The organism is Micromonospora sp. DT41 (assembly GCF_049841715.1).
GTDB classification, from domain to species: Bacteria; Actinomycetota; Actinomycetes; order Mycobacteriales; family Micromonosporaceae; genus Micromonospora; species Micromonospora profundi.
This window is the reverse complement of sequence record NZ_JBNCKU010000017.1, coordinates 1-111645: the sequence shown is the minus strand read 5'-3', so window position 1 is coordinate 111645 and position 111645 is coordinate 1. Positions and strand designations below refer to the sequence as shown.

Annotated in this window: 112 protein-coding genes (1 of these 112 only partly in view); 55 read left to right on the top strand and 57 right to left on the bottom strand. The window is 72.1% G+C overall.

Annotated features, from left to right (window positions below; all coding sequences use genetic code 11):
* Positions 1-589: the 5' portion of an aldo/keto reductase gene (locus ACLQ23_RS26290; RefSeq protein ID WP_425881237.1), read on the bottom strand. 470 nt of this gene lie to the left of the window's left edge; only the first 589 of its 1059 coding nucleotides appear in the window; it begins with the start codon at positions 587-589; its stop codon lies off the left edge, out of view.
* Between the two features lie 97 nt (positions 590-686).
* Between ACLQ23_RS26290 and ACLQ23_RS26285 the strand changes: the two genes are divergently transcribed.
* The gene (locus tag ACLQ23_RS26285) at positions 687-1169 is read left to right on the top strand and encodes a hypothetical protein (protein ID WP_355595564.1); all 483 of its coding nucleotides are present in this window, start codon (positions 687-689) and stop codon (positions 1167-1169) included.
* Between the two features lie 82 nt (positions 1170-1251).
* Here ACLQ23_RS26285 and ACLQ23_RS26280 read toward each other — a convergent pair whose 3' ends face one another.
* The gene (locus tag ACLQ23_RS26280) at positions 1252-1764 is read right to left on the bottom strand and encodes an HIT family protein (protein WP_355595765.1); all 513 of its coding nucleotides are present in this window, start codon (positions 1762-1764) and stop codon (positions 1252-1254) included.
* Between the two features lie 177 nt (positions 1765-1941).
* Here ACLQ23_RS26280 and ACLQ23_RS26275 point away from each other — a divergent pair, with 177 nt between their 5' ends.
* A complete protein-coding gene (locus tag ACLQ23_RS26275) occupies positions 1942-2670 on the top strand; it encodes a D-Ala-D-Ala carboxypeptidase family metallohydrolase (RefSeq protein ID WP_355595565.1) in 729 nt (242 codons plus the stop codon).
* 195 nt (positions 2671-2865) lie between these two features.
* On the opposite strand, the gene thrS is transcribed toward ACLQ23_RS26275, so the two are convergent.
* Complete coding sequence (gene thrS / locus ACLQ23_RS26270) at positions 2866-4875, bottom strand: threonine--tRNA ligase (RefSeq protein ID WP_355595567.1); 2010 nt, start codon at positions 4873-4875, stop codon at positions 2866-2868.
* Positions 4876-5062: 187 nt separating this feature from the next.
* Between thrS and ACLQ23_RS26265 the strand changes: the two genes are divergently transcribed.
* Positions 5063-6019, top strand: a complete 957-nt coding sequence (locus ACLQ23_RS26265; protein ID WP_425881236.1) for a YcnI family protein — start codon at positions 5063-5065, stop codon at positions 6017-6019.
* Between the two features lie 278 nt (positions 6020-6297).
* Here ACLQ23_RS26265 and ACLQ23_RS26260 read toward each other — a convergent pair whose 3' ends face one another.
* Entirely contained in the window at positions 6298-7218 is a 921-nt protein-coding gene (locus ACLQ23_RS26260) for an ADP-ribosylglycohydrolase family protein (RefSeq protein WP_355595571.1), read from the bottom strand.
* Between the two features lie 73 nt (positions 7219-7291).
* On the opposite strand from ACLQ23_RS26260, the gene ACLQ23_RS26255 reads away from it, so the two are divergent.
* Complete coding sequence (locus tag ACLQ23_RS26255; RefSeq protein WP_355595573.1) at positions 7292-7981, top strand: response regulator transcription factor; 690 nt, start codon at positions 7292-7294, stop codon at positions 7979-7981.
* A gap of 29 nt (positions 7982-8010) precedes the next feature.
* Positions 8011-9414, top strand: a complete 1404-nt coding sequence (locus ACLQ23_RS26250; protein ID WP_355595575.1) for a HAMP domain-containing sensor histidine kinase — start codon at positions 8011-8013, stop codon at positions 9412-9414.
* Between the two features lie 268 nt (positions 9415-9682).
* On the opposite strand, the gene ACLQ23_RS26245 is transcribed toward ACLQ23_RS26250, so the two are convergent.
* Positions 9683-10705, bottom strand: a complete 1023-nt coding sequence (locus ACLQ23_RS26245) for an adenosine deaminase (RefSeq protein ID WP_355595577.1) — start codon at positions 10703-10705, stop codon at positions 9683-9685.
* Positions 10702-11496, bottom strand: coding sequence for a trans-aconitate 2-methyltransferase (locus tag ACLQ23_RS26240; RefSeq protein WP_355630198.1), 795 nt, complete (start codon positions 11494-11496; stop codon positions 10702-10704). Before ACLQ23_RS26240 ends, ACLQ23_RS26245 begins: the two co-directional genes overlap by 4 nt.
* Before the next feature lie 84 nt (positions 11497-11580).
* Here ACLQ23_RS26240 and ACLQ23_RS26235 point away from each other — a divergent pair, with 84 nt between their 5' ends.
* Positions 11581-12564: an aldo/keto reductase gene (locus ACLQ23_RS26235; RefSeq protein WP_355595581.1), complete on the top strand. Its 984-nt coding sequence runs from the start codon at positions 11581-11583 to the stop codon at positions 12562-12564.
* Positions 12565-12658: 94 nt separating this feature from the next.
* Positions 12659-12850, top strand: a complete 192-nt coding sequence (locus ACLQ23_RS26230; RefSeq protein WP_355595583.1) for a hypothetical protein — start codon at positions 12659-12661, stop codon at positions 12848-12850.
* A 165-nt stretch (positions 12851-13015) separates the two neighbouring features.
* Here the strand turns inward: ACLQ23_RS26230 and ACLQ23_RS26225 are convergent, their stop codons facing one another.
* From ACLQ23_RS26225 to ACLQ23_RS26195, 7 genes are all read right to left on the bottom strand, one after another.
* Positions 13016-13219 carry a cold-shock protein gene (locus tag ACLQ23_RS26225; RefSeq protein ID WP_011905669.1) on the bottom strand — a complete coding sequence of 68 codons (204 nt, stop codon included), beginning with the start codon at positions 13217-13219 and terminating at the stop codon, positions 13016-13018.
* A gap of 288 nt (positions 13220-13507) precedes the next feature.
* On the bottom strand, positions 13508-13780 hold the full coding sequence (locus ACLQ23_RS26220; RefSeq protein WP_053653463.1) for a DUF4235 domain-containing protein: 273 nt from the start codon (positions 13778-13780) through the stop codon (positions 13508-13510).
* Complete coding sequence (locus ACLQ23_RS26215) at positions 13777-14151, bottom strand: DUF3618 domain-containing protein (RefSeq protein WP_355595586.1); 375 nt, start codon at positions 14149-14151, stop codon at positions 13777-13779. The genes ACLQ23_RS26220 and ACLQ23_RS26215 overlap by 4 nt, the downstream gene beginning before the upstream one ends.
* Positions 14148-14624, bottom strand: coding sequence for a phage holin family protein (locus tag ACLQ23_RS26210; protein ID WP_355595588.1), 477 nt, complete (start codon positions 14622-14624; stop codon positions 14148-14150). Before ACLQ23_RS26210 ends, ACLQ23_RS26215 begins: the two co-directional genes overlap by 4 nt.
* A gap of 288 nt (positions 14625-14912) precedes the next feature.
* Positions 14913-16154, bottom strand: coding sequence for a mechanosensitive ion channel family protein (locus tag ACLQ23_RS26205; RefSeq protein ID WP_355595590.1), 1242 nt, complete (start codon positions 16152-16154; stop codon positions 14913-14915).
* 82 nt (positions 16155-16236) lie between these two features.
* Positions 16237-17058, bottom strand: a complete 822-nt coding sequence (locus ACLQ23_RS26200; RefSeq protein ID WP_355595592.1) for a DUF1206 domain-containing protein — start codon at positions 17056-17058, stop codon at positions 16237-16239.
* A 60-nt stretch (positions 17059-17118) separates the two neighbouring features.
* Positions 17119-17484: a hypothetical protein gene (locus ACLQ23_RS26195; protein WP_355595594.1), complete on the bottom strand. Its 366-nt coding sequence runs from the start codon at positions 17482-17484 to the stop codon at positions 17119-17121.
* Between the two features lie 95 nt (positions 17485-17579).
* Here ACLQ23_RS26195 and ACLQ23_RS26190 point away from each other — a divergent pair, with 95 nt between their 5' ends.
* Both ACLQ23_RS26190 and ACLQ23_RS26185 read left to right on the top strand, forming a co-directional pair.
* On the top strand, positions 17580-18809 hold the full coding sequence (locus tag ACLQ23_RS26190) for a cysteine desulfurase-like protein (protein WP_355630195.1): 1230 nt from the start codon (positions 17580-17582) through the stop codon (positions 18807-18809).
* Complete coding sequence (locus ACLQ23_RS26185) at positions 18806-19093, top strand: GNAT family N-acetyltransferase (protein ID WP_425881235.1); 288 nt, start codon at positions 18806-18808, stop codon at positions 19091-19093. Before ACLQ23_RS26190 ends, ACLQ23_RS26185 begins: the two co-directional genes overlap by 4 nt.
* Before the next feature lie 49 nt (positions 19094-19142).
* On the opposite strand, the gene ACLQ23_RS26180 is transcribed toward ACLQ23_RS26185, so the two are convergent.
* The gene (locus ACLQ23_RS26180; protein ID WP_355595600.1) at positions 19143-20636 is read right to left on the bottom strand and encodes a glycoside hydrolase family 3 protein; all 1494 of its coding nucleotides are present in this window, start codon (positions 20634-20636) and stop codon (positions 19143-19145) included.
* A 217-nt stretch (positions 20637-20853) separates the two neighbouring features.
* Here ACLQ23_RS26180 and ACLQ23_RS26175 point away from each other — a divergent pair, with 217 nt between their 5' ends.
* The 5 genes from ACLQ23_RS26175 to ACLQ23_RS26155 all read left to right on the top strand — a co-directional run bounded on the left by ACLQ23_RS26175 (position 20854) and on the right by ACLQ23_RS26155 (position 25455).
* The gene (locus ACLQ23_RS26175) at positions 20854-20979 is read left to right on the top strand and encodes a hypothetical protein (RefSeq protein ID WP_355595602.1); all 126 of its coding nucleotides are present in this window, start codon (positions 20854-20856) and stop codon (positions 20977-20979) included.
* Positions 20980-21068: 89 nt separating this feature from the next.
* Positions 21069-22019, top strand: coding sequence for a TIGR03557 family F420-dependent LLM class oxidoreductase (locus ACLQ23_RS26170; protein WP_355595604.1), 951 nt, complete (start codon positions 21069-21071; stop codon positions 22017-22019).
* Between the two features lie 73 nt (positions 22020-22092).
* Entirely contained in the window at positions 22093-23724 is a 1632-nt protein-coding gene (locus tag ACLQ23_RS26165) for a RecQ family ATP-dependent DNA helicase (RefSeq protein WP_355595766.1), read from the top strand.
* Between the two features lie 59 nt (positions 23725-23783).
* Positions 23784-24287 (top strand): hypothetical protein, encoded by a 504-nt coding sequence (locus ACLQ23_RS26160; RefSeq protein WP_355595606.1) that lies wholly within the window; start codon positions 23784-23786, stop codon positions 24285-24287.
* A 112-nt stretch (positions 24288-24399) separates the two neighbouring features.
* Positions 24400-25455, top strand: coding sequence for a helix-turn-helix domain-containing protein (locus ACLQ23_RS26155; protein ID WP_425881234.1), 1056 nt, complete (start codon positions 24400-24402; stop codon positions 25453-25455).
* A 164-nt stretch (positions 25456-25619) separates the two neighbouring features.
* On the opposite strand, the gene ACLQ23_RS26150 is transcribed toward ACLQ23_RS26155, so the two are convergent.
* From ACLQ23_RS26150 to ACLQ23_RS26115, 8 genes are read right to left on the bottom strand one after another with little or no spacing between them, the layout of a single operon-like run.
* The gene (locus ACLQ23_RS26150) at positions 25620-26603 is read right to left on the bottom strand and encodes a DNA topoisomerase IB (protein ID WP_425881233.1); all 984 of its coding nucleotides are present in this window, start codon (positions 26601-26603) and stop codon (positions 25620-25622) included.
* The gene (locus ACLQ23_RS26145) at positions 26587-27540 is read right to left on the bottom strand and encodes a glycosyltransferase family 9 protein (protein WP_387157400.1); all 954 of its coding nucleotides are present in this window, start codon (positions 27538-27540) and stop codon (positions 26587-26589) included. The genes ACLQ23_RS26150 and ACLQ23_RS26145 overlap by 17 nt, the downstream gene beginning before the upstream one ends.
* Entirely contained in the window at positions 27537-28238 is a 702-nt protein-coding gene (locus tag ACLQ23_RS26140) for an SDR family oxidoreductase (protein ID WP_425881232.1), read from the bottom strand. The genes ACLQ23_RS26145 and ACLQ23_RS26140 overlap by 4 nt, the downstream gene beginning before the upstream one ends.
* Positions 28235-29743, bottom strand: coding sequence for a PfkB family carbohydrate kinase (locus ACLQ23_RS26135; protein ID WP_425881231.1), 1509 nt, complete (start codon positions 29741-29743; stop codon positions 28235-28237). The genes ACLQ23_RS26140 and ACLQ23_RS26135 overlap by 4 nt, the downstream gene beginning before the upstream one ends.
* A 16-nt stretch (positions 29744-29759) precedes the next feature.
* A complete protein-coding gene (locus tag ACLQ23_RS26130; protein WP_334550263.1) occupies positions 29760-30470 on the bottom strand; it encodes an SIS domain-containing protein in 711 nt (236 codons plus the stop codon).
* Complete coding sequence (locus ACLQ23_RS26125) at positions 30467-31684, bottom strand: glycosyltransferase (RefSeq protein WP_334550205.1); 1218 nt, start codon at positions 31682-31684, stop codon at positions 30467-30469. Before ACLQ23_RS26125 ends, ACLQ23_RS26130 begins: the two co-directional genes overlap by 4 nt.
* Entirely contained in the window at positions 31669-32643 is a 975-nt protein-coding gene (locus ACLQ23_RS26120) for a glycosyltransferase family protein (RefSeq protein ID WP_167944995.1), read from the bottom strand. Before ACLQ23_RS26120 ends, ACLQ23_RS26125 begins: the two co-directional genes overlap by 16 nt.
* Complete coding sequence (locus ACLQ23_RS26115) at positions 32640-34334, bottom strand: HAD-IIIA family hydrolase (protein WP_425881230.1); 1695 nt, start codon at positions 34332-34334, stop codon at positions 32640-32642. The genes ACLQ23_RS26120 and ACLQ23_RS26115 overlap by 4 nt, the downstream gene beginning before the upstream one ends.
* Positions 34335-34490: 156 nt before the next feature.
* Here ACLQ23_RS26115 and ACLQ23_RS26110 point away from each other — a divergent pair, with 156 nt between their 5' ends.
* Positions 34491-34940 (top strand): SRPBCC family protein, encoded by a 450-nt coding sequence (locus ACLQ23_RS26110; RefSeq protein ID WP_053653445.1) that lies wholly within the window; start codon positions 34491-34493, stop codon positions 34938-34940.
* A 142-nt stretch (positions 34941-35082) separates the two neighbouring features.
* Positions 35083-35850 (top strand): polyprenol monophosphomannose synthase, encoded by a 768-nt coding sequence (locus ACLQ23_RS26105; protein WP_053653488.1) that lies wholly within the window; start codon positions 35083-35085, stop codon positions 35848-35850.
* 77 nt (positions 35851-35927) lie between these two features.
* Here the strand turns inward: ACLQ23_RS26105 and ACLQ23_RS26100 are convergent, their stop codons facing one another.
* Entirely contained in the window at positions 35928-37535 is a 1608-nt protein-coding gene (locus ACLQ23_RS26100) for a phytoene desaturase family protein (RefSeq protein WP_053653444.1), read from the bottom strand.
* 72 nt (positions 37536-37607) lie between these two features.
* Here ACLQ23_RS26100 and ACLQ23_RS26095 point away from each other — a divergent pair, with 72 nt between their 5' ends.
* Positions 37608-39041, top strand: coding sequence for an aldehyde dehydrogenase family protein (locus ACLQ23_RS26095; protein ID WP_053653487.1), 1434 nt, complete (start codon positions 37608-37610; stop codon positions 39039-39041).
* Positions 39042-39092: 51 nt separating this feature from the next.
* Here ACLQ23_RS26095 and ACLQ23_RS26090 read toward each other — a convergent pair whose 3' ends face one another.
* On the bottom strand, positions 39093-39494 hold the full coding sequence (locus ACLQ23_RS26090; RefSeq protein ID WP_053653486.1) for a ChaB family protein: 402 nt from the start codon (positions 39492-39494) through the stop codon (positions 39093-39095).
* A gap of 168 nt (positions 39495-39662) precedes the next feature.
* On the opposite strand from ACLQ23_RS26090, the gene ACLQ23_RS26085 reads away from it, so the two are divergent.
* From ACLQ23_RS26085 to ACLQ23_RS26070, 4 genes are all read left to right on the top strand, one after another.
* On the top strand, positions 39663-40649 hold the full coding sequence (locus tag ACLQ23_RS26085) for a YihY/virulence factor BrkB family protein (RefSeq protein WP_167944999.1): 987 nt from the start codon (positions 39663-39665) through the stop codon (positions 40647-40649).
* An 83-nt stretch (positions 40650-40732) separates the two neighbouring features.
* On the top strand, positions 40733-41149 hold the full coding sequence (locus tag ACLQ23_RS26080) for a DUF2795 domain-containing protein (RefSeq protein ID WP_053653442.1): 417 nt from the start codon (positions 40733-40735) through the stop codon (positions 41147-41149).
* A gap of 53 nt (positions 41150-41202) precedes the next feature.
* Positions 41203-41664: an SRPBCC family protein gene (locus tag ACLQ23_RS26075; RefSeq protein ID WP_053653441.1), complete on the top strand. Its 462-nt coding sequence runs from the start codon at positions 41203-41205 to the stop codon at positions 41662-41664.
* Between the two features lie 108 nt (positions 41665-41772).
* The gene (locus tag ACLQ23_RS26070; RefSeq protein WP_053653440.1) at positions 41773-42030 is read left to right on the top strand and encodes a hypothetical protein; all 258 of its coding nucleotides are present in this window, start codon (positions 41773-41775) and stop codon (positions 42028-42030) included.
* Here ACLQ23_RS26070 and ACLQ23_RS26065 read toward each other — a convergent pair.
* Positions 41985-43256: an MFS transporter gene (locus ACLQ23_RS26065; protein ID WP_425881229.1), complete on the bottom strand. Its 1272-nt coding sequence runs from the start codon at positions 43254-43256 to the stop codon at positions 41985-41987. The genes ACLQ23_RS26070 and ACLQ23_RS26065 overlap by 46 nt on opposite strands.
* 158 nt (positions 43257-43414) lie before the next feature.
* Here ACLQ23_RS26065 and ACLQ23_RS26060 point away from each other — a divergent pair, with 158 nt between their 5' ends.
* The gene (locus ACLQ23_RS26060) at positions 43415-43627 is read left to right on the top strand and encodes a hypothetical protein (RefSeq protein WP_167945003.1); all 213 of its coding nucleotides are present in this window, start codon (positions 43415-43417) and stop codon (positions 43625-43627) included.
* Here the strand turns inward: ACLQ23_RS26060 and ACLQ23_RS26055 are convergent.
* Entirely contained in the window at positions 43624-44073 is a 450-nt protein-coding gene (locus tag ACLQ23_RS26055) for a hypothetical protein (protein WP_425881228.1), read from the bottom strand. The two genes, ACLQ23_RS26060 and ACLQ23_RS26055, sit on opposite strands and share 4 nt — an antisense overlap.
* Before the next feature lie 201 nt (positions 44074-44274).
* On the opposite strand from ACLQ23_RS26055, the gene ACLQ23_RS26050 reads away from it, so the two are divergent.
* On the top strand, positions 44275-44628 hold the full coding sequence (locus ACLQ23_RS26050) for a DUF6401 family natural product biosynthesis protein (protein WP_355595648.1): 354 nt from the start codon (positions 44275-44277) through the stop codon (positions 44626-44628).
* A 75-nt stretch (positions 44629-44703) separates the two neighbouring features.
* Here ACLQ23_RS26050 and ACLQ23_RS26045 read toward each other — a convergent pair whose 3' ends face one another.
* A complete protein-coding gene (locus tag ACLQ23_RS26045) occupies positions 44704-45567 on the bottom strand; it encodes a mechanosensitive ion channel family protein (protein ID WP_355595650.1) in 864 nt (287 codons plus the stop codon).
* Between the two features lie 198 nt (positions 45568-45765).
* On the opposite strand from ACLQ23_RS26045, the gene ACLQ23_RS26040 reads away from it, so the two are divergent.
* From ACLQ23_RS26040 to ACLQ23_RS26030, 3 genes are all read left to right on the top strand, one after another.
* Complete coding sequence (locus tag ACLQ23_RS26040) at positions 45766-47904, top strand: ATP-binding SpoIIE family protein phosphatase (RefSeq protein ID WP_355595652.1); 2139 nt, start codon at positions 45766-45768, stop codon at positions 47902-47904.
* Between the two features lie 50 nt (positions 47905-47954).
* A complete protein-coding gene (locus ACLQ23_RS26035) occupies positions 47955-48632 on the top strand; it encodes an HAD family hydrolase (protein WP_355595654.1) in 678 nt (225 codons plus the stop codon).
* A gap of 108 nt (positions 48633-48740) precedes the next feature.
* Positions 48741-50033: a cation:proton antiporter gene (locus ACLQ23_RS26030; protein WP_355595656.1), complete on the top strand. Its 1293-nt coding sequence runs from the start codon at positions 48741-48743 to the stop codon at positions 50031-50033.
* Between the two features lie 15 nt (positions 50034-50048).
* Here the strand turns inward: ACLQ23_RS26030 and ACLQ23_RS26025 are convergent, their stop codons facing one another.
* Positions 50049-51005, bottom strand: coding sequence for an NAD(P)/FAD-dependent oxidoreductase (locus tag ACLQ23_RS26025; protein ID WP_355595658.1), 957 nt, complete (start codon positions 51003-51005; stop codon positions 50049-50051).
* A gap of 83 nt (positions 51006-51088) precedes the next feature.
* On the opposite strand from ACLQ23_RS26025, the gene ACLQ23_RS26020 reads away from it, so the two are divergent.
* Complete coding sequence (locus ACLQ23_RS26020; RefSeq protein WP_334549942.1) at positions 51089-51304, top strand: DUF3072 domain-containing protein; 216 nt, start codon at positions 51089-51091, stop codon at positions 51302-51304.
* Positions 51305-51315: 11 nt separating this feature from the next.
* Here ACLQ23_RS26020 and ACLQ23_RS26015 read toward each other — a convergent pair whose 3' ends face one another.
* Positions 51316-51819, bottom strand: a complete 504-nt coding sequence (locus ACLQ23_RS26015; RefSeq protein ID WP_355595660.1) for a metallophosphoesterase family protein — start codon at positions 51817-51819, stop codon at positions 51316-51318.
* A 46-nt stretch (positions 51820-51865) separates the two neighbouring features.
* Positions 51866-53689 (bottom strand): glycoside hydrolase family 15 protein, encoded by a 1824-nt coding sequence (locus ACLQ23_RS26010; protein WP_425881227.1) that lies wholly within the window; start codon positions 53687-53689, stop codon positions 51866-51868.
* A gap of 120 nt (positions 53690-53809) precedes the next feature.
* On the opposite strand from ACLQ23_RS26010, the gene ACLQ23_RS26005 reads away from it, so the two are divergent.
* Positions 53810-54394 carry a general stress protein gene (locus ACLQ23_RS26005; RefSeq protein ID WP_425735875.1) on the top strand — a complete coding sequence of 195 codons (585 nt, stop codon included), beginning with the start codon at positions 53810-53812 and terminating at the stop codon, positions 54392-54394.
* Between the two features lie 47 nt (positions 54395-54441).
* On the opposite strand, the gene ACLQ23_RS26000 is transcribed toward ACLQ23_RS26005, so the two are convergent.
* Together ACLQ23_RS26000 and ACLQ23_RS25995 are read right to left on the bottom strand one after the other, a co-directional pair.
* Positions 54442-55029 (bottom strand): DUF1684 domain-containing protein, encoded by a 588-nt coding sequence (locus ACLQ23_RS26000; protein WP_425881226.1) that lies wholly within the window; start codon positions 55027-55029, stop codon positions 54442-54444.
* Positions 55030-55038: 9 nt separating this feature from the next.
* A complete protein-coding gene (locus tag ACLQ23_RS25995; RefSeq protein ID WP_425735873.1) occupies positions 55039-55617 on the bottom strand; it encodes a TetR/AcrR family transcriptional regulator in 579 nt (192 codons plus the stop codon).
* Positions 55618-55692: 75 nt separating this feature from the next.
* On the opposite strand from ACLQ23_RS25995, the gene ACLQ23_RS25990 reads away from it, so the two are divergent.
* Positions 55693-56181: an FBP domain-containing protein gene (locus tag ACLQ23_RS25990; RefSeq protein WP_425881225.1), complete on the top strand. Its 489-nt coding sequence runs from the start codon at positions 55693-55695 to the stop codon at positions 56179-56181.
* Between the two features lie 13 nt (positions 56182-56194).
* Here the strand turns inward: ACLQ23_RS25990 and ACLQ23_RS25985 are convergent, their stop codons facing one another.
* On the bottom strand, positions 56195-56728 hold the full coding sequence (locus ACLQ23_RS25985) for a GNAT family N-acetyltransferase (protein WP_425881224.1): 534 nt from the start codon (positions 56726-56728) through the stop codon (positions 56195-56197).
* 159 nt (positions 56729-56887) lie between these two features.
* Here ACLQ23_RS25985 and ACLQ23_RS25980 point away from each other — a divergent pair, with 159 nt between their 5' ends.
* Both ACLQ23_RS25980 and ACLQ23_RS25975 read left to right on the top strand, forming a co-directional pair.
* Entirely contained in the window at positions 56888-57400 is a 513-nt protein-coding gene (locus ACLQ23_RS25980) for a MarR family winged helix-turn-helix transcriptional regulator (protein ID WP_425881223.1), read from the top strand.
* A complete protein-coding gene (locus tag ACLQ23_RS25975; protein ID WP_355595676.1) occupies positions 57381-58367 on the top strand; it encodes a pirin family protein in 987 nt (328 codons plus the stop codon). The genes ACLQ23_RS25980 and ACLQ23_RS25975 overlap by 20 nt, the downstream gene beginning before the upstream one ends.
* Positions 58368-58427: 60 nt before the next feature.
* Here the strand turns inward: ACLQ23_RS25975 and ACLQ23_RS25970 are convergent, their stop codons facing one another.
* Positions 58428-58556, bottom strand: a complete 129-nt coding sequence (locus ACLQ23_RS25970; protein WP_355595678.1) for a hypothetical protein — start codon at positions 58554-58556, stop codon at positions 58428-58430.
* 132 nt (positions 58557-58688) lie between these two features.
* Between ACLQ23_RS25970 and ACLQ23_RS25965 the strand changes: the two genes are divergently transcribed.
* Entirely contained in the window at positions 58689-60278 is a 1590-nt protein-coding gene (locus tag ACLQ23_RS25965; protein WP_355595680.1) for a phospholipase D family protein, read from the top strand.
* Here ACLQ23_RS25965 and ACLQ23_RS25960 read toward each other — a convergent pair.
* Complete coding sequence (locus tag ACLQ23_RS25960) at positions 60227-60979, bottom strand: hypothetical protein (RefSeq protein ID WP_355595682.1); 753 nt, start codon at positions 60977-60979, stop codon at positions 60227-60229. The two genes, ACLQ23_RS25965 and ACLQ23_RS25960, sit on opposite strands and share 52 nt — an antisense overlap.
* Before the next feature lie 381 nt (positions 60980-61360).
* On the opposite strand from ACLQ23_RS25960, the gene ACLQ23_RS25955 reads away from it, so the two are divergent.
* Complete coding sequence (locus ACLQ23_RS25955; RefSeq protein WP_355595684.1) at positions 61361-62194, top strand: SigB/SigF/SigG family RNA polymerase sigma factor; 834 nt, start codon at positions 61361-61363, stop codon at positions 62192-62194.
* 112 nt (positions 62195-62306) lie between these two features.
* On the opposite strand, the gene ACLQ23_RS25950 is transcribed toward ACLQ23_RS25955, so the two are convergent.
* The 3 genes from ACLQ23_RS25950 to ACLQ23_RS25940 are packed head-to-tail and all read right to left on the bottom strand — an operon-like array spanning position 62307 to position 65085.
* Entirely contained in the window at positions 62307-62897 is a 591-nt protein-coding gene (locus ACLQ23_RS25950) for a GNAT family N-acetyltransferase (protein WP_355595686.1), read from the bottom strand.
* Complete coding sequence (locus ACLQ23_RS25945) at positions 62894-64414, bottom strand: APC family permease (RefSeq protein WP_355595688.1); 1521 nt, start codon at positions 64412-64414, stop codon at positions 62894-62896. Before ACLQ23_RS25945 ends, ACLQ23_RS25950 begins: the two co-directional genes overlap by 4 nt.
* A 44-nt stretch (positions 64415-64458) precedes the next feature.
* Positions 64459-65085 carry a GOLPH3/VPS74 family protein gene (locus ACLQ23_RS25940; protein WP_355595690.1) on the bottom strand — a complete coding sequence of 209 codons (627 nt, stop codon included), beginning with the start codon at positions 65083-65085 and terminating at the stop codon, positions 64459-64461.
* 181 nt (positions 65086-65266) lie between these two features.
* Between ACLQ23_RS25940 and ACLQ23_RS25935 the strand changes: the two genes are divergently transcribed.
* From ACLQ23_RS25935 to hrpB, 3 genes are all read left to right on the top strand, one after another.
* Positions 65267-66091 carry a helix-turn-helix domain-containing protein gene (locus tag ACLQ23_RS25935; protein WP_355595768.1) on the top strand — a complete coding sequence of 275 codons (825 nt, stop codon included), beginning with the start codon at positions 65267-65269 and terminating at the stop codon, positions 66089-66091.
* Positions 66092-66130: 39 nt separating this feature from the next.
* A complete protein-coding gene (locus ACLQ23_RS25930) occupies positions 66131-66331 on the top strand; it encodes a DUF397 domain-containing protein (RefSeq protein ID WP_355595692.1) in 201 nt (66 codons plus the stop codon).
* Between the two features lie 107 nt (positions 66332-66438).
* The gene (hrpB, locus tag ACLQ23_RS25925; protein WP_355595694.1) at positions 66439-68976 is read left to right on the top strand and encodes an ATP-dependent helicase HrpB; all 2538 of its coding nucleotides are present in this window, start codon (positions 66439-66441) and stop codon (positions 68974-68976) included.
* A 7-nt stretch (positions 68977-68983) separates the two neighbouring features.
* On the opposite strand, the gene ACLQ23_RS25920 is transcribed toward hrpB, so the two are convergent.
* Positions 68984-69709, bottom strand: coding sequence for a PP2C family protein-serine/threonine phosphatase (locus ACLQ23_RS25920; protein ID WP_355595696.1), 726 nt, complete (start codon positions 69707-69709; stop codon positions 68984-68986).
* 261 nt (positions 69710-69970) lie between these two features.
* On the opposite strand from ACLQ23_RS25920, the gene ACLQ23_RS25915 reads away from it, so the two are divergent.
* The 4 genes from ACLQ23_RS25915 (at position 69971) to ACLQ23_RS25900 (ending at position 76608) form a co-directional block, all read left to right on the top strand.
* Complete coding sequence (locus ACLQ23_RS25915) at positions 69971-72580, top strand: glycoside hydrolase family 9 protein (protein WP_425881222.1); 2610 nt, start codon at positions 69971-69973, stop codon at positions 72578-72580.
* 156 nt (positions 72581-72736) lie between these two features.
* A complete protein-coding gene (locus ACLQ23_RS25910) occupies positions 72737-73690 on the top strand; it encodes a hypothetical protein (protein WP_355595700.1) in 954 nt (317 codons plus the stop codon).
* 468 nt (positions 73691-74158) lie between these two features.
* A complete protein-coding gene (locus ACLQ23_RS25905) occupies positions 74159-74707 on the top strand; it encodes a YciI family protein (protein ID WP_425881221.1) in 549 nt (182 codons plus the stop codon).
* A 152-nt stretch (positions 74708-74859) separates the two neighbouring features.
* The gene (locus ACLQ23_RS25900; protein ID WP_425735866.1) at positions 74860-76608 is read left to right on the top strand and encodes an MFS transporter; all 1749 of its coding nucleotides are present in this window, start codon (positions 74860-74862) and stop codon (positions 76606-76608) included.
* A 121-nt stretch (positions 76609-76729) separates the two neighbouring features.
* On the opposite strand, the gene ACLQ23_RS25895 is transcribed toward ACLQ23_RS25900, so the two are convergent.
* The 3 genes from ACLQ23_RS25895 to ACLQ23_RS25885 form a co-directional block, all read right to left on the bottom strand.
* On the bottom strand, positions 76730-77695 hold the full coding sequence (locus tag ACLQ23_RS25895; protein ID WP_355595706.1) for a TIGR03885 family FMN-dependent LLM class oxidoreductase: 966 nt from the start codon (positions 77693-77695) through the stop codon (positions 76730-76732).
* 101 nt (positions 77696-77796) lie between these two features.
* Complete coding sequence (locus ACLQ23_RS25890; protein WP_355595708.1) at positions 77797-79212, bottom strand: NADP-dependent succinic semialdehyde dehydrogenase; 1416 nt, start codon at positions 79210-79212, stop codon at positions 77797-77799.
* Between the two features lie 12 nt (positions 79213-79224).
* Complete coding sequence (locus ACLQ23_RS25885) at positions 79225-79488, bottom strand: DUF6343 family protein (protein ID WP_053653412.1); 264 nt, start codon at positions 79486-79488, stop codon at positions 79225-79227.
* Between the two features lie 193 nt (positions 79489-79681).
* On the opposite strand from ACLQ23_RS25885, the gene ACLQ23_RS25880 reads away from it, so the two are divergent.
* Complete coding sequence (locus ACLQ23_RS25880; RefSeq protein WP_355595710.1) at positions 79682-80533, top strand: GDSL-type esterase/lipase family protein; 852 nt, start codon at positions 79682-79684, stop codon at positions 80531-80533.
* 71 nt (positions 80534-80604) lie between these two features.
* On the opposite strand, the gene ACLQ23_RS25875 is transcribed toward ACLQ23_RS25880, so the two are convergent.
* The 3 genes from ACLQ23_RS25875 to ACLQ23_RS25865 form a co-directional block, all read right to left on the bottom strand.
* The gene (locus ACLQ23_RS25875) at positions 80605-81360 is read right to left on the bottom strand and encodes an EcsC family protein (RefSeq protein ID WP_355631571.1); all 756 of its coding nucleotides are present in this window, start codon (positions 81358-81360) and stop codon (positions 80605-80607) included.
* A 43-nt stretch (positions 81361-81403) separates the two neighbouring features.
* Positions 81404-81550 carry a hypothetical protein gene (locus ACLQ23_RS25870; RefSeq protein WP_355595714.1) on the bottom strand — a complete coding sequence of 49 codons (147 nt, stop codon included), beginning with the start codon at positions 81548-81550 and terminating at the stop codon, positions 81404-81406.
* Between the two features lie 108 nt (positions 81551-81658).
* Positions 81659-82513, bottom strand: a complete 855-nt coding sequence (locus ACLQ23_RS25865) for a peptidase M23 (protein ID WP_425881220.1) — start codon at positions 82511-82513, stop codon at positions 81659-81661.
* A gap of 399 nt (positions 82514-82912) precedes the next feature.
* On the opposite strand from ACLQ23_RS25865, the gene ACLQ23_RS25860 reads away from it, so the two are divergent.
* The 3 genes from ACLQ23_RS25860 to ACLQ23_RS25850 are packed head-to-tail and all read left to right on the top strand — an operon-like array spanning position 82913 to position 85020.
* Positions 82913-83833, top strand: coding sequence for a proteasome assembly chaperone family protein (locus ACLQ23_RS25860; protein WP_355595718.1), 921 nt, complete (start codon positions 82913-82915; stop codon positions 83831-83833).
* A gap of 37 nt (positions 83834-83870) precedes the next feature.
* A complete protein-coding gene (locus tag ACLQ23_RS25855; protein ID WP_425881219.1) occupies positions 83871-84668 on the top strand; it encodes an exodeoxyribonuclease III in 798 nt (265 codons plus the stop codon).
* A 34-nt stretch (positions 84669-84702) separates the two neighbouring features.
* On the top strand, positions 84703-85020 hold the full coding sequence (locus tag ACLQ23_RS25850) for an antibiotic biosynthesis monooxygenase family protein (RefSeq protein WP_355595722.1): 318 nt from the start codon (positions 84703-84705) through the stop codon (positions 85018-85020).
* Between the two features lie 70 nt (positions 85021-85090).
* Here ACLQ23_RS25850 and ACLQ23_RS25845 read toward each other — a convergent pair whose 3' ends face one another.
* Together ACLQ23_RS25845 and ACLQ23_RS25840 are read right to left on the bottom strand one after the other, a co-directional pair.
* Positions 85091-85756 carry a class F sortase gene (locus ACLQ23_RS25845; RefSeq protein ID WP_355595769.1) on the bottom strand — a complete coding sequence of 222 codons (666 nt, stop codon included), beginning with the start codon at positions 85754-85756 and terminating at the stop codon, positions 85091-85093.
* Positions 85757-85925: 169 nt separating this feature from the next.
* Positions 85926-86507: a hypothetical protein gene (locus tag ACLQ23_RS25840; RefSeq protein ID WP_355595771.1), complete on the bottom strand. Its 582-nt coding sequence runs from the start codon at positions 86505-86507 to the stop codon at positions 85926-85928.
* Between the two features lie 130 nt (positions 86508-86637).
* Here ACLQ23_RS25840 and trmB point away from each other — a divergent pair, with 130 nt between their 5' ends.
* Entirely contained in the window at positions 86638-87336 is a 699-nt protein-coding gene (trmB, locus tag ACLQ23_RS25835; protein ID WP_425735864.1) for a tRNA (guanosine(46)-N7)-methyltransferase TrmB, read from the top strand.
* A 52-nt stretch (positions 87337-87388) separates the two neighbouring features.
* Positions 87389-89902 carry a DEAD/DEAH box helicase gene (locus ACLQ23_RS25830; protein ID WP_425881218.1) on the top strand — a complete coding sequence of 838 codons (2514 nt, stop codon included), beginning with the start codon at positions 87389-87391 and terminating at the stop codon, positions 89900-89902.
* A gap of 9 nt (positions 89903-89911) precedes the next feature.
* Here ACLQ23_RS25830 and ACLQ23_RS25825 read toward each other — a convergent pair whose 3' ends face one another.
* Positions 89912-90631: an MBL fold metallo-hydrolase gene (locus ACLQ23_RS25825; protein ID WP_425735863.1), complete on the bottom strand. Its 720-nt coding sequence runs from the start codon at positions 90629-90631 to the stop codon at positions 89912-89914.
* A 110-nt stretch (positions 90632-90741) separates the two neighbouring features.
* Between ACLQ23_RS25825 and ACLQ23_RS25820 the strand changes: the two genes are divergently transcribed.
* Complete coding sequence (locus ACLQ23_RS25820) at positions 90742-91314, top strand: TetR/AcrR family transcriptional regulator (RefSeq protein WP_355595728.1); 573 nt, start codon at positions 90742-90744, stop codon at positions 91312-91314.
* Between the two features lie 29 nt (positions 91315-91343).
* Here ACLQ23_RS25820 and ACLQ23_RS25815 read toward each other — a convergent pair whose 3' ends face one another.
* Positions 91344-92405: a LacI family DNA-binding transcriptional regulator gene (locus ACLQ23_RS25815; RefSeq protein WP_425735862.1), complete on the bottom strand. Its 1062-nt coding sequence runs from the start codon at positions 92403-92405 to the stop codon at positions 91344-91346.
* Between the two features lie 53 nt (positions 92406-92458).
* Between ACLQ23_RS25815 and ACLQ23_RS25810 the strand changes: the two genes are divergently transcribed.
* A complete protein-coding gene (locus ACLQ23_RS25810; protein ID WP_425735861.1) occupies positions 92459-93706 on the top strand; it encodes an MFS transporter in 1248 nt (415 codons plus the stop codon).
* Between the two features lie 244 nt (positions 93707-93950).
* Here ACLQ23_RS25810 and ACLQ23_RS25805 read toward each other — a convergent pair whose 3' ends face one another.
* The gene (locus ACLQ23_RS25805) at positions 93951-94649 is read right to left on the bottom strand and encodes a class I SAM-dependent methyltransferase (RefSeq protein ID WP_425735860.1); all 699 of its coding nucleotides are present in this window, start codon (positions 94647-94649) and stop codon (positions 93951-93953) included.
* 335 nt (positions 94650-94984) lie between these two features.
* Between ACLQ23_RS25805 and ACLQ23_RS25800 the strand changes: the two genes are divergently transcribed.
* Both ACLQ23_RS25800 and ACLQ23_RS25795 read left to right on the top strand, forming a co-directional pair.
* Positions 94985-95629: a hypothetical protein gene (locus ACLQ23_RS25800; RefSeq protein WP_053653390.1), complete on the top strand. Its 645-nt coding sequence runs from the start codon at positions 94985-94987 to the stop codon at positions 95627-95629.
* A gap of 180 nt (positions 95630-95809) precedes the next feature.
* The gene (locus tag ACLQ23_RS25795) at positions 95810-96703 is read left to right on the top strand and encodes a hypothetical protein (protein WP_355595736.1); all 894 of its coding nucleotides are present in this window, start codon (positions 95810-95812) and stop codon (positions 96701-96703) included.
* A gap of 120 nt (positions 96704-96823) precedes the next feature.
* Here ACLQ23_RS25795 and ACLQ23_RS25790 read toward each other — a convergent pair whose 3' ends face one another.
* From ACLQ23_RS25790 to ACLQ23_RS25775, 4 genes are all read right to left on the bottom strand, one after another.
* Positions 96824-97774, bottom strand: coding sequence for an ABC transporter substrate-binding protein (locus tag ACLQ23_RS25790; RefSeq protein WP_355631585.1), 951 nt, complete (start codon positions 97772-97774; stop codon positions 96824-96826).
* Positions 97774-98757: an ABC transporter ATP-binding protein gene (locus tag ACLQ23_RS25785; protein ID WP_425735859.1), complete on the bottom strand. Its 984-nt coding sequence runs from the start codon at positions 98755-98757 to the stop codon at positions 97774-97776. The genes ACLQ23_RS25790 and ACLQ23_RS25785 overlap by 1 nt, the downstream gene beginning before the upstream one ends.
* A 110-nt stretch (positions 98758-98867) precedes the next feature.
* Positions 98868-99938, bottom strand: a complete 1071-nt coding sequence (locus ACLQ23_RS25780) for a FecCD family ABC transporter permease (RefSeq protein WP_355595742.1) — start codon at positions 99936-99938, stop codon at positions 98868-98870.
* Positions 99935-100981 carry a FecCD family ABC transporter permease gene (locus tag ACLQ23_RS25775; protein ID WP_355595744.1) on the bottom strand — a complete coding sequence of 349 codons (1047 nt, stop codon included), beginning with the start codon at positions 100979-100981 and terminating at the stop codon, positions 99935-99937. The genes ACLQ23_RS25780 and ACLQ23_RS25775 overlap by 4 nt, the downstream gene beginning before the upstream one ends.
* Before the next feature lie 142 nt (positions 100982-101123).
* Here ACLQ23_RS25775 and ACLQ23_RS25770 point away from each other — a divergent pair, with 142 nt between their 5' ends.
* Positions 101124-101483, top strand: coding sequence for a YciI family protein (locus tag ACLQ23_RS25770; protein WP_425881217.1), 360 nt, complete (start codon positions 101124-101126; stop codon positions 101481-101483).
* 35 nt (positions 101484-101518) lie between these two features.
* Here ACLQ23_RS25770 and ACLQ23_RS25765 read toward each other — a convergent pair whose 3' ends face one another.
* Complete coding sequence (locus tag ACLQ23_RS25765) at positions 101519-101875, bottom strand: cytidine deaminase (RefSeq protein WP_425881216.1); 357 nt, start codon at positions 101873-101875, stop codon at positions 101519-101521.
* 127 nt (positions 101876-102002) lie between these two features.
* Here ACLQ23_RS25765 and hrpA point away from each other — a divergent pair, with 127 nt between their 5' ends.
* Positions 102003-106064: an ATP-dependent RNA helicase HrpA gene (gene hrpA / locus ACLQ23_RS25760; RefSeq protein ID WP_355595749.1), complete on the top strand. Its 4062-nt coding sequence runs from the start codon at positions 102003-102005 to the stop codon at positions 106062-106064.
* 10 nt (positions 106065-106074) lie between these two features.
* Here the strand turns inward: hrpA and ACLQ23_RS25755 are convergent, their stop codons facing one another.
* On the bottom strand, positions 106075-107004 hold the full coding sequence (locus ACLQ23_RS25755) for a LysR family transcriptional regulator (RefSeq protein WP_355595751.1): 930 nt from the start codon (positions 107002-107004) through the stop codon (positions 106075-106077).
* Positions 107005-107087: 83 nt separating this feature from the next.
* Here ACLQ23_RS25755 and ACLQ23_RS25750 point away from each other — a divergent pair, with 83 nt between their 5' ends.
* From ACLQ23_RS25750 to ACLQ23_RS25740, 3 genes are read left to right on the top strand one after another with little or no spacing between them, the layout of a single operon-like run.
* Positions 107088-107771: a succinate dehydrogenase cytochrome b subunit gene (locus tag ACLQ23_RS25750; RefSeq protein WP_355631597.1), complete on the top strand. Its 684-nt coding sequence runs from the start codon at positions 107088-107090 to the stop codon at positions 107769-107771.
* Position 107772: 1 nt separating this feature from the next.
* Positions 107773-109710, top strand: a complete 1938-nt coding sequence (locus tag ACLQ23_RS25745) for a fumarate reductase/succinate dehydrogenase flavoprotein subunit (RefSeq protein ID WP_355595755.1) — start codon at positions 107773-107775, stop codon at positions 109708-109710.
* Positions 109707-110471, top strand: a complete 765-nt coding sequence (locus tag ACLQ23_RS25740; protein WP_355595757.1) for a succinate dehydrogenase/fumarate reductase iron-sulfur subunit — start codon at positions 109707-109709, stop codon at positions 110469-110471. The genes ACLQ23_RS25745 and ACLQ23_RS25740 overlap by 4 nt, the downstream gene beginning before the upstream one ends.
* Positions 110472-110560: 89 nt before the next feature.
* On the opposite strand, the gene ACLQ23_RS25735 is transcribed toward ACLQ23_RS25740, so the two are convergent.
* A complete protein-coding gene (locus tag ACLQ23_RS25735; RefSeq protein ID WP_355631600.1) occupies positions 110561-111541 on the bottom strand; it encodes an alpha/beta hydrolase in 981 nt (326 codons plus the stop codon).
* Positions 111542-111645: the final 104 nt, after the last annotated feature.

Sequence of the window (111645 nt, the reverse complement as noted above, 5' to 3'; positions counted from 1 at the left end):
CGTCGCGCAGCACCGACAGGTTGTGTTGCACCGCGGTGGCGCCCGGGGCGGTGTGCCCGAGCGCGGCAGCCCGGTCGGGTCGGTCGGTGCTCCACCCGTACGCCCGGATCAGGCCCTCGGCGACGAGGCTCTCGCAGGTGTCGATCAGCGCCTCCGCGCGGGGCACCGGAAGGTCGGCCAGGTGCAGCTGATAGAGGTCGATCCGATCGGTGCCCAGCCGGCGTAGCGACCCGGTCACCGCCCGCCGCAGGTACGTCGGCGACGCGTCCTCCCCGGTCGCCTGGCGGGCTGCCTCGTCGAAGGTGTAGCCCCACTTGGTGGCGATCACGGCTTCGTCGCGGCGGCCGGCGAGCGCCCGGCCCAGGATCCGCTCGCTGTGCCCGGCCCCGTACGTATCGGCAGTGTCGAAGAGCGTCACGCCCAGGTCGAGGGCCCGGCGTACGGTCCGCACGGACTCGTCGTCGTCGACCGCGCCCCAGCCCAGCGGCTGGGTGCCCTCCGCCCAGGGGCCACCGATCGCCCAGCACCCCATGCCGAGGGCGCTGACCTCGATGCCGCTGCGCCCCAACGTCCGTGTCGTGACTGCCATCGACAGATCGTGCCACCTCGGCCGGGTCGAGGCGTAGCGCTTCCGTGCTACGCCTGCGTGACGGCGGGGATCGGCGCGGTACGGCATGATCGGCGGAATGCGACGGCTGGGCGTGGACATCGGCGGCGTACTCATCGAACCGGCCGACGAGGACGCCGACACGTCCTTCTTCGGCGCGAACTATCTGCGTACACCGGCGGTGGCCGGGGCGTTCGACGCGCTCGCGGCGCTCGGGCCGACGTTCGACGAGGTGCACCTGGTGTCCAAGTGCGGCGCGACCACCGAGCAGCGGACCCGCGATTGGCTGGCCCATCACGGCTTCCCGGCCCGCACCGGGATCCCCGTCGACCGGGTGCACTTCTGCCGGACCCGCCCGGCCAAGGCGCCGATCGCGCAGCGGCTCGGGCTGACCCACTTCGTGGACGACCGGTTGGAGGTGCTCGGCTACCTCGACTCGGTGCCGCACCGCTACCTGTTCCGGCCCCGTCCGGCGGAGGTCGACGCCCATGCAGCGCTGCTCCCCCTCGTACACCAGGTGCGGAGCTGGCCGGAGCTGACCACCCTGCTGCGCGCCGACTAGCGCGACCGGCACGGACACCGCGCCGACAAGCACGGACGCCGCGCCGGTCGAGCGCGGAACACCACAACCAGGGCGGGGTACGTCAGGACGGCCAGGCGCGGCTGAGCAGTTCGCGGGTGTCGCCGAGCAGTTGCGGCAGGACCTTCGTGCGGCCGATCACCGGCATGAAGTTCGCGTCGCCACCCCAGCGGGGCACCACGTGCTGGTGCAGGTGGGCAGCGATGCCGGCGCCGGCCACGCCGCCCTGGTTCATCCCCAGGTTGAAGCCGTGCGCGTTGCTCACCTTGCGGATCACCCGCATGGCGGTCTGGGTGTACGACGCCAGCTCGATGGTCTCCGGCACGTCCAGGTCGGTGTAGTCGGCGACGTGCCGGTAGGGGCAGATCAGCAGGTGCCCCGGGTTGTACGGGTAGAGGTTGAGCACCACGAAGACGCGCTCGCCCCGGGCCACCACGAGGCTCTCCTCCGGCGGTAGCCCCGGGGCCAGGCAGAACGGGCAGCCGGTCGGCTTCTCGTAGCCCTCGGCGGGGCGGTCCTCGCCGGAGATGTAGGTCATCCGGTGCGGCGTCCAGAGCCGCTCCAGGCCGTCCGCCATGCCACCGCTGCCCGTGTGCCGTTCCGCCCCTGTCACGAGCCGATCCTACGGAGCCGCGCGGTCCAGCCGCGACACCCATCGCCAGGAAGCCCACTTGCTGCAAGTTGTTGACGGATCGACATCAATACCTGAAACTTCCATGCATTCATGCAGTTCCATTTAGCGATGGAGAGATACATGATCCAACGGCTCGGCAGGATCCTCGCGGCACTGGCGCTGACCGCCGCCACCACGGTGGCCGGCGTCACCCTCACCGCCGGCGCGGCACAGGCGGACGGCTGCTACACCTGGGGTCGCGCCCTCTCCCAGGGGATGTCCGGCGAAGACGTCCGCCAACTCCAGATCCGGGTCGCCGGTTACCCCGGCTACGCCGCCGTACTCACCATCGACGGCTCGTACGGCCCCGCCACCCGCTCTGCGGTGATCCGCTTCCAGCAGGCGTACGGGCTGTCCGCCGACGGGGTGGCCGGCCCGCAGACCTTCAACCGGCTCTACGCGCTGCAGGACGACGACTGCACGCCGGCCAACTTCAGCTACGCCGAACTGAACAACTGCAACAGCACCTGGTCCGGTGGCGCGGTCGCGGCGAGCACCGCGCGGTTCAACGCGCTCGTCTCGATGTGGAAGCTCCAGGCCCTGCGGCACGCCCTCGGGGACGTATCCATCGCCATCAGCAGTGGTTTCCGCAGCACCGCCTGCAACAACGCGGTCGGCGGGGCGTCGAACAGCAGGCACCTGTACGGCGACGGAGTGGACCTGGTGGGGTCACCGTCGTTCTGCCGGCTGGCCCAGCAGGCCCGCTACCACGGGTTCGGGCAGATCCTCGGCCCCGGCTACCCGGACCACAACGACCACACCCACGTGGCGGCGGTAGGCGGCTGGTCAGCGCCGAACTGCGGCATCTGACAGCGACCCCGCCGGGCAACGCCGTCCCGTGCCGCACCGCGCCCTCGGGGCATGATCGTGCTCGAACATGGATGTAGTGGCCTCCCCATGCTGGGAGGCCACTACATCCTGGATCGAGCGCGATCACGCCGCCCGCGACGGACGTTCCCGCGGCAGGGCGGGTGCGACGAGCGGGCAGGGCAGGCGCGGGCGGCGCTATTCGGCGGCGGCGGACGGGCCGATGTTCGTGCGGGAGCTCACCACGTCCAGGACGTGGGTCACCGCCTCGGCGATCGGCACACCGTTGCGCTGGGAGCCGTCGCGGTAGCGGAACGACACCGTCCCGGCGGCCACGTCGTCGTCACCGGCGATGACCATGAACGGGATCTTCTGCTGCTGCGCGGTGCGGATCTTCTTCTGCATCCGGTCGTCACCCGCGTCCACCTGCGCCCGGATGCCCTCGGCGCGCAGTGCGGCGACGAAGCCGTGCAGGTAGTCGGTGTGGTCCTCGCGGATCGGGATGCCGACCACCTGCACGGGCGCCAGCCAGGCCGGGAACGCCCCCGCGTAGTGCTCGGTGAGCACACCGAAGAACCGCTCGATCGAGCCGAACAGCGCACGGTGGATCATCACGGGCCGCTGCCGGGTGCCGTCGGCGGCCTGGTACTCAAGCCCGAACCGCTCCGGCTGGTTGAAGTCGACCTGGATCGTGGACATCTGCCACGTCCGGCCGATCGCGTCCCGCGCCTGCACGGAGATCTTCGGCCCGTAGAACGCCGCGCCGCCCGGGTCGGGCACCAACTCCAGGCCCGAGGTCTCGGCGGCGGTGCGCAGCGCCTCGGTCGCCTCCGCCCAGTCCTCGTCGGCGCCGATGAACTTGGGCGAGTCGTCCCGGGTCGACAGCTCCAGGTAGAAGTCGTCGAGCCCGTAGTCACGCAGCAGATCCAACACGAAGCTGAGAAGCGTGGACAGCTCCCCGGCCATCTGCTCACGGGTGCAGTAGATGTGCGAGTCGTCCTGGGTGAGGCCGCGGACCCGGGTCAGGCCGTGCACGACGCCGGACTTCTCGTACCGGTAGACAGTGCCGAACTCGAACATCCGCAGCGGCAGCTCACGGTACGAACGCCCACGCGACCTGAAGATCAGGTTGTGCATCGGGCAGTTCATGGCCTTGAGGTAGTAGTCCGCGCCTTCGAGCTGCATGGGCGGGAACATCGTGTCCGCGTAGTACGGCAGGTGCCCGGAGGTCTGGAAGAGCTGCGCCTTGGAGATGTGCGGGGTGTTGACGAACTCGTACCCCGCCTCCTCGTGCCGCCGCCGCGAGTACTGCTCCATCTCGCGGCGGATGATCCCGCCCTTGGGGTGGAAGACCGCCAGGCCGGAGCCGATCTCGTCGGGGAAACTGAACAGGTCCAGGTCCGCGCCGAGCTTGCGGTGGTCGCGCCGGGCGGCCTCCTCCAACAGCTTCAGGTACGCCTTCAGCTCGTCGCGGGTCGGCCACGCGGTGCCGTACACCCGTTGCAGTTGGGGGTTCTTCTCCGAGCCGCGCCAGTACGCGGCGGCGGAGCGCATCAGCTTGAACGCGCCGATCAGTCGGGTGGTGGGCAGGTGCGGGCCCCGGCACAGGTCCGACCAGCAGACCTTGTCCTCCTTGGCGTCGAGGTTGTCGTAGATGGTCAGCTCGCCGCCGCCGACCTCCATCACCTCGGCCGTGTCCAGACCCTCGCCCTTGACGTCGATCAGCTCCAGCTTGAACGGCTCCTCGGCCAGCTCGGCGCGAGCCTCCTCAAGGCTGCCGAAGCGACGACGGCGGAACCGCTGCCCGGACTTGATGATCTCCTGCATGCGCTTTTCGAGCTTGCTGAGGTCGTCGGGCTGGAACGGCTTGTCGACGTCGAAGTCGTAGTAGAAGCCGTTCTCGATCGGCGGCCCGATGCCCAGCTTGGCCTCGGGGAAGACGTCCTGCACGGCCTGGGCGAGCACGTGGGCGGTGGAGTGGCGCAGGACGTTGAGTCCGTCGGGCGAGTCCAGGCTGACCGGCTCGACGACGGTCTCCTCGGCCGGCGCCCAGTCCAGGTCGCGGAGCTGGCCCTGCGGGTCGCGGACCACGACGATCGCCTTGGGGCCGTTCGCGGGCAGTCCGGCCGCGGCCACCGCGTCGGCCGCCGTCGTCCCGGCGGCGACGACGACAGGGTCGGCCACGGCGGGGGTACGGGGTGCGGACACGGTGACTCCTTCAGGTGGTACGAAACGGGGCCGTCCTCGGCTCCTGCCGATGCTATCGGTCGACCCACCCCCGGCAGGGAAGGGCACCGTGTGAACGGCAGGCATTGAACCTTTCGCGCCTGGCAGCCGAACTATCAGGTGTGGCCGGAACCGGTGCCGGTCGCGTCGACACGGATGGGGGCACGAGATGGCGAGCACGTACGGCGGTGGCCGCCTGCGGCGGATCGCGGCGGTGACCGCGCTGTCCGCCACCGGGCTGCTGCTCTGGTCCGGCACGGCGGCGTACGCGGCGGATGTGACGACCACTCCGACCCAGGCCCGGCAGGGTGACGCGGTACGGCTGGAGTTCACCGTGCCCGAGGAGCGGGCCGGCACCACCACCCGCCAGGTGGAGGTCCGGTTGCCAGCCGACGCACCGGTGGCGGAGGTCTACCCGATGTCTGTCGACGGGTGGGCTCCCAAGATCAGCTCCCGTACTCTCGACAAGCCGGTCGCCGGTATGCACGCCCCCGGGGTGACGAGCGTGACCACCGCGGTGACCTGGGTCCGTGTCGGCGCGAGCGCGCCTGGCCCGGCCCGCCTGGCTCTGTCCATGGGGCCGTTGCCGCAGACCGAGCGGCTCACCTTCGAGGTCGTCCAGACGTACGCCGATGGCACGGTCATCCGCTGGACGGGCACGGACGGCCCGCACCCGGCCCCGGTGCTCACCCTCCTGCCCGCGGCGGCAGGCGCGGGCGGACCCGCCGGGCATGGCGGCCACGGCGCTCCGGCAGCCGGCGCGGCATCCGGCCCGGGAGCCGACGCGGACGGCGGCAGCGTCGGCGGCGCTGGTCGTGACGGCGGCACTGGTCGTGACGGCGCGGCGGTGGCCGGGGCGGACGCCGCGGGTGGGGAGTCTGGCAGCGCCGACGCCATGTTGGCTGCCGGTCTGTTGGCAGGGCTGGGTGGCGGCGCGGCGATCGGCTGGCTGGTCAGCCGGTTGCGCCGCCGCGACCCGGCCGAACGCGCGGCGCTGGCCGAGGTGACCGACGCGGCGGAGGCCGAATCGGTGCCGGCAGCTACGCCGCCCGACAGCCCGGCCTCGTCCACGGGGCCGGCCGCCGCAGAACTGGCCTCGGCAGCAACTCCCGCCCGCAGCAGCTGACGCAGCTCACCGGCAGGCCTTCCCTCGGCCCGAGCGAGCGAACCCCGGGGCCCCCATGCGTCCTTTGCTCTGCTTCAACCCGCGCAACAGTTTGAGGGCCTTTGTGTTGCGTAGGTTGAAGCAGAGCAAAGGTGACGTGACCCCCCGGCGGGCTGTCGAGCGCAGCCTGTGAGGCCAGGCAACCAAGCGGTCACGACGCCCCACGGTCACGACGCCCCACGGTCACGACGCCCACGCGGTCACGACGCCCGCCAGTTAGAGCACTCCCAGCTTGGCGGTCAGGGCAGCCAGTGGGGCAGCGGCTCGCGCGCCGCCAGCCAGGCCTTGGGCACTCCCCCGGGCGTGCCGACACCGGTGTACGCGGCGACGACCGCGCCTGCGATGGCGGCGGTGGTGTCGACGTCCCCGCCGGCCTGAACGCAGACCCGGATCGCCGCCGGGTAGTCGTCGAGGTACGTGGCCGCGACCCAGAGGGTGAACCCGACGGTGTCCTGGGCGGTCACGCGCGAGCCGTTGCCGAGCGCCGCCACCACCCGGGGCAGCGGCCGGCCGAGCAGCCCGATGGCCCGCTGCACACAGCGGTGCACCTCGGTGCCCGGGTCGATGGCGGCGGCGATGCCGGCGAGCAGCCGGTCCGGTGCGGGCCGATGGCCGTCGAGGCGGGCTCGGGCGGCGAGCGCGGCGGCGACGGCCACGGCGACCGCGCCGGCGATCCCCTCGGAGTGCGCGTGGGTCACCTCGGCCGAGGCGCGGGCCTGCGCTGCGGCACGGGCCGTGGAGTCGGCGAAGTACGCGCCGAGCGGGCCGACCCGCATGGCCGCACCATTGCCGCAGGAGCCCTGCCCGTCGAAGGCGGAGGCGGCGGCCACCGGCCACGGGGTGCCGGTGCGGATCAACCGCAGGATCATCATCGCGCCGGGGCCGTAGCCCCGCTGTGCGGCGCAGCGCTCGGCGAACGCCAGTGCCAGTCGGTCCCTGTCGATGCTGCCGGACGCGGCCAGCTCGGCGACCACCGAGCAGGCCATCTCGGTGTCGTCGGTCCACTCCCATGGCGCCGGCGGCAGGGTCGCCTCGGTGAGCTGCTCCAGCGCCGGCCCCGACAGGAAGAACTGCGCGCCGAGCGCGTCGCCGGTGGAGAGGCCGGCGAGGCTGTCCCGGGCGAGCGCCAGGCGGGCGTCGGCAAACAGGGTGAAGGACATCGTTGTACCAGCTTGCCCCGTTCCCAGGTACGTCGCAACGCGATCAACTTGCCAGGCAAAGTACGGTCTTGTCGTGGCCTCCGTACTCCTGGTCGAAGACGATCACGTCGTACGCGGCGCGATGCTGCGGTCCCTCGCTGACCGGGGGCACGCGGTGCACGCCGTGGGCACCGCGCTGGACGCGCTGCGCCGGGTCGCCGCGGAGACACCTGACCTGGTCGTCCTGGACCTCGGCCTGCCCGACCTGGACGGCTCGGACGCGTTGCGGATGCTGCGGGGCATCACCGACATCCCGATCATCATCGCCACCGCTCGCGACGACGAGCAGTCGGTGGTCAAGCTGCTGCGCGCCGGTGCCGACGACTACATGGTGAAGCCTTTCACCGGCGCGCACCTGGATGCCCGGATCACCACGGTGCTGCGTCGGGCCGGGCGGGCCAGCCGCACGGTGCAGCCTGCGGTGCACACGGTAGGCGGGCTGCGGGTGGACGTCGGTGAGCGCAGCGCCGTCCTCGACGGGGAGCCGCTGGCGCTGACCCGCAAGGAATTCGACCTGCTGGCCTATCTCGCCGCACGACCCGGGCGGGTAGTGTCCCGCCGCGAACTCTTGGAGGAGGTATGGCGGCAGCCATCGGTCGGCGAGGATCAGACCATCGACGTTCACCTGTACTGGCTTCGCCGAAAGATGGGCGAGTCCGCGGCGAAGCCGCGCTACCTGCGCACCGTGCGGGGGGTCGGGTTCCGGCTGGTGGCACCGGACTGAGGACGGCGCTGGCCCTCCTCACGGCCGGCATGTGCAGCCTCGTCGCGCTCGTCTTCCTGGTTCCCCTGGGGTTGAGCCTGCGTGAGCAGACCCGCGAGGAGGCGATCGCCGACGCGGCCCGCCGCAGCGCGCTGGTGACCGGGGCGCTGGCGGTGAGCACCGACCCGGCGGTGGTCGAGCGGGCAGTGGTGGCCAGCGCCGAGGGCGCGCCGACCCGCCCGGTGGTGCACGGGCTCGGGTTGGACGAGTCCGACGGCCGGGCCAGCGGCAGCGACCTGGCGCAGGCCCGCGCCGACCTGCGCTCGCTTGTCGCTGACGTCGACGGCGGGGTGGTCCGCCTCGACCCGGTGGTCCTGGGCGACCAGACGGCGGTGGTCGAGGTTTTCGTACCGGATTCCCGGCTGGGCGAGGGTGCCGGCGGCACGTGGTTGCTGCTGTTCGCCGTCGGCGCGGCGATGGTCGGCGCGGCGGTGCTTGTTGTCGACCGGGTCGCCGCCCGCGCGGTGGACTCCACACGGGGTCTGGTCAAGGCGGCGCTCTCGATCGGCGACGGCGACCTGGGCGTACGCGTGGAGCCGACCGGCCCCCGCGAGCTGGCCGAGGCCGGGTACGCGTTCAACCGGATGGCCGATCGGCTGGACGCGGCGCGTACCGACGAGCGGGAGTTGGTGGCGGACCTGTCGCACCGGCTGCGTACGCCGTTGACAGTGCTCCGGCTGGACGCGGAGGCGTTGGAGTCCGACGACACGAGCGTGGGTTCGTTCAGTCAGGCGGAGCTGGACCGGCTGCGGGGCATCCGGCGGATCCGGCAGGCGATCGTCACCCTTGAGGGTGAGATCGACGTGCTGATCAAGACCACCCGCAAGGCGGTGGCGCACGAGGCCGGGCCTGCGATGTGTGACGTCAGCGAGGTGGTCCGGGACCGGATGGTCTTCTGGGCCGCGCTGGCCGGCGACCAGAACCGTCCGCACCGGGTGATCGGCGCTCAGCTGCGTATTCCCGCTCCGGTGCCGCGTGCCGAGTTGGCCGCCGCGCTCGACGCGGTGATCGGCAACGTCTTCCGCTACACCCCGCAGGGGACGGCGTTCGAGGTTGCCGTGTCCCGCCGCGACGGGTACGTGGCGATCCGGGTCGACGACGCGGGCCCCGGCATCCCCGACCCGGACCGGGCGCTACGCCGGGGCACCAGCGACCAGGGCTCGACAGGGCTCGGCCTGGATATCGCCAAGCGTGTGTCGTTGCAGGCCAACGGGTCGGTGAGCATCGACCGGGCTCGGCTGGGCGGCGCCAGCGTGGTGATGTTGCTCGCCGACCCGGAGGCGACGCCCCGTCAGGTCAACCGGTTCGGCCTGGTCGGGCGGATGGCGCGGGACGCCCGGGACCCGAAGACGAGCGGCCGGCGCTGGCCTCGGCAGCGCCCCACCGACACCTGATCGGCGCCCTCCCGAGGGCGGCTGACGGGCGCGGGCTGTGCGCTGGCGCAAGTCTTCCTTAGATCGCAATTAACGAGCGTGATGGAGCGGTCGCGGGCTGCCAGGATCGGTAAACGAACCCACCAGTTCCACCGGTCAGCGCGCAGCGCACCCACGGGCCGGTGGAGCCGCGCGCGCGGCGGGAGTCCAGGTCCCCCCACACCCCACGCTCCCGCCGCGCGCCCTGCTCCCCCGCCGCGAACGCCCGCTCGGCCCGCGCCCAGTGGGCTCAGCTCGCGGCGGCGAGGTGGGCGTCGATCTCGGCGAGGATCCGCTGCTTGCCGGCGGGGTCGAGGAACGACGCGGTCACCGCGTTGCGGGCCAGCCCGGCCACCTCTCGCGGGCCCGCCGCGAGCAGACGGGCCGCCACCGCGTACTCGTCGTTGAGGGTGGTGCCGAACATCGGCGGGTCGTCGGAGTTGATCGTGACGAGCAGTCCGGCCTCGACCAGCCGGGGTAGCGGGTGCTCGTCGAGGTTCCCCACGGCCCGGGTCCGTACGTTGGACGTCGGGCAGATCTCCATCCCGATCTGCCGCTCGGCCAGGTACGTGAGCAGTTCCGGGTCCTGTGCGGCGGAGATGCCGTGCCCGATCCGCTCGGCGCCCAGCTCGCGCAGCGCGTCCCAGACCGTCTGCGGGCCGGTGGTCTCGCCGGCGTGCGGCACCGAGCGGAGCCCGGCGGCGCGGGCCTGGTCGAAGAAGGGCCGGAACTGCGGCCGGGGTACGCCGATCTCCGGGCCGCCCAGCCCGAAGCTGATCAGCCCGTCGGGGCGCTGGTCGAGCGCGATGCGCAGCGTCTCCTCGGCGGCGGGCAAGCCTGCCTCACCGGGGATGTCGAAGCACCAGCGCAGGTCGAGGCCGAAGTCGGCGGCGGCGCGTTTACGGGCGTCCTCGATCGCCTCGCAGAACGCGGGCGCGGGGATGCCCCTGCTCACGTGCGAGTAGGGGGTGATGGTCAGCTCGGCGTACCGGACCTGCTGGCGGGCCAACTCCCGGGCCACCTCGTGGGTGAGGATCCAGACGTCCTCCGGGTCGCGGATGAGGTCGACGACGCTCAGGTAGACCTCGATGAAGTGCGCGAAGTCACGGAACTCGAAGTAGTCGGCGAGCGCCTCGGGGTCGGCCGGCACCGGCGTGCGTCCCTCGTGCCGGGCGGCCAGCTCGGCGACGATCCGGGGCGAGGCGGAGCCGACGTGGTGCACGTGCAGCTCCACCTTGGGCAGGCCGGCGATGAAGGTGGACAGGTCGGTCACGGATTCTCCTGGGCACGGTCGCCGGTGCGGGCGACGACGAAGACACGACGGAACGGGAAGTACACCTGACCCTGCCGCACCGGGTACGCGGCGGCGAGCCGTACCCCCAGTTCGGCCCGGAAGGCCGACCAGCCGGCGGCGTCCAGCGCGGCCCGGACCGGGCGTAGCGCGGTGCCTTCCATCCAGGCCAGCACCGGGTGGTCGGCGGCGGGTCCGGCCGGCAACAGATGCACGTAGGTAGTTTCCCAGGCGTCCACGGCGCATCCGACGGCGGTCAGCAGCTGCGCGTAGTCGGCAGGGTCGTCGACCGGGTCGGCGCGCAGCAGCGGGGCCAGCGCGGCCTGCCACACCTGCCGGTTGGCGACCTCGCGCAGCGCCCGGTGCGACGGCGCGTCGAAGTTGCCGGGGACCTGCATGGCGAGCCAGGCACCGGCCGGCAGGTCGGCGGCCCACCGTCGCAGCAGCTCCTGGTGGCCGGGTACCCACTGCAACGCCGCGTTGGTGACGACCACGTCCTCGTCGCCTGTCGGCCGCCAGTCGCGCAGGTCGGCCACGGTGTACTCGACGGGCGTCGGCAGGGCTTTGGCCTGGTCGATCATCTCGGGTGCGGAGTCGAGCCCGAGGACCCGGGCGGTGGGCCACCGCTCGGCGAGGGTCGCGGTGAGCTGGCCGGGGCCGCAACCGAGGTCGACCACCGCGCGGGGTCGGGTCGCCCCGACCCGGGCCACCAGGTCGTGAAACGGCCGGGAGCGCTCGTCGCCATAGCGCAGGTACGTCGTCGGATCCCACATCGCAGCCTCCCAAACCGTACGTCCGTCTTGTTTGACGATATGACTCGCGTGGCAGGCCGGCAACCCGATCACTAGGCTCGGGGCATGGAACAGCGCAGCTTCAACCGGCTCGGCCGGACCGTCGGAGTGGTCGGCCTGGGTGCCTGGCAACTCGGCGCCGACTGGGGCACCGTCAGCGAGGCCGACGCCACGGCGGTGCTGACCGCCGCCGTCGACGCCGGGGTCACCTTCCTGGACACCGCCGACGTGTACGGCGACGGCCGCAGCGAGCAGCTCATCGGCCGCTTCCTGCGCTCCCGTCCCGACGCCGGCCTGACAGTGGCCACCAAGATGGGCCGCCGGGTCGAGCAGCGCCCGGAGGCGTACACCCTCGCCAACTTCCGGCAGTGGACCGACAGGTCCCGGGCCAACCTCGGCATGGACACCCTGGACCTGGTCCAGCTGCACTGCCCGCCCACCGCCGTCTTCGCCGACGACGCGGTCTTCGACGCCCTGGACACCCTCGTCGCCGAGAAGGCCATCGCCGGGTACGGCGTCAGCGTGGAGACCTGCGACCAGGCGCTCACGGCCATCGCCCGGCCCGGCGTGGCGAGCGTCCAGATCATCCTGAACGCGGTTCGGCACAAGCCGCTGGAGCAGGTGCTTCCGGCGGCGGCGCAGGCCGGGGTCGGCATCATCGCCCGGGTGCCACTGGCCAGCGGCCTGCTCTCCGGCCGGTACGACGAGAACACCGAATTCCCGGCCGACGACCACCGCAACTTCAACCGGCACGGCGCGGCGTTCGACGTCGGCGAGACGTTCTCCGGCGTCGACTACGCGCAGGGCCTGGCCGCGGTCCGCCGGCTCGCGCCTCTCGTCGACTCCGACCGCACGATGGCGCAGTTCGCGCTGCGTTGGGTGCTCGACCAGGCCGGCGTCACAGTCGTCATCCCCGGTGCCCGCGACGCCGAGCAGGCCCGGCGCAACGCCGCCGCCGCCGACCTGCCGGCCCTCACGGACGCGCAACTGGCCGGGGTACGCGAGGTCTACGACGAGCTGATCCGCCCGCAGGTGCACGACCGGTGGTGATCCGCGCACCGGGGATGCCCGCGCCGTCCGGCTCGAACGGCCAGGCTGAGGCGTCCCAGCCGCGTACGGCCGGATCCGGTGTGGAGGGAGCACGATGAGGGGCTGGCTGACACTCACCCTCGGCCTGCTCGCGCTTGTGGTCGGTGCCCTGTGGACGGTGCAGGGCCTCGGGTACGTCGGCGGCAGCGTGATGACCGACGAGCCGCTCTGGGCCGTACTCGGGCCGATCGTGGCCGTGCTCGGGCTGGCGACGCTCTGGTGGGGTCTGCGCTCCCGGCGCCGCTGACCCGCACCGCCGTCCACAGTGTCGCGTGGTGCGCGGCCACCGGCTGGCCCGGTGGTCGGCCGGTCGCCTCTGGCGTGGAAGCCCCGCATCCCGGGCAGGATGCGGGGCTTCCCAACTACCCCTGGTCGGATCGTCTTACTGGCCGGTGGGGGCCGACCAGTTTTGTCAGAGCGGACGGACCTGCTCGGCCTGCGGGCCCTTCTGACCCTGAGCGATCTCGAACTCCACCCGCTGGTTCTCCTCCAGCGTGCGGTAGCCGCTGGTCTGGATGGCCGAGAAGTGGACGAACACGTCAGCACCCCCGCCGTCGACGGTGATGAAGCCGAAGCCCTTGTCAGCGTTGAACCACTTCACGGTTCCCTGCGCCATGTGTATCTCCTTCTAAAACTGGCGGCCGTGCACGCCGTGCGGCCGATTGGCCGTTTTCGAGCAGCGGCGTCTGAGGCGGCCCCCACGAAGGAGACTTCTCTCAACCCACGCCATCTCGCAACAGCGTGGAACAGCAAATCACGTACGCAAAAAGTCTGCACGACCTGTCCGACGAATTTCTCCGACATGTGACCTGACGGATGCCTGACATCGCTGGGCGGTCCGCCAAGGTATGCGAAAGGCCCCCTTCCCGCTGTTGCGGAAAGGGGGCCTTCGAGTCATACGCCGTCAGTCCGGCCAGTGGCCGGTCATGCGGCGGACACCCACCGCCCCGCCCCGGTCCACTGCGGCCCGGACGACAGCGAAGATGGCTCCCTGCAACGCCGCGGCGGCCAGGATCTCGCCCCAGCGACGGTCCTCGTCGGTCGCATTGGGCGCCTCACCGTCGCCCGCCGTGACCTTCCAGACCTGCCGGAAGATCGCGCCGGCCACCGTGCCCGCCGCGATTCCCAACAGCACGCCGACCGGCCGGTACGCGGTCCTGCCGATGCTCTTGCTCACCTACGCCTCCCCCGCACGATCATCAGCACGACCACGGTGACCACCGCGCCGGCGGCGATCGCCGCCCACGGCACCGGGTTGCGCCGAACCAACTCGCCCTTCTCGTGCGCCTGTGCGCGCACCAGCCCACCCTTGTCGTACGCCTGCGCGCGGGCCACCTCGGCGCCGCGCGCGGCCTGCCCGCGGACCCGGGCCACGGTCTGCGCCGCCTGCTCGCGCATGCGCGCCCGTGCCTGGTCGGCGGACTCCTTCAGGCGGGCCTTGACGTCCGCCTTGGCGGCCAGCGCCTCCATCGTCTCGCCCAGCTCGACCCGGGTGCGGCGGATCTCCTCACGGAGCGCCTCGGTGTCGCCCGTCCCGTTGCCCGTCATGCCCGTCCCCTGTCCGTCACCGCGGCACCCTTGTCCCGCACCGCGGCTCGTCCGTCCTTCACTGCGGCGGTGACGGTGTCCACGTCAGCCCGGAGGCTGCGGACCGTGGCCGCCGGCACCGGCGGGACCGCACGGCTGACCTGCTTCTTGCCGACCAGGGCAAGGATGCCGGCCACCAGGAAGAGCGCCACCGCCACGATCAGCGCGGCAGCCCAGGCGGGCAGCACCAGGTCGAGCAGCAGGATCGCCGTGACGACCAACGCGCCCAGCCCGTAGAACGCCAGTGCGCCCCCGCCGCCGAACAGACCGATCCCGATGCCGGCGTGCTTGCCCTTCTGGGTCAACTCCGCCCGGGCCAGCGCCAGTTCGTCCCGCACCAGGCGGGAAACCTGTTCGGTGGCCCGTTGCACCAACTCGGCGGTGGAGGGCTCACTCCCATTGCGGGACGTGCGGGAATTCGTCACGTCAGCCATGCTGTCCTCCTTTCCTCATCACCGCGCTGTATGCCCGGAGTTGCCGCTCGTCAATCCTAGAGCGCACCGAGCGAGTAGCTGTCCGCGTTGTCCGGTAGCCACGCCGCCAATCCGCCGCGCAACCCGGACCGGGAAAGACACCCGGCAGCAGATCCCCGCCCCAAGCCCAACCAAACCTCCCACCTCACCCACTCCACCCCGCCCGCTGGCCTCCCCACCCACCCCGGGGCCTGTTGATCATGAGGTTGGCGGATCAGCAGGGCTGGTCGGGCCCCGCCAACCTCATGATCATCGGGTCGGGGGGACGGGGACGGTGGACGGGGGCTGGGCGAGGGCTGCGGGTGCGGTTTGGGTTTCATCTGGGCCGATGAAGGCTTCGCTGCGGGCTTCGCCGTCGTCGCTGCCGCCGAAGACCCGCGCGTCGTCGGGGACCTCGGTGTCGCTCGGACGGCGGGCCGGGCGGCGAGGCTGCACCCACTGCCAGGGAAGGTTGCTTGTGGCATCGCCCAACTCGGTACGCATCCGGGGCATCGCGGTGGGGCGGTTGTCGCGGACCCAGGCCACCATGTGTTCGCGGACCAGGCAGCGCAGGTCCCACAGGCTGCCCGCGTCGGCGGCGCTTACCAGCGCGCGTAGCCGCACGGTCCCGCCGGTGGCGTCGGTGACCTGAAGGACGCAGACCCGGCCGTCCCACAGCTCGGTGCCCTCGGCCAGGCGGCGCAGTTCCTCGCGCATGACCTGCACCGGCACCGCCCAGTCCACGTCGAACTCGGCGGTGCCGAGCACCGCCGCCTCGGTCCGGGTCCAGTTCTGGAATGGCTTGCTCGTGAAGTACGAGGTGGGCAGGATCAGCCGCCGGTCGTCCCAGATCTGGACCACCACGTAGCTGAGGGTCAGCTCCTCGATCCGACCCCACTCCCCCTCGACGACCACCACGTCGTCGAGGCGGACCGCGTCGCTGAACGCGAGTTGCAGGCCGGCGAAGACGTTGCCGAGCAGGCTCTGCGCGGCAAGCGCGGCGACCACACCGACGACACCCGCGGACGTCAGCACGCCGGCGCCGATGCCGCGCACGCTCGGGAAGGTCATCAGCATGACGCCGACGGTCAGGATGACGATCACCGCGATGGTCAGCCGGCGCAGCATCACCACCTGGGTACGTACCCGTCGGGCGTGCCGGTTGTCGGGTACGTCGACCCGGAACCGGGCCAGCGCGGTGTCCTCCACGACCACCAGCAGCGACGCCACGAGCCAGGCCGCGCTGGCGATGGCGCAGAGCACAAGCAGGTGCAGCAGTACCTTGCGCCAGGGGGTGCCGATCGCGTACCCGGTGCTGAACCGAACGCCGAGTTGCACGGCCAGGACGGTCACCGCGACCTGGAACGGGCGGTGCGCGTGGTCGGTCAGCTCGGTCAGCAGCAGCGACCGGCGACCGAACCGCCGGGTGAGGCGGTGGGTGACAGCGGCCAGGAAGAGAGCGACCGCCGCCGCGGCGAGCGCGGCGACGGCCGTTACGAGATAACTCTGCACGGGTGTGGTGCTTCCCTTCGACCAGGGGGACGGATCTCGGGCAAAAGCCCAATAGTGCCCGGCGCCCCCGGGATCGGCCAGCTCAGACCTTGCGGTACCGGGACTGGAGGAAGCAGTAGATGCCGAAGGCGGCGATGCCGAGAGCGACGAGGGCCAGCAGGAACGTGCCGTAGGACTGCTCGCGCAGCGTGTGCAGCGCGGCGTCCAGACCACGTGCCTTCTCCGGGTCGTAGTTCACCGCCGCAACGATGATCAGCAGGCCGGAGATGCCGAACGCGGTGCCCTTGGCGACGTACCCGGCCATGCCGAGGCGGCGGGCCAACTGCCGGGTCTTCGGGCTCATCTCGCCGGTCTTCAGGTGCTTCTCGAACTTCTTGCGGATGCCGTAGATCACCAGGCCGACACCGAGCGCGGCGAGACCCAGCCCGGCCAGACCGACGAGCCAGCGACCACCGGTGGAGGTCATCAGCTGACCGGTCAGGGCCTCCTGGTTGTCGGCGCTGTTCGAGTCGGCGTCGGAGAAGACCTTGAACGCGGTCCAGGCGAAGTAGAGGTAGACGATGGTCCGCCCGACCGAGGCGACCCGTTCCATGACCCGTTCCTTGCCCCGCTCGGCGCGGTGCCCGACCGCCGCCTCCAGCGCCTGCCAGATCGCCATGGCGAGCAGACCGACAGCGATGGCGATGACGAGGAACTTGCCCAGCGGCTGCTGGGCAAGCGTCCGCAGCGCACCGGACTGGTCTCCGTCCTCGGAGGGCGAGCCGAATGCGATCTGCAACGCCAGCCAGGCGAAGAGCAGGTGCACGATGCCGTAGCCGATGAAACCGGCACGGGCTAGCAGTTCCAGCCACCTGCTGTCCGCCGTGCGGGAGGCGGTGGCTTCGGCGTTACGAGTAAGTGACATGGCGCCACAATCTCCGATTGGGAAGATTCTCAAACGTCGGCCACCGCCGCCCGCCCCAGGTCAGTTGCCCGGGTTACGCGAAACGCGAATCTTGACCTGCTGGTCAGTGACGCTGTCCAGCGTGACAGCGAAGCCACCGGCCTCGGTGGCCTGCTGGCCGGTGGTGAGGGTGAGCTGCTCGCCGGCGACCTCGATGGTCACCTGGTCTCCTTCGGCGCCGACCAGTTTGGCCTCGACGCCCAGGATCGTGGCGCTCGCCTCGACACCTCGCTCGAAGGTGACAGTGCAGGCGTCCAGCCCGCAGTCGGTGGAGGCGCCCTGCGAGCTGCAGCCAGCCAGCACGGCGAGGCCGAGCGCCAGACCGGCGAACAGGCCGGCGGCGCGGCGGACGGGAGGAATCGGTTTGGTGGCGGGTCTGTTCGTCACGCCGCCAAGCGTACGAGACCGCCGCGAGGCCACCTCCTCCGTCGATCAACACGGTGGCTGACCGGCGGCGCGAGCGCACCGGCTAGGGTCCCGGCATGGCCTTCGACATCGCCCGCACCCGGGCCGCATATCCCGCCCTGGCCGAGGGCTTCGTCCACTTCGATGGGGCCGGAGGCACGCAGACAGCGGTCGGCGTGATCGACGCGGTCACCGACGCCATGCGTACGGCCCTCGGCAACCGCAGCGCCGCGTTCGTACCGGGCCGCCGTTCCCTGGAGATGGTGGCCGCCGCCCGCTCGGCGGTGGCCGACCTGCTCGGCGCCGACCCGGCAGGGGTGGTGCTCGGTCCGAGCGCCACAGCGCTGACGTACACCCTGGCCCGGACGCTCGGCGCGGGCTGGCGGCCGGGCGACGAGGTGGTGGTCTCGCGGCTCGACCACGACGCGAACGTGCGCCCGTGGGTGCAGGCCGCCGAGGCGGCCGGCGCCACGGTGCGCTGGGCCGAGTTCGACCGGGCCACCGGTGAGCTGCCCGTCGGGCAGTACGCCGATCTCGTGGGTGAGCGGACGCGGGTGGTGGCGGTGACCGGGGGCAGCAACGCCATCGGCACCGTGCCGGACGTGCCGGCGATCGCCAAGGTGGCGCACGCGGTCGGCGCGCTCGTCTACGTCGACGGGGTGCACGCGGTGCCGCACGGGCCGACCGACCTGGCATCGCTCGGCGCCGACGTGCTCGTCACCAGCGCCTACAAGTGGTCCGGGCCGCACCTGGCCGCGATGGTGGCTGCCGACCCGGCCCGGCTGGCGGCGCTGCGTCCGGCGAAGCTGATCCCGTCGCCCGACGCGGTACCGGATCGCTTCGAGTACGGCACCCCGAGCTTCGCGCTGCTGGCCGGCGTGACAGCAGCTGTGGATCACCTGGCCGGGCTGGACCCGGACGCGGTCGGGGACCGGCGGGCGCGGCTGCGTGCCGGGCTGACCGCCGCGCAGGCGCACGAGGCGGCCCTGCTGGACCGGCTGCTGGCCGGGCTCGCCGAGCGGCCGGCCGTCACCGTGTACGGGTCACCGGCCCGGCGCTGCCCGACGATCTCCTTCCGGGTCGCCGGGATGTCGCCGGTGGCCACCCAGGAGGCGCTGGGGGCCGCCGGGTTCTGCCTGTCGTCGGGTGACTACTACGCCTACGAGTACTTCCAGACGATGGGGCTGCGTGACAGCGGTGGCGCGGTGCGGGCCAGCATCTACCACTACAACACTGCCGACGAGGTGGACCGGTTGCTCACCGAACTGGATGCGGTGGCCGCCGACGGGGAGAGAATGGCCAGGTGAGCACCCTCGTCGAGGACAACCCCGCCAAGAACCGTTTCGAGATCCTGGTCGACGACGCGCTGGCCGGTTTCACAGCGTACGTACCGCGCGGGGAGGTGCTGGTCTTCACGCACACCCAGGTGGACCGGGCCTTCCAGGGCAAGGGCGTCGGTGGCGCGCTGATCCGGGGCACCCTGGACCAGGTCCGCGCCCGGGGCGGCCGGTTGGTGCCGCAGTGCCCGTTCGTGGCCGCGTTCATCGACAAGCACCCCGACTACGCCGACCTGGTCGCCGAAGCGCCGTGACCCCCGGGCCGTCAGCCGTGAGCTGACGGCCGGGGGCGCGTGGATGGGGTCAGCGGAGGCGGCCGGTCAGTGTCTCTGCGGCGGCCTGCCCGCTGGCCTGGGTGCCGCTGTGGGTGGCCAGGTGCACCGCCCCGGCGACCAGTTCGGGCACGCCCAGCTCGACCACGATCCCGTCGGGCCGGGCGGCCAGCGCCCGGTGCACGGCGGCGCGCATCCACTCGTGCCGGTGCAGGTCGCGGACCACGAGCACCAGCGGGCGGTCGCCGGCCGCGACGCCCGGGTCGGCAGGTACGTCGGGCTCGCCGTAGCGGACCGTCGTCGTGCCGGGCAGCAGGTCGCCGAGCGGCTCGCCGATGCCCCACGGTGTCTCCGCGCCGATGGCGATGTTGCGGGGCGCCTCGAACTCGACCACGTACGCCGCGCGGGTCAGCGGCAGCGTTTCCCGGCCTGCCGGCGCGGTGGTGACGCGTACGGCTCGGCGGGCGGCGACCAGCCCGACGTCGCTGCCGCCGCGCGGTGCGGCGTTGCGGGCGTTGCGGGCGGCGACGGTCCAGGCCGCGAGTTGTCCGACCCGTTTGGCCGCTTCGGCGAGGCGCTCCTCGGGCAGTTCGCCGGAGACGACCGCTGCCACGATGGCGTCGCGCAGTTCGCGGGCGGCCTGCTCGTCGGCCCGTTCGCCGCCGATACAGATCGCGTCGGCCCCGGCGGCGAGTGCCCGGACCGCAGCCCCGGCGAAGCCGTAGCGGTCGGCGACGGCGCGCATCTCCACCGCGTCGGTCACCACCACGCCGGAGAAGCCCAGCTCGTCGCGGAGCAGGCCGCCCAGGATGCGGTGGCTCAGCGTGGCCGGAAGCTCCTCGTCGAGTGCGGGCACCAGCAGGTGGCCGGTCATCACCGCCTGCACTCCGGCGGCGATGGCGGCCCGGAACGGCGCCAATTCGCAGGCGTCCAGCCGTTCCCGGTCGGCGGTGATGCGGGGCAGGTCGTGGTGGGAGTCGACCCGGGTGTCGCCGTGCCCGGGGAAGTGTTTGGCACAGCCGGCGACGCCACCGGACTGGAGGCCGCGTACCCAGGCGGCGGTGTGCCGGGCCACCAACTGCGGGTCGGCCCCGAACGAGCGGACGCCGATCACCGGGTTCTCCGGGTTGGAGTTGACGTCGGCGTCCGGGGCGTAGTCGAGGGTGATGCCTGCTGCCGCCAGTTCGATGCCGAGGTCCCGGGCGACCGCCTCGGTCAACTGCGGGTCGTCCACAGCGCCGAGGGCGAAGTTGCCAGGCCGGGAACTGCCCCGCGCCGACTCGATCCGGGTGACGTCGCCGGCCTCCTCGTCGATCGCCACGATGACGTCCGGCCGCTCGGCGCGAAGCGTCGCGGTCAGGGTCGCCACCTGGGCGGTGTCGACGACGTTGCGGGCGAAGAGCACCACCGAGCCGAGCCCTTCGCCGAGCCAGCGGCACACCCACTGTGGTGGGGTGGTGCCGACGAACCCGGGTTGCAGGACGCCTGCGGCGAGCTCCGACAGGTGCCCGGTCGGCGCGGTCACGCCGCCCCCTCGTGGCGGTCGGCGTCGGTCGCCGGTGCCGGCGCGGTTGCGTCGACCCGCTGGTTGCGCTCGCTCATGCGGCCCCGTACCCCATCTCTTCGCGCGCCGTCGGCGCACCGCCACGGGCAGGCGGTGCTGCCATGGTCACACCGAGCGATTGAATAGTCAATAAACCTTACAGTTGCCCGGCGGCAGGTCCCCCGGGGAGAGTGCGGGGATGGAACCCGTTCTCCTGGCCGACGCGACGAGCCCTGCCGACATCCCCGGCGTACGCCTGCTCGGCCTGGTGGTCGGCGCCCTTCTGCTGCTCGCCGCGATCCGGGCGATGTTCGGTAAGCGCTGAGCGCGGCCCTCCGACCCACGCCGGTGTGACCGGCGGCGACCGGGGTACGGCTCTCCCCATCAGCAGGCTCGCGTGCCGGAAGGAAAGCCATGAAGATCGGTTACTTTTTGTCCAGTGAGGAGTACACGCCCGCCGAGTTGCTGGCGCAGGCGCGCGGTGCCGAGGAAGCCGGCTTCGAGGCGCTGTGGATCTCCGACCACTACCACCCGTGGGTGGACGCCCAGGGCCAGAGCCCGTTCGTCTGGTCGATGATCGGCGCGCTCAGCCAGGTCTGCTCGCTGCCTGTCACCACGGCGGTGACCTGCCCGACCGTGCGGATCCACCCCGCCGTCATCGCCCAGGCGGCGGCGACAAGCGCGGTGCTGCGCGGCGGGCGGTTCGTGCTCGGCGTCGGCACCGGTGAGGCACTCAACGAGCACATCTTCGGCGACGCCTGGCCGCAGGCCGACGTCCGGCTGGAGATGCTGGAGGAGGCCGTCGAGGTGCTCCGGAAGCTGTGGGAGGGCGGCTTCGTCAACCACCACGGCAAGCACTACACAGTCGAGCACGCCCGCATCTACACGCTTCCCGACACTCCCCCGCCGATCTACGTCTCGGGGTTCGGCCCGAAGGCCATCGACCTGGCCGCCCGCATCGGCGACGGCTACGTGAGCACGATGCCCGACGGCGACATGGTCCGGCGCTTCCGCGAGAACGGCGGCGGCGACAAGCCCTGCCAGGCCGGGTTCAAGGCGGCGTACGCGGCCAGCGAGGAGGAGGGCCTGCGCATCGCGTACGAGCGGTGGCCCAACGCGGGGGTGCCCGGTGAGCTGTCCCAGGTGCTGCCCTCGCCCCGCCACTTCGAGCAGGCCTCGGAGCTTGTCACGCCGGAGATGGTCAAGGACGCGTTCGTCTGCGGCAACAACGCCGAGGCGCACCTGGAGATGATCGACAAGTACGCCAAGGCCGGCTTCGACGAGGTGTACGTGGCAAACACCGGCCCGCGCTTCCAAGGGCTTTTCGACCTGTACCAGCGCGAGGTCCTGCCCCGCCTGCGCTGAGTCCAGCACCAGCGAGCCCATGATCGTCGAACAGGGTTTCGACGGTCATGGGCTCGGGTACCTCCGGCCCTCGATGAAACTGTCCACGCACTCGATGACGTTGCGCCGCGCGGCGCGGAGCCTCTTCGGCTGGACCGCGCTACGGCCCAACCAGTTGGCCGCCATGCGCGCGGTCATGAAGCGACGTGACGCTCTGGTGGTGTTGCCCACCGGCGCCGGCAAGTCGGCCATCTACCAGATCCCGGCGAGCCTGATCCCCGGGCCGACAGTGGTGATCTCCCCGCTGCTGGCGCTGCAACAGGACCAGATCGCGGCTCTCAACGAGCGCCAGCGCCCCGAGCTGCGGGCGGTGCGGATCAGCTCGAACGAGTCGGCAGCCCAGCAGGCCGAGGCGATCACCGAGATCCGCGAGGGCCGGGCGGAGTTCCTGTTCATCACCCCTGAGCAGTTGAGCAACCCGGACCGGATGGCCGAGGTCGCCGCGCTCAAGCCGGCGCTGGTGGCGATCGACGAGGCGCACTGCATCTCGGCGTGGGGGCACGACTTCCGCCCTGACTACCTGGCGCTCGGTCACCTCATCGAGGGCATCGGCCGTCCGCCGGTTGTCGCGTTGACAGCCACTGCCTCCCCGCCGGTACGCGACGACATCATCGCCCGGCTTCGGCTGCGCGAGCCGGAGGTCGTGGTGTCCGGGTTGGACAGGCCCAACCTGTTCCTGGAGGTGGCGCACTGCCCCACCGAGGACTACCGGTGGCGGCGGCTGATCACGTTGCTCCAGGACGACGAGCGACCCGGGATCATCTACGTGCCGACGCGCCGCTCGGCCGAGGAGTTGGCCAGCCGGTTGACCGACGCCGGCTTCCCGGCGCAGTTCTACCACGGTGGAATGGCGGCCGGCGCGCGTAACGAGCTGCACGAGGCCTTCCTCGCCGACGAGGTGCCGATCATGGTGGCCACCTCGGCGTTCGGCATGGGCATCGACAAGCCGAACATCGCCTGGGTGGTGCACATGGCACTGCCCGACTCGCCGGACAGCTACTTCCAGGAGATCGGCCGTGCCGGGCGTGACGGGCAGCCGGCCCGGGTGCTGCTGCTCTGGCAGGCCGAGGATGTCGGTCTGCAACGGTTCTTCAGCGGTGGCCTGCCGGACGAGAACGAGCTGCGGGACCTGGCCGCGCTGCTGCGCCGCAAGCCGGCCACCAAGACCGAACTGCGCGAGGTCAGCGGCCTCGGGCCGCGCAAGCTTGGCCAGTACCTCTCCCTGTTGGAGCAGGTCGGCGCCGCCGAGCCGCGCGCCCGCCAACGCATCGGCGCACCTCGCTACGCCCCTGCTCCGGTGGACGCGGCGGCGGCGGCGCTTGCCGAGGCCGAGCGGCAGCAGACCGTCACCCGGTCTCGCACCGACATGATGCGGGCCTTCGCCGAGACCACCGCCTGCCGGGGGCAGACGCTGCTCGCCTACTTCGGCGAGCAGATGACGAAGGTCTGCGCGCACTGCGACAACTGCCACAACGGCACCAGCACGGCCGACCAGGGCGCGGTGGGGCCCTTCCCGGTGCACAGCCAGGTGCGTCACCCGGAGTGGGGGCGCGGCATGGTGCTCTCCTACGAGGAGGACAAGATGACGGTTCTCTTCGATGAGGTCGGGTACAAGACGCTGTCGGTGCGCGTGGTGTCCGAGCAGGGTCTGCTGACGCTGGACTAGCCTGACCCGGCCAACCGATTGACCAGAGCAGAGCAGAGCAGGGCGGAAGGGGCGTTGCCGTGATCGAGCAGCCGGCGTACACCGGTTTCGGTTTCTCCGACGGGGAGTGGGGGCTGCTTGTCGGCCTGCCTCAGTCGGTGTTGACCGCGGCGAGCGCCGCCGAGTCCGACGGCACCCGCCGGACCATGGCGGAGAACGCGGCAGGACTGGAGACCATCGCCGCCGGCCGGGAGTCGGCCAGCCCGCTGGTCGCCGCCGTGGCCGGCGAGATCGTGACCCGGGTCGGCGACCCGGAGAGCGGTGAGGAACTGCCGGTCATCGCGCCGGCCGACCCGCGCGCGATGATCGACGACGTGCTGGTGCGCGCCGGCGAGGCGTCCGCGTTGCTGGCCGCCCGGGTCGACGAGGGTGAGGCCGGGGCGTACAAGCACTGGCTGGTCAAGATCGCCGAGCAGGTGGTCGGCGCCGCGTCCAGCGGCGGGCTGCTCGGCCTCGGCGGCGAGGCGGTCAGCGACTCGGAGCGGCGCTTCCGCGACCGGCTCGCGCACGTGCTCAACGACTGACCGACGGCGCATCCGACGACGTGCCGGCCGCTCCGACCGGTACGTCGTCGGGCACCGCCTCTGGATCCGCTTCGCCCCGGGCGAGATGATGCCGGGTATGAGGGAGGGCCAGATGCTGCACCGGGACACCGTCGACACCACAGTCCTGCCGCCGGCCGAGCGGTTCGGCATGTGGCTGGACCTGGTCGCGCGTACCTCGGCGCCGCTGCGGATCCAGTCCGCGCACAGCGCCGACTTCGCCGCCCGCGCCGTCTTCATCGAACTCGGGCCCATCCATCTGATCCAGTACGAGTACCCGTCGCTGGACGCCACCCGCACCCGCCGGCTGATCCGGCGCTCCGACCCGGAGATGCACATCCTCGCCCTCACCACCGAGGGCGTCGGCACCTCCAGCCAGGACGGTCGCCACAGCGAGATCCGGACCGGTGAGTTCACCTTCTACGACGCGTCCCGCCCGCACGACGTCTGCCACCACGCGACCGAACCGGAACGGGACCGAGCCAGCTCGACCATCATGCTGATCCCGCACGCCGCGCTGCCGCTGTCGCCGCAGCGGATGGCCACCCTGTACGGCGGCCGGATGTCCGGCAGCGAGGGCATCGGGGCGCTGCTGGCGCAGTTCCTGCTCCAGATCACCGGGCGTCCCGAGCAGTACCACGCCGCCGACGCCAACCGGCTCGGCGCTGTGGGCCTGGACCTGGCCACCACAATGCTCGGGCGGCACCTGGTCGCCGAGGACGCGGTGCCCACCGAGGTCCGCCGACGCGCTCTCGTCACCCAGGTGCAGGCGTACGTCCACAGGCACCTCGGCAGCCCGGCGCTCACCCCGCAGGTCGTCGCTGACGCCCACCACATCTCGCTGCGCTCACTGCACAGGCTCTTCGAAGGTGAGGAATCCACGGTCGCGTCGTACATCAGGGACCTGCGGCTGGCGCGGTGCCGGCGTGACCTCGCCGACCCGACGCTGCGCACCCAGCCCGTGCAGGCCATCGCCGCACGCTGGGGATTCTCCGACAAGGCCCACTTCAGCCGGGTGTTCCGGGCCGCCCACGGGCTCAGCCCGCAGGCGTACCGCGAGGCCCACTCCGATCCGGCGCGGATCGTCAATCGGCAGGCATCCACTGACAACGTACCCCTGGCAGACTGGCAATCACGGCAGCCGACCTGACGCCCACACCGCCCAGCGGAGGGCCTACGGTCGACCGCCAACGGGGGCCGCGGCGAGGCGCCCGCCGCCAATCGGCGGCGGGCGGCCGCCCGGTGTGGCCCCCGGCGGCACGAACCGGCGCTCCGGCCCTGTCGCCTTCTCCCCAGGATCGCCGGCAGGGCCGGTCAAACCTTCTCCAGCAACTCCAACACGACCCGTTCGGCCTCCTCACGCGGCGCCCCCGGGTCAAGTGACGCCACCACCCCGTCGTGGTAGAGGTCGACCACCCGGGGGTCCACGTAGGAGGTCCGTGCCACGGTGGCGGTGTTGCCGAGCAGTTCGGCGACCTCGCGCATCACCGCCACGACGGCCCTGCGCCGGGCGGTCACCGAACGCGCCGGGCCGACGCTCGCCAGCTCGGTGGCGGCCAGCACCGTGGCGTGCCAGGTGCGGAAGTCCTTGGCCGTCATCTCCCCGCCGCTGGCGTCACGCAGGTAGCCGTTCACCTCGTCACTGCGCACGTCGCGCCACTCCCTGCCGTCCCAGTAACCGAACAGCCGGTCCGCCTTGCGCCGGCGGCGGCGCAGGTTGGTGAGCACCTGGCACAGCTCCGGGTCCTCGATACGGCGTACCTGCTCGATGCCGCCCTTGGCGGGAAACTCGAAGACCACGCAGCCGCCCCGGGACCGGGCGTGCTCGGGCCGCAGGGTGGACACACCGAACGTCGGCTCGTCGCCGGCCGCGTACTGGTCGCTGCCGACCCGGAACATCCCCATGTCGAGCAGCCGGGCCACTGTGGCCAACACCCGATCGCGTCCGAGCCCTCGACCGTCCAGGTCGCGCCCCACCCGCTCGCGCAGCACCGGCAACCTGCGGGCCACCTCCAGCATGTGGTCGAACTTCGCCTCGTCCTGCTTCTCCCGCCACTGCGGGTGGTACACGTACTGCTTGCGGCCGGCCGCGTCGACGCCCGTCGCCTGGATGTGCCCGTTCGGGTACGGCGAGATCCAGACGTCCTGCCAGGCCGGTGGGATGACCAGCTCGCGCAGCCGGGCCAGGACGTCGGCGTCCTTGACCGGAGCGCCGGTCGGATCGACGAAGAGCCAGCCCTTGCCACGCCGCCGACGGCCGTACCCCGGCCGACCCGGATCGCTACGCCGCAACCGCACCGGAGACCCGCACCACCCGTTCCACCTCAGCCACCGCTGCCAGCACCTCGTCGAGGTGCACGGCCGCCAACGTCGGGTGGCTTCCTACCCCGTCCCACCTGGGCCAATCCCGGTCGCCGGCCCAGAGGACACGGTGCCGGGGCCGGTCCGGCGGCGGACCCCACCGGGCCGGCGGCACCGGCCCGAACAGCACCACCGACGGTGTGCCGTAGCCGGTGGCCAGATGCGCCACGCCGGTGTCCCCGCTGACCACCAGCCGGGCATCGGCGACAAGCCCGGCCAGCGCGCCGAGGTCGGTACGGCCGGCAAGCACCGCGTCGGGTGCCAGGCCGGCCCCGTCGGCCACCCGGGCTGCCAACGCCCCCTCGTCGGCCGACCCGGTGAGCAGCACCCGGTGCCCCCGGTCGGTGAGCGCCCGCGCCAACGCGGCGAACCGCTCGGCGGGCCACCGCTTCGCGGGGACGTTGCTGCCGGGATGCAGCACCGTGGCCCCGGCGGGCAGCCCGGTCGGCGCGGGCCGGCGCAGCGCGAGGTCAGTGCGGTCGGCAGGTATCCCGTACCAGGACAGCAGCCGGCACCACCGGTCCACCTCGTGCTCGTCGTCGACCCAGCGCGGGCCGTCGGCGAACCCGGCGTCGGCGTTGGCGAAGGCCAGCAGCCGCGCGGGACCTGCGGCGGCCAGCAGCCGGTGCGACTGCGGGCCGCGTCCGTGCAGGTTGACAGCGATCCCGGGAGCCGGGCCCGGCCGGGCCGGCCCGTCCAGCCCGGACGTGTCCACAAGCCTGTCGACGCCGCCGACCAGGTCGACGAGCGGTGCCAGCGCGGCGGGCGCGGCGAGCACCACCTCCCGGCCGGGGTACGCCGCCCGCAGCGCGCGCAGCGCGGGCACCGCCGTGACCAGGTCGCCGACGCCGAGGGCGCGCAGCACGAGGATCACGGGTACGACGTCTCCTGCTCGGCGCAGACCACCAGCTCGCGGACCGCGCAGCCGGGCGGCTGGTTGAGCGCGAACATGATCGCCGCCGCCGTGTCCACGGGGTCGTTGAGGTTGGCATCCGGTCCCGGTTTGTACTGCGGGTCGCGCTCGTCGAAGAACGCGGTCCGCATCCCTCCGGGAATGAGCAGGGTGACCCCGACCTGACCGGCCAGCTCGGCGGCGAGAGCACGGGTGAAGCCGACCACGCCGAACTTCGCCGCGCAGTACGCGGTGGCGTCGCTGACGGCCTTGACACCCAGGGTGGACGCGACCGTGACGATGCGGCCCCCGGAGGTCTGCAGGAACGGCAGGGCGGCCCGGACCACGGCGGCGGTGGCCAGCAGGTCCACGGCGACGATCCGGTCCCAGGTCTCCCCCGGCACGTCGGCGAGGCGACCCGGCACGTCCATGCCGGCTGCGGTGACCACCGCGTCGAGGCCGCCGGCCTGCTCGGCGAGGTGCCGGGTGGCCTCCTCGGCGGCCCGGGTGTCGGCCAGGTCGCACTCCGTCCAGGACACTCCGTCGGCCGGCGGCCGCCGGTCCAGCACCAGCGGACGGCCACCGGACGCGGCCACAGCGGCGACCACCGCCGCGCCGAGACCGCTGGACCCGCCGGTGACCAGGACGGTGCGGCCAGCCCCAGGGTTCGTGGCGGTCATCGGGTCCCCTCCCGCGTCATCGACACCGACACCGCGGCCGGCTGCCCGAATGCGGGCGCGGCCTCGGTGGTCTGCCCCGTGGAGCGGGCGATCATGTCGGTGGTGGACCGACCGTCCAGGTAGGGCACCACCACCGTGTTGCCACCCCAGCGGCGCAGGACCTCCGCCTCGGGCAGCGCTGTGGAGTCCCCGCCGCCGGTGGCGTAGTCCCCGCCCTTGACCCAGACGTCGGGTCGCACCCAGGACAGCACCGCGTCCGGGGTCGGCTCGTCGAAGATCAGGACGGCGTCCACGCAGCCCAGTGCGGCCAGCAGCCGCGCTCGGTCACCCTCGGCCATCACCGGCCGGTCCGGGCCCTTGAGCCCGGACACACTGGCGTCGGAGTTCACGCACACGATCAAGCAGTCGCCCAACTGCCGGGCGGCCTGGAGGGTGGCCACATGCCCGGCGTGCAGCAGGTCGAAGCACCCTCCGGTGGCCACCACCGTGCCGCCGGCTGCCCGCACCTCGGCGAGCAGCGCCGCGACCGCCGCGACGCCCACCCGGTCACCGCCGCCGGGCAGGCTCGTTGCCGATCTCGGTGCCCGCGATGCCGTCTCGCCGGCCGGTCGCACCGGCGGCAGGACGGCCGCCACTCCCCCACCGGCCACGTACGCGGACGCCTCGGCGACAGCCGCCTGCACCGCCTCGGAGACCAGCGCACCCTCGGCTAGGGCCAGGCTGGCGGCGGCGGCGAACCGGTCGCCGGCCCCGCACGTGTCCCCCTCGGCGCTGCCCGGCGTGGGCACCACAAGCGGCGTCGAGCCGGCGTGGCAGAGCAGCGCGCCGTCGCCGCCCAGGGTCACCGCCACCGCGCCGGCCCGCCAGCGCCGCCGCAGGCCCTGGGCGCCCCGGGACGCGGTGGCCAGGCGCGACGCTCCGGGCAGCGCGGGGACCAGGTCGCGTACCTCCGCCTCGTTCGGGGTGGCCAGATGCACACCGGGTACGGCGGCCGGGCCGCGCGGGTGCGGGTCCCACACCACCGGCGCACGGGTGGCCGCCAGCGCGGCCCGCAGCGCTGGTTGCCGTGCCACACCTCGGCCGTAGTCGCTGACCAGCACCGCCGAAGCCGCAGCGATCACCCGCAGCACCTCGTCGGAGGGCTGGCCCGGCTCACCGGAGGCGCCGCCACGGTCGTGGCGCAGCAGCACCCGGCCCCGCGCCCGCAGACGGATCTTCTCCGGTGTCGCGCCGCGCAGCGCCAGCGGATACACCCGTACCCCGGCGGCGGCGAGCAGCGCGCTGAGCCGCGCGCCGCCGGCGTCGTCGGCGAGCGCTGTCACCAGCACCACGTCGGCGCCCTGCGCGGCGGCGAACACCGCCGCCAGGCCGGCGCCGCCCGGCCTATCTACAGCCGAGGTCTCGTCCAGCACCGGCACCGGGGAGTCCGGGCAGAGGCGGTTCACCACCCCTTCCACGTCCCGGTCGAGCAGGGTGTCCCCGACCACCACCACGGGTCCCCTCACGCTTTCCTCCTCATCCTCACGCGTCGACCTGCCGTCCCGTACCGCCGTCGAGTACCACCTCGACACCGGTGCGCACCGGCCCCCCGGACGGAAGCCGACCGGCCGGCGCGGGCTCGACCGACACCGGACCGGCGGGTACGACGGCGGCGAGCGCGGCTGGCAGCTCCTGTTCGAGGTACTCGCACAGCAGGTGGCTGGTGACCAGGTGCAGTTCCTGCACGACCTGGGTGTCGGCCGACGGCACGGCGAGCGCCTCGTCGCACACGTCCGCGAGGGGATTGGGCACGGGGCCGGTGAGCGCCCAGGTGGTGAGGCCGACCTCGCGGGCTGCGTGCGCGGCGGCGAGCAGATTGGGGCTGGCACCGCTCGTGCTGAGCAGCAGCAGGACGTCGCCCGGACGGCCGTGGGCGCGCACCTGGCGCGCGTAGACGGCGTCGTAGCCGTAGTCGTTGGCGATGGCGGTCACGGCGCTGGTCTCGGCGTGCAGGGCGATGGCCGACAGCGGCTGACGGTCGTCGTGCAGCCTTCCCACCAGCTCGGCGGTGAGGTGCTGGGCCTCGGCGGCGCTGCCACCGTTGCCGGCCACCAGCAACCGGCCGCCGCCGGCAAGCCGGTGCGCCAGGTCCGCGCCCCAGCGCGCCAGTTGCGGCTCACACCGCCGGTACGGCGTCAGCGCCGCGGCGAGGTTGTCCAGGTGGGTGTCGAGCAGACTGCCCGCCGGCATCAGGCCACCACCCGCGTCGGCCGGTGTACCGCCGCCACCTCGCCGTAGATCTCGGCAAGGCGTTCCGCGGTGGCCGCCCACGAGTACCGCGACCTGGCGCGCTCGCTCGCCGCCGTGGCGTACCGGAAGCGCCGGATCCGATCGTCGAGCAGCCGCTGGATGGCGGTGGCCAGGGCGTGCGGGTCGCGGGCCGGCACGAGGTCACCTGTCGTCCCGTCGACCACCGTGTCCCGGATGCCACCCACGGCGGTGCCGACGACAGGTACGCCGCAGGCCATCGCCTCCAGCGGGGTCAACCCGAACGGCTCGTACCAGGGTGCGGCGACCAGCAGGTCCGCCGAGCGGTACCAGCGGCCCATCTCCTCCCGAGGCACCGCCCCGACGAGGTGGACGCGGTCGGCGACCCCGCACGAGTCGGCGAGCGCCCGCAGCCGCCGGGCGTACGGGTCGGTCTCCAGCAGCCCTTCGGGTGGCCCGCCGACCACCACGCATTCGGCGTCCGGGACCAGCGCCATGGCGCGTACCACGGTCTGGAAGCCCTTGCGTTCGACGAGCCGGCCCACCGTTAGGATCCGGGCCCGGCCGGGCTCGCGGTCGGCGGCCGGCCCGAGCGGGGTGAACGAGGTGAGGTTGACCCCGGAGGGGACGACTGTCATCCGCGACCGGGGTACGCCCATCCGGACCAGCTCCCCGACCTCGTCGCGGCACTGGGCCACGACCCGGTCCACCGAACGACCCAGCTCCCGTTCGTAGGAGATGCGCCGGGCCGGGCTGGTGTCCTGCACGCCCTGGTAGCGGCGCTTGACGGTGCCCAGCGCGTGGTACGTCTGCACGACAGGCACCCCGGTCTGGCGGCCGGCCGTCAGCGCCGCCAGACCGCTCATCCAGAAGTGGGCGTGGATCACCTCGGGGACCCAGTCGCCACCCCGCCACCGCTCGACGAGCCAGCGGCTGAACTCCCGCATGTGCGGCAGCAGCGCGTCCTTGACGACCGGCTCGGCCGGGCCTGCGGGTACGTGCACCACGTCGTACCCGTCCGGGGTGCGGACGGTCACCGGCAGGTCGGGGGCGTCGCGGCGGGTGTAGACCCGCACCTCGTGCCCTGCTGCGGCGAGCGCGGCGGACAGTTCCGCGACGTGCGTGTTCTGGCCGCCGGCATCCTCGCCTCCGAGGATGGCGAGCGGGCTGGCGTGCTCCGAGATCATCGCGATCCGCATACTTCCTCCTCCAGCAGCCGGTCCCAGTCAGCGAGGAAACGGTCGAGGCCGTACCTGTCGCGCGCGGCGGTCCGCGCCGCCGCGCCCGCCTGACGTGCGGCGGCCGGTTCGGCGATGAACCGGCTGGCGGCGTCGAGCAGGGTGTCCATCCGGGTGGCGAGGGCCCCCGCCTCCGGGGGCACCGCTGTCACCGCCTCGGTGGTGGCGAGCGCGACGACAGGCATGCCGATCGCCATCGCCTCGATGAGGCTCAGCCCGAGTGACGTCCAGCGGCACAGGTGCAGGTACGCGCGCCGCTGTGCCAATTCGGCGTGCATCCGGTCCTGGGGCACGTCGTCGTGGCTGGTGATCCGGTCGGCGGGCAGCCCGAGGTGGTCGGCGAGGCCGGCGACGCCCATGCCGTACACGTCAAGCGGCGCGATCTCGGCGAAGCGGGGCAGCAGGTCGGTGCCGGTGACCCGTCCCCGCCGTACCGGCTCGTTGATGACCACGGCGAGCCGGTCCAGTTCCCCGGTGTACGACACGGCCGGCGCGACGATGCCGTGGTCCACGACGCTGGTGCGGGCGGTGCCGGTGTCCCAGAAGATCTGGTTGAACCCGGTGACGTGGGCGATGAGCAGGTCGGTGCGGTCGGCCATCGGGTGGCGGGTGTTGGGCACGTCGCCCTTCGGCGTGTTGTGCTCCACGTAGATGGCGGGGACGTCGCGGCCGGGGCGGCGACCGAGCCACTGTTCGGCCAGGTCGACCTCTTCCGGGCGTTGCAGGATGACAAGGTCGACGTCGGTGTCCGGCAGGTCCTCGGGGGCGACCTCGACGGCGCTGTCCGGCCAGGGATAGGTGCGGGCCCGGCCGAGGCCGTACGGGCCGCGGTCGGGTGTCGTGGGGATCAGGTAGCGGTGGGCGCCGTGCACGAACGACGTGGTCCAGGAGCCGTGCACGTGCCAGAGCAGGATGTTCATCGGCCGCCACCACCGCTGACGGTGAGCGTCCGGACCGCGTCGACCACCTCGGCCGGGTCGACGCCGCTGAGGCAGGGGTGCCCGGGGACCGGGCAGGTGGCCGCCCGGGTGTCGCGGCAGGGCGCGCCGGCGTCGCCGAGCCGGACTGTGGGCACCCGGTAGGGCCCCCACTGCCCGAAGGGGACAGTCGGCGCGAAGAGGCTCACGACCGGCACCCCGGCGGCTGCCGCCAGGTGCGCGGGGCCGGTGTTGCCGACCACCACCGCCCCGGCGTCGGCCACGATCGCGGCCAGCCCGGCGAGGTCGGTCCGACCGCCCAGGTCGATGCCGCCGGTCGCCGCGACGCGCGCGGTGACGGCCTGCTCGTCGGGGCCGCCGGTGACCAGCACCCGGTGCCCGGCGGCGGTAAGCGCCCCGGCGATCCGGGCCGCCAGCTCGGTCGGGCACGCCCGGCTCGACGCGGCGGACCCCGGGTGCAGCACCACGTAGCCGGGTTCGCCGGTGTCGGCCGGGCGTGGTGGCACCGAGTCGGAGCGGAGCCGGAGCGCTGGTTCGTCGCCGGCAGGCAGTCGGAATCCGGCGGCGGCGGCGAGGGAGAGCGCGCGTTCGGGTTCGGGTACGCCCACCGGCACCCGGTGACGGATGTCCACGAGGGATCCCGGGTAGTCGTCGCTGATCGCGGCGATCCGTGCGATCCCGGCCATCCGCAGCAGCAGCGCCAGCGGCAGCGCGGACTGGTGGAACGAGGTGAACACCACCGCCTGGTCGGCGCCGACGGCGGCGAGGCGGTCGGTCAGGGTCCGCATGGCGGCCGGATCTACGGGCCCCGGCGCGGGGTCGATCCACGGCAACGGATGCTCGATGATCTCGTCGACGCCGGGCAGCAGGTCGGCGGCCGCCCGCCCGCGTGGCCCGCACAGCAGCACCACCCGCTGCGCGCCGGCCGCGACGGCGCGGATCGCCGGCCCGGTCACCAGCACGTCGCCGGCCGAGTCCGAGCGCACCACGAGCGCCGTGCCCACCCGCTCACCGACCTGGACGGGCCGCACCGCCTCCTGGCGGCGCAGGATCTCCTCCACGGCCGACGGCAGGTCGCCGGCCACCCACCCGGCGGCAGCGATCTCCTCGGGTCGGGTCACCGGCGTCGGCACCAGCACACCTGCCGCGCCGGCTGCCAGCGCGGCGGCCACGTCGCGGCCGATGTCGCCCACCAGCACGCACCGCGACGCGCTCGTGCCCAACTCCTGGGCGGCGGCGTGCACCAGACCGGGCGCCGGCTTGCGGCAGTCGCACCCGTCCGCGTCGTCGTGCGGGCAGACCAGCCAGGCGTCGAAGCGGCCCAGCAACTCCTCGACGCGGGCGTGCACCGCCCGCATCTGCTCCTCGCTGAAAAAGCCCCTGGCCAGGCCCGACTGGTTGGTCACCACGGCCAGGCGCAGCCCGGCGGCCCGCAATCGGTCCAGCGCCGCCCGCGCTCCGGGCACCGGCCGCACCTTCTCCGGGTCGCCGTTGTACGGCACGTCCTCGATCAGGGTGCCGTCGCGGTCCAGCAGCACCGCGTCGTACAGGACGCCCGGAAAGGACCCGACAGTGCCTGAGGGGGACCAGACAGACCCGGAAGCGACCCGGCCAGCACCCGCATAAACCCGGGCTGACCTGCGCTGATACGGATCATCCTGGTCCTGTCGCACAGCCGGCGGGTTCCCGACGCCTTCAGGAGTAAACGTCGTCGCCGGCACGGTGGGGCGGCGACTGCGCGGTGCCCCGCGTCGGCCTTACCCGCAGCCCCGGAGAAGCTAACCCGACCTGCCCGTTAGCCCCTGTCGCGGCGCGGGTATGGGAATCCAGTGGCGATAGTGGAGAAAGTGATCGACGCTCCCCCGCAGCAGGTGTTCGACGTACTTGCCGACGGGTGGACGTACAGCGACTGGGTGGTCGGGACGGCACACGTCCGCGACGTGGACGACGCCTGGCCGCGGGTGGGCAGCCAACTGCACCACCGGGCGGGGCCGTGGCCGTTCTCGTTGCAGGACGCCTCGACGGTGCTTGTCTGCGAGCCCCCGCACCGCCTGGTGCTGCGGGCCGGGCTCTGGCCCGCCGGCGAGGCGATCGTGGCGTTCACCCTGGAACCGGTCGACGGTGGCGCCACCACCCGGGTCCGTCTCGGGGAGGATTTCGCCGCCGGCCCGCTGCGCTGGGTCCGTACGAAGGTCAACGACCTCGTGCTGCACCTGCGTAACCGGGAGACGCTGGACCGGCTCTCCGACATCGCCACCCGGCAGAAGGGGCCGCAGTGACGCGGTCGTGGTGACGAGGGGCGTACCCGCGCCACGCCCCGCGGCCAGCGCGACGGTGTCCGGGCGGGGAGCCTTTTCAATCCGGATCGGGTAACTGGCTACCCTCTGGGGTAGCCGTGTCCGCAAACCGAGGATGTCCGACATGATCGAACCCGTCCAGCTGCCGTCGCCGTGGCGAGACGCACACCTGACCGTCGTGGTGCCGACCTACAACGAGGCGGGCAACCTCCCGGCGCTGGTCGAGCGGCTGCTCGCACTGCCGCTGCCGGGTCTGCGCATCCTCGTCGCCGACGACAACTCCCCCGACGGCACCGGCGACGTGGCCGACAAGCTGGCCATCGAGCACCCGGAGCGGATCGAGGTGATGCACCGGGCCGGCAAGGAGGGCCTGGGCCGGGCGTACGTGGACGGGATGACCAGGGCGTTGGAGGGCGGCGCGGAGTTCGTGGCGCAGATGGACGCCGACCTGTCGCACCCGCCGGAGGCGCTGCCGGGAATGCTCGGCGCGCTGCTCTCCACCCAGGCGGGCGTGGTGATCGGCTCCCGGTACGTGCCCGGTGGCGAACTGGACGAGAACTGGCCGCTGTACCGCCGGGCGCTCAGCGGTTGGGCGAACCTCTACGTGCACACGCTGCTGCGGGTGCGGATCCGGGACCTCACGGCCGGCTTCAAGATCTGGCGGGCCGACGCGCTCAAGGACATCGGCCTGCACCGGGTGCAGTCGAACGGCTACAGCTTCCAGGTGGAGATGCACTACCTGGCCACCAAGCTCGGGCACACCATCCTTGAGGTGCCGATCCGCTTCGAGGAGCGGCGCGACGGCGTCTCCAAGATGACCACCGCGACAAAGGTCGAGAGCGCGTTGATGCCGTTCCGGCTGCGCAGCAAGCACCGCAACATCACCGGCTGACCCACGCCCGACCGGCACCACGCCCGACCGGCACCACGCCCGACCGGCACCACCGCGAGGCGGGCCGGCCGGGTTGTTCAGTCTGCGTAGACGGCGCGATGGGCGGTGGCGATGGCCGCCGCGTACGCCCGCCCGGTGAGGGCGCGGTCGCGGGCCAGCGCGGCACGGGCCGCGTTCGCGCCCGGAGCGCCGTGCACCCCGCCGCCGGGGTGCGCCGACGCGCTGGCCAGGAAGAGCCTGTCCACCGGGGTGTCCGCGCGGCCCAGGCCGGGGATCGGGCGCAGGAACAGCTGCTGGTACGCGGCGGCGGTGCCGCCACCGAGCGCGCCGCCGACAAGGCTCGGGTTGCCCTTCTCCAGGTCGGCGGGCCCGGCCACGTGCCGGCCGACGACGAGCTGCCGGAAGCCCGGCGCCGCCGCCTCCAGCACGTCCTCCATCCGGCCCACGTGCCCGGCGATGTCCTCGGCCCGCCAGTCCCGCCGGAACGGCAGATGGGTGTACGCCCACAGCGACTCGGTGCCCGGCGGGGAGTGACTGGGGTCGGCCACCGACATCTGCCCGACCAGCAGGAACGGGTCCCGGGGCAGCTCGCCGCGGGCCAGCTCACCGGCGTAGGAGGTCAACCCGTTCAGGTCCGCGCCGAGGTGCACGGTGCCCGCGCCGGCGACCTGCCGGTTGGTCCACGGCACCGGCGCGGAGAGCGCCCAGTCCACCTTCAGTGTCGAGCCGTCCCACCGGAAGTGCGCCAGGTCCTCCACCAGCCGGCTCGGCAGCACTGCCGCCCCGACGAGGTCGAGGTAGAGCGCCGGTGCCGGCACGTCGGCGAGGACGGCCCGGCGGGCACGCCAGAGCGAGCCGCCGTCGGTGCGTACGCCCATGGCCCGACCCCGGGCGGTGAGAACCCGGTCGACGCGGGCGCCGTAGAGGATGCGGCCGCCGCGCTCCTGCAACCGGGCCACGAGCGCGTCGGTGATGCGCCGTGCGCCGCCGTCGGGCACCGGCCAGCCGACCTGCTGCCCGAGCATGGCCAGCAGCCAGCCGTACACGCCGGAGCCGGCCTCCTCGGGCGACAGGTCGGTGTGCAGGGCGCAGCCGGCGAGCAGCGCGGGCCCGCCGGGGCCGTCGAAGAGTTCGTCGCCGAGCTTGCGGACCGGCACCACAAGGCGCCGGCCCAGCCGCAGGGCGCCCGCGATCCGCAGTTGGCGCAGCAGGCCGAGCCCACCGCGCACGGGCGGGAACGGGGTGGTGATGGTCGTGAGCATCGGGTCGGCCACGTCGAGCCAGTCGCCGTACGCGTCGAGCCAGCGCTTGCCGTCGCCGGGGGCGAACTGCTCCAGCGACGCGGCAGTGACGTCCGGATCCCTGTTGACCACCGCGGCCCGGCCGTCGGGGAGCAGGTGCGCCAGCACGTCGGGGGCGTGACGCCAGCGCAGCCCGTACTGGTCCAGGCCGAGCTCGTGCAGCACTGGTGACGCGTACCCGAGGGGGTAGAACGAGCTGTAGAGGTCGCTGAGGTAGCCCGGCGCTGTCACCTCGGCGGACTGGACCGCGCCGCCGGGCACCGCTGTGGCCTCCAGCACCACCACGTCCCATCCGGCGTCGGCGAGCAGGTTGGCCGCGACGAGACCGTTGTGGCCGGCCCCGACGACGACGGCGTCCGCGCTCTGCGCGCCGGTGGTGGTCATCGGATCCGCCTACCCGGCGGGCAACCGGGCGAAACGCGTTTGCCTCCCCCGGGCCGGGGCATGCAGCGCCGCATGTACACGGTTGCGCAGTTGGTGGGCGGAGTGTGGGGCACCGGCGGTGCGGGCGGCGAACTTGTCGTCCACGATCCGGCGGACGGCTCCCCGGTCAGCTCGGTGCCGGTGGCCACCGCCGACGAGGTGGGCAAGGCGGCGCAGGCGGCGCGTGAGGCGGCGGCCGAGTGGGCGGCGACCGCGCCGGCCGAACGGGCGGCGGCGCTGCATCGGGCGGCGGACGCGGTGGCGGCTGCCATCGACGAGCTGGCGGCGGCGGTGACCGCCGAGATGGGCAAGCCTCTCGCGGACGCGCGGGGCGGGGTCGAGGCGGGCATCGGCACCCTCCGACAGTACGCGGAGCTGGCCCCGCTGCGCGGCGGGCGGACCCTGCACGGCGCGGTGGACGCGATGGACTTCATGACCCCGCAGCCGCGTGGTGTCGTGGCCGCGATCACCCCGTGGAACGATCCGGTGGCGGTGTCCTGCGGGCTGCTCGGCGCGGCACTGGTCACCGGCAACGTGGTGCTCTACAAGCCCAGCGAGCGGACGCCCGCCACGGGCTGGCTGCTGGCCCGCGCCCTGGACGAGGCGCTGCCGGCGGGTGTGCTGTCGCTGCTCACCGGCGGCCCGGAGGTCGGCGCGGCGCTTGCCGCCCAGGACGTCGACGTGGTGGCGCACGTGGGTTCCACAGCTACCGGACGGGCGATCGCCGCCGCCGCGGCCCGCACCGGCGCGAAGGTGCTGCTGGAGAACGGTGGCAGTGACCCGTTGATCGTCGACGCGGACGTCGACCCGCTGTGGGCGGCCGGTCAGGCCGCGCTCGGTGCGTTCGCCAACGCCGGGCAGATCTGCGTGGCTGTGGAGCGGATCTACGTGCACCGGCAGGTGGCCGAGGATTTCGTGGCAGCGCTCGTGGGGCACGCCGACGCGCTGCGGGTCGGGCCGGGCCGGGATCCGGGCACCGAGCTGGGCCCGCTTGTCGACAGGCGGCACCGCGACCACGTGCACGGTCAGGTGACGACGGCGGTTGCCGACGGCGCGCGGATCCTGGTCGGCGGCGAGGTGCCGGACGGGCCGGGCGCGTTCTACCCGGCCACTGTGGTCACGGACTGCCGCCACGACATGCCGCTGGTACGCGAGGAGACCTTCGGGCCTGTCGCGCCGGTGGTGGTCGTCGACTCGTTCGACGAGGCCCTGCGCTGTGCGGCGGACTCACCGTACGGCCTGGCCGCCACGGTGCTGACCGGGTCGATGAGTCATGCCCAGCGCGCCTGGCGGGAGCTGCCGGTCGGCACCGTGAAGGTCAACGCGGTGTTCGGCGGCGCGCCGGGCGGTGCGGCGCACCCACGCCGGGCCAGTGGGCACGGCTTCGGGTACGGCCCGGAGTTGCTCGACGAGTTCACCGCTACGAAGGCGGTGCACATCGAGGCGCCGGGCGGCGGCCACTGGTGAGCGTACGGGCGTGGGCAGGGGTGGCACCCCCGCCCGTACCGGTCGGGCCAACTAGCCGCCACGCGCCTTGCGGGTGGCGCGGTCGTTGGCCTTCTCGATGGCCTTGACCAGTTCCGGCTTCGTCATGCTGGACCGGCCGGCCACGTCCAACTCGCGGGCCACCGACAGCAGGTGGTCCTTTGTGGCGTTGGCGTCCACCCCACCTGCTGTGGGTGCCCGTCGCTCCGGGCCACCGCCGGCGGCCTGCCTGTCGCTCGGGCCCTTGCGGCCCTTGGGCTCCCAGTGGTCGCCGACCTTCTCGAACTGGTGCTTGACAGCGGCGAACGCGGTGCGGTGCGACCGCTCCCCCTCGCCGTAGGTCTCCACCGCCGAGTCGTGCGTCTTCTCCCAGGTGCGCTGCGCCTTGTCCGGGGAGCGTCGCAGCGTGCTGGGCATGTCCTCGCGCCCGGGCATCTCGTCCTCCTCCGTGTTGGACAGGGTCTCTGTGACCGTTCCCCTACCCCGGGGCGGCAAACCGAGGGCGGCGTCGGCACGGCGGGGTTTGTGGATTTCGCCACGCGGGTACCGGCCAGGCCCGACCGGGTGATCGGTCATCCGGCGGCCGGGGCATAGGGAGCGGGCATGACGACCACGGAGCCCGGTACGACGCTCGGCGGCTCACTCGGCGCTCGGGTGCCTCGGCGGATCCGGCAGCTGAGCTTGCGGACCTGGCGCGGGGTGCTGGTCCGCAGCGTGCGGAACTTCGTCACCGACAACTGCTCGGACTGGGCCGCCGCGCTCACCTACTACGGGGTGTTGGCGCTCTTTCCGTCCACAATCGTGGTGGTGGCCCTTGTCGGCCTGGTGTCCAGCGGCGAACAGACGGTGGACACGGTGGTGGACCTGGCCCGGCAGGTGGGCGCCGGGTCGGTGGTGGCCGACGACGGCGTGGTCGGGGTGATCCGGGCCGTGGTGGTCGAGCAGAGCAACGCCAAGGCGCTGTTGAGCTTCGGTCTGCTCGGCGCGCTCTGGTCGGCGTCGGGTTTCATCGGCGCGTTCACCCGCGCCTCGAACGCGATCTACGGAGTGACCGAGGGCCGGCCGGTGTGGAAGCTGCGGCCGTTGCAGATCGGGCTGGCCGCGATCACGTTGGTGCTGCTCGCGGTGGTGGCGCTCGGGCTGATCATCAGCGGTCCGGTGACCGACGCGGTCGGCGAGCTGGTCAATGCGGGTGGCCTGGCCCGCACGGTGTGGAGTGTGGCGAAGTGGCCCGTGCTCGCCATGATCATGATGGCGTTGCTGTCCCTGCTGTTCTGGATCGCCCCCAACGTGCGCCAGCCCCGGTTCCGCTGGCTCACCCCCGGCGGAGCGGTGGCCCTGGTGTCCTGGGTGGCGGTCTCCTTCGGCTTCGGCCTCTACGTTGCCAACTTCGGCTCGTACGACACGACCTACGGCAGTCTGGGCGCGGCCATCGCGTTCCTGGTGTGGCTCTACCTGTCCAACTCGGCCCTGATGCTGGGCGTGCAGATCAACGCCGAGGTGCAGCGGGGCCGGCAGTTGCAGGCCGGCGACCCCGACCCGGAGGAGCCGGTGCTGCCGCCACGCAAGCCGGCCGACGACGACTCCTGACGTCCGGCCAGGGCCGGCCCCCGGGGGGACGTTCGTGACCCGGTGCCGGTTTACCCGCCGGGGCCCCGGGTAGCCCAAAAGGCATGGAGCGTGGCAACAGCAAGCACGGACCGAGGATCGACGAGCAGATGAGCCAGGAGGTCAGCGGCCTCGTCCAGGGGCCGGGGACCGGTGGTTCTCGGGTCGACGAGTCCCGGGTGCCGGAGCCGGCCGGCGAGGACCAGCCGGAGGCCACCACGGCCCCGGCCGGTGACCTGCGCACGGGCACCCCGCAGGGGATGAGTTCCGAGGACGTCGAGCAGCGCAGCCGGCTCGGCCGGTTCATCTCGATGAGCGCGCTGCCGGGCGACCGCCTGGTGCTCATCGCCAGCGCCCGCGAGAACGAGGCGCCTGACGACATCGTGGCGGCGCTGGAACGGCTGCCCGAAGGCACCGAGTATCAGACCGTCTCCGAGGTCTGGGCCGCGCTCGGCCACCGCAACGAGACAACCCGCTGGTAAGAGGGATCGCCCCCCGATCCTGACGACGACCGGCGACTGAAGGAGGTTTTCTGATGAGTGGCGTTACCGAACACGTTGAGGTTTCCGTACCCGTCCGCACCGCGTACGACCAGTGGACGCAGTTCGAGGAGTTCCCCCACTTCATGGAGGGCGTGCAGGAGGTCCGACAGGTCTCCGACACGATGACCCACTGGACGGTGGACATCGCCGGCGTCAAGCGTGAGTTCGACGCCGAGATCACCGAACAGCTCCCCGACGAGCGCGTCGCGTGGCGTTCCACAGGGGGCACGCAGCAGGCCGGTGTGGTGACCTTCCACCGGCTCGACGAGAGCAAGACGCGGGTCACCCTGCAACTCGAGTTCGAGCCGCACGGGGTCGTCGAGCAGGCCGGCGACAAGCTCGGAATCGTCGATCGGCGGGCCAAGGGCGACCTGGAGCGGTTCAAGACGTACATCGAGCGGCGCGGTCACGAGACCGGCGCCTGGCGCGGCACGGTGGACCGACCGCAGCCGTGATGGTGAGACGCATTCGCGCGATGGCCGCCGGGTTTCCCGGCGGCCATCGCCGTCTCTCCGGCCGGGCCGACCAGTTTGCGATCATCACGCCCGGGTACGGCTGATGGCATGACCGACGACAGGGTGTGGCGGAACGAGGAACGGCTTTCGCTCGAGGAGCTGGAGCGCGCCGTGGCGGGCTCCTCCATCGACGGGCAGGCCGACGACGTGACAGGCAACGACGCCGGCGAGGAGGCCGCTTTCGGGCACGGGCCGGCGGCAGCGGACCGTGGTGGCCAGGCCGAGGGCGCCGGCCGGGAGCCGACCGACCCGGACCGCGCCTACCGCCCGTCGACCACCGGCCGCACCGGCCCCGACGTCGGATAGTCCCCGGCGGGCGCACCCGCTGCTGTCTGCTTCCCGCCGGCCCGGGGCCCGTGGGCTCCCAGCTCGTAGAGCACGACGAGAGCCAGCGCGAGCACCACGAGCGCCGGGCCGAGGGCCTGCACCGACGTGTCGCTGATCAACACGCCGAGCCCGGCAGGGACGAGCGCCGCGCCCAGGCCGGCGGCGCCGATCTGGAGCCCGATGGCCCGGTCCGCGTGCTCCGCGCCGACCCGTTCGGCCGTGGTGAGGGTGAGCAGCGGAAACACCGGCGCTGCGGCGAAGCCGACAACGACCAGACCGAGGACGGCGAGCGCGGCCGACCCGGGTACGGCGATCAGCGCCGCGCCGACGACCATGCCGGCCAGGCTGGCCCGCAGGACCAGCCGAGGCCCCAACCGCTCGGCCACCACGCCCTGCACCAGCCGGCCGACGAACAGGCTTCCCCAGTACGCGGAGACGCAGCCGCCGGCCACCGCCGCGCTCAGACCGCGTCCCTCGGTCAGCAGCAGGAACGCCCACAGCCCGGCGGACACCTCGATGGCCACGTACAGCGTGAAGGCGACAGTTCCGGACCACACCGCCGGCAGACGGAGCGTGGCCAGGACCGGAACCCGCACCACCGGCGCGGACGTCTCGTCGCCCGGCGTGGGGGTCGGGGCGGGGCGCTGCCAGGCCCGCACTGTGAGCGCGAACGCTGTGGCGAGGACGAGTTGGGCGGCCGCCACGATGCCGTACCCCCACCGCCAGCTCAACCCGGCGCTCAGGACCGCCGTCATGACGAGCGGTCCGATCGCCACGCCCAGGCCGAAGAAGGCGTGCAGCCAGTTCATGTGGCGCGGGCCGAAGGCGCCGGCGGCGTACGCGTTGAGACCGGAGTCGATCGCGCCGGAGCCCAGCCCGAGCAGCAGCGCGCAGCCCACGATCACGGCCAGGGCGGGGCTCAGCGCGTAACCGGTGAGCGCCAGGCTGGCCAGCAGGGTGCTGCCGGCCAGCAGCGCGCCCACGCCGAGCCGGGCCAGCGTGAAGCCGGCAAGCACGCTTGAGGTGAGGTAGCCGACGGTGCCCGCAGTGAGGATCAGCCCGACGGCTTCGGTCGGGACGTCGAAGTCCGTCCGGATGGACGGCCAGCCGACGCCGAGCAGCCCGTCGGGCAGGCCGAGGCTGACGAACCCGAGATAGGCCAGCAGGAGCAGCGAGGCGCGGGGCGGTGTGGGCGCGGAAGACACGAGGCACCATCCTGCCGCAGCGGCAGTTTACCGGCGATGGCAGGCGGCCGTCGGGCGCGACGGCAACTGTCGTCCGAACGGTCGAGAAAGCGGACAGCTCATCCAGAATCGGCCGATCGGGTGACGGCAAGCGGGCGGGTTCGCGTAAGAATTTCGGAATGCATCAAGGCTCCGGAATCCTCTCTCCGCGCCAGCGCCGCTTCGCCTGGCTCGGCTTCCTGCTCGCCGCGTTGCAGGCGCCCGTGTCGGCCTGGCTCGTCTCCGACGAGTCGTGGCTGTTCAGTGTCTGCGTCGCGCTCATGGTGGCCACCGTGATCATCGCCGATGACGCGGCCCGCCGCCGGCCGGCCGGCGCCACCACCGGGGACTAGCCCTCGCCGCCCGGCCGGGCCTCGTGCCCCGGCCGGCCCCGGCTACGGCGGCGCTCCTTCATCTCCGCCTCGTACAGGTGACGTCGCCCACCCACCAGCTCGTCACGGGCCTGCCGGTCCAACTCCCGGAACAGCGCGTGGTAGCCGTCGTCGAAGTCCTCGACGATCTGGAACGTCCACCGTCCGGCGATCACGTTGCGGCCCAGCAGTTCGGCGTCGATGCGCTCGGCGATCTGCGGATGGCCGGCGGCGCGGAACTGCTCCACCGCGTCGTCGAGCATCAGGTCGGCGTGCCCGATCAGCTGGTGCAGCGAATACAGGTGCCCCCGGGCCCGCTCCACGCACTCCAGCGCCTCGCTGAGCTTGCCGAGCGCTGCCACCGTCGCGTCACTGACCCCCTCGGGCCGCCGGTGCTGCTCGTCCGGCCCGTCCGCCTGTCGCGCCATCGGTACCTCCGTGCCTGTGTCTCTGTGTTCGTGTCGTCGTGCTCGGCCGTCTCCGTGTGCCCTGGTGCCCGGTGCCTCTCCTGCTGCCCCGTCTGTGCCGGATCAACCCTCGCGGCCAGCCCGGGGTCGTCCGGTGGCACCAGCCACAAGCGCCGGGCGGCCGAGGCCGATCCGCTCACCGATCGGTTAGCCTCGGTCACCATGCGTGTGACGTTCAACCGGGTCGCTTCCCGTACCGCTGTCGACTCGGCGCGGTCCACCCTGGCCGCCCTCACCGTGTCCGTGGGCACCGCCGGGCTCGCCGCCGCCGGCGCGCAGCCGGGACTGCTCGCCCTGGTGGACCAGCACGCGGCCGCCGTCCGGGACAGCCTCGACGGGGACCGCCGGCCGCTGACGGCCGCAGCGCTCGCCGGCTACGCCGAGGGGGTCCGCGCAGCGGCGTTGGAGCACGGGTGGGTGCCGCCGAGCGGCCCGGTGGACTGGAGCGAGCCGGAGTGGCCGCTCGCCCGGCTGGTCGCGGTGTGTGCACTGGCCCGCTCGCTGCCGGGCGCCTGAGGGCGTACGCGCGAGAGGGTGCCCGCGCCACAACGCGGACACCCTCCACCTGCCAAGCCGTACTGGTTCGCCCCGCTACGGGCGATACTGCTGGGTTTCGTCGGCCGCACCGGACTGGTACGTGCCGCGCCCGCCGGACATCGTCGACTGCTCGTCGACCCGGGGCATGTTCTGCGTACGGTCGCCGCCACGGTCGGCCATCTGCCGCTCCATGTCGCCGCGCCCGGCCGCGTTGGCCCGCCGGTTCTCCTGCACCGCCCGGGCTTCCTCGGCTGCCCGGTGCAGCCAGCCGTCCCAGCGGTTCTGCATGGGCTTCACCAGACCGCCACCGACACCGACGATCAGGATGCCGGCCACTGTGGCGAGCACCGCGATCAGCACCGGAGTGGTGACCGTCGTGGCGATACCCACCTGGTTCAGCGCGGCGATCACGCCGAGCGCGATGATGAAGATCGCCGTCAGGTCGGCAAGCACCTTGCCGTACGAGAGACCGCCCAGCGCCCCGGTGACCAGATCCCGGACGGCGTTGGCGATCGCAGCCGCCACCACCACCACGATGATCGCGACGAACGCCCGTGGCAGCCAGGCCACGACGCCACTGATCAGGTCACTGATCGCGTTGGGCCCCCAGACGCCGAAGGCGAACTGCAGGGTGAACAGCAGGACGGCGTAGTACGCCAACCTTGCCAGGATGTCGCTGGCGTCGTACTTCGTTCTCTCCAGTGCCCGTTTGATGCCTCCGCGTTCGACCGCTTCGTCGAAGCGCAATCGTTCCAGCACCGTGTCCACGATCTTGAGGACCGCTCTGGCGATCAGCCAGCCGACCACGAGGATGACGATGAAAGCCACTGCCTTCGGGATGAAGAGCAGCACCGATCTCCAGGTGTCGGCGATGGCATCACCGATGTCGGCCTGCCGAACCGCGAGGGTTTTCAGCATGATGTCCCTCCTGTCGCATGGACTGCGCCGGGCGCATACCCGGCCACCGGTGCGACACTCCGCGCGGCTCGCTGCCATTTTTCCGACAAGTCGATAAACAGTGGCCCTGACCTGCCCTAACAGGCATCGCCGCAGGCCCGATGGCGACCCGCGGCCATGATCGGATGCGGCTTTCCGGCGGGCGGCTAGGCTGCGAACATGCCAGGAACGGTCGGGCGAGTCCCCACGCCAGCAACCCCGGCCCCGGGCGCCGCCACCGGGCCCGGCGCGACCGCTGCCGTGCTCGCCCACGACTGGGCAGCCACTGCGCTCGGCCCTCGTGACAGCTGGGACCCGGCGCTGCGGGCCGTGGTCGAGCTGATCCTCGCCTCGCCGATGCCGATGGCGCTGGCGTACGGCGACGACCTCGTCCTGCTCTACAACGACGGCTACGCCGAGTTGCTTGGTTTCCGCCACCCGTCCGCCCTGGGCCGTCCCGCCGGCGAGGTGCACGCCGAGATCTGGACGCTGCCCGGCTTCGGTGAGATGGCCGAGCGCGTCTACCGGCAGGGCGTGTCGTTCCTGGAGAAGGAGTCCACGGCGCTCGTGGCCCGTGGCCACTCCGGCGTGGCCGAGCAGATGGTCTTCACAAGGAGCCACTCGGCAGTCCGCGACGGCTCCGGCCGGATCATCGGCGTCCTGACCATCGCCGCCGAGACCACCCACGTGGCCGAGCAGTTGCAGAGCCTCAGCCAGGTTGCGGCGGCGCTCGCCGGCACCCTCACCCTCGACGACGTGGCCCGGGTCGCCCTGCGCTACACGATCACCACGTTCGACGCCGACCGGGTCTCGTTCGTTGTCGACGAGGGCGGCGGCGGTTGGCGGATGGTCCGCCGGGTACGCGGCGAACTGCTGGACGAGGTAGACGAGCGGTTGCCACCGCTGTGGCGGCGGGCGTCGGCGGACTGGTCCGGCACTGTGGCGCAGGCCGTCCGCTCCGGCGAGCCGTCGTTCACCGGCGACGGGCAGCCGTTGCGCGAGACGGCCGCGGACCGCCATGACCAGAAGGTACGGTCGCTGGCCGTCCTGCCGCTGGGCACCTCGGTGGTCCAGGGCGGGTTGACTGTCGGCTACCAGGCGCCGCACGCCTGGTCGGCCGCCGAACGGGCGCTGCTTGCCGCCTCGGCGGAGTTGATCGGCCAGGCGGCCGAGCGGGCACGCCGGTTCGAGACCCAGCACGGCACCGCCCAGCTGCTGCAACGCAGCATGCTGCCGGAGAACCTCCCGGACCTACCCCGGCTGCGGGTCGCGGCCCGCTACGACCCGGGCGTGGACGGCAACGCGGCCGGCGGCGACTTCTACGACGCCTTCCTCCTGCCCACCGGCGCCCTCGGGGTGGTGCTCGGCGACGTCGCCGGGCACGACGTCCAGGCCGCGGCGCGGATGGGTCAGGTACGGGCGGCACTGCGGGCGCTGGCCCTGTCCGACCCGGCTCCGGACGCGGTGCTGGCCGGGCTGGACCGGCTGGTGACGAGCCTCGGCGCGGAGGCCGGCACACACGAACTGTTCGTCACAGTGGTGTTCGGCGTCATCGACGCGCAGCGGCGGGAGCTGACCCTCGCCAGCGCCGGTCATCCCGCTCCGCTGATCCGTCGGTCCACCCCCGACGGGCGGTCGTACGCCGAGTACGTGGACGTGCCGGCCGGTCCCCCACTGGGGCTGGGCGGGCGACCGACGACGACGACAGTCGCGTTTCCACCCGGCGACACGCTGCTGCTGTTCAGCGACGGTGTGGTGGAGCGTCGCCGACAGAGCCTCACGGCAGGGCTGGACGCTCTCGGCGATGCCGTGGCCAAGGCCGGCAGCAGCGATCCCCGCGCGCTCTGCGCTGTGGCCACCGCCTCGGTGCCCGGCGGTACGGAGGACGACGTGGCAGTGCTGGCGGTCGAGCACGCGCTCAAGCCGAGCCGTTCGGCGGCGATGGAGGTGCCTGCGGAGCCGACCGCGCCGAGCCGGGTCCGGCACTGGATGACCGGCCAGCTGACCGAGTGGCAGGTCGCCGAGTCGGTGATCGGCGCTGCGGTGTTGTGCACGAGCGAGCTGACCACGAACGCGTTGCTGCACGCCGGCACCGCCGCCCGCGTCGAGATCGACCTCAGTCCGGAGCGGTTGCTGGTCTCGGTCGCCGACTCCGGCACCCGGGGCACCGTGACCCGGGCACGCACCGACACGTTGAGCAGTCGCGGGCGTGGCCTGGGCCTGATCGAGGAGCTCAGCGACGCCTGGGGCACCGACCCTTCGGTGCGCGGTAACACTGTCTGGTTCGAGATCCTCGTCCCGCCCACCGAACAGCACTGACGGCCCGAGCCGTACGGTTCAGCAGGCCACGAACGGGTAGGAGCGCCCCCATGGCCACCGAACGCCCCACCGGAGTCCTCTTCGACGTCGACGGAACCCTTGTCGACACCACGTACCTGCACACCGTGAGCTGGTGGGAGGCGCTGCGGCAGGCCGACCAGCCGGTGCCGATGGCGACCGTCCACCGGGCGATCGGGATGGGCGCCGACAAGCTTCTCGACCACCTGCTCGGCCCGGAGCGGGACCGCGACGAGGACCCGAAGCTGCGCGACGCGCACGACACCCTGTACGGCGAGTACTGGGAACGGCTCATGCCGCTGCCGCGGGCGGCGGACCTGCTGCGCGCCTGCGCCGAGCGAGGGCTACGGGTGGTGCTCGCGACCTCCGCGGCGGAGCACGAGGTGGGTGCGCTGCGGCGGGCGCTGAACGCCGACGACGTGATCGACACCGTGACCTCGTCGGCGGACGCGCAGCAGAGCAAACCGGCACCGGACATCCTGGTGGCGGCCCTGGAGCAGTCCGGGTTGGCCGCCGAGCGGGTGGTCTTCGTCGGCGACTCGGTGTGGGACGTCGCGGCGGCCGGCAAGTTGGACATCCCCTGCGTGGGGTTGACCTGCGGCGGCACCAGCCGGGGTGAGCTGGCGGGCGCGGGCGCTGTTGCCGTGTACGACGACCCCGCCGCGCTGCTTGCCGAGTTGGCAGACTCTCCGCTGACCCGGCCGAGATGAGGCTCTCTTCGGATCGGGCCTCCGCGCAGGCATAGCTGTCTATCGTTCGGGGCAAGGTCTGCGCCACCTGCCCGCATCACGCGGGTGCGCCGAGAAGGTGGTGCTGCCGTGGACCCGGTTGACGTCGAGTTCGCGCTCGTGGGTCTGGGAACTCTGCTGGCGGGCGTCCTGCCCCGGGTGCTGGAGCGCCGCCCCCTGTCCATGCCGATAGCGTTCCTCGCCCTGGGCATGGTGGTGTTCCTGCTGCCGATCAACCTGCCGGCGCCGGACCCTCTTGCCCATCCGGATCTGGCCACCCACCTGACCGAGATCGGGGTGATCGTCGCCCTGATGGGCGCCGGCCTGAAGATCGACCGTCCGTTGAGTTGGGCGCGCTGGTCGTCGACCTGGCGGTTGCTGGCCATCGCGATGCCGCTGTGCATCGCGGCGGTGGCGCTGCTGGGGTGGTGGTGGGCGGGCCTGGTGCCGGCCGCGGCGCTGCTGCTGGCCGCCGCGCTGGCACCCACCGATCCGGTGCTCGCCGCCGACGTGCAGGTCGGCGAGCCGACCGATGTGGAGGACTCCGAGGACGAGGTCCGTTTCGCGTTGACCTCGGAGGCCGGTCTGAACGACGGGTTGGCGTTCCCCTTCGTGTACGCGGCCATCGCCATCGCCTCGACGAGCCTCGCCCCGCGCGAGTGGGTGGCTCACTGGTTCGCCGTCGACGTGCTCTGGAAGGTGGGCGTAGGGGTCGGCGGCGGGCTGTTGATCGGCTGGCTGCTGGGCAAGCTGTTCTTCCGGGCGCCCAGCGAGTTGCGGCTGGCCCGGCACGCCGAGGGCTTCCTGGCGCTGGCCGCCACGTTCCTGGCGTACGGGGTTGTGGAGGTGGCCGGCGGGTACGGCTTCCTGGCGGTGTTCGTGGCCGCTCGGGCGATCCGGGCCGCCGAGCGGACCCACGAGTTCCATGCGGTGCTGCACGACTTCGCCGAGCAGATCGAACGGTTGCTGACACTTGTGCTGTTGCTGCTGCTGGGCGGCGCGATCGTGACTGGCCTGCTCGCCCCGCTGACCTGGCAGGCGGCGACCGTCGGGCTGCTGCTGGTCTTCCTGATCCGGCCGGTCATCGGCTGGTTGTCGCTGCGCGGCGCGCCGGGCCGGCCGGCCGAGCACTGGGTGATCTCGCTGTTCGGCATCCGCGGGGTGGGCTCGTTCTACTACCTCGCGTACGCCACCACGCAGGCGGACTTTCCGCAGGCGGAGCTGCTGTGGGCCACTGTCGGGCTGGTGGTGCTGGTCTCCGTGGTGGTGCACGGGATCGCGGCGACCCCGGTCATGCAGTTGTTGGACCGCAAGGGCGAGCGCACCGCGGACCCGTCCGAACGCAGCGGCGACGCCCGGCCCGTCGGCGCGGGCCACGCCTGAGCCCGGGGCGGCCGGTCAGCCGAGCCGGGCCGCCAGGGCGCGACCGAGGTCGCGGCCGGACCGCCAGGCGCTCTGCACCCGGGGCTTGCCGAACGCGTCGCCGGCCAGACCTATGCCGTCGGCGTCGAGGTGGCAGGTGTCGCCGGTGGCGTCGCCGGCCGGCTTCGCGTACGTCCAGCGGTGCACGTGCACGTCTGCCGCCTCCTCGTGCAGGCCGAGCAGGTCCCGCACGGCCTGTGCGATCGCCGGGCCGGCCGCGGTTGGCTGGGCGAGGTGTCGGGCGGCGAACTCCGGCACCGTGTGCGCGACAAGGACCGGCGCGTCGTCACCCCGCCGGTCGCCGTCGTCGCAGACGAGGCTGAGCACCGGGTGGTCGTTGACGAACGCGCCCTGGAAGGCGGCCCAGTGCCGGGACCGGAACCGCAGCACGGCGGCCAACGACGGCGACCAGGTCTGTGCCTGTACGACAGCTGTGGCATCGGCCAGTGCGGGGTCGAGCAGCAGGGCGGCCTGCGGGCCGGGCATGGCCAGGGCGACCGCGCCGACCCGCTCGCCGTCGACGGTCGGCCCGGGTCCCACGCTGAGCACCAGCCGGTCGACGGTCACCGGCAGTGGCGCGGCCAGGTGTTCGACGAGCGACCGCAGTCCGCGCGGCGCGGCGTAGCGCATCGGGCCGGGCACCTCGTGGCGGCCGTTCGTGTCGTACGACTGGAAGGTGTCGGTCCACTCCCGGACCAGGCCTGCGGCGCGCCACGTGTCGACCACCGCGGCGAAGTCGCTGTCGCTCACTGTGAAGTACGCGGCGCCGATGTCGGCGGGTCGCCCCGCGAAGCGTTTGCTTGCCATCCGGCCGCCGCAGACGTGCCCCCGCTCGCGGACCCGCACCGGCACGCCGGCCCGGACCAACTCCGCCGCGCAGGCCACCCCCGCGATGCCCGCACCGACCACCACCGCACCCCGGTCCACACTCACCGGCCGATCGTAGGCGTCCGGGGCGGCATGAAGCGGGACCGATCGGGGCACTGGCACACCTGTTCGAAGAAAGGTGGGATGAGATGACGGACCGCAGCAACGAACAGGCCGACCCGCGCGGCGCGATCAAGGACCCGGACGAGTGGGTCACCGGTGACGAGCCGCCCACGGCCGCCCAGGAGTCGTACCTGGCGACGCTCGCCCGGGAGGCGGACGCGACGCTACCGGACGACCTCACCAAGGCGGAGGCTTCCAAGCGGATCGACGAACTCCAGGCCGAGACGGGTCGGGGCCAGTAGGGCCGGTGGGCTCAGCGGCGGGCGGGCAGTCGGTGCAGCTCGACAGCTGCCAGCCGCGCGTCACGGATCTCGGCGGTGAGGTACGTGGCGTGCGGCTGGGCGCGGCGGTCGGTGGGTGAGCCGGGGTTGAGCAAACGCAGCCCGCCCGGGGCCACGGTGTCCCACGGGATGTGGGAGTGCCCGAAGACCAGCAGGTCGGTGTCGGGAAAGCGTGCCGCGCACCGCTGTTCGCGGCCGGTCCGGGGGCCGGTTTCGTGCACCACGGCGATCCGCAGCCCGTCGAGGTCGACCCGGGCCACCTCCGGCAGTCGGGCGCGCAGCGCCGGGCCGTCGTTGTTGCCGTAGACCCCGACGAGGCGCCGCGATCGCGCGGTCATCGCGTCGAGCAGCGACTCGTCGACCCAGTCGCCGGCGTGCACGACCACGTCGGCCGCCTCGATGGCGGTCCAGAGCTGCGCGGGCAGGTCCCGGGCACGCTTGGGCAGATGGGTGTCCGCCGTGAGCACCAACCGCATCCCGGCATTCTCCCGCGTCGGGGGCGGCCCGGCGAGCCGGGATCACTCAGGACCGCACCGGCGTGAAGTGCGGCGGCGGCGAGCCGCGCAGCGCCGAGTCGTGTTCCATGTCGGTGAGGATGCCTGCGGCATTGATCAGCCCGATGTGCGAGAACGCCTGGGGGAAGTTGCCGAGCTGCTCCCCGGTCAGCGGGTCTATCTGCTCGGCGAACAGGCCCAGGTCGTTGACCCGGGCGGCCAACGCACCGAACAGCTGATGCGCCCGATCCCGCTCACCGGCGAGCGCCAGACACCCCACCAGCCAGAACGAGCAGATGACGAACCCCGCCGGGTCGCCGTCCCAGCGCCGCAGCAGGCCGTCGTGCGACAGCTGCCGCTGCACTGCACGGACCGTCGACCGCATCCGCGGGTCGTCCGCCGGCAGGAACCCCACGAGCGGCATCACCAGCACCGACGCGTCGAGCTCGTCGGAATCGAAAACCCCTGTGTACGCCCCGAGCTGCTCGTTCCAGCCCCGCGCCAGCACGGCGGCGCGCACCTCGTCGCGGGTGGCCGCCCAGCGGGCCACCTCCTGCGGTGAGCCCAGCCGGTCGCCGAAGCGGACCGCCCGGTCCAGTGCGACCCAGCACTGCACCTTCGACGACACGTGGTGGTGCTCGATCCCACGCTCCTCCCACATGCCCGCGTCCGGCAGCCGCCAGTCCCGCATGGCCTCGTTGGCGAGGAGCCGGAGCAGGTGGCGGATCTCCGGGTCGAACGGCTCCAGCCTGTCGCGCATCAGCCAGGCGGCATCCAGCGCCTCACCGAAGATGTCGTTCTGCCGCTGCCGCCACGCGTCGTTGCCGATCATCACCGGGGTGCTGTCGCGGTAGCCGCCGAGCTGTTCCAGGCGATGCTCGGTGAGGTCCCGCTCCCCCTGCACCCCGTACATGATGGGCACCGGCTGGTCGTCGACCCGGCCCATCGCCCGGCTCAGCCACGCGAACTGCCGCTGCACCTCGTCGAAGCACGCCGACCGCCACAGCGCGCGCAAGGTGAGGCTGAAGTCGCGTACCCAGACGTAGCGGTAGTCGTAGTTGCGGTCCCCGCCGATCTTCTCCGGCAGTGAGGTGGTCGCCGAGGCCACCACCGCCCCGCCCGGCCGGTACGTCATGCCCTGCACCACGAGCGCGCTGCGCCGTACCTGCGCGGCGTACGGGCCCTGGTAGTCGTGCTCACGCACCCAGGAGCGCCATCCTTCGACGGTGTCGGCGATCGTCTGGTCGGCGTTCGGAACGTCCGGCGGCGGGGAGTCGTACGTCGGGGCGTACCCGAGGGAGAAGTTGTGGATCGTGCCCACGCGGGCGGTGAACGTCGCGGTGGCGTCGCCGGCACCGCAGCTCAACCGCACGCTGCCGCGCAGCGTGAGCCGGCTGGCTCCGGCGACGGCCTCCAGAGCGCCGTTGCGCTCGACCAGGTACGCCGCGGTCCGCCCGTACTCGAAGCAGGGCCGGTAGTGCATCCGCATCGGCACCTCGCCGGTGAGGCCCCGCACGCTGCGGACCAGCACCTGCGGCGAGTGCAGGCCGAGGTCGTGCCCCCGCGCGCCGGGTTCCAGGGCGAGCGCGTCGGTAAGGGCCACCTCCCCCTGGTCGGTGCGGAAGACGGTCCGCAGCACCAGGCTGTCGTCGAGGTAGCGGCGTTCGACGGTGAAGTCGGCCACCGGCCGGATCGACCAGTGCCCGGCGTCGTCGTCCAGCAGCCGCGCGAACACCGACGGCGCGTCATAGCGGCCCGGGCACCACCAGTTCACCGAGCCCGAGCGGTCGACCAGCGCCGCGCTGCGGCCGTCGGCGAGGAAGCCGTGGTCGCTGATCTGTCCGCTCCACACCCGGCTACCTACCCGCCGTGGTCTGGCGCATGCCCCACCCCGGGCCGGCATCGCCGGGACCGGATGGCGTTACCGCTCGACGCTTGCGGGAACTCGCCTCGCTGACGAGGGAGGATGCTCATGACCTCAGCTTCGGGGCCGACCGCCGCATGGCGGCCCGGCACACAGAACGGCAATCTGCTTCCGGCCGGTCCGGGAGGACGACTGTCCGCACCGGCCGGTGATGGGCACGGGCCGGAGAGCGGCCCGCCCACCGTGACGATCGGCTCGTATCCGGACTATCCAGCCGCGCAGCGGGTTGTCGACCATCTGGCCGACAACCGCTTCCCGGTGGAGCACAGCGCCATCGTCGGCACCAACCTCACGCTCGTGGAGACGGTGCTCGGCCGGATGACCACCGGTCGCGCCGCCCTGCTCGGCGCCGGCACCGGCGCCTGGTTCGGGCTCTTCATCGGCCTGCTGTTCGGCATCTTCACCGTCGGTAACTGGATTGCGGTGATCCTTGTCGGCCTGGTCATCGGTGCGATCTGGGGCGCCGTCTTCGGCGCTGTCGCGCACGCAATGACCGGCGGGCAGCGGGACTTCACCTCGGCAAGCTCACTACGAGCCGGCCAGTACGCGGTGATCGTCGACGCGCAGCTCGCCGACCAGGCCCGGCAGGTGCTGTCCCGGCTACAGATGCCCCAGCCGGCGCACTCTCACTGATCCACGGCCGTCGACCGGCCGTCCCGGCAGCACGCCGGGGCGGCCGGTCAGTCGTGGTACGCGAGTTCGCCGGCGCGCAGCGGCACGTCGAGGCGGTTCTCCGGCGGCGCCAACGGGCAGGCCCAACGGTCGTCGTAGGCGCAGCTCGGGTTGTAGAGGAAGTTGGCGTCCAGCCGGACCCGGTCGCCGGGCAGCAGCTCGACGCCCCGACCGAAGGTGCCCTTCACCGTATCGGTGAGGTACCGGCCCCCGCCGTAGGTGTCCTGCCCGCAGGTGCCGTCGCGCACGGGCACGAACAGCCCACCTCCGTACGCCTCGATCCACCACAGCGTCAGCGGTCCCCACGGCGTCTCGGCCACCGCGATCCGCCGGTACGCTACGACCCCGTCCGGGCCGCCCGTGTCGACGTGCAGCTCGCCGGTGGCGGGCCGCAGCGGCGCCTCGACCACCGCCTCGGGGTTGGGCGGGAAGTAGCGCAGCCCTGTGAAGCCGGGCCGGTCGGTCTCCGGGATCGGGCTCTGCGGGTGGGTGGCGAAGAGGTCGTCGCGGCCGGCGCGGAAGCCGGCGAGGTCGACGTCGGACAGGTACAGCCGGGCCACGCGCTCGCGCCAGTCGGTTAACTCCAGATCCCGCACCCCACGAGCCTAGGCGGTGGGCGTCGAGGCGTCGGAGCGCGCCGGCCAGTTGCTCAGGACGGCGTGCAGGGCGTCGAGGGTGCGCGCCCAGGAGTCGTCCGCGCTGCGGGGCGTGTGGCGGAACCCGCCGGTCCGCTCCAGGCTCACGAACCCGTGAAAGGTGCTGTGCATCATCCGTACGGCGTCGGTCTGGTCCGGCTCGGTGAGCTGGTAGCCGCGCAGGATCGCCCGGGTCATCTCGGCGTGCCGGACGCCGGCGCTCGCGGCGGCGGTTTCCGGATCGAGGTCGATCTGCATTGCGGCGTACCGACCGGGGTGCTGTGTGGCGTAGGCCCGGTACGCGTTGGCGAAGGCCACGAGCGCGTCCTTGCCGGCGCGGCCGGCGAGCGCGTCGGCGACCCGGTCGGCAAGCTCCGCGAGCGCCAGCAGCGCAACCCTGACCCGCAGTTCCTGCGCGTTCCTGATGTGGAAGTAGAGGCTCGCGTCCTTGACGCCGAAGTGCCGGGCCAGCGCCGCGAGGGTGACGTTGGGCATGCCCACCTCGTCGGCCAGGTCGGCGGCGGCAAGCGTCAGGCGCTCGGCGGTCATCCCTGCACGTGCCACGCGGCAGCCTCCAAAACTAACCTTGTTAATCGTTTGCCTAGGAGAGCTAGGCTACAACCTATGTTAGCCATTTCCGAGCCCGCCATCCGCGCGTCCTTCGTCAACTGCACGCAGGGCGAGGCGAAGCGGCTGGCCATACCCAATGATCTTGATTTGCGACCGTGGGCCGACCTGGACTTCCTCGGCTGGCGGGACCCTGCCGCGACGCAGCGGGCCTACCTGGTGGCCGAGACCGACGGCGGGCTCGTCGGTGTGGCGCTGCGGGTCGCGGCGCAGCAGACCGGGCGCGCACGACGGAGCATGTGCTCGCTGTGCCTGACCACGCACACCAGCGACGGCGTCGCGCTGATGTCCGCCCGCAAGGCCGGGCCGGGCGGCCGGCAGGGCAACTCGGTGGGCGCGTACATCTGCTCCGACCTGGGCTGCTCGCTGTATCTGCGAGGCAAGAAGGACGCCGGTCGGCGCATCGACGAGACCATCACCCTGGACGAGAAGATCGAACGCACCACTGGGCACCTCGCGGCGTTCCTGCGCCGGGTGACCGAGTGACGCCGGACGCCGCCTAACGGTCGGTCGCCAGGCGGGCGTGCAGGTGCTCGTCGTGGCGGCGGCCGTCGCCGTACCGGTACGACTCGCGAAGCGTTCCCTCCGCGAGGTAGCCGGCCCGGTCGGCGACCCGGCAGGAGGCCGGGTTGGCTACCGCGTGGCACAACTCCACCCGATGCAGCCGGAGGTCGGCGAACGCCCACTCGGTGAGCCGGCCGACGGCACGCACCGCCACGCCACGGCCCCGCGCCGCCGGCACCGTCCAGTAGCCGATGGAGGCGTCGCCGTGGCGGATGTGGTGCAGCGAGACCGAGCCCAGCAGCTCACCGCCGTTCGCGGCGGTCACCGCCAGGGAAGCGTGGTCGCCGGCCGACCAGTCGGCCCGCCGCCGGACCCAGAGCAGGGCGGCCCTGTCGTCGATCGGGCCGCCACCCTGCGGGTTCCACTGGGCGATGGCCCTGTCGTTCAGAGCGTCGCGCACCACCGGGGCGTCCTCGTCCGACCAGGGGCGCAGCAGCAGGTCGGCGGCGGCGAGTTCCACGTGTTCCACGAGGCGGGAGTCTGGCACACCCCGCGTCAGCCGCGCCGCCCCCTTTTCCGCAGGCTTCCTTAAAAGCTGCACGAACTGCATCGCTGGACCGCATCAGGGCGACATGGGAGAGGCCAGACGACACTAGTTAAATTTTGAACTAGTGCTATCGTTGGCGTCGTGACAGAGAGCCTGGACAGCACCCGAGCGGCCGCCTGGCGTGCCTACATCGAGGCGAGCCAGCGCCTGTTCACCCAACTGGAAGACGACCTGCGGGCCGACAGCGACCTCAGCTTCGCCGACTACCACGTGCTGGTCCTGCTCTCCGAGGCCCCGGGGCAGCGACTCCGCATGGGTGAGCTGGCCGGCCGGCTGGTCTTCTCCCCCAGCCGCCTCACCTACCAGATCTCCTCCATGCAGCGCCGCGGGCTGGTCAGCAAGGAGGCGTGCCCGGACGACCGGCGCGGCAGCGAGGCCGTGCTCACCGCCGCCGGGCTGCTCGCCCTCGCCAAAGCCGCTCCTCACCACCTGGCGTCGGTGCGTACCCATCTGATGGACGACCTCGACGACGCCGAGGTCGCCTGCCTCACCCGGGTCTTCGAACGGCTCGGGCGCCGCCTGCGGGCGGCCCGGTCCACCTCGACCACCCACACCACGAGTCAAGGAGCCACCGATGCCCGCGATCACCGTTGACAACGTCCTCGTCCTGCCACGCCTGCCCCGGCTCGACGAGACCACCGCCTTCCGCAAGGTCCGCACGGTGACCACAGCCCCCAGCGGCTTCGAGGGCGAGGGTTTCCCCGTCCGCCGGGCCTTCGCCGGGGTGTCGACCACCGACCTGGACCCGTTCATCCACCTCGACCAGATGGGTGAGGTCGACTACGCGCCGGGCGAGCCGAGAGGCACCTCGTGGCACCCGCACCGCGGCTTCGAGACCGTCACCTACATCATCGACGGGGTCTTCGACCACCACGACTCGCACGGTGGCGGCGGCACCATCACCAACGGCGACACCCAATGGATGACAGCTGGTAGTGGCCTGTTGCACATTGAGGCACCGCCGGAGCATCTGGTGGTCAGCGGTGGGCTGTTCCACGGCACCCAGCTCTGGGTCAACCTGCCCCGGGCGGCCAAGATGAACCCGCCGCGCTACCAGGACATCCGGGGCCGGGAGTCGGCGCTGCTCACCACGCCGGACGGCGGCGCGCTGATCCGGGTCATCGCCGGTGAGGTGGCCGGGCACCGGGGCCCGGGCACCACCTTCACGCCGATCACCATCACGCACGTCACAGTGCAGCCCGGGGCTCAGGTCGACCTGCCCTGGCAGCCCGACTTCAACGCCCTGGTGTACGTCCTCGGCGGGCGTGGCACCGTCGGCACCGATCGCCGGCCGATCCGCACCGGTCAGCTCGCCGTGCACGGGCCGGGTGACGCGCTGCGCTTCGACGCGAACGCCGAGCAGGACAGCAACACCCCGGCGCTGGACCTCTACATCATGGGCGGCAAGCCGATCCGTGAGCCGGTGGCGCAGTACGGCCCGTTCGTGATGAACACCCGGGACGAGCTGATCCAGGCGTTCGAGGACTTCCAGGCCGGCCGGCTCGGCGTGATCCCCAGCGAGCGGGTGCCGCACACCGACGGCCAGGGCTCACGGCCCTGACCCCGGTCGGCTCCTGAGTTCGGCGCTGGCGCCCGGGACATTCCGGACGCCGGCGCCACCTCAGGAGACCGCGAAGATCCCCGCGACTCCCAGGATCACCATCACCAACACCGCTACCAGCGCGCCCCCTTCGCTCTCCACCGCCGGCTCGCGGTGCTCGGTCACGGGGTTCGTCGTCTCGCGGGGCATGGTGTGGCCTCCTCGGTTGTCGCGTCAACGGATAGCGGCGCGGTCCGGTGGACCGGTCCGTCGGCCCGGCGTGCGTACGCACCACCGGGGTCCTACCGTGAGGACGTTGTCGACCTCGGGGAGGGCTGGACCGTGCCGTTGCAGGACTGGTTCCTCACCGCGCAGGAACGTGCCAACCCGGTCTCTGGGTTACCCGTCTGGACGACGGGAAACCTCGCTGAGCCGCTGATTCACGGTGCCGCGTACTTCGACAGGCTCGTCGACGAGGTACAGGCCCTGACCGCCGGTGACCATCTGTTCTTCACCGACTGGCGGGGCGACCCGGACCAACTGCTGCGCCCGGACGGTCCGACGGTGGCGCAACTCTTCGCTCAGGCCGCCCAGCGTGGCGTGGTGGTCAAGGGGCTGATCTGGCGTTCGCACCTCGACGTGCTTGCCTACAGCGAGGCGGAGAACCGCAATCTCAGCGAGGCGGTCTCCGCAGCCGGCGGCGAGGTCCTGCTGGACCAGCGTGTGCGGCGCGGCGGCTCGCACCACCAGAAGCTCGTGGTGCTGCGACACCCGGACGCCCCGGAGCGCGACATCGCCTTCGCCGGTGGCATCGACCTGTGTCACAGTCGCCGCGACGACGCTGCGCATCACGGCGATCCGCAGCCGGTGCCGATGTCGCCCCGCTACGGTTCCCGCCCGCCCTGGCACGACGTGCAGCTCGCGGTGCGCGGCCCGGTGGTCGGCGCGCTGGACACCGTGTTCCGGGAGCGCTGGACCGACCCGATGCCGCTGGACTCGGAGAACCCGATGGCGTACCTGCGGGACCGGCTGCGCGGCGTGGACCTGAGCCCTGATCCGCTGCCCGCGCAGCCGTCCGACCCGCCCGAGTGCGGGCCGCACCAGATCCAGGTGCTGCGTACCTACCCGGCCGTCCGTCCGCGCTACTCCTTCGCGCCCGACGGCGAGCGCACCGTGGCCCGGGGCTACACCAAGGCGGTACGCCGCGCCCGTCGACTCATCTACCTGGAGGACCAGTACCTCTGGTCGACAGAGGTGGCGAACCTGTTCGCTCAGGCCCTGCGGGACAACCCCGAGTTGCACCTGGTGGCAGTGGTGCCCCGGCATCCGGACGTGGACGGCAGCCTGGCGCTGCCACCGAACATGGTCGGCCGGGAGCAGGCGCTGTCGCTGTGCGAGCGCGCCGCCCCGGACCGGGTGCACGTGTTCGACGTGGAGAACCACGACGGCGGCCCGGTCTACGTGCACGCGAAGGTCTGCGTGGTCGACGACGTCTGGGCAAGCGTCGGCAGCGACAACTTCAACAGGCGGTCCTGGACGCACGACAGCGAGCTGTCCTGCGCGGTGCTCGACGACACGCGCGACCGGCGGGAGCCCACGGATCCGGCGGGCCGGGGCGACGGAGCGCGGGTCTTCGCCCGGGACCTGCGGCTGCGTCTGTGGCGCGAGCACCTCGACCGCGACCCGGACGGCGCGGACGACGCCGACCTGCTCGACCCGGAGACCGCCGTCGCGGCCGTCAGGGCCGGGGCCGACGCGCTGCAACGGTGGTACGACGACGGCCAGGTGGGCGATCGGCCGCCCGGCCGGCTGCGCCCACACCGCCCCGAGCGCCTGCCGTGGTACACCCGCGCCTGGGCGCTGCCCGTGTACCGGTTGGTCTACGACCCCGACGGCAGGCCGCTGCGGGCCAGGCTGGCCGGCACCTGGTGACCCTGCCGCGCCGGCTCGGGCATGCCGGTGCCGCCCGGGTAGACGGTGAACCCGCCGGGGTAGGCGAACGATGAGCGCGGCGAGTAGTAGCCGAAGCCGATGATCAGCGGGTTGGCCGGGCGCAGCGCGTACATGGGGTGCCCGGGCAGGAACTCCACCGACTCGATCTCGAATGGCGCGACGGGCTCCGCCACGTACGGGTAGACCGAGCTGAGGAGTTGACCGTCGCGGCAGGTGAAGTAGCGGTGATGCCCGCTGCTGATGAGGTGGCCGGTCTCCCCCACCCGGCAACGCGTCCGGACCAGCGGCGTCCCGTCGATCTCCGTCTCGGAGAACAGCGCCTCGCCGTCCGCCTCGATCCGGGTCTGGCCGGCGAACGTCGGGGCGCCGCGCGCTGTGGCGTAGTCCCGGACCACCCGGCTGGAGGCCACGTAGTGCGTCCACCAGCCGCCCGGGCTGAGCCCGCCGGGGGCGTCGACGCCGACAAGCGAGACACCGAGGTACGTCAGCGAGTAGGCGCCGAAGCCGGAGGTCTGCGTCTCGTCGTCGACGACGTACTGGTTGAGGAACACCTGGTGGTCCGGGCGCGGGCGCAGCCCGGCCGGCACCAGGGCGGCGACCGCGTCCGGGTCGGCCGGCACCCAGCTGAAGAAGAGCGTGCGGCTGTTCACGACGAGCTGGGGAGCGGCTGGATCGAGCACGGTGCCTCCGAACCGGATGTGTACACCGACGCTACGGCCAGTCCCGTCGACGGGACAACGACGGATAGACGACACTCCTGACCGGATGTCGGGTTTCGTGTTGACCGCTCTCGGCGGATCGGGCGAACCGGCCGGGCAGGCAGGAACGGGACGGCCGACTCTCGGCAAGTCCCTCGATTTTCGGGGTAAGAGACATCACGACAGTGCGAACCTCTGTCCGCTTGCGCCCGATTTATGGTCCAACACACCTTAAGTACATCAGCCTTTCGGCTGGATTTCCGGGAGCCGATCAGGCTAAGGTGAGTCCCGAACGGCCCATTCGAAGCTAAACCAAAGCGTCACGTCTTTTAGTCCGCGGACGAGGTGCAGGGAGGACCACCCATGACCGCGCCAACGATCACCGAGCAGCCGAGCACCGCCGCTGCCGAGCAGACGAGCACCACCAAGCTTGACCCGCGTGCGCTCACCGACAGCGCCGCCGATCTGCTCAACGCCATGGCCGCGCTGCCGGCCAACCACCCGTCGCGCGCCGCACTGCGCGACCGCGCGATCGAGGCCTGGCTGCCACTGGCCAACCACCTCGCCCACCGCTACAGCGGGCGGGGCGAGCCGACCGACGACCTGGCGCAGACCGCCGCCGTCGGCCTGATCAAGGCCATCGACAAGTTTGACCCGTCCCGCGGCGTCGACTTCGCCGGTTACGCCATCCCCACCATCATCGGTGAGCTGAAGCGGCACTTCCGCGACCGCACCTGGGACATCCGGGTGCCGCGTCGCCTCCAGGAGCTGCGGCTGGCCATCTCCGACGCCAACAGCTCGCTCCTGCAGACCCTCGGCCGCTCGCCGACGGTGGCCGACATCGCCGCCCACCTCAAGCTCACCGAGGAAGAGGTCCTGGAGGGCCTGGAGGGCGCCCGCGCGTACAACGCGGTGTCGCTGTCCACCCCGACCGGCGACGGCGACCGGGCCACCGAGCTGGGCGACATGCTCGGCGGTGAGGACAGCGAGTTCGAGCTGGCAGAGCTGCGGGTCGCCCTCGGCCCCGCGCTTGCCACGCTCGACGAGCGGGAGCAGAAGATCCTCACCCTGCGGTTCTACGGCAACCTGACCCAGTCGCAGATCGCCGACCAGATCGGCGTCTCGCAGATGCACGTCTCCCGGCTTCTGGCCCGGGCGCTGACCAAGCTGCGCGGCCAGCTCGACGGCACGTACTGATCGGTTCAACGCGTGAGAGAGGGCCGGGTCCGTGGACCCGGCCCTCTCTCACGTTGACCTCGGCGTACCGGCCGGGTCGCTTCCCCGGAGGGCAGCGGCTCGGCCGGTGTCGTCAGCGCCCTGCCGGCTCCCGCCACATCGGCCAGAACGGAGTGCCGTCCGGCACTCGGAACGGCTCGCGGGCCCGGTAGCCGTTGCGGGCGTACAGGTCCCGGCTGCGGGGGTCGCTCGCCTCCAGGTAGGCCGGCATGTCGTTGGCGTCCAGCCAGGCGTGGTGGTGCTTCAGCAGCGCGGTGCCCAACCCGTGCCCCTGCCGGTCCGGCTCGACCGCCAGGAAGGCCAGGTGGTGGTGGTCGCCGTGGGGGTGGTTCGCCGCGAACAGTTCGTCGAGGTGCTGGAAACGGTCGGTCCACTCCCCGCAGGCGGCTGCCAGCCGGGCGTCGTAGTCCGGCGGCGGCGGAGCCGGCTCACCGACCGACGGGAACCAGACCGCGACGGCGGACCGGTCGGCGGTGCCGTACACCAGGCCGTGCCGCATCGCGTGGTCGACAAGGATCTCGAAGTCCCCGGCCAGTACGGACTCGCGCTTGTTCGCGTCCGGGACCAGCCACCTGGTCACCTTCAGTGCGGTGAACGCCCCGGCGATCCGGCCCGCCACCAGGGCGGTGTCCTCCGGCCCGAGCCGCTCGATGGACGCGCTCACCGGATCTCCGCGCCCAGCGGCGCCGGTCGCTGCTCCGCCTGCCGTGCTGCAGCGGCGGCGCTCGCCGCGCCGAGGCCGATCCGGGCATACGTGTCCGGGCGGTTGCGGCGCAGCAGCAGCGCCCACCCGATGCCCAGCGCGGCTGCCACCGGGTAGACGGCGGGCAGCATCCAGCGCAGGTTGGAGTCCGGTGCGACGCCGAGCAGGTTGGCGAAGTTCGACACGGCCAGCCAGATGATCACGGCAAGCGCGAGGGTGGCCAGGCCGGGAGCGATGGCCCGCCGCCACAGCGTCTCGTCACCGCCGGAGCGGGCGAAGTAGGCGATCACCGCCACCGAGGTCGTGGCGATCAACAGCAGCACGCCGAAGCCACCGCTGGTGCCGACCCAGAAGAACAGCTTGACCACCGGATCCCAGCCGTTGACGGCGTAGAGAACGATGACCAGCAGGCCGAGAGCGCTCTGCGCCAGCGAGGCGGCCCGGGGCGCGCCGCTGCGCGGCGAGGTACGCCCGAACACCGCCGGCAGCACCCGCTCCCGGCCCAGCGCGAACGTGTACCGGGCCGTGGTGTTGTGGAACGAGATCATCGCGGCCAGGACCGAGGTCAGGAAGAGCACCTGGCCGATGGTGACAGCGGTGTCGCCCAGCTGCGCGGCGGCCAGGTTGAAGATCAATCCGACGCTCTGCTCGCCGGCCTCCGCGACGATCCGGTCCGACCCGACCGCGACGGTCATGGTCCAGGAGGACAGCGCGTACAGGCCGGCGACGATAGCCACCGACAGGTACGTCGCCAGCGGGACCGTGCGCTTCGGGTCCTTGCTCTCCTCGCTGAAGACCACGGCGGACTCGAAACCGACGAATCCGAGGATGGCGAGCACCAGCACCGCGCCGACCCCGGGCACGAAGAGATTGTCCGGCGAGAATCCGGCGAAGTTGACCTCGCCGCCGGCCGGGTTGCCGAGCTGGCCCAGGTCGAAGATCAGGACGATGACGATCTCGGCGACCAGCAACGTCGCCAGCACCAGGCCGTTGATGTCCACCCGGAGCAGGCCGAGCAGGCCGACAAGCGCCCACGCCACAAGGGCGACGATCGACCAGTGCGGATGTCCGCCGAAGATCCGGTCGAGGACCGGCTCGGCGGCGACGCCGATGGTGCCGTAGAGCCCGACCTGGAGCGCGTTGTACGCCACGAGTGCCATCCAGGCCGCCCCCACGCCGGCCGGGCGGCCCAGGCCACGGGAGACGTAGGCGTAGAACGCACCGGCGTTCTCCACGCGGCGGGACATTGCCACGTAGCCCACCGAGAACAGGGCGAGCACCGCCGCGATCAGCAGGAAGGCCAGCGGGATGCCTGTCACGCCGATGACGCCGTACCCGGTGGTGACGACGCCGGCCACCACCGTCAGCGGCGCGGCGGCGGAGAGCACGAAGAAGATGACCGACGGGACGCCGAGGCGGCCTCGGGCGAGGGCTTCGGAGACGTTGCTGGGTCTGTCGACTGTCGATGTCGATGGCATACGACTACTCCGGATGTCGAGGGAGGTTGGGGGTTACCGGGGGGTCACGGAACGCCGCGCAGCACGGCGGCGCCGACGGCCGCTTCGGTGTGCCCGACGAGTTCCTTCAGAGGAGCCGGCAGCGCGGGGATGAGGACGCTCAACCGGTGGTGCGCACGCGGTCCGGCGCTCCACAGCACCTCGCGGGTCAGCCCGGCGGCCACGACCAGGCCGAGCAGCAGCGCGTCCGGCACGCTCGGCGGTTCCGGCCGGTCCAGCAGGGCCCGCAGCCGCGTGGCCGGCCACGCCACGGCGTTGAGGTCGATGGGCAGGTAGCTGACGGTGGTACGCAGCAGCCTGCGGCTCTCCTGGCGGCGCATCACACCCGCCCGGGCCAGCCGCTCGCCCACCGAGGTCGTAGCGGTCTGCGCCAGGAAGCTGAGCCAGGTGGTGACGGAGTGGTGCTGGGACTCGCCGATCAACTGGTCGAGCACCGTGTGCGCCAGCGCGTCCGCCGGTGGACGGCGGTCGAGGACGGCGACCTGCCCGCCGGAGATGGTGATGTGTCCATAGAGGAGCAGCTCACCGAGCAGCCCACCGGCCAGGCCGAGGCCGGTCGCCGCCGGGTGGAGCTTGGCCTTGCCACGACTGTCGTTGTGAGCGATGAGGAAGAACTCGTCAGCGATGAGCAACGGCCCTCCCCGCACGGCGTCCACAGTGTTCGCGACCGGGAAAGGATGCACCCACAGCTACCGCAATGCAACTCCCAGATTTGAAAGTTGCACTCCGTGCACTCGCGACCTGCGGATCTTGTCGTGTCAGACTCGGAGGGTGACCGCCACCCGCCCCCTCCGGCCCGCCGCCAGCCCCACAGTGCGCCGTCGACGCATCGCCCGGGAGCTCCGCCAGCTTCGCGAACGCGCGGGAATGACACTTGATGTGGCCGCCCGCCAACTCGACATGTCCAAGAGCAACCTCTCGCGGATCGAGAACGCGCAGATCGGCATCAAACCCCGCGATGTCCGGGCCGCACTCGCGCTCTACGCGGTCACCGGCGCGGACGCCGAGGCGCTCATCGAGATCGCCCGGGGCGCCCAGCAACGCGGCTGGTGGCAGAACTACAGCGACGTGCTGCCGGAGTGGTTCGAGTTCTACGTCGGGTTGGAGGCCGAGGCGGCGGCACTGCGCACGTACGAGGCCGAGTCGGTTCCCGGCCTGTTGCAGACCGAGGCGTACGCCCGGGCCATCTTCCGCCGCACCGCAGGCGAGGACGGCCTGGAGCGCAAGGTCGCGGCCCGGCTGCACCGGCAGGGGGTGCTGCGCCGCGACGAGCCCGTCGAACTGTCGGTGGTGCTGAACGAGGCGGTGCTGCTGCGCCCGGTCGGCGGCCCGACGGTGATGGCCGAGCAACTTACTCACATGATCCAGATCGCACAGCTACCCAACGTGACTATCCAGGTACTTCCGTTCGCGGCCGGCGGGCACCCGGCGATGAGCACCCCGTACGTGATCCTCAACTTCGCCGACGCCGCCGACGCGTCAGTGGTTTACCTGGATAACCTCACGGTTGGGCTGGCTCTGGAAGATGCCGATCATGTGGACGGGTATAGCCTTCTGCACGAGGAGCTGTGCCAGATGGCACTCGATCCGGGGGCATCGATGACCCGTCTTGAGGAGGCTTCTCGTAACTTTGCGTGACCGCATCTGCGGCACGCCGACAGACGAGAGGTACGGCGGATGACGGCGCTCGACCTGACCCGGGCGGACTGGCGCACCAGCACGCGCAGCAGTGGCAACGGAAACTGCGTGGAGGTCGCGACAGTCGACGGTCAGGTCGCCGTCCGGGACAGCAAGGACCGCTCCGGCCCGGTGCTCGCCTTCGGCCCGACGACTTGGCGCCTCTTCCTGCGGGGTCTGGACAAGGCCCACCGAGGCTGAGCCCTCCGAGCCGGTGTGAGGGCTGAGCCCTCCGAGCCGGCGCGAGGGCTGCGCCCTTGGGGGCCGGTACGAGGGCCCGGCCGTCAGCGCCGGTGCGAGACTGGGCCGTGCTCTCCGACGTAACCCTGGACCTGCCGGTACGCCCGGCGCTGCCGGCGCTTACGGCCGCGCTCGATGCGGCCGGCGCCGCGGTCCTGGTGGCCCCGCCGGGTACCGGTAAGACCACCCTCGCCCCGCTGGCCGTGGCCGACCGGGTCGACGGCCGGGTGGTCATCGCGCAACCCCGCCGGGTGGCGGCGCGCGCCGCGGCCCGCCGGATGGCGGAGCTGCTCGGCGAGCCTGTCGGTGAGCGCGTCGGCTACGCGGTACGCGGCGAGCGCCGGGTCGGCCCTGCGACGCGGATCGAAGTGGTCACCACCGGCCTGCTGGTCCGCCGGCTGCACCACGATCCGGAGTTGCCCGGCACAGGTGCCGTGCTGCTCGACGAGTGCCACGAACGACAGCTCGACGCCGACCTCGCGCTGGCCTTCACTGTGGAGGCGCGGGCCGCTCTCCGGCCGGACCTGTGGCTCCTTGCCATGTCCGCCACCCCGGACACCGACCGGTTCGCCGCGCTGCTCGGCGGCACCGGCGCCGCCCCGGTGGTCCGTGCCGAATCGGCGCTGCATCCGGTACGGCGGATCTGGGCGCCGCCGACCCGGCCGATAGCACCGCCCGGCGCCGGGCCTGTGGACCGCGCGCTGCTCGACCACGTGGCAGCCACCGTTCGCCGGGCACTGCGCGAGCACGACGGTGACGTCCTGGTGTTCCTGCCGGGCGCCGGTGAGATCGCCGCCGTCACCGGCCGGCTCGCCGACCTGCGGGACACCGTCGCGCTGTTGCCGCTGCACGGCCGTCAACGGGCCGCCGAGCAGGACGCGGCCCTGCGACCCCAGGGCGGCGCTGCCGACGACCGGCGGCGCGTCGTGCTTGCCACCGCGCTGGCCGAGACCAGCCTCACCGTGCCGGGCGTGCGGGTGGTGGTGGACGCGGGACTGTCCCGGGTGCCGCGCATCGACCTGGCCCGCGGGCTGGGCGCGCTTGTCACCGTGCCGGTCTCCCGGGCCGCCGCCACCCAGCGCGCCGGGCGAGCAGGCCGGGAGGCACCCGGGTACGTCTACCGCTGCTGGTCGGAGGCCACCCACGAGCGTCTGCCGGCCCGACCGGAGCCGGAGATCGCCACCGCCGACCTGACCGGGTTCGCACTGGAACTGGCCGCCTGGGGCCGCCCCGATGGGGCCGGACTCGCACTGCCCGACCCGCCGCCGGCCGCCGCCATGGCGGTGGCCCGGGACACCCTGGGAACGTTGGGCGCGATCGACGCAGACGGTCGGATCACCGCGCGCGGGCGGGCCATCGCCGCTGCCGGCGCGCACCCACGGCTGGCCCGCGCGCTGCTCGACGGCGCCGGTCGGGTCGGCGCCGACCGGGCGGCCGAGGTGGTGGCCCTGCTGGCCGAGGACAGCGCGGCCGGCCCGGGCGACGACCTGGTGGCCGGCTGGCGCCGGCTGCGCGGCGGCGTCGACGCGGGTGCCACCGCCCGTTGGCGCACCGAGGTACGCCGGCTGCGCGCCGCGCTGCCCTCCGACGCCCCGCGACAGGGGCGAGCCGGCTCGGCGGGCCTCACCGACGATCTGGCCGCCGGGCTGCTTGTCGGTCTCGCGTACCCCGAGCGGTTGGCGCGGGTGCGGCGGCCGGGCGGGTCGGCGTACCTCATGACGGGCGGCACCGCCGCGGAGCTGGCGATCGGGTCGGGGTTGACCGGGTCCGACTGGCTGGCGGTGGCCGTCGCGGACCGCTCCCCCGGCGCTCCGTCGGCGCGGATCCGCCGGGCCGTCCCGCTGGACGAGGCGACAGCCCGCGAGGCCGCCGGCCCGCTGCTGTCCACGCGGCGGGAGGTCGGCTGGGCCGACGGGGACGTGGTGGCGCGGGAGGTGACCCGGTTGGGGGCGATCGAGCTGGTGGCGCGGCGGCTGGACCGTCCGGACCGGGCGGACGTGGCGGCGGCGTTGGTTGCCGGTCTGGGCCAGGAGGGGTTGGGGCTGCTGCCCTGGACGCCGGCGGCGCGGGCACTGCGCGAGCGGATGGCGTTCTGCCGGCACCACCTCGGCGACGAGTGGCCGGACGTCGGCGACGAGGCGCTGCTCGCCGCCGCGCCCACCTGGCTCGGCCCGGAGCTTGCCGCAGCCCGGCGACGCGCCGACCTCGGTCGGATAGACGTGACCTCGGCACTGCGCCGCCTGCTGCCGTGGGCGCAGGCCGCCCGGCTGGACGAGCTGGCCCCGGAGCGCATCGAGGTGCCCAGCGGTTCGCGGATCCGGCTGGACTACGCCGACCCGGCGGCGCCGGTGCTGGCGGTGAAACTCCAGGAGACGTTCGGCTGGCCGGCGGCCCCACGCGTCGCCGGTGGCCGGGTGCCGGTGCTGCTGCACCTGCTCTCCCCCGCCGGCCGGCCGGTGGCGGTCACCGCCGACCTGGCGTCGTTCTGGCGGACCGGCTATCCGCAGGTCCGCTCGGAGTTGCGGGGACGCTACCCGCGCCACCCGTGGCCGGAGGACCCGGGCACCGCGACACCCACACGGCGTGCCGCACCCCGGCGGCGCTGACTGTCGACTATTCCTCGACCACGTCGGCCACCACCACCGTGACGTTGTCCGGCGCGCCCGCGTGCAGCGCCAGGTCGATGAGCTTGCCGGCGCAGGCATCCCGGTCCGGATAGGTGGTGAGCACCTCGGCGAGGGTGTCCGGGCGGACGACGTTGGAGAGGCCGTCGCTGCACAGCAGCCACCTGTCGCCGGCGCGGGGCACCATCGTCGCGTACGACGGGTTGACGTCCTCGCCCTGCAACGCCTGGGTGACGACCGCCCGGCGCGGGTGGCTGCTGGCCTGGTCGGCGGTGATCACGCCCTGATCGACAAGCATCTGGACGAATGTGTCGTCACGGGTCACCTGTTTGAGCACACCCTCGCGGAACAGGTAGGCCCGTGAGTCGCCGATGTGTGCCAGGGCCAGGCAGGTGCCGGTACGGGCGAAGAGCAGGGCGGTCAGGGTGGTGCCCATGCCCTGGCGCTCCGGGTCCTCGGCGACTGCCGCCCGGATCCGGGCTGTGGCCAGCGCGATGCCGCCTTCGAGCGCGGCCACCAGAGCATCCTCGGGTGTCTCCACGTCCAGCGGAGCGACCGCGTCGATGGTGAGCGCGCTGGCCAGGTCACCGGCGGCCATTCCGCCCATGCCGTCGGCCACGGCGACGAGCCAGGTGCCGGCGTGCAGGGCGTCCTGGTTTCCGCTGCGGATCAGCCCACGGTCGCTCGTTCCCACGGAACGCAGCTTCAGGGTCATGGGTGGCAGCCTGCCAGGCGAAGGGCGCAGTTGTCTCTAGGAGATCAGGACGACGGCGCGTGGCGCGGTGAATCTCACGTCCGCGCGTCGTCGATTCGCGTCTGCCGGGCCCTCCTGCCGCCCTCGTCGAACGCGACAACCCATCCAGTCAGATCAATTGACAGGAGGTATCACCACTGGAAACATCGAGCCGATACCTGGGAGCGCTCCCAGGTTCTGCCACCGCCACCTGCCTCACTCCCGTCCCGGAAGGACTCCCCCGTGACGCCACACCGACGCCGCCTCCTGCTGGCTGCGGCGACCACCCTTGCCCTCACCGGCGCGGGCGCCGGCGCGGCCTACGCCGACCCACCCCCGGATGCCCCCGAACAGATCGAAAACGGCGACTTCAGCGCCGGTGTGAGCCCCTGGTTCTCCTACGGCACCGACGCGCTCACGGTGACCGACGGCCGGCTCTGCACCACCGTCCCCGGTGGGCTGGCCAACCCGTGGGACGCCGGCATCGGCCAGGACGGCGTGCCGCTCATCGCCGGCGCCGAATACACCCTCGGCTTCGACATCTCCGCCACCCCTGGCACCGCCGTCAAGGCGGTGTTGCAGCTCGGCAGCGCCCCCTACACGACGTACGCGGCAGTGGACGCCGCCGCCACCGGCACCGCCCAGCGGTTCGAGCAGACCTTCACCGTCCCGGATGACAACCCCGGCGCTCAGCTGATCTTCCAGGTCGGCGGCAGCGCCGCGGCGCAGACCGTCTGCCTCGACGACGTGTCGCTGCGCGGCGGCGAACCCCCTGAGCCGTACGTGCCGGACACCGGGCCACGGGTACGCGTCAACCAGGTCGGCTACCTGCCCGGCGGGCCGAAGAACGCCACAGTGGTCACGGAGGCCACCCAGCCGCTGCCGTGGCAGCTGCGCTCGGCCGCCGGCGCCGTACTGGCCAGCGGCACCACCACCGCGCGGGGCGTCGACGAGGCCTCCGGTCAGAACGTGCAGACCCTCGACTTCTCCAGCTACCGCACGCCCGGCAGCGGGCTGACGCTCACCGTGGACGGCGAGACCAGCCACCCGTTCGACATCTCCGGCACCCTCTACAACCAACTGCGCTCGGACTCGCTTCAGTTCTTCTACGCCCAGCGCAGCGGCATCGCCATCGACGGCGACCTGATCGGCGACGAGTACGCCCGTCCCGCCGGTCACCTCGACGTGGCCCCCAACCAGGGCGACACCAACGTGCCGTGCCAGCCGGGCGTCTGCGACTACTCGCTGGACGTGCGCGGCGGCTGGTACGACGCAGGCGACCACGGCAAGTACGTGGTCAACGGCGGCATCGCCACCTACCAGCTGCTGAACACCTTCGAGCGGACCAAGACGGCGGCCACCGCGGCCGGCGGCGCCGCGCTTGCCGACAGCACGCTGCGGGTGCCTGAGCGCGGCAACGCCGTGCCCGACATCCTCGACGAGGCCCGCTGGGAGCTGGAGTTCCTGCTGCGCATGCAGGTCCCCGCCGGAAAGCCGCTCGCCGGAATGGTCCACCACAAGATCCACGACCGGAACTGGACGGGCCTGCCGCTCGCCCCGGAGGACGACCCGCAGCCGCGCGAACTGCACGCGCCGTCGACAGCGGCCACCCTCAACCTCGCCGCCACCGCCGCCCAGTGCGCGCGGCTCTACGCTCCCTACGACGCGGCGTTCGCGGCCCGCTGCGGCACCGCCGCGAAGACGGCCTACAGCGCCGCCAAGGCACACCCCGCGGTGTACGCCAGCCCGACCGACGGTACCGGCGGCGGCGCGTACGACGACAGCAACGTCACCGACGAGTTCTACTGGGCGGCGGCCGAGCTGTACCTCACCACCGGGGCGCAGACCTACCTGACCGACCTGACCGCCTCGCCGCACCACACCGCCGACGTGTTCGACAGCCGTGGCTTCGGCTGGCAGAGCGTCGCCGCGCTGGGCCGCCTCGACCTGGCCACAGTGCCCAACGGGCTGCCCACCGCCGACGTGACCCGGATCCGCGCCTCGGTCACCACCGCCGCCGACGCGTACCTCGTCGAGCTGCGCCGGCAGGCGTACGGGCTGCCGATGCCCGGTGACGCGAACAGCTACTTCTGGGGTGGCAACAGCAACGTCATCAACAACGCCGTGGTGCTGGCCACCGCGTTCGACCTGACCCGTGACGTCAAGTACCGCGACGGCGCCGTGCAGGCGATGGACTACATCTTCGGTCGCAACGCCCTGAACATCTCCTACGTCACCGGCTGGGGCGAGCACGCCGCCCAGAACCAGCACAGCCGGATCTTCGGCCACCAACTCGACCCGAGCATGCCGCGTCCGCCGGCCGGCTCCATCGCCGGCGGCCCGAACGCGGCCCTCCAGGACCCGTTCGTGGCGAAGTTGCTCGCCGGCTGCGAGCCGATGTTCTGCTACGTCGACGACATCAACTCGTACTCCACGAACGAGGTCGCGATCAACTGGAACTCGGCCCTGGCGTGGATCTCGTCGTTCCTCGCCGACCAGGGTGACTCCGGCGCGGTGCCGGCCACCACGTGCTCGGTGCGCTACGACAACTACGGCACCTGGCAGGGCGGCACCGGATTCACCGCGCAGTTGACCATCAAGAACACCGGCACCACGGCGGTCAACGGCTGGAGCGTGCGGTTCGCGTTCACCGGCGACCAGCGCGTCCGTGAGGCGTGGCTGGCCAAGGTCACCCAGGCCGGCGCGACGGTGACCGCGAAGAACGAGTCGCACAACGCCAAGATCGCTCCCGGCGGGACTGTGACGTTCGGCTTCAACGCGACCACCTCGGGCGGGGCCAACCCCAACCCGGGCCTGGTCACCGTCAACGGCGGGGCCTGCTCACTGGGCTGACCCTGACCTGATCGGTACGGCTGGTGGCCGCTCCCCCCGTGGCGGCCACCAGCCCCGCACCGCCAGCCCTGGCTCCTGCTGACGCGGTCGCGCCGACGTGGACGGTCCGCCAAATCCGGTGGACCTCTGCCGACGGCGTACCCGATGGTGGTGGCCATGGACGGCCACGAACTGACCGACGCCGAACGTCGAGTGTGGGCGGCGGTGCCGGCCGGAACGCGGGCCGCGCTGGCCGGCCTGTCCGGTGCGGACCTGCGTACCCTGCTGCTGGGCGTCGCCCACGACCGCGCGGCGACCGTGCACCCGGCCGACGTGGTTCGCCGCTGGCGCGAGGACCGCTTCGTCCGCCCGGCCCGCGCCGACCCCCGCGCGGTCGCTCAGATCGAAGCGCGAATGTGGCAGCTCCTGCCGGCCGACGTCTCCGGAGTGGAGCTGTCGCCTGTCGTGCCGGTGGGCACCTGCGCGGCGGTCACACCGGTCAGCCAGAACAGGATCGTCACCACCATGCGCGCCAGCGAGGTCCTGAGCGACCCCACGAACGCCCTCGCGATCGAGGCGGCCCTACGTCGCCGCCGGGGCGGCGAGGTGCACCTCGCCGCCGCCCACCGGGTGCTGCGGGCACAGGACTTCGGCGGGGACGCGTCAGCGCACTTCCGGCTCTTCGCCCTGGTGTCCAGCGCGCGCGACGCTGGCTCGGGCAGCACACAGGCACGGCTGCTGATCCGGCACCTCACCTACTGGCGGACAGTCCTCGCCGACCTGGCACCAGCGGTCGCACCCCAACTGCACATCACCGTCTTCGACGACGAGGTCATCCGGGAACGGTTGGCCGACACCGTCCGACCCGCACTCGAAGGAGGCGTGGTGCCGGCGGGCGACGGGCAGATCCTCGACCAGCCCTCGGTGCCGCTCGTGGACGAGCCGGAGCGGCGACGCGGCCGGGGCTACTACACCGGTTGCGCCATACGGATCACCGTGCGGGGCGGCAGCCTGGAGATCGGTGACGGCGGCCTCACCGACTGGACCGCCCGGCTGAGCGGCGACGCCAAGGAACGCTGCCTCGTCTCCTGCCTCTCCACCGAGCGCCTCGTCGACAGCGGAGCGCGCTGAGCCGACACTCCCGAGTAGCGGCCAACTGTTCGGCGCGGTCAGCCACGGGCTCCCCGTCATCGCCGAGCCAGTGGTAGCAGCAGATTGTCCAGCCCGGCGCTCAGGTCAGCTGGCTTGTGCAAGGGTCGAATTCGGCGGCGGCACCACTCCGAGAAGCGCGACTGCCACGATGCCGCCCTGGAGCGCCACCGCCACCAGGCCGGCGCCCGTCAGTCGGATCCCAACCCAGCTACCGGCGGCCAGCAGCAAAGGGACCGTCGATCAGTGAGGTAGCCCATCGCGCCTGAGACGCGAGATCTTGGACAGTTTCCGTTCGGATGGCGGGCTCAACCGGTGGAACGGAAACTGTCCAAGATTCGCAGCGGTTCAACCCCTTCCGCCCGTGCGGCGGCCCGGGGTTGGGCGGACGAGCCCGAGCTGCACGACAATCTCCTTGCGTGCGTCAGGAGCCTCGGCGACGCTCGGGCCATGGAGTTCTTCTGCTACCACCGCGATCGTCCCGGTTCGACACCACTGCGGAGCCGGATGGTGGAGCAGCACTGGTCGTACATGGATCGATTCGCCGCCACGATGATCGCCCGCGGTCCCACCTTCACCAGCGACGGAACTCTGACCGGCAGCGTGCACATCCTCGATCTGCCAGATCCCACCGCCGCCCGCGCCTTCGCGTTCGAGGAGCCCGGCTACCAGGCTGGCGCCTACCGCGACGTGCTGCTGCGACGATGGCGCAACTCGCTGGGTCGCCGGATGTGGGACTTCAACGCTGGCCGGCCGGACTACCACCGCTACCTGGTCCTCGGGTTCACGCTGGAAGCCGTGGCGGACGCCGTCGATCCGCCGATCCGCGACGAGCTGATCGCCAGCGGACCGCTCCTTTCCGACGACGGTTCCCTGGTGCTCGGGGCGGCAGTTCTGCTGGAGGCGCCCGACGCAGATGCCGCGCGGCAGGTCCTCTCCGCTGACCGATACACCGGGATCGAAGTGCATCAGTGGCGGTTCGGGGGGCGACCGAACTGAGACGGGTACCCGCGACAGGGCGAGGTCGCGGCGGCGGTGCGCCAGCGATCCGCGCCTGCCCCGGATTCGGCAATCGGCCCAGAGCCGGGCTGTGGTGGGCGACGGTACCGGGGCGCCGGCGTTCGCCGGACCGGTCGAGCCGGTGGCAGTTGTTGTCGCCGCTTCCACCACCCGGCCACCTGCGTACCCTGTCGCTGGCCACCCTCGCCAACACGGTCGGCACTGGGCTGTGGGTGACGGGCGTGGCGCTCTACCTCACCCGCGTCGTCGGGCTGAGTCCGACACAGGTGGGGCTCGGGCTCACCCTCGCCGGCCTGGTCGGGCTGACCGCCAGCGTGCCGCTCGGTGGGCTCGCCGACCGCCGCGACCCACGGACCCTACGGGCGGTCCTGCAACTGGCGCAGGCCGCCGTGGCTGTGGCGTACCTGATGGTGGGTTCGTTTCCGGTCTTTCTGCTGGTGGCCAGTCTGGACGCGCTGCTGGTGGCCGGCAACCTGGCGGTGCGGGCCGCGCTGGTGGCCGCCATCGCCGGCCCCAGGGGGCGGGTGCACGCCTTCGCCACGCTGCGGGCGGTGGCGAACCTGGGCATCGCGATCGGGGCGGGGCTGGCCGGGCTCGCGCTGGCCGCTGACACGCCGCTGGCGTACCAGATCCTGGTGGCCGGCAACGCGACAACCTATCTGGTGTCGGCGGCGCTGCTGATGCGACTGCCTGCCCTTGCCCCGCGACCGTCGACGGCCGCCGCCGTCGCGCGGGGACGGCCGCTGCGCGACGGGCGCTTCCTCGCGGTGAGCGGCGCATCGGCGGTCCTTGCCCTCCATCAGACGGTGCTCACGCTGGTGGTGCCGCTCTGGGCGGTGAACCTGGTCGGGGCTCCCCCGCCCGTCGTGTCGGCGGTGCTGCTGACCAACACGGTGCTCACAGTGCTGCTGGCGGTGCGGCTGAGCCGGGGCGCGGACGCCGCTGCTCCGGCCGCTCGGAAGATGCGCCGAGCCGGCCTGGTGCTGGCTCTGGCGATGCTGCTGTACGCCGCAACCGCCGGTTTGTCCACCGGTGCGGCGGTCGTGCTTCTGCTGGTCGCCACAGTCGTCTACACCGTCGGCGACCTGTGGCACGGCACCGCCGGGGCAGGGCTGGCCTACGACCTGGCGCCGCCGGGTGCGATCGGTGCCTACCAGGGTGCGGATGGGATGCTCGCCGGCCTGGCTCGTGCCGGTGCCCCGGGTCTGCTGACGCTTGTGGTGCTCCACGGCGGTGTGCGCGGCTGGCTGGCCGTCGGAGGGCTCTTCGCCGTGGTGGGCCTGGTCAGCCCCGCGTTGACACGGTGGGCATTGGCCGCCCGACCTTGGTGTAGCACCATGGCGGGCATGCCCAGTCAACAGACCATCGCCATTCGCCCCGGTGGGCCCGAGGACACCGGGGCCGTGCTGCGGCTGCTCGACGGTGCCACCGCCTGGCTTGTCGCGCGTGGCCGTACCGGTCAGTGGGGCACCGCGCCAGCGTCGACGGATCCGCGCCGGATCGCCCAGGCCGACGACTGGGCCTCGGGCGGCGGCCTCTACCTGGCGATGCTCGGCGACAGTCCGGTCGGTGCGCTGGTCGTCGGCGCCGCAAGCGACTACGTACCACCGGCCACCGAGCCGGAACTCTACGTGCGGCTGCTGGTCACCGACCGGGAGCACGCCGGCCTGGGGTTCGGGGCGCGGCTGCTTGAGCACGCGGCCGACCTGGCCCGCGCGCGTGGGCTGGGGCTGCTGCGGGTGGACTGCTACGGCGGCGACGACCGCGCGTTGGTCCGCTTCTATGAGGGCTGCGGCTTCACAGCTACCGACTCGTTCACTGTCACCCGCGAGGGGCTCGACCCGTGGCCTGGGCAGGTCCTCGTCCGCCGGCTCGACTGAGCGCCTCCGAGGTCGACCCGCCGCGCCTGCGGCAGGATTTCCCGCTCGGTGACACCGAGGCCACGACCGGCAGCAGGCTTTCCAGGGGGTACGAGCCTCGGACCCCCTGGGGCGAGCCCGATCAGCCGTTGGTCCGCAACTTCGGCAGCACCTCAGCGCCGAACGTGTCGATGAACCCGCGCTGTTCCTGCCCGACGTGGTGCAGGGCGATCTGGTCGAAGCCCAACTCCACGTACTCCTCGAGCCACCCGACGTGCCGGCCGAGGTCGGCCGAAATGTTCACCACCTCGGCGACCCGTTCGAGCGGCACGTCGGCCGAGACGACGTCGAAGTGCTCGGGGGTGTCCAGGTCCCAGCAGACCGGCGGGGCGAAGACGTTGCTACGCCACTGGTCGCACGCGATCGCCTCCGCCTGCTCCTGCTCCGGCGCCCAGGAGACGTGCACCTGGAGGTGCAGTGGCCCCCGCCCGCCGGCGCCCCGGTACGCGTCGATCATCTCGCGCAGGTGCGCCACCGGCGCGTTCACGGTGATCAGCCCGTCGGCCCACTCGGCGCACCACCGGGCGGTGGCGACGCTGACTGCCGCACCGACAAGGGCGGGCGGCTGCTCGGGGCGGGTCCACAGGCGGGCGCGGTCCACCCGGACCAGGCCGTCGTGGCTGACCTCCTCGCCGGCCAGCAGCGCGCGGATCACGTCCACGCACTCACGCAACCGGGCCGTGCGGATGTCCTTGCGCGGCCATCCGTCGCCGGTGATGTGCTCGTTGCAGGCCTCGCCGGTGCCCAGCGCTGCCCAGAACCGGCCCGGGTACATCGCGCCCAGGGTGCCGATCGCCTGCGCGATGATGGCCGGGTGATAGCGCTGGCCGGGCGCGTTGACCACGCCGAAGGGCAGGCCGGTGGCCTGCAGGGCGGCACCGAGCCAGGACCAGGCGAAGCCGGACTCGCCCTGCCGGGCGCTCCACGGCGCGAAGTGGTCGGAGCACATGGCGGCGTCGAAGCCGGCCCGTTCGGCGTGGATCACCGACTCCAGCAGGGCGCGCGGACCGATCTGTTCATGCGAGGCGTGGAAAGCGAACGACGTCATGCCGGCTCTTCCTACCCAGGCCCGCACCGCCTGATGCCTGCAAGGAGGGGCCCCCTGTTAACGCCTGGCGTTAACAGGGGCCCTTCCTTGCAGGCGGCGAGCTACTCGGCGTGCGCGCCGGCACCCGCGGAGGCCGCGCCCTCGCCCACCCAGACCGTCTTGGTGTTGCAGAACTCCCGCATGCCCAGAGCGGACAGCTCGCGGCCGTAGCCGGAGTTCTTCACGCCGCCGAACGGCAACTCCGGATAGGACGTGGTCATGCCGTTGATGAAGACGTTGCCGGCGTCCAGGTCGGTGGCGAAGCGTTCCTGCTCGGCCTTGTCCCGGGTCCAGGCGTTCGAGCCGAGCCCGAAGCTGGTGCCGTTGGCGACCTCGATGGCCTCCTCGTACGACGACACCCGGTACAGGCCGGCGACCGGGCCGAAGACCTCCTCGGACCACATCCGCATCTGCGGGGTGAGGTCGGTGACCACCGTCGGCGGGTAGAACCACCCGTCGCCGGCCGGCAGCTCCCCGCCGCAGAGGATGGTGGCGCCGTTGTCGGCCGCGTCGCGTACCTGGGCGTGCACCTCGTCTCGACCGCGCTCGCTGGCCAGCGGGCCCACGTCGGTGTCCGGGTCCATGGGGTCGCCGACGCGCAGCGCGGCCATGTTCGCGGCGAACTTCTCGGCGAACGCGTCGAAGACGTCGGTGTGCACGATGAAGCGTTTCGCGGCGATGCAGGACTGCCCGTTGTTCTGGCAGCGGGCGGTGGTGGCCACCTCGGCGGCGCGATCGACGTCGGCCGAGGGCATCACCACGAACGGGTCGCTGCCGCCGAGTTCCAGGACTGTCTTCTTCAGCTCCCGGCCGGCGATCTGGGCGATGGAACGGCCGGCGGCCTCGCTGCCGGTGAGGGTGGCGGCGCGTACCCGGGGGTCGGCGAGGATCCGCTCGACTGCCTCCGAGCCGACCAGCAGGGTGGTGAACGCCCCCTCGGGGAACCCGGCGCGGCGGAACACGTCCTCCAGCAGCAGCGCGGTCTGCGGCACGTTCGAGGCGTGCTTGAGCAGGCCGGTGTTGCCGGCCATCAGCGCCGGTGCGGCGAAGCGCATCACCTGCCAGAGCGGGAAGTTCCACGGCATCACCGCGAGTACCACGCCGATCGGCTGGTAGCGGATGAACGCCCTGGTGGCCTTGACCGCGTCGGAGTCGGCAGGCTCGTCGGCGAGGAACCCGGGCGCCTTGTCGGCGTAGAAGCGGGCGGCCGTGGCGCACTTGGTCACCTCGGCCTGCGCCGCGACGTACGTCTTGCCCATTTCCGTCGTCATGATCCGGGCGATCTCGTCCCGTTCGGCGTCCAGCAGGTCGGCGGCCGCCTTCATCCAGCGCGCACGCTCGTCGACGGTGGTCCCCCGCAGCTGCTGGTACGCCAGGTCGGTGCGCTCGATGGCCGAGTCGATCTGCTCGGTGGACATCGCCTCGTAGGTCTTGAGCACCTGTCCGGTGGCGGGGTTGGTGGTGGCGATATGGGGCATGTCGTCCTCCTGTCACTCGAACAGCGAGTGTCGTACGCCCGGCTCCTCGCGGCGGCGGGCGGCGCGACGGCGCTGGATCACGACCAGGTCGACCACGGCGACAACCGCGAAGATCGCGCAGACGACGCCGAGCCAGGCGATCCCGGCCCAGAACGCCAGCACCGCGAAGAGCACCATGATCACCAGCCCGAAGCTGGCCAGGGTGAGGCGAAGGTTCAACGCACTGTAAGCATGGCCGACCGTGCCACGGGCACGCCGGGGCTGCGATCTCGTCATACCCAACGATCTACCCTCGATCCGGGGCGTTAACCGGGCCCCGAGCGCCGCGCTGGACGGCTGGAGCCCTATAGCATCCCGACGGCCCTGCCGCCGCCACTTCGCCGCATATCCGACAGCGTGTTCCCTCCGCACCACGCCCTGCGCATAGAGTTACCGCGCTGTCGCTCTGTGCTGCGAGACGGGGGTTGTCATGCCTCGACGCTGGGTCGCCGCCCTGGCCTGCCTCGCGGCTCTCGTCGCGCTGGCCTGCGAAGGCGGCACGTCGGCGACACCCCGTCCCACAAAGAGCGCGCCGCAGTCCGGCGGGCCGGGCGGCATCGCCGCGCTCGGCGACTCGATAAGCACCGGTTTCGCCTCCTGCCTGGTGCTCACCTCCTGCGAGCGCAACTCCTGGTCGACAGGCGACGGGCTGCGGGTGCAGAGCCACTACCGGAGGCTGCTCGACCAGAACTCCGCGATCCGCGGCCGGGCGTACAACCATGCCCGGCCCGGCGCCCGCGCCGACGCCCTCGAAGGCCAAGCCCAAGCGGCGGTACGTGACCGCGTCGACTACGTCACCGTGCTGATCGGCGCGAACGACGTCTGCCGGGGCGGGGTGGACGCGATGACGCCGGTGGCGCAGTTCCGGGCCGACGTCGACAGGGGTCTGCGGGTGCTGCGGACCGGCCGACCGAAGGCGCGGGTGCTCGTGGTGAGCATTCCTGACCTGTACCGACTCTGGGAGGTCGGGCACGACGACCCGCGGGCGACCCGCGCCTGGCGGCGGGGCATCTGCCCAGCCCTACTGGCCGACGCCACGTCGACGGCGCCCGCCGACCGCGCCCGCCGGGCGGCCGTGCGAGAGCGGATCGACGCGTACAACGGGCAGTTGGTGGCGGCCTGCCGGGCGTACGGCTCGCGGTGCCGGCACGACGGCGGCGCGGTGCACAAGGTGCGGTTCACCCTGGACCTGCTCAACCCGCTGGACTGGTTCCACCCGAACGCCACGGGGCAGGGCCGGCTCGCCGAGGTGACCTGGCGGGCCTCCGGCCTGGCCAGCTGAGCCACCGGGCCGCCCCGGCCAGCGACTCACCGGTGGCGGCAACAGCGACGGGCGGGCCAACGGCCAGCGGCTCACCCTCGGCGTGGCTCCGGAACGGTGGTGCCGCGCTGCCGGTACAGCGCGCGGGAACGCTGCGCGAGGTCCTTGGTTGCAGACGAGTTGGCCCAGGTGCCGAGGACTATCGCCGCGCCCGGCACGATCTTGGCGACCATGCGCTTGGCGGCCCGGACGCCGGCCATCTGGGCGAGCCGGACGCCGAGTTGCAGCATGACCCGGCCGAGCGGGCGCTGGCCGCCGAGCCCGAACAGCGCGTCGGCGCGCTCCCGGCCGGCGGCCACCCCGAGCGCCAGCCGGGCGCTCTCGGCGACCTTGTGCACCCGTTGCAGCACGAGCAGGTCGGTGGCCCGGTCGTTGTGCAGGGGGTCGACGTCGTACGCGGCGGCGATGTGCAGCACCATCCGCGCCTGGGTCCAGGCCAGCACGCCCACGTCGAGAACAGCGCCGGGCAGCCCGGCCACCCCCGAGACCGCCCCGGAGAGGCGAGCCAGGTTGACGAACTTGCGGGCAGCCTGGTCGGCGAGGGCGTCGGCCGAGACGCCGGGGTGCTCGGCACGGGCCCGGGCGGCCCACTGCGCGGCCTCCGGCCCGAGCCGGCGCACCGCCTCCAGGGCGAGGTGCTCCGGGGCGTACTGCGGATCGTCGCGCATCCGGTCCCACAGCCGTGCCGGCGGACCTTCCGGCGCGGCCGGCGGCGCCTCCGGCGTGTCGGCGGACGGCTCGGGGGTGGGCACGGCGGGCTGACCGCCGGCGGGTGGGGTGTCGGTCACCGGGTCTCCCCAGGGGTCACGGCGGGCAGGACGATCGCTGCGGTCAGCGACGGCGGTTGGACAGCCGCGCCGCCAACCCCTTGAGCTTCTGCTGGTTGCCAGGCTTGGCCAGCTCGCGCCGACCCCGGTCCACCAGCTGCTGGCCCTTGGGGGAGCGCAGGAAAGTGCTGATCCGCTGCATCAGTGACATGACGTCCTCCTGTCGGTGGTCCCTGAGTCATGTGTACTCCGTACCCGCAACGGTTGTACCCGGGACGCGACAGGCTCAACCCCACCGTCCACAGTGGTCGGTAGGCTACTACCCGGCCGGAACGATGGCGTCGACGACCCGGTTGGCCCGCCATTCGTGCTGCTGGTAGTGCTCGGGATAGGCGGAGATCTGCACCGCCTGGGCGGCGTCGGTCAGCCGCATCTGCTGCCAACCGGGCACCTGCTGCAACGCGGCGAGGAACTGGCGGGTGGCGTACGCCGGGTCCATCAACCGGCCGATCGGGCCCCACCCGCTGCTGGAGCGCTGCTGGAACAGCCCCACCGAGTCGTGGTCCCAGCCGACACCCTGGTGCGGATAGTTCTGCGACTCGGGCAGAACCCCGCTGGCGACGTTGTAGAGGTTGCTCTCCTGCATGGCGGTGGCCACCGCGATCACCAGGCCACGCCGCGGTATGCCCATGTCGCGACCGGTCCGGACGATCACCTTGGCGTTGTCCATCTGGTCCTCGTCCAGTCCGGCGACCGGCGCCGGGTCGGTCGGCTTCGCCGTGACGACCTTGCGGGCCCGCGCTGTCGTGTCCGGGTCGGCGGTGGTCGCGGAGGGCGATGGGGTCGCGGCGGGGGTCGTCGGCGCTGCCGAACGGCCGAGACCACGGGAGGCGCTCTGCTGCTCGGCGCGCTGCGCCAGCTCCGAGCTTGCCACGTCGTCGCGGGTCGCCACGCCAGCGTCCCCCTCGCGGGTCTGCACGGCGGCGGCCAGGCCGAGGCAGCAGACCACGCCGGTGGCGAGCGCCACCTGCGCCCGGCGACGTCCGGTCAGGTCACGGGCGTACGACCGGAGCCGACTCGCGGGGGTTGTCCGTTCGGCTGAGGTGCCATCCTCCATTTCGGCAGTGGGGCTGCTCGGGGCGTTCGGGTCGTCGAGGGTGCCGTCGTCACGCATCAACCGAGGCTAGGCAGGAGACCTCCTCGATCACGCAGGGTGATCACGTGGTCCTCGCCACAGATTCGGGGTGCCCTGGTGGACGACTGGGGCGGCCGGACGCGCCCGGGGAACGGACCTCGCGTACCGGATGAAGCCGGTGTCGCACGCAGGCCGGCACGGGCGGTGACAGGCCCGGACATCGGTCCCGCCCGCGCCACATGATCGACTAACTCGGCCCTTGAGCCGACCCATCCATCGTCCGAAAGGCGTATTGGGATGGTTGGTCCGATCGTGCCCACCGGCAGGCAACGGATCGCCCGGCGAAGGAATGCACAAGGATGGCGGGTACGTTGCCCGAACCGGGTGCCGTCCGTCGCGTCGGCATTCCGTAGGCACATTTCAGGGAGGTCCGCACCGGTGCTCGACCCACACGAGCTCTACCAGCTCACCGACGATCTGCCCGACCTCGGGCAACCGGTCCTGATCCAGGCCCTCACCGGCTTCGTGGACGCCGGCAACGCCAGCCGGCTGGCCCGCGAGCAGCTGCTCACCTCGCTGGAGAGCAGGCCGATTGCCACCTTCGATGTCGACCAACTCTTCGACTACCGCTCGCGCCGGCCGGTGATGACCTTCGTCGAGGACCACTGGGAGAGCTTCGACGCGCCCGCGTTGGAGCTGCACCTGCTGCACGACGACGACGAGACGCCCTTCCTGCTGCTCACCGGCCCCGAACCGGATCTTCAGTGGGAGCGGTTCACCGCCGCGGTCGCCGGCCTCGCCGCCCGGCTGGACGTGCGGCTCACCGTCGGACTCAACTCGATCCCGATGGCGGTGCCGCACACCCGGCCGACCGGCGTGACCGCGCACGCCACCCGACCGGAGCTGATCGCCGGTTACGAGCCCTGGCTGCAACGGGTCCAGGTGCCCGGCAGCGTCGGTCACCTGCTGGAGTTCCGCCTCGGCGAGCAGGGCCGCGACGCGCTCGGCTTCGCCGCGCACGTGCCGCACTACGTGGCCCAGACCGAGTACCCGGCCGCCGCCGAGGTGCTGCTCACCTCGGTGTCACGCAGCACCGGGCTGCTGCTCCCCGGCGACGGGCTGCGATCCGCCGCCGAGGTGGTCCGGGTCGAGATCGACAGGCAGGTCGCCCAGACCGAGGACGCCGCCGCCCTGGTCCAGGCCCTGGAGGAGCAGTACGACGCGTTCGCCCGCGGGCGCGGCGAGAAGAACCTGCTCGCCGCGGACGCCGGCCCGCTGCCCACCGCCGACGAGCTCGGCGCGGAGCTGGAACGGTTCCTGGCCGAGCAGACACGCCCCGGCGACACCCCGGGCGGCTGACCCGGCGACGCGGGGGTGGATGGGGCAGGCTGGGGGCATGCGTCTGGCGACCTGGAACGTGAACTCGGTGAAGGCCCGCCTGCCCCGGCTGCTGGAGTGGCTGGCCGGCACCGCCCCCGACGTCGTCTGCCTTCAGGAGACCAAGTGCCCCGACGACGCCTTCCCGATGGCCGAGGTCGGCGAGCTGGGCTACACGGTGGCCAACCACAGCAACGGCCGGTGGAACGGGGTGGCGATCCTGTCCCGGATCGGCCTGGCCGACGTCCGGGTCGGGTTCGCGGGCGAGCCGGGCTTCCCCGAGCCGGAGGCCCGGGCCGTCTCCGCCACCTGCGACGGGGTGCGGGTCTGGTCGGTGTACGTCCCGAACGGCCGGACGCCGGACGACCCGCACTACGCGTACAAGCTGGCCTGGTTCGCGGCGCTGCGCGACGCCCTGGATGCGGAACTCGCCAGCGGCCTGCCACTTGCCGTCTGCGGGGACTTCAACGTCGCCCCGACCGACGCCGACGTCTGGGACCCGGCGGTCTTCACCCACTCCACGCATGTCACCCCGCCTGAGCGGGCGGCTCTCGCGGCCCTTCGTGACCTGGGGCTCAGCGACGTGGTGCCGACCCCGATGAAGGGGCCACACCCGTTCACCTACTGGGACTACCGGGCCGGGATGTTCCACCAGAACAAGGGCATGCGGATCGACCTGGTGTACGCGTCCGCGCCGTTCGCCCGCGCGGTCCGCTCGGCGTACGTCGACCGGGAGGCCCGCAAGGGCAAGGGCCCCTCCGACCACGCCCCGATCGTGGTCGACGCCGAGCTCGTTCCGGCGGTCGAGACGTTCTGAGCCTCGCTCCCCCGCTGGTGGCTAGGGTGGGCAGATGGCAGTCGTGAAGATCAACGCAATCGAGGTCCCCCCGGGCGCCGGGGACGAGTTGGAGAAGCGGTTCGCCGCCCGCGCGGGAACCGTGGAGAACTCCCCCGGATTCCTCGGGTTCGAGCTGCTCCGGCCGGTTGCCGGCGAGACCCGCTATTTCGTGTACACGAAGTGGGAGAGCGAAGAGGCGTACCAGGCCTGGGCCGCCGGGCCGTCCCGCGCCGCCCACGCCACCACACCCGGCGAGAAACCCAAGCCGCCGGTCGCCAGTGGCGCGAGCCTCCTGGAGTTCGAGGTGGCGCTGCACGTTCCGCAGCCCTGACCCTCACGCGGGTGCACGGAGATCGAGGTGTCCGGCGTGACGGGATGCCGCAGTTTCCGTGCGCCCCGCGTCAGGGCTTGCGGGACGACTGCATGGTGGCGAACGCGATCACGTTGTCGGCGTAGCCGGTCCGGCCGCCGATGAACTGGCCGCCACAGGTGATCAGTCGCAGCCCGGCGGGGCCGTCGTGGCCGTAGATGCGTTCGGCGGGCAGCCTGTCCTTCGGGAAGTGCTCGACGGTGTCGACTTTGAAGACCACCACCGACCGGTCCGCGCGGGCGACCTCGATCAGGTCCCCGGGCTTGAGTTTGCCCAGGTCGTAGAAGACCGACGGGCCGCTCTTGGTGTCCACGTGCCCGACGATCACGGCCGGGCCGGGCTCGCCCGGGGTCGGGCCGCGGTCGTACCAGCCGGTCTCGTTGTGCCGCTCCAACGGCGGTACGGCGATCGAGCCGTCGCGGGCCTGCCCGACGGGCGCCACCGGCGCGGCCACCTTGATCGCCGGCACCGTGAGGCGCACCGGGCGGCTGGCCGACAACCCGACCGTCTCACTGCGGGCGGGACGGTCACCGCCGGCCGGAGCCCAGTCGAGGGGGCCGACCGACCGGCCCAACCCTGCCCCGGTGGCGAACACGCCGGCCAGCACCAGCACCACGGCCAGGGGCACCGACCAGGGGCTGCGCCCGGACGGACGGCTGCGCCGGGGCGCGACGGCCGTGGCCGGGCGCGCGGCCACGGACGGCCGACCCGGGGAAGCCGACGGATCGGCGGAGGCCCGCTCGACGGACGACCGCTCGGCAGCGGACCGCGTACCAGCGGACGGCCGCTCGGCAGACGGGCCCGAACCGGCGGGCGGTCGGGAGCCGGCGGGCGGCGGTGTGGGGCGGAAGATCTCCATGGCGGGCTCAGCGGCGGACAGCGCCACGGACGGTACGCGGTCGACGCAGGGCCAGCACCGCGACGATCAGTCCGGTGATGGTGAGCGCCGCGCCGCCGGGCAGCAGCAGTTTGCCGGTCATGCCGCCGGAGCCACCGCCGAAGCCGGTGGCCGGCCCTCGGCTCGGGTGTTCCGGCACCTTCTTGACCACCTGGAGCATCGTCGAGGCGGTCTCGCCGTCGCGGCACTCAAGCTTGACCCGGTAGTTGCCGGGGCGGGTGCGCTCGCGCACCATCGGTGCGGCGGTAAGGACGCCACGCTGCGGTTGGACGCCGATCGCGCCGAAGGCGTCGGAGACGACAGTGGCGCCCACCGAGTTGTCCCGGCAACTGGCCCGGATGCCGACGAGGTAGCCGGGCTGCACGGTGCTGGGGGTCACCTCGACGAACACGTCGACCGGAGGCGGCGGCTGGGGCGCGGACACCGGCAGGCCAGCCGGCTGGGACGCGTCCGGCCCGGGAGCGGCGTACGCGGGGGCGGCGGCCAGCAGGGGGCCGGCGAGCACTGTCACCACGGCCAGGGTCACGCCGCCACGGGTCACTGTCACGATGCCCCCTCTCGACGCGGTAGGACCGCGCCGGGCAGCGGACCGCCCGGCCTGCCGTACCAGATGGATCCTCTCATTCCCGGTCGCACATCACATCCGATCCGCCGACGGCGTCGCGTACCCTCGGATGGTTGTGACCGCCACCGACAATGATCCCGCCGCCGTTGCGCCAGTGGGCCACATCCGCACCTTCCACCCCCGTCGTGGCCGGATGAGCGGCCGGCAGACCGACGCGCTCGACCGGCTCTGGTCCCGTTACGGCCTGGACGTGTCGGACGCGCCCGTCGACCTCGCGAAACTGTTCGGCCGTCGGGCACCGGTGGTGCTGGAGATCGGCTCGGGCATGGGGGACAGCACCGCCGCGATGGCCGCCGCTGACCCGGGTCGAGATTATCTGGCGGTCGAGGTGCACACGCCGGGAATCGCGAACCTGCTCGACCTTGTGGAACGCGGTGACCTGGGCAATGTGCGGGTCGCGCGGGGCGATGCGTTGGACCTGGTCAGGGGCCTGCCCGAGGGTGCGCTGGCGGCCGTGCACGTCTATTTCCCGGACCCGTGGCCCAAGGCGCGCCACCACAAGCGGCGGATCATCCAGCCGGCGCACGTGGCACTGCTGCGCTCGCGTCTGGCGGCCGGCGGCACGCTGCACTGCGCGACCGACTGGGCCGAGTACGCCGAGGCGATGCGGGAGACCCTGGACGCCGACCCGGAGCTGGTGGACGCGTACGGCGGTTTCGCGCCTCGCCCGGCCCACCGGCCGGTGACGAAGTTCGAGCGGCGGGCGATCACCGCCGGGCGGCCGGTCGCCGACCTGATCTACCGGCGTCGGTGAAACGGAGGCCGGTTGGCGCCGGAGGCCATGATCCAGGCACCATGGACGGGATATGACGCTCACCGCCGCGCTGCCGCCTAGCGCCGACCCCGACACCCTCTTCGACGCGTTCGCCGGTTGGGCGAAGGAGCGCGGCCTCGACCTCTATCCCCATCAGGAGGAGGCGGTCATCGAGATCGTCTCCGGCGCCAACCTGATCATGAACACGCCCACCGGCTCGGGTAAGAGCCTGGTGGCGATCGCCGCGCACTTCGCCGCCCTCGCCGACAGCCGGACGACCTTCTACACAGCGCCCATCAAGGCGCTGGTGTCGGAGAAGTTCTTCGCGCTGTGCGAGGTCTTCGGCGCCGAGAACGTCGGCATGCTCACCGGCGACGCCAGCGTCAACGCCGACGCCCCGATCATCTGCTGCACGGCGGAGATCCTTGCCAATCTGGCGCTGCGCGAGGGCGCGAAGGCCGACGTCGGCCAGGTGATCATGGACGAGTTCCACTTCTACGCCGAGCCCGACCGGGGCTGGGCCTGGCAGGTGCCGATCATCGAGCTGCCGCAGGCCCAGTTCGTCCTGATGTCCGCCACTCTCGGCGACACCACCCGGTTCGTCGACGACCTGACCCGGCGTACCGGCCGGCCGACCGCCGTCGTGCGCTCGGCCGAGCGGCCCGTCCCGCTGATCTTCTCGTACGCGATGACGCCGCTGCACGAGACGCTCGAAGAACTGCTGGAGACCAAGCAGGCCCCGGTGTACGTCGTGCACTTCACCCAGGCCGCCGCGCTGGAACGCGCCCAGGCGCTGATGAGCGTCAACGTCTGCACCCGCGCCGAGAAGGACATGATCGCGAGCGCGATCGGTGGTTTCCGGTTCACCTCGGGCTTCGGCAAGACGCTGTCCCGGCTGGTCCGGCACGGCATCGGCGTACACCACGCCGGCATGCTGCCCAAGTACCGCCGGCTCGTGGAGACCCTCGCCCAGGCCGGCCTGCTCAAGGTCATCTGCGGCACCGACACCCTCGGCGTCGGCATCAACGTGCCGATCCGCACCGTGCTGTTCACCGGTTTGTCCAAGTACGACGGGGTCCGCACCCGGCTGCTCAAGAACCGGGAGTTCCACCAGATCGCCGGGCGGGCCGGTCGGGCCGGCTACGACACCATCGGCCGGGTCGTGGTGCAGGCGCCCGAGCACGTCATCGACAACGAGAAGGCCCTCGCGAAGGCCGGCGACGACCCGAAGAAGCGCCGCAAGGTGGTCCGCAAGAAGCCGCCGGAGGGCTCGATCGGCTGGGGTCAGCCCACCTTCGACCGGCTGGTCGAGGCCGAGCCGGAACCGCTGACGTCCAGCTTCCAGGTCAGCCACTCGATGCTGCTCAACGTCATCGGCCGCCCCGGGGACGCGTTCACCGCCATGCGGCACCTGCTCACCGACAACCACGAGGAGCCCGCCGCCCAGCGCCGGCACATCCGACGGGCCATCGCCATCTACCGGGCCCTGCGCGCCGGTGGGGTGGTCGAGGAACTGCCCGAGCCGGACGAGACGGGCCGGCGGATCCGGCTCACCGTCGACCTCCAGCTCGACTTCGCCCTCAACCAGCCGCTCTCCCCCCTCGCCCTGGCCACCATCGAGTTGCTCGACGCCGAGTCCCCGTCGTACGCCCTGGACGTGCTCAGCGTCATCGAGTCGATCCTCGACGACCCCCGGCAGATCCTCTCCGCGCAGCAGTTCAAGGCGCGCGGCGAGGCGGTGGCAGCCATGAAGGCCGAGGGCATCGAATACGAGGCCCGCCTCGAACTGCTCGACGAGGTGACCTACCCCAAGCCGCTCGCCGAACTGCTCGGGGCCGCGTACGAGATGTACCGGCAGGGGCACCCCTGGGTCGCCGACCACGAACTCTCCCCCAAGGCCGTCGTCCGCGACATGTACGAGCGGGCCATGACCTTCACCGAGTACGTCCAGTTCTACGGGCTGACCCGCTCGGAGGGGCTCGTCCTGCGCTACCTGGCCGACGCGTACAAGACGCTGCGCCAGACCGTCCCCGAGGACGCCAAGACCGAGGAGCTGATCGACCTCATCGAGTGGCTCGGCGAACTGGTGCGCCAGGTCGACTCCAGCCTGATCGACGAGTGGGAGCGGCTGCGCAACCCGTCGGACGTGGCCGAGGTGGCCCAGGCGCACGCCTCCCTGACCGACCGGCCACCTGCGGTGACCCGCAACGCGCGGGCCTTCCGGGTGCTGGTGCGCAACGCGCTGTTCCGCCGCGTCGAGCTGGCCGCGCTGCGCCGCTGGGATCTGCTCGCCGAACTGGACGCCGGCGACGGCTGGGACTACGACGCGTGGGCCGACGCGCTGGGGCCGTACTTCGAGGCGTACGACTCGATCGGTACCGGGCCGGACGCCCGGGGACCGGCGCTGCTGATGATCGAGCAGGGCCGGGAGAAGTGGACGGTCCGGCAGATCTTCGACGACCCCGACGGCGACCACGACTGGGGTATCAGCGCCGAGGTCGACCTGGTGGCGTCCGACGAGGTCGGCGCGGCGGTCGTCCGGATCACCGACGTCGGCCAGCTCTGACGTCCGCCGTCACCGGGTACCGGCGGTGGCCTTGATCCGGCGTACGGCCTCGGCGGCGCCCTGATTCCACGGGGTGCCGTGGCCGGGGAGGATCCAGGTGGCCCGCAGGTCCTCGATGCGGGCGAGCGAGGCGAGCGCCAGCGCCGGGTCGTCGGTGAACGGCGCCGGCTGCGGACCCGGCTGGCCGGTCAGCACGTGACGGGTGGTGAGCGCGTCGCCGACGAACACGGCGTCGGCGATCGGCACGTGCACGGCGATGCTGCCCGGCGAGTGACCGGGCATGCCGATGATGCGGGGAGCGCCGGGCAAATCGAGCACCTGCCCGTCCTGCACGGCGACCACCTCGGTGAGGTAGGTCGTGCGCAGCCCGCCCTTGCGGCCCGCGTACCAGATGAAGCCTGCCGTCGCTCCGATCTTGAGGGTCCCGAAGGGCGCCTTGGACTTGACCTCGCCGCGGGCGCGGGCGGCGTCCGCTTCGTGCACGTAGACCGGTACGCCGTGGTCGCGCCGGAGCCGTTCGGCGAAACCGATGTGGTCGGTGTCGCCGTGGGTGAGGATCAGACCCTTGACGTCGGCGAGCGAGCGGCCCATGGCGGACAGCTCCGCGACCAGGTCGGACCAGTGGCCGGCGAGGCCGGCGTCCACGACGGTCACGCCCTCCTCGGTGTCGATCAGGTAGGCGGCGACGATGTCGTTGCCGATGCGGTGCAGGTGTGGTCCGAGCTTCATGGCTTCCTCCAGGTGTGGCGTCCCGCTCTGATGGCTACGATACATAGCCATCATGCCTAAGCGCCATAGCTATCATGGTGACGGTCGTCGCCAACCCGGAAGGACCACCCATGCCCACCCCCGACCGGACGTCCCTCGCCGACATCGTCACGGCTGCCCGCGAGATCCTGGAGGCCGAAGGACTGCCCCGCCTGACCATGCAGGCGGTCGCCGAACGGGTCGGCGTACGCGCCCCCTCGCTGTACAAGCGGGTCCGCAACCGTGACGACCTGATCCGGCTCGTCGCCGAGGCGATCGTCCGCGACTTCGGTGAACGGCTCAGCGCCGTCGCCGGCAGCGGCGATCCGGGCCGGGACCTCGCCGAACTGGCCCGCGCCTTCCGCGCGTTCGCCCACGCCCAACCGGCCGGCTACGACCTGATGTTCAGCAACGGCCCCGCCGAGACCCGCCCCAGCCTCGAAAGCCTGACCCTGGCCAGCGCACCAGCGCTCCGCGTCGCCGCCGACCTCGCCGGACCCGAGCACGCGCTGGCGGGCGCCCGCATGCTCACCGCCTGGGCCAACGGCTTCGTCAGCATGGAACTCGCCGGCGCCTTCAACCTCGGCGGCGATCTCGACGAGGCGTTCGAGTTCGGCATCGACCGCCTGATCGCAGCCCTGGCCAACCTGCCCCGACCGACATGACACAGCGGCCCTCCGACCGTCGGCCGACCTCACCCGCGGGGCGGCGCCGTCGAAGCGCGCACGACGACCTCGGTGGGCAGGATCAGCGTCGTACGGGTGAGGGCCGGCCGCAGCAGCATGCGGACGGCCTCGGCACCCTTACGGGCGTGCGGCTGCCGCACTGTGGTCAGGGCCGGCGTGGCGGCTGCCGCCTCCGGTACGTCGTCGAACCCGACGACGGAGAGCCGGTCGGGAACCCCGATGCCACGGCGGGTCGCCTCGGCGACGACGCCGAGCGCCAGCCTGTCGCTCATCGCCAGGATCGCCGTGGGCGGCTCGGCGAGATCCAGCAGAGGTGCCGCCGCGGCGGCGCCGTCGGCCTCCTCGACCCCACGGGCCGCCACGACGACGACCCGGCCACCGTCGGCGAGTACGGGCGCGAGGGTGTCCCGGTAGCCGTCGAGGCGGGCACGGTTGGCGACGTACCCGGTGGGGGCGTCGAGACCGGCGGACACCACGGTCGTCTCCGAGCGCCGGGCCAGGGCGAAGCTGATCACGCCGATGCGGCGGTGGCCCAGGTCGACCAGGTGGGCCGCCGCGGATCGGGCGGCGGCCCGGTCGTCGATGCCGACGTACGGCTCCCCCGGCGCCACCGGGGCGTCGAGCCCGACGACCGGCAGGCGGCGGGCGCGCAGCAGCTCGCGCCGCTCGGGCTCCAGCGGGTCGCAGAAGGCGACGAAGCCGTCCACCAGAGCGTTGGGAACGATGTCCGGGAGGCCCGGTTCGGCGCGGGGGACGAGCACCAGCGAGGAGCCGTGCTCGCCGCATATGCGGGCCACACCAGCCGTTGTCAGTCGGGCCGCCGGGTCCTCGAAGAGGTACTGCAGGGGCTCGTGGATGATCAGCCCGACGGCGCCGGTCCGGCCACGGCGAAACGTGTTCGACAGCGGGTCGGGCCCCGGGTAGCCGAGGGCCTGTGCGGCGTCGAGGATCCGGTCGCGCAGCTCGCGACTGAGCTGGTCGGGCCTGTTGAACGCATTGCTCACAGTGGCCTGACTGACGCCTACCGCCTTCGCGACGTCTCGCATCCGCGGGGGTGGAACGTTGCTCATCTCGGAGACTCCACTGCGTTGAGCCGACTCTCTGATACGTATAAGTTAGCCCCATGGGCGTCGATGTGGCGGACGGCGTGCGCGGCCGGACGAGCAGCGACTGGCTCGTCCCCGCGTCCGCGTTCGCGGTCAACGGCGCACTCTACGGCAGCCTGCTCACCCGCTATCCCGAGATCGCCGACCGGGTGTCCGCAAGCGAGACCCAGTTCGGCGTGGTGCTCTTCGCGGCGGCGATCGGTGGGCTGCTCGGGTCGCTTGTCGCTCCCCTGCTCGCCCGCGCGGTCGGTGAACGATCGGCCACCCTGCTCGCCGGCGCGGGCTATGCGCTGCTTGCCGTGGGCGTGGCGTGGGCACCGCAACTGACCCTGCTCGGCGGGGCACTGCTCCTGCTGGGCGTGCTCGACGGCGCGCACGACGTGGCGATGAACGCCTTCGCGGTCCGGGTGCAGCAGCACCGCGCCACGACGCTGATGGGACGGATGCACGCCACCTGGTCGCTCTCCCTGGCTGCGGCGGGCGTGCTGGGCACCATCGCCGCCGGGCTCCGGGTGCCGGTGGCCCTGCACGTCGGCATCGCCGCCGCGGTCGCACTTGTCGTCCAGGTGGCGATCGCCCTCAGCCGCAGAGGCGTGGTGGCCGGCGGCCCACCGGCACCGGCATCGACCAGCAAACCGGCGCAGCCGCCACGGTCGAGAGGTCGACTGCGGTACGTACTGCCGGTGTTGGGGCTGGCGGCGGTGGCCGCGAGCTACGTCGAGAGCCCCGGGCAGGAGTGGACCGGTCTCCTGCTCAGCCGCGGCTTCGACGCGACACCGCAGGTGGCGGCGGCGGCCCCGGTGCTCTTCGGCGCCGGCCTGCTCGCCTCCCGCCTGCTCCTGGACGCGGCGGTGGCGCGCATCGGTCAGGCGACCGTCGCCACGATCAGCGGCGCCACCATGATGGCGGCGGTCGGCACCGGTCTGCTGTGCACGCTGGCGGACGCGCCGGCGTGGTGGGCGCTGGCCGCTGTGGCAGTCGCCGGCTTCGGAGCCGGCCCGGCGTTCCCCCTGCTGTTCGGCGCGGCGGACCACCTGAGCGTGCGGCACGGCATCGCCCCGGCCCGCACGGCGTCAATGGTGTCGGCGCTGTCCCGCGTCGGCGCGATCTCGGCACCGATCGTGGTGGGGCCGCTTACCGACGCGTTCGGCATGGGGATGGTCTTCGCGATCATGGCGGTCGGTGCCGCACTGGTGCTGGGCGCGCTGCCCCGGGCGGTCCGAGGTAACACCTACGCCGATCCGAGCCGGGCGTACCCGAGCTAATGCAGACGCGGCCCGGACCCGGATGCGACGTACGTGAACGGACAACCTCGATGTCCGGTCCACGTGAAGGTGGCACTAATCGTCGCGCTTGAGCAGTAGCGGTGCCAACTAGGTGCGGACGGCGGAAGCGTTTCCGTCCAGGTTTAGTTGGCACCTTCTTGAGCGGGGTGGCCGAGCGCGGCGACGTCGTCCTCGTCGAGCTTGATCACCACCGATGCCTGGGTCAGTGGACTTGGCCGGGATGCTAGGGCCGGCGGTGTGCAAAGAGGATCGCTCCTGGAAGGCTCTCGTCGAGGCCGAGCAGCATCTGGGCCTTTACCGTGAATCCGGCATCGCGCAGCCAGGTCGCCATCCGGTCCGGCTGACGGCGGTGCACGTAGACCTTCATCGGATGACCGCCGTAGCCTTCCGTCTTCAGCTGTGACCCATCTCCGACGTGAAAGCCGAGCAACAGAGGTCCATCGGGACGCAGCACCCGCCGAAAGTGGCCAAGAACCGCCGGGATCTCGTCGTCGGGGATGTGGATCAACGACCAGAAGGCGAGCAGAGCAGTGATCGAGGCGTCAGCGAGTTGTAGGTCCGTCATCGAACCCACCTCGAACCGCAGGTCGGGGTGCTCCCGCCGAGCGATGTCGATCATCGCGGGTGCCAAATCGACGCCGAAGGCATCGACGCCCAGCTTATGCAGGTGGGCAGTGACATGGCCTGGTCCGCAGCCCACGTCCGCCACCGGGCCACCGCCGGCGGCATGGACCAGGTCGGCGAACAACGCCAACGCCGCGAGCAGATAGGGCTCCCCGGCCAAGGCCACCCGTGTGTAGTCGGAGTAGCTGTCGGCGACCGTGTCGTAGGAGATCCGGATGTCTGCCAACCAGCCGTCCGCTCGCCTGCTCCGTGACCCAGAAGTGCCGCCGCCTTCCAACCGCGTTCCGGCATCCGTCATCGTTCGGCTCCTCCTCATGTGGTGCGGACGCGTAGGTCTCGGAAGCCGCGCACGCTACCAGTCTCCAAGCCAACTTCGGTGAACTGAGCACCCACCTTCGAGGTTTTGACACCGCCCTGGCCGTCACCAGCTACAACGAGACAGACGCCAGATGTCGGAGACCGGAGACCAGTGCCAACACAATCCGGACGGTGCCACCACTGGTGCCAACAACCGTGGACGGTGCCAGCTTCAAGTGGACCGGACACTCGAAGCGTCAGATCCCTGTGGGCAATGTCAGGGGTGTCGATTAGAATGTATGTACTAATCAAGGCTCCTGACCTGGGAGGACGCCCGTGACCGCGCCCGCCTCCACACCCCTCACGCCCTACGCCACTCTGCTCGGCTTCACCCGCTACGTCGACCGCACCGGCCCCACCAAGGCGACCTTCGTGGGTGGCCTGCGCAAGCAGCGCGCCAGCCGCTCCGGCTTCAACCCGCACGGCCAGTTCGTCAAGGCGCTCAAGGCCGACATCGCCTTCCACACCGGCGGCACGCACCTGACCGGGGTTGTCGACGTGGTCAAGCCACGCTGGCGCCCGCTCTACCAGGCCCTGGTGCCCGGTGCCACTGCCTGGCTGCACTCCCTCGGCGACCCAGCCGCCATCGACCTCGCGCAGACGCGCGACGCCCTGGCCATGCTGGGCGACCTTCCCGTCAAGATCAACCCCCATTTCGGCGTACGCCACAACGACGGCCGCGCCGAAGCGGTCCGCCTGCACTTCGACGAGGCACCACCGAGCGAGGAATCAGTGCTCGCGACCCTGCACCTGATGGCCCGACACATGGACGCCGTTCTCCCGCACGCCGAGCCCGTCCTTGTCGACGTCCGGCGCGGCCAAGCCCACCGCATGCCCACCGACGCCAAGCCCGAACAGATCGAACGCTGGCTGGCCGGCGAAGCCGCCGCCTTCCGCGCCATCTGGTCCACCGCCGCCTGACACCACCGACCCGCGCGACCCGCAATCGCCAAGATCCGCGCAACTTCAGGGATCCTGCTGCCTCCCGTCGTCGGGAGGCAGCAAGTCCGGCGAAGTTGCGCGGATCTTGGTCTGGCCGTTGCCGATGGAGGTTATCCACAGGGACTGACCAGGGGCATGTCCGCCGGTCAAGGTGTCATCATGCCTGTTCCCCCACGACGGCCGGCAGCCTTGCAGGGCCGCGTCTTTCGCGGCTCCCGGATCGTCGCCCAAGGTCTGCTGACCCGCACGGAGTTGCGGAGTGCTGCCTGGCGTCCCCTGTTCCGGGATGTCTACGCGGACGCACAGATGCCCCTCACGCACCACATCCGTTGTGCGGCGGCGGCCCGGTGGGTGCTGCCACCGGGCGTGCTGATCGCAGGCCGCAGCGCAGCGGCGCTCTACGGCGCGACGTCGGTTGCCGACCATGAGCCTCTCGACGTGCTCGTGCCCATTGGGCAGCGGTTCGGGCCGGTCTCGGGGCTGACCGTGCACACCGGTGCGATCAGCGCCAGCGATGTCGGGGTCCATTCCGGCGTCGCGCTGACCACGCCGACACGCACCTGCTGGGACCTGGCCCAGTGGCTCCCCACCGAAGAGGCGGTGGCCGTCGTCGATCGCATCGCCGGCCTACGCCTGGTGACGCTCCCCCGGTTGCGTACGGACGCCAGGGCGCGAGTCGGCAGTCGAGGCTGGAAACGGATGCTGCGGGTGACCGAGTTGGCCGACGCCGGCGCGGAGTCGGCCCAGGAATCCCGACTCCGGGTGCGGATCGTGCTCGCCGGGCTTCCAGCGCCTGTCACCCAGTTCGTGGTCGAGCGCGACGGCCGGTTCGTGGCCCGCCTTGACCTGGCCTGGCCGCACCTGAAGGTCGCCGTCGAGTACGACGGCCTGTGGCACCACGATCCGGAACAGTTCCACCGCGACCGGCGCCGCCTCAACCGTCTGCTGGGTGAGGACTGGCTCGTCCTGCACATCACCGCCAAGCGGTTCCGGGAGGACTTCGACGGCTTCCTTGCCGAACTCCGCGCCGCCCTGCGCACCCGCAGTCGCTGACCCATGGACACGCCAAGATCCGCGCAACTTCTCGGATCCTGCTGTCTCACCAACTCGTGAGGCAGCACTTTCCCCGAAGTTGCGCGGATCTTGGGCCAGCAGGGCGGGGCGGGGCGGGGGTTACGCGGCGGGGAGGTACTTGGCCAGGTCGTCGAGGATCTTGTTGGCGGCGCCGACACCGATGCCGGTCATCCAGATCTCGTCGGAGACCGGGTACGCCTTGCCGGCCTTGACGGCGCTGAGGCCCTTCCAGAGGGTGCCGCCACCGACCTTGGCCTGCTCCGCGGCAGCCTTCTCGCCGTACGCGGTCACGAAGATGACGTCACCGTCGACCTCGTTGATCCGCTCGGGGCTGACCAGGTCGAAGCGCTTGTCCTCCTTGTTGGCGAGCATCTGCCGCTCGGGCCGGCTGAGGCCGGTGTCGCCGATGACGATGCCGGAGAAGGAGTCGGGGCCGTACACCCGGATGTTGCCCGGGATGAACCGCACGATGGACACCTTGCGGGCGGCGGGGTCGCCGAGGGTCGCGCCGAAGTCCTTGGCCCGCTTCTCGTACGTGGCGAGGAGGTCCTTGGCCTGCTGCTCACGGCCGAGCGCCTTGCCGTCGAGGAGGAAGTTCTCCTTCCAGGTGATGCCCACCTTCTCGGTGAAGACGGTGGGGGCGATGGCGGCCAACTCGTCGTAGAACTTCTCCTGGCGGAACTTGCTGCCCAGGATGAGGTCCGGCTTCAGCGCGTTGATCGCCTCCAGGTCGGGCTCGGTGAGGACCCCGACCTCCTTGATGCCGGCGAGCTTGTCCTCGCCGAAGTAGGTCGGCCAACTCCTGGCCTCACCGGCGGTGGCGGCGCCGATCGGTGTTACGCCCAACGACAACGCTGTGTCGATCTTGTCGGTGTCGAGCACCACGACGCGCTTGGGTTCCGCCGGGACCTTTGTGGTGCCCATGGCGTGGGTGATCTCCCGGGTCTCCGCGGTGGTGGAGTTGGCGACCGGGTCGCTCTCACCGCAGGCGGTGAGTCCGACGCCGATGGCGACGGCCGCGGCGAGAGCGGCGACGAGACGACGACGCATCAGAGTCCTTTCGAGGGGTACGAGACGGCGAGCGGCTTGACCGCGTCGCCAGCGGGTCGGGCGTCCGGCGTGGACGCACCCGACAGATCAGGGTCGCCAGCGACGGCCGGCACGGGCGCACCGGACGAAGCGCCAGCGGGCGGAGCGCCGGCCGGAGCGGCAGCGGCAGGAGCGGCGGCGGCCGAAGCGGCGAGCGGGGCGGCGGTGCCGCCGGTGTGTGCTGGCACTACCAGGGGTGCCCCGGTGACCGGGCAGGGTACGACCACGCAGGCCAGCCCGAAGACGTCACGGACCAGGTCGACCGTGAGGATCTCCCGGGGCGGTCCGACGGCCACCACCGCGCCGTCGCGCATCGCGACCAGGTGGTCGGCGTAGCGGGCGGCCTGGTTGAGGTCGTGCAGTACGGCGACCACGGTGCGGCCACGCTCGACGCGCAGCCGGTGCAGCAGGTCCAGCACCTCGACCTGGTGTGCCAGGTCGAGGAAGGTGGTGGGTTCGTCCAGCAGGAGGGCGTCGGTGTCCTGGGCGAGGGTCATGGCTATCCAGACCCGCTGCCGCTGGCCGCCGGAGAGGCTGTCCACCGGGCGGTCCGCCAGGTCCGCCACGTCGGCCAGGGCCATCGCCTCGTCGACCGCCGCGCCGTCCTGCGACGACCACTGCCGCCACCACCGCTGGTACGGCTGCCGGCCCCGCCCGACCAGGTCGGCAACTGTGACGCCCTCAGGCACGAGCGGGCTCTGCGGCAGCACGCCGAGCCGGCGGGCGACCTCCCGGGTGGGCAGGTCGCGGATCGCCGTGCCGTCCAGCAGCACCGCGCCGCGTCGCGGGGTGAGCAGCCGGGCCATTGTGCGCAGCAGGGTGGACTTGCCGCACGCGTTGGGCCCGACGATGACTGTGAACGCGTCGGTGGGCAGGTCCAGGTTGAGCCCGTCGAGCACGGTCCGCTCGTCGTAGCCGGCGACCAGGTCGCGGGTGGAGAGCATCGCACCACTCCTTCGAGGCGTCACGGTCTGTTGCGGCGGCACGGTGCTGTGCGACGTCACCGTGCTGGACGACGTCGCGGGCGCTTGCGGCGGCACGGGCTTCTGCGGCGTCACGAGGGCCGCCGCCGTCCACGCAGCAGCAGGAAGATCAGGTACGGGCCGCCGATCGCGGCGGTCAGCACACCGGCCGGCAGTTGGGTGGGCGCGAACAGCCGACGGCCGGCGAGGTCGGCCAGCACCAGCAGCAACGCGCCGAGCAGGGCGGCGCACACCAGCGGCGGCCGTTCGGCGCGTACCAGCCGGCGGGCCAGTTGGGGGGCGACGAGCGCTACGAAGTCGACGGCACCGACCTGGGCGGTGACCATCGCGGCGACGAGCACGCCGGTGCTGGCGAGCCCGATCCGGCGGGCCACCGGGCGCAGCCCGACGCCTCGTGCGGTGTCGTCGTCCAGGGCGGTGCTGTTGAGCGCCCAGCCGGCCCAGGCCAGCACGGGCAGCAGCACCAGCAGGGTGCCGGCGATCCAGGCGGCCTCGGTCCAGCCCTTGCCGGCGAGGGTGCCGATCAGCCAGATCTGCGCGCGCAGCCCGTCGATCGGATCGGCGGTCAGCATGACCACCTCGATCAGCGCCCGGAAGGCGAACGCCACAGCCACCCCGGCGAGCACGAACCGCTGGGCGGCAAGCCCGTGCCGGGCGCCGAGGGCGAACAGCAGGGCTGCCGCGACCAGGCCACCGACGAGCGCGCTGGGTGCTACGAGGACCGCGGCGGCCCCGCTGGTCAGCGCCACTGTCGCGGCGAGGCCGGCGCCCTGGGTGATGCCGATGACGTCGGGGCTCGCGAGGGGGTTGCGGGCCACGCTCTGGATGAGCGTGCCGGCCACGCCGAAGGCCGCGCCGGCCACCGCGGCCAGCAGGATCCGGGGCAACCGAAGATCAAGAACAACGAGGTCGTACGGAGTGCCGGCACCGGAGAGCGAGCGGACGACGTCGCCCGCGGCGACGTACGGGGTGCCCAGGGACAGGCTCAGCAGCATCGCCAGCAGGAGCAGGACTGTCAGCGCGACGGCGACAAGCACCGCGCGGCGGCGCACCTGAAGGCTGACCGGGCCGATCCGCAGCAGCGACCGCCCGGGCAGGTGGGCGCCGGAGGGGGCGGTGGGGCGGTGGGCGGTGGCGGTCATGCGGTCACCACCCGGGCGCGACGGACCAGGAAGGCCAGCAGCGGCGCGCCGATCAGGGCGGTGACGATCCCGGCCGGTATCTCGCCGGGTGGGGCGACGAGCCGGCCGACGACATCGGCGCTGAGCAGCAGCGCCGGCCCGAGCAGGGCGGACACGGCGAGCGTCCAGCGGTGGTCCGCGCCGACCAGGGCACGTGCCAGGTGCGGCACGGCGAGCCCCACGAAGGCAATCGGCCCGGCCGCCGCCACCGCCGCCCCGGTCAGCAGCACGGCGGCCAGGCCACCGCCGAGGCGCACCAGGCCGATGCGGTGGCCGAGGCCACGGGCCACGTCGTCGCCGAGGGCCAGCGCGTCCAGTCCGCGGGCGACAACGGCGGCCAGCACGAGCCCGACGACGACGAAGGGCAGCAGTTGGGCGGTGACGGTCAGGTCGCGGCCGGAGAGTCCGCCGACCACCCAGAACCGGTACTCCTCGAAGGTGCGGGCGTCGATGCTGAGCAGCGCGTACACCCCGGAGGCGAGACTGGCGTCGAGCGCCGCGCCGACAAGCGCGAGGGTGACCGGGCTCGCGCCTTCGCGGGCTCGTGCGGCGATGGCGAAGACCAGCAGGCCGGCGAGGAGCGCGCCGGCGATGCCGAACCAGACGTACCCGGCGAGCGTCCCGACGCCGAAGACGGAGATGGCGAGGACCACGCCGAACGACGCGCCCGCGCTGATGCCGAGGATGCGCGGCTCGGCGAGGGGGTTGCGGGTGAGTGCCTGGAACAGCACGCCAGCCATGGCGAGGGCGAGGCCGACCGCGAGCCCGAGGGCGGTACGCGGCATCCGCAGCTCGCGGACGATGACCGTGGCGTCGCCGCTGTCCGGCGCGACGAGGGCGTGCCACACCTGGTCGACGCCGAGTTGCCGGCTGCCGAGCGCGAAGCTGGCCAGTACGGCGAGCAGCAGCACGAGGGCGGCGCCGGCGGTGACTGCCACCCTACGGCCGGTACGGGTGCCGGACCGGCTGCGGGCCATGGCCGGCCGGCTGGCGAGGGTGGTCACGATTCTCCTGCACGTTTCGCGCTTAGGGTCGCCTTACCTTAGCTGAGCGGCTGAGGGGCGCCTAACTGGTACCTGTCGATCCGAAAAGGGCTGACCAGGGCGGACGCCGGCGCGGGAGGGCTGGCGCGCCTAGGGTGGGCTCATGCGATTCGACCAGCACACGGTCGCGCTCCTGGTCCGGCCGGCAGACGCCCCCGAGCTGCCGCTGGACGCGGCCGACCGGTTGCGGGACGCCCACCTGGCCCACCAGGCCGGCCTCGTGGAGCAGGGCCTCGTGCTCGCGGCCGGCCCGTTCCTGGCCGGCGACGACGAGCGGCTGCGGGGCTTCGTCGTGCTCTCCATCGGCCCGGACGAGGCCCGCGAGCTGTTCCACAACGATCCGGCGGTACGGGCCGGCCTGCTGGCCGTGCGGGTGATGAGCTGGATGGTGCCGGAGAGCAACGTACGGTTCGAGAGCGTGCCGATGCCCGTGTCGATGCTGGAGGCGGCGTCCGGCGACTGACCCCGCCGCCGGGCACTCCGGGGCAGGCGGGCAGCTCAGCCCAGCGGGGTCACCCGCAGGTCGTCCACCGAGCCGGTGATCACCCGCAGCGACGGGAAGTGGTCGCTCAGGACGGCCTGGCACCTGTCGCACGGCGCGACGACCTCGCGGCCCCGGTCGGCGACCGTGACGATCGTCTCCAACTCGGTGACGCCCTGCGTCGCGGCAGTGCCGATGACGACAAGCTCGGCGCAGGTCCCGCCGGTCTCGTGGTGGACGTTCACGCCGGTGAAGACCCGCCCGTCGGCGGTACGCGCTGCCGACGCGACGGTGTGGCGCTGGCTGCGGCAACGCAACTTGGCGACCGCCGAGGCGGCCTGCACCAACGCACGGTCGGTGTCCCGCAGCTCCATCCCGGCCCCCAGCGCTCGACGTCGGCCGCCAACTCTAGACGGCGGCATGCCGGCCCGACCCCGGCCCACCGGGCGGCCGGTAACCCGGGGGCGCTGCGCCGCCGCGCTGCCTATTCTTGGGCACGACATGCAGAATCAAGCCGCCGCCGCCGCGACCGATCCGGTCCGCGAGCTGCACCGCCGCCTCACTCCTCTGATGTTCCGCGACCAGCGCCGGCTCCAGCGACGCCTGGACGGTGCCCGCAAGCTGCGTGACCCGCAGCGCCGGGAGGCTGCCCTGGCGGAGATCACCGCCGAGGTGGCGAGGGCCGAGCAGCGACTCGCCGCCCGGCGCGCGGCGGTGCCGGTGATCACGTACCCGGCGGGGTTGCCGGTCAGTGAGCGCAAGGACGACATCGCCGCCGCGATCCGCGATCACCAGGTGGTCATCGTGGCCGGCGAGACCGGCTCCGGCAAGACGACCCAGCTACCGAAGATCTGCCTGGAGTTGGGGCGTGGCGTGCACGGCCTCATCGGGCACACCCAGCCCCGACGGCTGGCGGCCCGGACGGTGGCCGACCGCATCGCCGACGAGTTGGGCACCGAGCTGGGTGACGTGGTCGGTTACAAGGTGCGCTTCACCGACCAGGTAAGCGAGCGCAGCCTGGTCAAGCTCATGACCGACGGCATCCTGCTGGCCGAGTTGCAGACCGACCGGATGCTGCGCCAGTACGACACGTTGATCATCGACGAGGCGCACGAGCGCAGCCTCAACATCGACTTCATCCTCGGGTACCTGCGGGAGCTGCTGCCCCGGCGACCCGACCTCAAGGTGATCATCACCTCGGCCACCATCGAGACCGACCGTTTCGCCAGGCACTTCGCCGGGCCGCCCACCGCCGACGAACCGGAGGGCGTACCCGCGCCGGTGGTGGAGGTGTCGGGGCGTACCTACCCGGTCGAGGTGCGCTACCGGCCGCTCGTCGAGGTGGCCGAGGGCGAGGAGGACGGCGACGGGGACGAGGAGAACGTCCGCGACCAGATCCAGGCGATCGGCGACGCCGTCGAGGAGCTGGCCGCCGAGGGGCCGGGCGACATCCTGGTCTTCCTCAGCGGCGAACGGGAGATCCGGGACACCGCCGACGCCCTGAGCAAACTGGTGCAGAAGAAACGGTCGCTGCTCGGCACCGAGATCCTTCCCCTGTACGCGCGGCTCTCCAGCGCCGAGCAGCACCGCGTCTTCGCAGCGCACACATCGCGGCGCGTGGTGCTGGCGACCAACGTCGCGGAGACCTCGCTGACAGTGCCCGGCATCAAGTACGTGGTGGACCCGGGCACGGCGCGGATCTCCCGCTACTCCAGCCGGCTCAAGGTGCAGCGGCTGCCCATCGAGCCGGTCTCCCAGGCGTCGGCCAACCAGCGCAAGGGGCGCTGCGGGCGTACCTCGGACGGCATCTGCATCCGCCTCTACGACGAGCAGGATTTCCTGTCGCGGCCGGAGTTCACCGACCCGGAGATCCTGCGCACCAACCTCGCGTCGGTCATCCTCCAGATGACCGCGATCGGGCTCGGCGACCTGGCCGCGTTCCCGTTCATCGACCCGCCGGACAAGCGCAACATCACCGACGGCGTCAACCTGTTGCACGAGTTGGGCGCCCTGGACCCGACCGAGGCCGACCCGGCGAAGCGGCTCACCGCGCTGGGCCGGCGGCTGGCGCAGCTGCCTGTCGATCCGCGACTGGCCCGGATGGTGGTCGAGGGCGAGCGCAACGGCTGCGCCGCCGAGGTCCTGGTGATCACCGCCGCGCTGTCCATCCAGGACCCGCGCGAGCGGCCGGCGGAGAAGCAGGCCCAGGCCGACCAGGCGCACGCCCGGTTCGCCGACAAGGAGTCGGACTTCGTCGCGTACCTCAACCTGTGGCGTTATCTGCGGGAGCAGCAGCGGACGCTGTCGTCAAGCGCGTTCCGTCGGATGTGCAAGGCGGAGTACCTGAACTACCTGCGGGTCCGCGAGTGGCAGGACATCGTCAGTCAACTGCGCCAGGTGCTGCGTACCCCGGCCGAGGGCGAGCGGCGCGGCGGACGGCCGGCGCGGGACACCTCGGGCGAGGCGGACGCCGGCCGGAATCGGCACGCGACCGACCTGCCGGAGGAGATCGACACCCCGAAGGTGCACCAGTCGCTGCTGCCCGGCCTGCTGTCGCACATCGGCCTGAAAGACGCCCAGAAGCACGAGTATCTCGGCGCGCGGGGCGCGAAGTTCGCGCTCTTTCCCGGTTCGGCGCTGTTCAAGAAGCCGCCGCGCTGGGTGATGGCCGCCGAGCTGGTGGAGACGTCGCGGCTGTGGGGTCGGATCGCCGGCCGGGTCGAACCGGAGTGGGTCGAGCCGCTCGCGCAGCACCTGGTCAAGCGCAGCTACAGCGAGCCGCACTGGGAGAAGAAGCAGGCCGCGGTGATGGCCTACGAGAAGGTCACCCTGTACGGCATCCCGCTCGTCACCTCCCGCAAGGTCAACTTCGGGCGGATCGACCCGGCGCTGAGCCGGGAGCTGTTCATCAGGCACGCCCTCGTCGAGGGCGACTGGCAGACCCACCACCATTTCTGGGCCGACAACAAGCGCCTGCTCGGCGAGATCGAGGAGTTGGAGAGCCGCGCCCGACGCCGGGACATCCTTGTCGACGACGAGACCATCTTCGGCTTCTACGACCAGCGGATCCCGGCCGACGTGGTCTCCGGCCGGCACTTCGACACGTGGTGGAAGAAGACCCGTCGGGAGCAGCCCGACCTGCTCACGTTCACCCGCGATCTGCTGGTGAACGACGGCAAGGCGGGGGTGGACGAGGGCGACTATCCGGACGAGTGGCAGGCCGACGGCGTGACCCTGCCGCTTACCTACCGGTTCGAGCCGGGCACCTCCACCGATGGCGTCACAGTGGACATCCCGCTGCCGCTGCTCAACCAGGTGCCGGCGGAGAGCTTCGACTGGCAGGTGCCGGGGCTGCGCGAGGAGCTTGTCATCGCGCTGATCCGCGCGCTGCCCAAGCCGATCCGCCGCAACTTCGTGCCGGTGCCGGACTTCGCGCGGGCCGCGCTTGCCGCGATCACTCCGGGCGAGGAGCCGTTGCTGGACGCGCTCACCCGCCAGCTGCGCCGGATGACAGGGGTGACGGTGCCCCGCGACGCCTGGGAGCCGGCGAAGCTGCCCGCCCACCTGCGTGTCACGTTCCGGGTGCTCGGCGACGACGAGAAGCCGGTCGCCGAGGGCAAGGATCTGCCGGCGCTGCAACGTCAACTCCGCCAGGAGGTACGCCAGGTGGTGGCCGCCGCCGCACCGGAGGTGGCCCGTACCGGGCTGCGCGAGTGGAGCATCGGCACACTGCCACGGACCATCGAGCAGGTCCGCGCCGGCTACGCGGTGACCGCGTATCCGGCGCTCGTCGACGAGGGCGCCACGGTCGGGGTGCGGGTGTTCGACTCCCCCGCCGAGGCGGAGGCGGCGCAGTGGGCGGGCACCCGGCGGCTGCTACGGCTCACGGTGCCCTCCCCGGCCCGGTTCCTCCAGGGCCGGTTGAGCAACGAGGCGAAGCTGGCGCTGAGCCGCAACCCGCACGGCGGTGTGCAGCAACTGATCGAGGACGCGGCGGGCGCGGCCATCGACCGGCTGATCGGCGACGCCGGCGGGCCGGCGTGGGATGCCGAGGGCTTCGCCGCGTTGCGCGAGAAGGTCCGGGCCGACCTGGTCGACACGGTGGTCGAGGTGATGGACCGGGTGCGCAAGGTCCTCGCCGCCGCGTACGCCGTCGAGCAGCGGCTCGGCGCCACCCGCAACCTCGCAGTGGTGGCGGCGTTGGCGGACATCCGCAAACAGCTCGCCGGCCTGGTGCACGCCGGTTTCATCACCGAGACGGGGTACGCCCGCCTGCCCGACCTGCTGCGCTACCTGACCGCCATCGAGCGCCGGATGGACCGCCTCGGCGGCAACCCGCAGCGCGACCGTCAGCAGCAGGACCGGATCGCTGTGGTGCAGAAGGAGTACGACGATCTGCTCGCCGCGCTGCCGCCCGCCCGCCGGCAGGAGGCGGCGGTCCGGCAGATCCGCTGGATGATCGAGGAGTTGCGGGTGAACGTCTTCGCGCAGGCGCTGGGCACCCCGTACCCGGTCTCGGAGCAGCGGATCTACCGGGCCATGGACGACGCCGAGGGCCGTTGACCGGCGCGGGTCAGCGGGGGTCGACGCCCGGCGGCAGGTCGTCGCGGTCGATAGCGGACTGGATGTAGTCGAGCAGGATGCGGCGCAACTCCCGGCCGGCGTGGGTGGGCACCACGTCCCGGCGGCGGGCCACCGCGATGGTCCGCCGCACCCCGGGCGGGGCCAGTGGCGTGATCCGCACCCCGGGGCGGCGGGCCAGCACGATGCCCGGCACCAAAGCGATGCCGAGCCCGGCCTCGACGAAGCTGAGGACGGCGTCCATCTCGCCGCCATCGACGGCGAAGGTCGGCTCGAAGCCGGCCTCGCGGCACGCCTGGATGGTGGCGTCGCGCAGGTCGTAGCCCTCCCGGAACATCACCATCGGCTGGTCGCGCAGGTCGGTGATGTGCAGCTCGCCGGTCGCCGAGGCGGTCGGTACCTCGTGCACCGAGGCCACCACGAGGCTCTCCCGCAGGATGGGGTCGACGCGCAGGCCCGGGTCGGCGCCCTGGGCCGGCATGATGATCAGCGCCAGGTCGAGGTCGCCGCGGAGCAGGTCGCGGACCAGGTCCTGCGAGCCGCCCTCCTCGACGCGCAGGTCGACTGTGGGGTGGGCGTCCCGGAACCGGCGCAGCACCGGTGGGGCGAGCGAGGTGGCCAGGCTCGGGGTTGCGCCGAGCCGCACGCGGCCCCGCCGGAGCCCGACCAGCTCCTGCACCTCGCGGGTGGCGGTCTCGACGTCGGCGAGGATGCGGGTCGCCAGCGGCAGCAGCACCTCACCGGCCGCGGTCAGCGTGATGTTTCCCCTTACCCGTTCGAAGAGGGGGGCTCCGAGGTCAGTTTCCAGAGCGTGAATTTGCTTACTGAGAGAAGGCTGAGTGATGCCGACGAGGTCGGCGGCTTGGGTGAAATGTCGTACTTCGGCCACCGCGACGAAGTACCGGAGCTGATGGAGCTGCATCTACATAGCTTACGGCTATCAACACTGCGAGTTCGATGCATTGGACGACTGATTGAAGTGCTCCTAGCGTCGGTCACGTGGTCATGACGAAAACTCGGTCGCCCATCCGCACGAACGTCGGTCTCAAGGCCGTCATGGCGGTGACGGGCATTGTGCTGGTGCTGTTCCTTGTCGCGCACATGCTCGGGAACCTGAAGGTCTTCGCGGGGGCAACCTCGTTCGACGGCTACGCGCACTGGCTGCGCGACATCGGCAAGCCGCTGCTGCCCGGTGTGTGGTTCCTGTGGATCATGCGCATCGGGCTGGTGGTGGCCGCCGTCGGTCACATCTGGGCCGCGACGGTGCTGGCGCTGCGGGCCCGCGCCGCCCGCCCGGTGCGCTACGCCCACCGCAAGAAGGTCCGGGGCAGCTACGCCGCCCGCACGATGCGGTGGGGCGGGGTGATCATCCTGCTCTTCGTGATCTACCACCTCCTCGACCTGACCACCGGCACGCTCAACCCGGTCGGCGACCCCACCAAGCCGTTCGGCAACGTTGTCGCCGACTTCGCGCCGGAGCGCTGGTACGTCACGCTCTTCTACACCCTGGCGATCGTCGCGCTGGGCTTCCACCTGCGCCACGGTGCGTTCAGCGCGTTCCGCAGCCTCGGCCAGCAGACGCCGCGGGGTGAGCGTCGGGCGCGCGCCGCCGCGCTGGTCTTCGCCGTGGCGCTCTGCGCCGGATACCTGGTGGTCCCGTTCGCCGTACTCACCGGATTGGTGTCCTGACATGGAACTCTTCACCGAGGGCGACCCGATCGCCGACACCAGGGCTCCCGACGGCCCCATCGACAAGCGCTGGGAGACCCGCCGCTTCGAGGCCAAGCTTGTCAACCCGGCCAACCGCCGCAAGATGACGGTGATCGTGGTCGGCACCGGACTGGCTGGCGGATCCGCCGCCGCCACGCTGGCCGAGCAGGGCTACCACGTCAAGTCCTACTGCTACCAGGACAGCCCGCGCCGCGCGCACTCGATCGCGGCGCAGGGCGGCATCAACGCCGCGAAGAACTACCGCAACGACGGCGACTCGGTGCACCGGCTGTTCTACGACACCGTCAAGGGCGGCGACTTCCGCTCCCGCGAGTCGAACGTGCACCGGCTCGCCGAGGTGTCGGTAAACATCATCGACCAGTGCGTCGCCCAGGGCGTGCCGTTCGCCCGCGAGTACGGCGGCCTGCTGGACACCCGCTCCTTCGGTGGCGCCCAGGTGCAGCGCACCTTCTACGCCCGGGGCCAGACGGGCCAGCAGCTGCTGCTCGGCGCGTACCAGGCCCTGGAGCGGCAGATCGGCCTGGGCAACGTGGAGATGAACGCCCGGCACGAGATGCTGGAGCTTGTCGTCATCGACGGCAAGGCCCGGGGCATCGTCGTCCGGGACATGGTCACCGGCGAGATCACCACCGAGATGGCCGACGCCGTCGTGCTCGCCTCCGGCGGTTACGGCAACGTCTTCTACCTCTCCACGAACGCCAAGGGCTGCAACGTCACCGCCACCTGGCGGGCGCACCGCAAGGGCGCGTACTTCGCCAACCCCTGCTACACGCAGATCCACCCGACCTGCATCCCGGTCTCCGGCGACCACCAGTCGAAGCTGACCCTGATGAGCGAGTCGCTGCGCAACGACGGCCGGGTGTGGGTGCCGAAGACAAAGGGCGACGAGCGCAACCCCCGAGACATCCCCGAGAACGAGCGGGACTACTACCTGGAGCGGATCTACCCCTCCTTCGGCAACCTGGTCCCCCGCGACATCGCCTCCCGGGCCGCCAAGAACGTCTGCGACGAGGGCCGGGGCGTGGGGCCGACAAAGCTCGGCGTCTACCTCGACTTCGCCGACGCGATCAACCGCCTGGGTCGCAAGGCCATCGAGGCCAAGTACGGCAACCTCTTCGAGATGTACGAGCGGATCACCGGCGAGGACCCGTACGAGGTGCCGATGCGGATCTACCCCGCCGTGCACTACACGATGGGCGGCCTCTGGGTCGACTACGATCTCCAGTCGAGCATCCCGGGCCTGTTCGTGATCGGCGAGGCGAACTTCTCCGACCACGGCGCGAACCGGCTCGGCGCGTCCGCGCTGATGCAGGGCCTCGCCGACGGCTACTTCGTGCTGCCCACCACGCTCGCCAACTACCTGGCCTCGGGGCCGCTGGAGAAGGTCGACGCCAGCCACCCGGCGGCGGTCGAGGCGCGCACCGACGTCGAGGACCGCATCCAGCGGCTGCTGGGGGTCAACGGCGACCGGACGGTGGACTCGTTCCACCGGGAGCTGGGCCAGATCATGTGGGAGCACTGCGGCATGGAGCGCAGTGAGGCCGGCCTGCGCAAGGCGATCGACGAGATCCGCGCCCTGCGCGAGCAGTTCTGGCAGCGGGTAAAGGTGTCCGGCACCGGCGAGGAGTTCAACCAGTCGCTGGAGAAGGCCGGCCGTGTCGCCGACTTCTTCGAGCTGGCCGAGCTGATGTGCATCGACGCCCTGCACCGCGAGGAGTCCTGCGGCGGCCACTTCCGGGCCGAGCACCAGACGCCCGACGGTGAGGCACAGCGCGACGACGACCGGTTCGCGTACGTGGCGGCCTGGGAGTTCACCGCCACCGGCGAGCCGTCGGTGCTGCACAAGGAAGACCTGAAGTTCGAATACGTCCACCCCACGCAGCGGAGCTACAAGTGAACCTGACCCTGCGCATCTGGCGCCAGAAGGGCCCTGAGGACAAGGGTCGGATGGTCACCTACCCGGTCAACGACGTGTCCCCGGACATGTCGTTCCTGGAGATGCTCGACGTCCTCAACGAGCGGTTGATCCTCGACGGCGAAGACCCGGTGGCGTTCGACCACGACTGTCGCGAGGGCATCTGCGGCATGTGCGGTCTGATGATCAACGGTGACGCGCACGGACCGCAGCGCGGTACCACCGCCTGTCAGCTGCACATGCGGCAGTTCTCCGACGGCGAGACGATCGACATCGAGCCGTGGCGGGCGAGCGCCTTCCCGGTCATCAAGGACCTGGTGGTCAACCGGGACGCCTTCGACAAGATCATCGCTGCTGGTGGCTACGTCACCGCGCCGACCGGCAGCGCGCCCGAGGCGCACTCCACGCCGGTGGCCAAGGCCAACGCGGACGCCGCCTTCGAGTCGGCCGCCTGCATCGGCTGCGGCGCCTGCGTGGCGGCCTGCCCGAACGGCTCCGGCATGCTCTTCACCGCCGCCAAGCTCACCCAGCTCTCGCTGCTGCCGCAGGGCCAGCCGGAGCGCTACACCCGCGTCATCGGCATGGTCGACGCGCACGACGAGGCCGGCTTCGGCGGCTGCACCAACGCCGGCGAGTGCACTGTGGTCTGCCCGAAGGGCATTCCGCTGAACACGATCGGCCGGCTCAACCGCGACTACCTCGCCGCCACCGCGAAGGGCGCCGGCAACACCCCCGGCTCCTGAAGCTCCACCGCGCCGACCAGGCCGCCGTACCTTCCCGGGTACGGCGGCCTGTGCGTCTGCACGGGGTCGGTCGACTGCCCTGTACGGGGTCAGCCGGCGCGACGCAGCCGTCCCAGCATGCCGCCGAGATCCTGGACGAACAGTTCGTGACGGAAGTAGTGGCCGCCCGGGACCTCCCGCCACTCGTGCGGGATGCCGGCCTGGGCCAGCGCGCCGCGGAACTCGCGTTGGCCCGCCAGGACCTGGGTCTCGTTGACGGTGTCGAACCAGTTGACCGGGTCGGGTGAGGTGCCGGCGGCCAGGAAGATGCGCTTGTTGCGGTAGCTCTCGATGCGCTGCACCGGGTTGTCGGCGCTGACCCGGGCCTCGTCCCACAGGGGTGCGCCGTAGACGGTGCCGCCGCCGAGGTCGAGGGCGGCCGATGTGGCGTTTGCCCAGTGCACGACGAGCCCGAAGTCGCGGCGCAGGCTGGCCGGCCCCGAGTGGGAACTCACCGAGCAGAAATGGCCGTAGTACTTCGCGGCGTACTTGAGAGCGCCGAAGCCGCCCATCGAGAAGCCGGCCACGGCGCGGCCGTTGTACTCGGCGAAGGTCCGGAAGTTGGCATCGATCCAGGGCAGCAACTGGGCGATGTGGAACGTCTCCCAGTTGCGGGGCCCGGTGTTGCTGGTGACCGGGTTGGAATACCAGCCGGTGGAGGCGTCCGGCATGACGACGATGATGTCCCGGCCGGCGGTGAGGTTGATGATGTTGTCCTGCATGTGGAAGGTGCGGAAGTCGGCGTTGCCGCCGTGCAGCAGGTAGAGCACCGGGTATCGCTTGCCGCTGGTGTGGTAGCCGTCCGGCAGCAGCACGTTGACAGCGGGGTCCCACTCGATGGCGTCGGTGGCGAACCGGTAGTACTGCAACCGGCCGCCGTTCTCGTTGCGGGCCACGATGCGCAGGCCGTACCCGTTGCCTGCGGCGCTTGCCAAGGTCGGCGCTGAGAAGGCACCGGCGAAGGCGCCGGCCGCGGCAACGCCGGCGGCGCCGGTGAGGAGTCGTCGCCTGCTCACGGGGTGGTGGTCCATGGATCCTCCTGGCGGTCTGTCGGGATTAGAGGGTGGTTTCGCCGTTGAGGCCGAAGTAGTCGTGCCATTTGGTGCTGGGGGCGAAGGTGGTGCCGGTGGAGAGG

What these genes read in the sequence shown, in the direction of transcription:
- ACLQ23_RS26125 (WP_334550205.1), bottom strand. Translation starts at nt 31,684, where the DNA reads ATGCGGATCGCGATGATCTCGGAGCACGCCAGCCCGCTCGCCATCCTC.
- ACLQ23_RS26215 (WP_355595586.1), bottom strand. Translation starts at nt 14,151, where the DNA reads ATGACGGGCAACGGGACGGGCGACACCGAGGCGCTCCGTGAGGAGATC.
- ACLQ23_RS25975 (WP_355595676.1), top strand. Translation starts at nt 57,381, where the DNA reads ATGCCCGCGATCACCGTTGACAACGTCCTCGTCCTGCCACGCCTGCCC.
- ACLQ23_RS26045 (WP_355595650.1), bottom strand. Translation starts at nt 45,567, where the DNA reads ATGCTGAAAACCCTCGCGGTTCGGCAGGCCGACATCGGTGATGCCATC.
- ACLQ23_RS26035 (WP_355595654.1), top strand. Translation starts at nt 47,955, where the DNA reads ATGGCCACCGAACGCCCCACCGGAGTCCTCTTCGACGTCGACGGAACC.
- ACLQ23_RS26120 (WP_167944995.1), bottom strand. Translation starts at nt 32,643, where the DNA reads ATGAACATCCTGCTCTGGCACGTGCACGGCTCCTGGACCACGTCGTTC.
- ACLQ23_RS26015 (WP_355595660.1), bottom strand. Translation starts at nt 51,819, where the DNA reads ATGCGGTTGGTGCTCACGGCGGACACCCATCTGCCCAAGCGTGCCCGG.
- ACLQ23_RS25805 (WP_425735860.1), bottom strand. Translation starts at nt 94,649, where the DNA reads ATGACGGATGCCGGAACGCGGTTGGAAGGCGGCGGCACTTCTGGGTCA.
- ACLQ23_RS26075 (WP_053653441.1), top strand. Translation starts at nt 41,203, where the DNA reads ATGAGTGGCGTTACCGAACACGTTGAGGTTTCCGTACCCGTCCGCACC.
- ACLQ23_RS25745 (WP_355595755.1), top strand. Translation starts at nt 107,773, where the DNA reads ATGGAACTCTTCACCGAGGGCGACCCGATCGCCGACACCAGGGCTCCC.
- ACLQ23_RS25905 (WP_425881221.1), top strand. Translation starts at nt 74,159, where the DNA reads ATGGAGTTCTTCTGCTACCACCGCGATCGTCCCGGTTCGACACCACTG.
- ACLQ23_RS26140 (WP_425881232.1), bottom strand. Translation starts at nt 28,238, where the DNA reads ATGACCGCCACGAACCCTGGGGCTGGCCGCACCGTCCTGGTCACCGGC.
- ACLQ23_RS25990 (WP_425881225.1), top strand. Translation starts at nt 55,693, where the DNA reads ATGTTAGCCATTTCCGAGCCCGCCATCCGCGCGTCCTTCGTCAACTGC.
- ACLQ23_RS26095 (WP_053653487.1), top strand. Translation starts at nt 37,608, where the DNA reads ATGTACACGGTTGCGCAGTTGGTGGGCGGAGTGTGGGGCACCGGCGGT.
- ACLQ23_RS25945 (WP_355595688.1), bottom strand. Translation starts at nt 64,414, where the DNA reads ATGCCATCGACATCGACAGTCGACAGACCCAGCAACGTCTCCGAAGCC.
- ACLQ23_RS25970 (WP_355595678.1), bottom strand. Translation starts at nt 58,556, where the DNA reads ATGCCCCGCGAGACGACGAACCCCGTGACCGAGCACCGCGAGCCGGCG.
- ACLQ23_RS25790 (WP_355631585.1), bottom strand. Translation starts at nt 97,774, where the DNA reads ATGCGTCGTCGTCTCGTCGCCGCTCTCGCCGCGGCCGTCGCCATCGGC.
- ACLQ23_RS26240 (WP_355630198.1), bottom strand. Translation starts at nt 11,496, where the DNA reads ATGTGGGATCCGACGACGTACCTGCGCTATGGCGACGAGCGCTCCCGG.
- ACLQ23_RS26105 (WP_053653488.1), top strand. Translation starts at nt 35,083, where the DNA reads ATGATCGAACCCGTCCAGCTGCCGTCGCCGTGGCGAGACGCACACCTG.
- ACLQ23_RS25930 (WP_355595692.1), top strand. Translation starts at nt 66,131, where the DNA reads ATGACGGCGCTCGACCTGACCCGGGCGGACTGGCGCACCAGCACGCGC.
- ACLQ23_RS25735 (WP_355631600.1), bottom strand. Translation starts at nt 111,541, where the DNA reads ATGGACCACCACCCCGTGAGCAGGCGACGACTCCTCACCGGCGCCGCC.
- ACLQ23_RS26055 (WP_425881228.1), bottom strand. Translation starts at nt 44,073, where the DNA reads ATGGCGCGACAGGCGGACGGGCCGGACGAGCAGCACCGGCGGCCCGAG.
- ACLQ23_RS26280 (WP_355595765.1), bottom strand. Translation starts at nt 1,764, where the DNA reads ATGGCGGACGGCCTGGAGCGGCTCTGGACGCCGCACCGGATGACCTAC.
- ACLQ23_RS26285 (WP_355595564.1), top strand. Translation starts at nt 687, where the DNA reads ATGCGACGGCTGGGCGTGGACATCGGCGGCGTACTCATCGAACCGGCC.
- ACLQ23_RS25830 (WP_425881218.1), top strand. Translation starts at nt 87,389, where the DNA reads ATGACGCTCACCGCCGCGCTGCCGCCTAGCGCCGACCCCGACACCCTC.
- ACLQ23_RS26200 (WP_355595592.1), bottom strand. Translation starts at nt 17,058, where the DNA reads ATGTCACTTACTCGTAACGCCGAAGCCACCGCCTCCCGCACGGCGGAC.
- ACLQ23_RS25855 (WP_425881219.1), top strand. Translation starts at nt 83,871, where the DNA reads ATGCGTCTGGCGACCTGGAACGTGAACTCGGTGAAGGCCCGCCTGCCC.
- ACLQ23_RS25910 (WP_355595700.1), top strand. Translation starts at nt 72,737, where the DNA reads ATGGACGGCCACGAACTGACCGACGCCGAACGTCGAGTGTGGGCGGCG.
- ACLQ23_RS26210 (WP_355595588.1), bottom strand. Translation starts at nt 14,624, where the DNA reads ATGGCTGACGTGACGAATTCCCGCACGTCCCGCAATGGGAGTGAGCCC.
- ACLQ23_RS26190 (WP_355630195.1), top strand. Translation starts at nt 17,580, where the DNA reads ATGGCCTTCGACATCGCCCGCACCCGGGCCGCATATCCCGCCCTGGCC.
- ACLQ23_RS25785 (WP_425735859.1), bottom strand. Translation starts at nt 98,757, where the DNA reads ATGCTCTCCACCCGCGACCTGGTCGCCGGCTACGACGAGCGGACCGTG.
- ACLQ23_RS26060 (WP_167945003.1), top strand. Translation starts at nt 43,415, where the DNA reads ATGCATCAAGGCTCCGGAATCCTCTCTCCGCGCCAGCGCCGCTTCGCC.
- ACLQ23_RS25815 (WP_425735862.1), bottom strand. Translation starts at nt 92,405, where the DNA reads ATGAGCAACGTTCCACCCCCGCGGATGCGAGACGTCGCGAAGGCGGTA.
- ACLQ23_RS25920 (WP_355595696.1), bottom strand. Translation starts at nt 69,709, where the DNA reads ATGACCCTGAAGCTGCGTTCCGTGGGAACGAGCGACCGTGGGCTGATC.
- ACLQ23_RS26005 (WP_425735875.1), top strand. Translation starts at nt 53,810, where the DNA reads ATGACCTCAGCTTCGGGGCCGACCGCCGCATGGCGGCCCGGCACACAG.
- ACLQ23_RS25865 (WP_425881220.1), bottom strand. Translation starts at nt 82,513, where the DNA reads ATGCGTGACGACGGCACCCTCGACGACCCGAACGCCCCGAGCAGCCCC.
- ACLQ23_RS26175 (WP_355595602.1), top strand. Translation starts at nt 20,854, where the DNA reads ATGGAACCCGTTCTCCTGGCCGACGCGACGAGCCCTGCCGACATCCCC.
- ACLQ23_RS26260 (WP_355595571.1), bottom strand. Translation starts at nt 7,218, where the DNA reads ATGTCCTTCACCCTGTTTGCCGACGCCCGCCTGGCGCTCGCCCGGGAC.
- ACLQ23_RS25750 (WP_355631597.1), top strand. Translation starts at nt 107,088, where the DNA reads ATGACGAAAACTCGGTCGCCCATCCGCACGAACGTCGGTCTCAAGGCC.
- ACLQ23_RS25850 (WP_355595722.1), top strand. Translation starts at nt 84,703, where the DNA reads ATGGCAGTCGTGAAGATCAACGCAATCGAGGTCCCCCCGGGCGCCGGG.
- ACLQ23_RS26170 (WP_355595604.1), top strand. Translation starts at nt 21,069, where the DNA reads ATGAAGATCGGTTACTTTTTGTCCAGTGAGGAGTACACGCCCGCCGAG.
- hrpA (WP_355595749.1), top strand. Translation starts at nt 102,003, where the DNA reads ATGCAGAATCAAGCCGCCGCCGCCGCGACCGATCCGGTCCGCGAGCTG.
- ACLQ23_RS26155 (WP_425881234.1), top strand. Translation starts at nt 24,400, where the DNA reads ATGCTGCACCGGGACACCGTCGACACCACAGTCCTGCCGCCGGCCGAG.
- ACLQ23_RS26230 (WP_355595583.1), top strand. Translation starts at nt 12,659, where the DNA reads ATGAGGGGCTGGCTGACACTCACCCTCGGCCTGCTCGCGCTTGTGGTC.
- ACLQ23_RS25810 (WP_425735861.1), top strand. Translation starts at nt 92,459, where the DNA reads ATGGGCGTCGATGTGGCGGACGGCGTGCGCGGCCGGACGAGCAGCGAC.
- ACLQ23_RS26085 (WP_167944999.1), top strand. Translation starts at nt 39,663, where the DNA reads ATGACGACCACGGAGCCCGGTACGACGCTCGGCGGCTCACTCGGCGCT.
- ACLQ23_RS25870 (WP_355595714.1), bottom strand. Translation starts at nt 81,550, where the DNA reads ATGTCACTGATGCAGCGGATCAGCACTTTCCTGCGCTCCCCCAAGGGC.
- ACLQ23_RS26225 (WP_011905669.1), bottom strand. Translation starts at nt 13,219, where the DNA reads ATGGCGCAGGGAACCGTGAAGTGGTTCAACGCTGACAAGGGCTTCGGC.
- ACLQ23_RS25770 (WP_425881217.1), top strand. Translation starts at nt 101,124, where the DNA reads ATGCGATTCGACCAGCACACGGTCGCGCTCCTGGTCCGGCCGGCAGAC.
- ACLQ23_RS26050 (WP_355595648.1), top strand. Translation starts at nt 44,275, where the DNA reads ATGCGTGTGACGTTCAACCGGGTCGCTTCCCGTACCGCTGTCGACTCG.
- ACLQ23_RS25765 (WP_425881216.1), bottom strand. Translation starts at nt 101,875, where the DNA reads ATGGAGCTGCGGGACACCGACCGTGCGTTGGTGCAGGCCGCCTCGGCG.
- ACLQ23_RS25995 (WP_425735873.1), bottom strand. Translation starts at nt 55,617, where the DNA reads ATGACCGCCGAGCGCCTGACGCTTGCCGCCGCCGACCTGGCCGACGAG.
- ACLQ23_RS25795 (WP_355595736.1), top strand. Translation starts at nt 95,810, where the DNA reads ATGCCTGTTCCCCCACGACGGCCGGCAGCCTTGCAGGGCCGCGTCTTT.
- ACLQ23_RS26020 (WP_334549942.1), top strand. Translation starts at nt 51,089, where the DNA reads ATGACGGACCGCAGCAACGAACAGGCCGACCCGCGCGGCGCGATCAAG.
- ACLQ23_RS26100 (WP_053653444.1), bottom strand. Translation starts at nt 37,535, where the DNA reads ATGACCACCACCGGCGCGCAGAGCGCGGACGCCGTCGTCGTCGGGGCC.
- ACLQ23_RS25755 (WP_355595751.1), bottom strand. Translation starts at nt 107,004, where the DNA reads ATGCAGCTCCATCAGCTCCGGTACTTCGTCGCGGTGGCCGAAGTACGA.
- ACLQ23_RS25825 (WP_425735863.1), bottom strand. Translation starts at nt 90,631, where the DNA reads ATGAAGCTCGGACCACACCTGCACCGCATCGGCAACGACATCGTCGCC.
- ACLQ23_RS25780 (WP_355595742.1), bottom strand. Translation starts at nt 99,938, where the DNA reads ATGACCGCCACCGCCCACCGCCCCACCGCCCCCTCCGGCGCCCACCTG.
- ACLQ23_RS26275 (WP_355595565.1), top strand. Translation starts at nt 1,942, where the DNA reads ATGATCCAACGGCTCGGCAGGATCCTCGCGGCACTGGCGCTGACCGCC.
- ACLQ23_RS26235 (WP_355595581.1), top strand. Translation starts at nt 11,581, where the DNA reads ATGGAACAGCGCAGCTTCAACCGGCTCGGCCGGACCGTCGGAGTGGTC.
- ACLQ23_RS26090 (WP_053653486.1), bottom strand. Translation starts at nt 39,494, where the DNA reads ATGCCCGGGCGCGAGGACATGCCCAGCACGCTGCGACGCTCCCCGGAC.
- ACLQ23_RS25890 (WP_355595708.1), bottom strand. Translation starts at nt 79,212, where the DNA reads ATGCCCCATATCGCCACCACCAACCCCGCCACCGGACAGGTGCTCAAG.
- ACLQ23_RS25880 (WP_355595710.1), top strand. Translation starts at nt 79,682, where the DNA reads ATGCCTCGACGCTGGGTCGCCGCCCTGGCCTGCCTCGCGGCTCTCGTC.
- ACLQ23_RS25955 (WP_355595684.1), top strand. Translation starts at nt 61,361, where the DNA reads ATGACCGCGCCAACGATCACCGAGCAGCCGAGCACCGCCGCTGCCGAG.
- ACLQ23_RS25820 (WP_355595728.1), top strand. Translation starts at nt 90,742, where the DNA reads ATGCCCACCCCCGACCGGACGTCCCTCGCCGACATCGTCACGGCTGCC.
- ACLQ23_RS26070 (WP_053653440.1), top strand. Translation starts at nt 41,773, where the DNA reads ATGACCGACGACAGGGTGTGGCGGAACGAGGAACGGCTTTCGCTCGAG.
- ACLQ23_RS26080 (WP_053653442.1), top strand. Translation starts at nt 40,733, where the DNA reads ATGGAGCGTGGCAACAGCAAGCACGGACCGAGGATCGACGAGCAGATG.
- ACLQ23_RS26250 (WP_355595575.1), top strand. Translation starts at nt 8,011, where the DNA reads ATGTGCAGCCTCGTCGCGCTCGTCTTCCTGGTTCCCCTGGGGTTGAGC.
- ACLQ23_RS25885 (WP_053653412.1), bottom strand. Translation starts at nt 79,488, where the DNA reads ATGACGAGATCGCAGCCCCGGCGTGCCCGTGGCACGGTCGGCCATGCT.
- ACLQ23_RS25895 (WP_355595706.1), bottom strand. Translation starts at nt 77,695, where the DNA reads ATGACGTCGTTCGCTTTCCACGCCTCGCATGAACAGATCGGTCCGCGC.
- ACLQ23_RS26165 (WP_355595766.1), top strand. Translation starts at nt 22,093, where the DNA reads ATGAAACTGTCCACGCACTCGATGACGTTGCGCCGCGCGGCGCGGAGC.
- ACLQ23_RS26265 (WP_425881236.1), top strand. Translation starts at nt 5,063, where the DNA reads ATGGCGAGCACGTACGGCGGTGGCCGCCTGCGGCGGATCGCGGCGGTG.
- ACLQ23_RS26040 (WP_355595652.1), top strand. Translation starts at nt 45,766, where the DNA reads ATGCCAGGAACGGTCGGGCGAGTCCCCACGCCAGCAACCCCGGCCCCG.